Source organism: Luteibacter sp. (assembly GCF_035539195.1).
Classification (GTDB): Bacteria; Pseudomonadota; Gammaproteobacteria; order Xanthomonadales; family Rhodanobacteraceae; genus Luteibacter.
The window spans coordinates 115,344-229,481 of sequence record NZ_DATLIW010000040.1 but is presented as its reverse complement, the minus strand read 5'-3'; the positions used below and the strand labels follow the sequence as shown (position 1 = coordinate 229,481).

General features: G+C 65.9%; 102 protein-coding genes and 1 pseudogene (2 of these 103 running past the window's edge). 51 read left to right on the top strand and 52 right to left on the bottom strand.

The features are described from left to right. Positions 1-3,202 carry the 5' portion of a glutamate synthase large subunit gene (gene gltB, locus VM621_RS18260; RefSeq protein WP_325470389.1) on the bottom strand. It extends 1,250 nt beyond the left edge of the window, so only the first 3,202 of its 4,452 coding nucleotides appear in the window; it begins with the start codon at positions 3,200-3,202; its stop codon lies beyond the left edge, outside the window. A gap of 342 nt (positions 3,203-3,544) precedes the next feature. On the opposite strand from gltB, the gene VM621_RS18255 reads away from it, so the two are divergent. The 3 genes from VM621_RS18255 (at position 3,545) to VM621_RS18245 (ending at position 6,462) form a co-directional block, all read left to right on the top strand. Continuing rightward, complete coding sequence (locus VM621_RS18255; protein WP_325470388.1) at positions 3,545-4,717, top strand: murein hydrolase activator EnvC family protein; 1,173 nt, start codon at positions 3,545-3,547, stop codon at positions 4,715-4,717. Between the two features lie 14 nt (positions 4,718-4,731). Next, positions 4,732-6,084 (top strand): S41 family peptidase, encoded by a 1,353-nt coding sequence (locus tag VM621_RS18250; protein WP_325470387.1) that lies wholly within the window; start codon positions 4,732-4,734, stop codon positions 6,082-6,084. Positions 6,085-6,216: 132 nt separating this feature from the next. Then, the gene (locus VM621_RS18245; RefSeq protein WP_325470386.1) at positions 6,217-6,462 is read left to right on the top strand and encodes a hypothetical protein; all 246 of its coding nucleotides are present in this window, start codon (positions 6,217-6,219) and stop codon (positions 6,460-6,462) included. A 3-nt stretch (positions 6,463-6,465) separates the two neighbouring features. On the opposite strand, the gene VM621_RS18240 is transcribed toward VM621_RS18245, so the two are convergent. The 5 genes from VM621_RS18240 to VM621_RS18220 form a co-directional block, all read right to left on the bottom strand. After that, complete coding sequence (locus VM621_RS18240) at positions 6,466-7,098, bottom strand: hypothetical protein (RefSeq protein ID WP_325470385.1); 633 nt, start codon at positions 7,096-7,098, stop codon at positions 6,466-6,468. Positions 7,099-7,102: 4 nt separating this feature from the next. Then, positions 7,103-7,861 carry a twin-arginine translocase subunit TatC gene (gene tatC, locus VM621_RS18235; protein WP_325470384.1) on the bottom strand — a complete coding sequence of 253 codons (759 nt, stop codon included), beginning with the start codon at positions 7,859-7,861 and terminating at the stop codon, positions 7,103-7,105. Then, positions 7,848-8,276, bottom strand: coding sequence for a Sec-independent protein translocase protein TatB (gene tatB, locus VM621_RS18230; RefSeq protein WP_325470383.1), 429 nt, complete (start codon positions 8,274-8,276; stop codon positions 7,848-7,850). Before tatB ends, tatC begins: the two co-directional genes overlap by 14 nt. Positions 8,277-8,289: 13 nt before the next feature. Next, positions 8,290-8,535, bottom strand: a complete 246-nt coding sequence (gene tatA / locus VM621_RS18225; RefSeq protein ID WP_325470382.1) for a twin-arginine translocase TatA/TatE family subunit — start codon at positions 8,533-8,535, stop codon at positions 8,290-8,292. Positions 8,536-8,610: 75 nt separating this feature from the next. Next, entirely contained in the window at positions 8,611-9,300 is a 690-nt protein-coding gene (locus tag VM621_RS18220) for a lipid-binding SYLF domain-containing protein (RefSeq protein WP_325470381.1), read from the bottom strand. 85 nt (positions 9,301-9,385) lie between these two features. Between VM621_RS18220 and hemH the strand changes: the two genes are divergently transcribed. Then, the gene (hemH, locus tag VM621_RS18215; protein WP_325470380.1) at positions 9,386-10,507 is read left to right on the top strand and encodes a ferrochelatase; all 1,122 of its coding nucleotides are present in this window, start codon (positions 9,386-9,388) and stop codon (positions 10,505-10,507) included. Continuing rightward, positions 10,500-11,336: an alpha/beta hydrolase gene (locus VM621_RS18210; protein ID WP_325470379.1), complete on the top strand. Its 837-nt coding sequence runs from the start codon at positions 10,500-10,502 to the stop codon at positions 11,334-11,336. Before hemH ends, VM621_RS18210 begins: the two co-directional genes overlap by 8 nt. A 165-nt stretch (positions 11,337-11,501) precedes the next feature. Here VM621_RS18210 and cyoE read toward each other — a convergent pair whose 3' ends face one another. From cyoE to VM621_RS18190, 4 genes are read right to left on the bottom strand one after another with little or no spacing between them, the layout of a single operon-like run. After that, the gene (gene cyoE, locus VM621_RS18205) at positions 11,502-12,419 is read right to left on the bottom strand and encodes a heme o synthase (protein ID WP_325470378.1); all 918 of its coding nucleotides are present in this window, start codon (positions 12,417-12,419) and stop codon (positions 11,502-11,504) included. Then, positions 12,416-13,567 carry a COX15/CtaA family protein gene (locus tag VM621_RS18200; protein WP_325470377.1) on the bottom strand — a complete coding sequence of 384 codons (1,152 nt, stop codon included), beginning with the start codon at positions 13,565-13,567 and terminating at the stop codon, positions 12,416-12,418. Before VM621_RS18200 ends, cyoE begins: the two co-directional genes overlap by 4 nt. Continuing rightward, on the bottom strand, positions 13,567-14,133 hold the full coding sequence (locus tag VM621_RS18195) for a hypothetical protein (RefSeq protein ID WP_325470376.1): 567 nt from the start codon (positions 14,131-14,133) through the stop codon (positions 13,567-13,569). The genes VM621_RS18200 and VM621_RS18195 overlap by 1 nt, the downstream gene beginning before the upstream one ends. Beyond that, entirely contained in the window at positions 14,130-14,861 is a 732-nt protein-coding gene (locus tag VM621_RS18190; RefSeq protein ID WP_325470375.1) for an SURF1 family protein, read from the bottom strand. Before VM621_RS18190 ends, VM621_RS18195 begins: the two co-directional genes overlap by 4 nt. A 59-nt stretch (positions 14,862-14,920) precedes the next feature. On the opposite strand from VM621_RS18190, the gene VM621_RS18185 reads away from it, so the two are divergent. Then, positions 14,921-15,139, top strand: a complete 219-nt coding sequence (locus tag VM621_RS18185) for a twin transmembrane helix small protein (RefSeq protein WP_036139356.1) — start codon at positions 14,921-14,923, stop codon at positions 15,137-15,139. 232 nt (positions 15,140-15,371) lie between these two features. Here the strand turns inward: VM621_RS18185 and VM621_RS18180 are convergent, their stop codons facing one another. From VM621_RS18180 to VM621_RS18160, 5 genes are read right to left on the bottom strand one after another with little or no spacing between them, the layout of a single operon-like run. Further along, on the bottom strand, positions 15,372-16,265 hold the full coding sequence (locus VM621_RS18180; RefSeq protein WP_325470374.1) for a cytochrome c oxidase subunit 3: 894 nt from the start codon (positions 16,263-16,265) through the stop codon (positions 15,372-15,374). 35 nt (positions 16,266-16,300) lie between these two features. Next, positions 16,301-16,426, bottom strand: coding sequence for a hypothetical protein (locus VM621_RS18175; RefSeq protein WP_325470373.1), 126 nt, complete (start codon positions 16,424-16,426; stop codon positions 16,301-16,303). Positions 16,427-16,429: 3 nt separating this feature from the next. Further along, positions 16,430-18,043, bottom strand: a complete 1,614-nt coding sequence (gene ctaD / locus VM621_RS18170; protein WP_325470372.1) for a cytochrome c oxidase subunit I — start codon at positions 18,041-18,043, stop codon at positions 16,430-16,432. Positions 18,044-18,076: 33 nt separating this feature from the next. After that, entirely contained in the window at positions 18,077-18,976 is a 900-nt protein-coding gene (gene coxB / locus VM621_RS18165; RefSeq protein WP_325470371.1) for a cytochrome c oxidase subunit II, read from the bottom strand. A gap of 20 nt (positions 18,977-18,996) precedes the next feature. Then, positions 18,997-19,479, bottom strand: a complete 483-nt coding sequence (locus tag VM621_RS18160) for a DUF2244 domain-containing protein (protein WP_325470370.1) — start codon at positions 19,477-19,479, stop codon at positions 18,997-18,999. A 162-nt stretch (positions 19,480-19,641) separates the two neighbouring features. On the opposite strand from VM621_RS18160, the gene putA reads away from it, so the two are divergent. Together putA and VM621_RS18150 are read left to right on the top strand one after the other, a co-directional pair. Then, positions 19,642-22,812, top strand: coding sequence for a bifunctional proline dehydrogenase/L-glutamate gamma-semialdehyde dehydrogenase PutA (gene putA / locus VM621_RS18155; RefSeq protein WP_414674573.1), 3,171 nt, complete (start codon positions 19,642-19,644; stop codon positions 22,810-22,812). Positions 22,813-23,112: 300 nt separating this feature from the next. After that, positions 23,113-23,796: a hypothetical protein gene (locus VM621_RS18150; protein ID WP_325470368.1), complete on the top strand. Its 684-nt coding sequence runs from the start codon at positions 23,113-23,115 to the stop codon at positions 23,794-23,796. Positions 23,797-23,856: 60 nt separating this feature from the next. On the opposite strand, the gene dcp is transcribed toward VM621_RS18150, so the two are convergent. The 3 genes from dcp to bioD all read right to left on the bottom strand — a co-directional run bounded on the left by dcp (position 23,857) and on the right by bioD (position 27,184). Beyond that, entirely contained in the window at positions 23,857-26,049 is a 2,193-nt protein-coding gene (gene dcp / locus VM621_RS18145) for a peptidyl-dipeptidase Dcp (RefSeq protein ID WP_325470367.1), read from the bottom strand. A 91-nt stretch (positions 26,050-26,140) separates the two neighbouring features. Beyond that, the gene (locus VM621_RS18140) at positions 26,141-26,446 is read right to left on the bottom strand and encodes a hypothetical protein (protein ID WP_325470366.1); all 306 of its coding nucleotides are present in this window, start codon (positions 26,444-26,446) and stop codon (positions 26,141-26,143) included. A 66-nt stretch (positions 26,447-26,512) separates the two neighbouring features. Then, entirely contained in the window at positions 26,513-27,184 is a 672-nt protein-coding gene (gene bioD, locus VM621_RS18135; protein ID WP_325470365.1) for a dethiobiotin synthase, read from the bottom strand. Between the two features lie 75 nt (positions 27,185-27,259). On the opposite strand from bioD, the gene VM621_RS18130 reads away from it, so the two are divergent. Next, entirely contained in the window at positions 27,260-27,748 is a 489-nt protein-coding gene (locus VM621_RS18130; protein WP_325470364.1) for a GAF domain-containing protein, read from the top strand. A gap of 14 nt (positions 27,749-27,762) precedes the next feature. On the opposite strand, the gene yihA is transcribed toward VM621_RS18130, so the two are convergent. Continuing rightward, positions 27,763-28,407, bottom strand: a complete 645-nt coding sequence (gene yihA, locus VM621_RS18125; protein WP_325470363.1) for a ribosome biogenesis GTP-binding protein YihA/YsxC — start codon at positions 28,405-28,407, stop codon at positions 27,763-27,765. A gap of 172 nt (positions 28,408-28,579) precedes the next feature. Here yihA and VM621_RS18120 point away from each other — a divergent pair, with 172 nt between their 5' ends. The 5 genes from VM621_RS18120 (at position 28,580) to VM621_RS18100 (ending at position 32,319) form a co-directional block, all read left to right on the top strand. Continuing rightward, positions 28,580-29,389: a c-type cytochrome gene (locus VM621_RS18120; RefSeq protein WP_325470362.1), complete on the top strand. Its 810-nt coding sequence runs from the start codon at positions 28,580-28,582 to the stop codon at positions 29,387-29,389. A gap of 75 nt (positions 29,390-29,464) precedes the next feature. Next, complete coding sequence (locus tag VM621_RS18115) at positions 29,465-30,349, top strand: thiol:disulfide interchange protein DsbA/DsbL (RefSeq protein WP_325470361.1); 885 nt, start codon at positions 29,465-29,467, stop codon at positions 30,347-30,349. A gap of 30 nt (positions 30,350-30,379) precedes the next feature. Next, positions 30,380-31,024, top strand: coding sequence for a thiol:disulfide interchange protein DsbA/DsbL (locus VM621_RS18110; protein WP_325470360.1), 645 nt, complete (start codon positions 30,380-30,382; stop codon positions 31,022-31,024). A gap of 90 nt (positions 31,025-31,114) precedes the next feature. Next, the gene (locus VM621_RS18105) at positions 31,115-31,927 is read left to right on the top strand and encodes an endonuclease/exonuclease/phosphatase family protein (protein ID WP_325470359.1); all 813 of its coding nucleotides are present in this window, start codon (positions 31,115-31,117) and stop codon (positions 31,925-31,927) included. 8 nt (positions 31,928-31,935) lie between these two features. Beyond that, positions 31,936-32,319: a hypothetical protein gene (locus tag VM621_RS18100; protein WP_325470358.1), complete on the top strand. Its 384-nt coding sequence runs from the start codon at positions 31,936-31,938 to the stop codon at positions 32,317-32,319. Positions 32,320-32,324: 5 nt separating this feature from the next. On the opposite strand, the gene VM621_RS18095 is transcribed toward VM621_RS18100, so the two are convergent. Then, on the bottom strand, positions 32,325-33,959 hold the full coding sequence (locus VM621_RS18095; RefSeq protein ID WP_325470357.1) for a glycosyl hydrolase family 17 protein: 1,635 nt from the start codon (positions 33,957-33,959) through the stop codon (positions 32,325-32,327). 120 nt (positions 33,960-34,079) lie between these two features. Between VM621_RS18095 and VM621_RS18090 the strand changes: the two genes are divergently transcribed. The 3 genes from VM621_RS18090 to VM621_RS18080 are packed head-to-tail and all read left to right on the top strand — an operon-like array spanning position 34,080 to position 38,417. Next, a complete protein-coding gene (locus tag VM621_RS18090; RefSeq protein WP_325470356.1) occupies positions 34,080-36,197 on the top strand; it encodes a transglycosylase SLT domain-containing protein in 2,118 nt (705 codons plus the stop codon). Between the two features lie 40 nt (positions 36,198-36,237). After that, on the top strand, positions 36,238-37,179 hold the full coding sequence (locus VM621_RS18085) for a complex I NDUFA9 subunit family protein (RefSeq protein ID WP_325470355.1): 942 nt from the start codon (positions 36,238-36,240) through the stop codon (positions 37,177-37,179). An 8-nt stretch (positions 37,180-37,187) separates the two neighbouring features. Beyond that, positions 37,188-38,417: a multifunctional CCA addition/repair protein gene (locus tag VM621_RS18080; RefSeq protein ID WP_325470354.1), complete on the top strand. Its 1,230-nt coding sequence runs from the start codon at positions 37,188-37,190 to the stop codon at positions 38,415-38,417. Positions 38,418-38,500: 83 nt separating this feature from the next. On the opposite strand, the gene VM621_RS18075 is transcribed toward VM621_RS18080, so the two are convergent. Together VM621_RS18075 and VM621_RS18070 are read right to left on the bottom strand one after the other, a co-directional pair. Continuing rightward, positions 38,501-39,694 (bottom strand): class I SAM-dependent methyltransferase, encoded by a 1,194-nt coding sequence (locus tag VM621_RS18075; RefSeq protein ID WP_325470353.1) that lies wholly within the window; start codon positions 39,692-39,694, stop codon positions 38,501-38,503. A gap of 55 nt (positions 39,695-39,749) precedes the next feature. Then, the gene (locus VM621_RS18070) at positions 39,750-41,864 is read right to left on the bottom strand and encodes a TonB-dependent receptor (protein WP_325470352.1); all 2,115 of its coding nucleotides are present in this window, start codon (positions 41,862-41,864) and stop codon (positions 39,750-39,752) included. Positions 41,865-41,992: 128 nt separating this feature from the next. Here VM621_RS18070 and VM621_RS18065 point away from each other — a divergent pair, with 128 nt between their 5' ends. Next, positions 41,993-43,201, top strand: coding sequence for a hypothetical protein (locus VM621_RS18065; protein WP_325470351.1), 1,209 nt, complete (start codon positions 41,993-41,995; stop codon positions 43,199-43,201). 51 nt (positions 43,202-43,252) lie between these two features. Next, a complete protein-coding gene (locus tag VM621_RS18060) occupies positions 43,253-43,990 on the top strand; it encodes a pteridine reductase (RefSeq protein ID WP_325470350.1) in 738 nt (245 codons plus the stop codon). A gap of 191 nt (positions 43,991-44,181) precedes the next feature. Here VM621_RS18060 and VM621_RS18055 read toward each other — a convergent pair whose 3' ends face one another. Both VM621_RS18055 and VM621_RS18050 read right to left on the bottom strand, forming a co-directional pair. Beyond that, positions 44,182-44,670 (bottom strand): YfbM family protein, encoded by a 489-nt coding sequence (locus tag VM621_RS18055; RefSeq protein WP_325470349.1) that lies wholly within the window; start codon positions 44,668-44,670, stop codon positions 44,182-44,184. A 3-nt stretch (positions 44,671-44,673) separates the two neighbouring features. Further along, the gene (locus tag VM621_RS18050) at positions 44,674-45,570 is read right to left on the bottom strand and encodes a hypothetical protein (protein WP_325470348.1); all 897 of its coding nucleotides are present in this window, start codon (positions 45,568-45,570) and stop codon (positions 44,674-44,676) included. Between the two features lie 498 nt (positions 45,571-46,068). Here VM621_RS18050 and VM621_RS19665 point away from each other — a divergent pair. Further along, positions 46,069-46,176: pseudogene (locus VM621_RS19665) on the top strand (pteridine reductase); the annotation flags it as partial. Positions 46,177-46,326: 150 nt separating this feature from the next. On the opposite strand, the gene VM621_RS18040 reads toward VM621_RS19665, so the two are convergent. From VM621_RS18040 to tsaD, 4 genes are all read right to left on the bottom strand, one after another. Then, positions 46,327-47,181, bottom strand: a complete 855-nt coding sequence (locus VM621_RS18040) for a DUF6159 family protein (protein ID WP_325470346.1) — start codon at positions 47,179-47,181, stop codon at positions 46,327-46,329. Positions 47,182-47,278: 97 nt separating this feature from the next. Continuing rightward, positions 47,279-47,797 carry a 2-amino-4-hydroxy-6-hydroxymethyldihydropteridine diphosphokinase gene (folK, locus tag VM621_RS18035; RefSeq protein ID WP_325470345.1) on the bottom strand — a complete coding sequence of 173 codons (519 nt, stop codon included), beginning with the start codon at positions 47,795-47,797 and terminating at the stop codon, positions 47,279-47,281. After that, entirely contained in the window at positions 47,794-48,153 is a 360-nt protein-coding gene (folB, locus tag VM621_RS18030; protein WP_325470344.1) for a dihydroneopterin aldolase, read from the bottom strand. Before folB ends, folK begins: the two co-directional genes overlap by 4 nt. A 139-nt stretch (positions 48,154-48,292) precedes the next feature. After that, entirely contained in the window at positions 48,293-49,342 is a 1,050-nt protein-coding gene (tsaD, locus tag VM621_RS18025; protein ID WP_325470343.1) for a tRNA (adenosine(37)-N6)-threonylcarbamoyltransferase complex transferase subunit TsaD, read from the bottom strand. A 57-nt stretch (positions 49,343-49,399) separates the two neighbouring features. Between tsaD and rpsU the strand changes: the two genes are divergently transcribed. The 5 genes from rpsU (at position 49,400) to VM621_RS18000 (ending at position 53,209) form a co-directional block, all read left to right on the top strand. After that, a complete protein-coding gene (gene rpsU, locus VM621_RS18020) occupies positions 49,400-49,615 on the top strand; it encodes a 30S ribosomal protein S21 (protein ID WP_029213735.1) in 216 nt (71 codons plus the stop codon). 138 nt (positions 49,616-49,753) lie between these two features. Further along, a complete protein-coding gene (locus tag VM621_RS18015) occupies positions 49,754-50,197 on the top strand; it encodes a GatB/YqeY domain-containing protein (protein WP_325470342.1) in 444 nt (147 codons plus the stop codon). Between the two features lie 344 nt (positions 50,198-50,541). Continuing rightward, a complete protein-coding gene (locus VM621_RS18010; protein ID WP_325470341.1) occupies positions 50,542-50,709 on the top strand; it encodes a DUF1328 domain-containing protein in 168 nt (55 codons plus the stop codon). Between the two features lie 51 nt (positions 50,710-50,760). Then, the gene (gene dnaG, locus VM621_RS18005; RefSeq protein WP_325470340.1) at positions 50,761-52,503 is read left to right on the top strand and encodes a DNA primase; all 1,743 of its coding nucleotides are present in this window, start codon (positions 50,761-50,763) and stop codon (positions 52,501-52,503) included. 91 nt (positions 52,504-52,594) lie between these two features. Beyond that, positions 52,595-53,209 carry a DedA family protein gene (locus tag VM621_RS18000; RefSeq protein ID WP_325470339.1) on the top strand — a complete coding sequence of 205 codons (615 nt, stop codon included), beginning with the start codon at positions 52,595-52,597 and terminating at the stop codon, positions 53,207-53,209. 158 nt (positions 53,210-53,367) lie between these two features. Here VM621_RS18000 and VM621_RS17995 read toward each other — a convergent pair whose 3' ends face one another. Beyond that, positions 53,368-54,246 (bottom strand): LysR substrate-binding domain-containing protein, encoded by an 879-nt coding sequence (locus tag VM621_RS17995; RefSeq protein ID WP_325470338.1) that lies wholly within the window; start codon positions 54,244-54,246, stop codon positions 53,368-53,370. A gap of 104 nt (positions 54,247-54,350) precedes the next feature. Between VM621_RS17995 and VM621_RS17990 the strand changes: the two genes are divergently transcribed. From VM621_RS17990 to dgoD, 8 genes are read left to right on the top strand one after another with little or no spacing between them, the layout of a single operon-like run. Next, entirely contained in the window at positions 54,351-55,349 is a 999-nt protein-coding gene (locus VM621_RS17990) for a 2-dehydro-3-deoxygalactonokinase (protein ID WP_325470337.1), read from the top strand. 29 nt (positions 55,350-55,378) lie between these two features. Then, positions 55,379-56,371 (top strand): arabinose ABC transporter substrate-binding protein, encoded by a 993-nt coding sequence (locus VM621_RS17985; protein WP_325470336.1) that lies wholly within the window; start codon positions 55,379-55,381, stop codon positions 56,369-56,371. A 2-nt stretch (positions 56,372-56,373) separates the two neighbouring features. After that, complete coding sequence (gene araG, locus VM621_RS17980; protein WP_325470335.1) at positions 56,374-57,900, top strand: L-arabinose ABC transporter ATP-binding protein AraG; 1,527 nt, start codon at positions 56,374-56,376, stop codon at positions 57,898-57,900. 3 nt (positions 57,901-57,903) lie between these two features. Next, entirely contained in the window at positions 57,904-58,908 is a 1,005-nt protein-coding gene (gene araH / locus VM621_RS17975) for an L-arabinose ABC transporter permease AraH (protein ID WP_325470334.1), read from the top strand. Beyond that, positions 58,908-59,804, top strand: coding sequence for an SMP-30/gluconolactonase/LRE family protein (locus VM621_RS17970; RefSeq protein WP_325470333.1), 897 nt, complete (start codon positions 58,908-58,910; stop codon positions 59,802-59,804). The genes araH and VM621_RS17970 overlap by 1 nt, the downstream gene beginning before the upstream one ends. Beyond that, positions 59,801-60,613, top strand: coding sequence for an SDR family oxidoreductase (locus tag VM621_RS17965; RefSeq protein WP_325470332.1), 813 nt, complete (start codon positions 59,801-59,803; stop codon positions 60,611-60,613). The genes VM621_RS17970 and VM621_RS17965 overlap by 4 nt, the downstream gene beginning before the upstream one ends. A 1-nt stretch (position 60,614) precedes the next feature. Further along, positions 60,615-61,226 (top strand): 2-dehydro-3-deoxy-6-phosphogalactonate aldolase, encoded by a 612-nt coding sequence (locus VM621_RS17960; RefSeq protein ID WP_325470331.1) that lies wholly within the window; start codon positions 60,615-60,617, stop codon positions 61,224-61,226. Positions 61,227-61,228: 2 nt separating this feature from the next. Continuing rightward, complete coding sequence (dgoD, locus tag VM621_RS17955) at positions 61,229-62,380, top strand: galactonate dehydratase (RefSeq protein WP_325470330.1); 1,152 nt, start codon at positions 61,229-61,231, stop codon at positions 62,378-62,380. Positions 62,381-62,536: 156 nt separating this feature from the next. On the opposite strand, the gene VM621_RS17950 is transcribed toward dgoD, so the two are convergent. Together VM621_RS17950 and VM621_RS17945 are read right to left on the bottom strand one after the other, a co-directional pair. Then, on the bottom strand, positions 62,537-63,085 hold the full coding sequence (locus tag VM621_RS17950) for a pseudouridine synthase (RefSeq protein WP_325470329.1): 549 nt from the start codon (positions 63,083-63,085) through the stop codon (positions 62,537-62,539). 1 nt (position 63,086) lies between these two features. Then, complete coding sequence (locus VM621_RS17945) at positions 63,087-63,938, bottom strand: methyltransferase (RefSeq protein WP_325470328.1); 852 nt, start codon at positions 63,936-63,938, stop codon at positions 63,087-63,089. Positions 63,939-64,072: 134 nt separating this feature from the next. Between VM621_RS17945 and VM621_RS17940 the strand changes: the two genes are divergently transcribed. Continuing rightward, the gene (locus VM621_RS17940; protein ID WP_325470327.1) at positions 64,073-66,187 is read left to right on the top strand and encodes a TonB-dependent receptor; all 2,115 of its coding nucleotides are present in this window, start codon (positions 64,073-64,075) and stop codon (positions 66,185-66,187) included. A gap of 7 nt (positions 66,188-66,194) precedes the next feature. Here the strand turns inward: VM621_RS17940 and VM621_RS17935 are convergent, their stop codons facing one another. From VM621_RS17935 to VM621_RS17915, 5 genes are read right to left on the bottom strand one after another with little or no spacing between them, the layout of a single operon-like run. Then, positions 66,195-67,370, bottom strand: coding sequence for an ABC transporter permease (locus VM621_RS17935; RefSeq protein ID WP_325470326.1), 1,176 nt, complete (start codon positions 67,368-67,370; stop codon positions 66,195-66,197). After that, on the bottom strand, positions 67,367-68,101 hold the full coding sequence (locus VM621_RS17930; protein WP_325470325.1) for an ATP-binding cassette domain-containing protein: 735 nt from the start codon (positions 68,099-68,101) through the stop codon (positions 67,367-67,369). Before VM621_RS17930 ends, VM621_RS17935 begins: the two co-directional genes overlap by 4 nt. After that, positions 68,098-69,672: an alpha/beta hydrolase gene (locus tag VM621_RS17925; RefSeq protein ID WP_325470324.1), complete on the bottom strand. Its 1,575-nt coding sequence runs from the start codon at positions 69,670-69,672 to the stop codon at positions 68,098-68,100. Before VM621_RS17925 ends, VM621_RS17930 begins: the two co-directional genes overlap by 4 nt. A gap of 4 nt (positions 69,673-69,676) precedes the next feature. Continuing rightward, positions 69,677-69,871 carry a helix-turn-helix transcriptional regulator gene (locus VM621_RS17920; RefSeq protein WP_325470323.1) on the bottom strand — a complete coding sequence of 65 codons (195 nt, stop codon included), beginning with the start codon at positions 69,869-69,871 and terminating at the stop codon, positions 69,677-69,679. Then, positions 69,868-70,269, bottom strand: coding sequence for a hypothetical protein (locus VM621_RS17915; RefSeq protein ID WP_325470322.1), 402 nt, complete (start codon positions 70,267-70,269; stop codon positions 69,868-69,870). The genes VM621_RS17920 and VM621_RS17915 overlap by 4 nt, the downstream gene beginning before the upstream one ends. Positions 70,270-70,506: 237 nt before the next feature. On the opposite strand from VM621_RS17915, the gene VM621_RS17910 reads away from it, so the two are divergent. From VM621_RS17910 to VM621_RS17895, 4 genes are read left to right on the top strand one after another with little or no spacing between them, the layout of a single operon-like run. Further along, entirely contained in the window at positions 70,507-71,010 is a 504-nt protein-coding gene (locus tag VM621_RS17910) for a spore coat U domain-containing protein (RefSeq protein WP_325470321.1), read from the top strand. Positions 71,011-71,033: 23 nt separating this feature from the next. Next, positions 71,034-71,747 (top strand): molecular chaperone, encoded by a 714-nt coding sequence (locus VM621_RS17905; RefSeq protein WP_325470320.1) that lies wholly within the window; start codon positions 71,034-71,036, stop codon positions 71,745-71,747. Then, positions 71,698-74,055, top strand: coding sequence for a fimbria/pilus outer membrane usher protein (locus VM621_RS17900; protein WP_414674572.1), 2,358 nt, complete (start codon positions 71,698-71,700; stop codon positions 74,053-74,055). Before VM621_RS17905 ends, VM621_RS17900 begins: the two co-directional genes overlap by 50 nt. Then, complete coding sequence (locus VM621_RS17895; protein ID WP_325470318.1) at positions 74,052-75,068, top strand: spore coat U domain-containing protein; 1,017 nt, start codon at positions 74,052-74,054, stop codon at positions 75,066-75,068. The genes VM621_RS17900 and VM621_RS17895 overlap by 4 nt, the downstream gene beginning before the upstream one ends. A gap of 5 nt (positions 75,069-75,073) precedes the next feature. Here the strand turns inward: VM621_RS17895 and VM621_RS17890 are convergent, their stop codons facing one another. Both VM621_RS17890 and rsgA read right to left on the bottom strand, forming a co-directional pair. Next, a complete protein-coding gene (locus VM621_RS17890; protein ID WP_325470317.1) occupies positions 75,074-77,611 on the bottom strand; it encodes an autotransporter outer membrane beta-barrel domain-containing protein in 2,538 nt (845 codons plus the stop codon). An 83-nt stretch (positions 77,612-77,694) separates the two neighbouring features. Further along, the gene (gene rsgA / locus VM621_RS17885) at positions 77,695-78,750 is read right to left on the bottom strand and encodes a ribosome small subunit-dependent GTPase A (RefSeq protein WP_325470316.1); all 1,056 of its coding nucleotides are present in this window, start codon (positions 78,748-78,750) and stop codon (positions 77,695-77,697) included. A gap of 119 nt (positions 78,751-78,869) precedes the next feature. On the opposite strand from rsgA, the gene VM621_RS17880 reads away from it, so the two are divergent. The 4 genes from VM621_RS17880 (at position 78,870) to grxD (ending at position 82,799) form a co-directional block, all read left to right on the top strand. After that, positions 78,870-80,114, top strand: coding sequence for an aminotransferase class I/II-fold pyridoxal phosphate-dependent enzyme (locus tag VM621_RS17880; RefSeq protein ID WP_325470315.1), 1,245 nt, complete (start codon positions 78,870-78,872; stop codon positions 80,112-80,114). A gap of 3 nt (positions 80,115-80,117) precedes the next feature. After that, the gene (locus VM621_RS17875) at positions 80,118-80,732 is read left to right on the top strand and encodes an SGNH/GDSL hydrolase family protein (RefSeq protein WP_325470314.1); all 615 of its coding nucleotides are present in this window, start codon (positions 80,118-80,120) and stop codon (positions 80,730-80,732) included. A 202-nt stretch (positions 80,733-80,934) separates the two neighbouring features. Next, complete coding sequence (locus tag VM621_RS17870; RefSeq protein ID WP_325470313.1) at positions 80,935-81,804, top strand: UDP-2,3-diacylglucosamine diphosphatase; 870 nt, start codon at positions 80,935-80,937, stop codon at positions 81,802-81,804. 71 nt (positions 81,805-81,875) lie between these two features. Beyond that, complete coding sequence (gene grxD, locus VM621_RS17865; RefSeq protein WP_325470312.1) at positions 81,876-82,799, top strand: Grx4 family monothiol glutaredoxin; 924 nt, start codon at positions 81,876-81,878, stop codon at positions 82,797-82,799. Positions 82,800-82,850: 51 nt separating this feature from the next. On the opposite strand, the gene VM621_RS17860 is transcribed toward grxD, so the two are convergent. From VM621_RS17860 to VM621_RS17840, 5 genes are all read right to left on the bottom strand, one after another. Continuing rightward, positions 82,851-83,987: an acyltransferase gene (locus VM621_RS17860; RefSeq protein WP_325470311.1), complete on the bottom strand. Its 1,137-nt coding sequence runs from the start codon at positions 83,985-83,987 to the stop codon at positions 82,851-82,853. A 369-nt stretch (positions 83,988-84,356) separates the two neighbouring features. Beyond that, positions 84,357-84,863, bottom strand: a complete 507-nt coding sequence (locus VM621_RS17855; RefSeq protein ID WP_325470310.1) for a hypothetical protein — start codon at positions 84,861-84,863, stop codon at positions 84,357-84,359. Positions 84,864-84,950: 87 nt separating this feature from the next. Continuing rightward, complete coding sequence (mgtA, locus tag VM621_RS17850) at positions 84,951-87,578, bottom strand: magnesium-translocating P-type ATPase (protein ID WP_325470309.1); 2,628 nt, start codon at positions 87,576-87,578, stop codon at positions 84,951-84,953. 156 nt (positions 87,579-87,734) lie between these two features. Further along, positions 87,735-87,914 (bottom strand): hypothetical protein, encoded by a 180-nt coding sequence (locus tag VM621_RS17845; protein ID WP_325470308.1) that lies wholly within the window; start codon positions 87,912-87,914, stop codon positions 87,735-87,737. 266 nt (positions 87,915-88,180) lie between these two features. Continuing rightward, entirely contained in the window at positions 88,181-89,098 is a 918-nt protein-coding gene (locus tag VM621_RS17840; RefSeq protein ID WP_325470307.1) for a LysR substrate-binding domain-containing protein, read from the bottom strand. A 119-nt stretch (positions 89,099-89,217) separates the two neighbouring features. Here VM621_RS17840 and VM621_RS17835 point away from each other — a divergent pair, with 119 nt between their 5' ends. Next, positions 89,218-89,412, top strand: coding sequence for a hypothetical protein (locus VM621_RS17835; protein ID WP_325470306.1), 195 nt, complete (start codon positions 89,218-89,220; stop codon positions 89,410-89,412). Between the two features lie 64 nt (positions 89,413-89,476). Then, on the top strand, positions 89,477-90,424 hold the full coding sequence (locus tag VM621_RS17830; RefSeq protein WP_325470305.1) for an aldo/keto reductase: 948 nt from the start codon (positions 89,477-89,479) through the stop codon (positions 90,422-90,424). 105 nt (positions 90,425-90,529) lie between these two features. Here VM621_RS17830 and VM621_RS17825 read toward each other — a convergent pair whose 3' ends face one another. The 4 genes from VM621_RS17825 to VM621_RS17810 all read right to left on the bottom strand — a co-directional run bounded on the left by VM621_RS17825 (position 90,530) and on the right by VM621_RS17810 (position 100,966). Continuing rightward, positions 90,530-92,767: an NADP-dependent isocitrate dehydrogenase gene (locus VM621_RS17825; protein WP_325470304.1), complete on the bottom strand. Its 2,238-nt coding sequence runs from the start codon at positions 92,765-92,767 to the stop codon at positions 90,530-90,532. A 369-nt stretch (positions 92,768-93,136) separates the two neighbouring features. Then, positions 93,137-96,256 (bottom strand): efflux RND transporter permease subunit, encoded by a 3,120-nt coding sequence (locus tag VM621_RS17820; protein ID WP_325470303.1) that lies wholly within the window; start codon positions 96,254-96,256, stop codon positions 93,137-93,139. Positions 96,257-96,392: 136 nt separating this feature from the next. Next, positions 96,393-99,632, bottom strand: a complete 3,240-nt coding sequence (locus VM621_RS17815; protein WP_325470302.1) for an efflux RND transporter permease subunit — start codon at positions 99,630-99,632, stop codon at positions 96,393-96,395. Between the two features lie 74 nt (positions 99,633-99,706). Then, a complete protein-coding gene (locus VM621_RS17810) occupies positions 99,707-100,966 on the bottom strand; it encodes an efflux RND transporter periplasmic adaptor subunit (protein ID WP_325470301.1) in 1,260 nt (419 codons plus the stop codon). A 368-nt stretch (positions 100,967-101,334) separates the two neighbouring features. Between VM621_RS17810 and VM621_RS17805 the strand changes: the two genes are divergently transcribed. Next, positions 101,335-101,832: a c-type cytochrome gene (locus VM621_RS17805; RefSeq protein ID WP_325470472.1), complete on the top strand. Its 498-nt coding sequence runs from the start codon at positions 101,335-101,337 to the stop codon at positions 101,830-101,832. Between the two features lie 130 nt (positions 101,833-101,962). Here the strand turns inward: VM621_RS17805 and VM621_RS17800 are convergent, their stop codons facing one another. Next, complete coding sequence (locus VM621_RS17800; protein WP_325470300.1) at positions 101,963-102,547, bottom strand: ACP phosphodiesterase; 585 nt, start codon at positions 102,545-102,547, stop codon at positions 101,963-101,965. 21 nt (positions 102,548-102,568) lie between these two features. Here VM621_RS17800 and VM621_RS17795 point away from each other — a divergent pair, with 21 nt between their 5' ends. From VM621_RS17795 to VM621_RS17780, 4 genes are all read left to right on the top strand, one after another. Further along, complete coding sequence (locus VM621_RS17795) at positions 102,569-103,267, top strand: alpha/beta hydrolase (RefSeq protein ID WP_325470299.1); 699 nt, start codon at positions 102,569-102,571, stop codon at positions 103,265-103,267. Beyond that, the gene (gene zapE, locus VM621_RS17790; RefSeq protein ID WP_325470298.1) at positions 103,264-104,376 is read left to right on the top strand and encodes a cell division protein ZapE; all 1,113 of its coding nucleotides are present in this window, start codon (positions 103,264-103,266) and stop codon (positions 104,374-104,376) included. The genes VM621_RS17795 and zapE overlap by 4 nt, the downstream gene beginning before the upstream one ends. A gap of 90 nt (positions 104,377-104,466) precedes the next feature. Next, on the top strand, positions 104,467-104,907 hold the full coding sequence (locus VM621_RS17785) for a hypothetical protein (protein ID WP_325470297.1): 441 nt from the start codon (positions 104,467-104,469) through the stop codon (positions 104,905-104,907). Then, positions 104,904-105,683 (top strand): N-acetylmuramoyl-L-alanine amidase, encoded by a 780-nt coding sequence (locus VM621_RS17780; protein WP_325470296.1) that lies wholly within the window; start codon positions 104,904-104,906, stop codon positions 105,681-105,683. The genes VM621_RS17785 and VM621_RS17780 overlap by 4 nt, the downstream gene beginning before the upstream one ends. A 286-nt stretch (positions 105,684-105,969) precedes the next feature. On the opposite strand, the gene ltaE is transcribed toward VM621_RS17780, so the two are convergent. After that, the gene (gene ltaE, locus VM621_RS17775; RefSeq protein ID WP_325470295.1) at positions 105,970-106,983 is read right to left on the bottom strand and encodes a low-specificity L-threonine aldolase; all 1,014 of its coding nucleotides are present in this window, start codon (positions 106,981-106,983) and stop codon (positions 105,970-105,972) included. 89 nt (positions 106,984-107,072) lie between these two features. Between ltaE and VM621_RS17770 the strand changes: the two genes are divergently transcribed. After that, a complete protein-coding gene (locus VM621_RS17770) occupies positions 107,073-107,582 on the top strand; it encodes a gluconokinase (protein ID WP_325470294.1) in 510 nt (169 codons plus the stop codon). Here the strand turns inward: VM621_RS17770 and VM621_RS17765 are convergent. Both VM621_RS17765 and VM621_RS17760 read right to left on the bottom strand, forming a co-directional pair. After that, the gene (locus tag VM621_RS17765) at positions 107,570-110,566 is read right to left on the bottom strand and encodes a TonB-dependent receptor (protein ID WP_414674571.1); all 2,997 of its coding nucleotides are present in this window, start codon (positions 110,564-110,566) and stop codon (positions 107,570-107,572) included. The genes VM621_RS17770 and VM621_RS17765 overlap by 13 nt on opposite strands. 357 nt (positions 110,567-110,923) lie before the next feature. Continuing rightward, the gene (locus VM621_RS17760; protein WP_325470293.1) at positions 110,924-111,691 is read right to left on the bottom strand and encodes a helix-turn-helix transcriptional regulator; all 768 of its coding nucleotides are present in this window, start codon (positions 111,689-111,691) and stop codon (positions 110,924-110,926) included. A 93-nt stretch (positions 111,692-111,784) separates the two neighbouring features. Here VM621_RS17760 and VM621_RS17755 point away from each other — a divergent pair, with 93 nt between their 5' ends. Beyond that, complete coding sequence (locus tag VM621_RS17755) at positions 111,785-112,993, top strand: MFS transporter (RefSeq protein ID WP_325470292.1); 1,209 nt, start codon at positions 111,785-111,787, stop codon at positions 112,991-112,993. A gap of 165 nt (positions 112,994-113,158) precedes the next feature. On the opposite strand, the gene VM621_RS17750 is transcribed toward VM621_RS17755, so the two are convergent. After that, positions 113,159-114,138, bottom strand: the 3' portion of a protein-coding gene (locus VM621_RS17750; RefSeq protein WP_325470291.1) for a membrane-bound PQQ-dependent dehydrogenase, glucose/quinate/shikimate family. It continues 1,483 nt past the right edge of the window; 980 of the gene's 2,463 nt are visible here — the last part of the coding sequence; its start codon lies beyond the right edge, outside the window; it ends in the stop codon at positions 113,159-113,161.

The following is a 114,138-nucleotide window of genomic DNA, read 5'->3' as shown; positions in this document are numbered from 1 at the left end:
GAACGCGGCCGCGCAGGTCGTTGAGGCGCAGGGTCTGCTGTGTTTCGGCCAGACCGAGTTCCCACGGCGTACCGGCGTACTTGATCGAGGTGAGCGGACTGGCGCCCGTGCCCCCATCGTGTCCGGAGACGGTGATCAGGTCCGCGCCCGCCTTGACGACACCGGCCGCGACGGTGCCGACGCCGGCGTGCGAGACGAGCTTCACCGAGATGAGCGCCTTGGGGTTCACTTCCTTGAGGTCGTGAATCAGCTGGGCGAGATCTTCGATCGAATAGATGTCGTGATGTGGCGGCGGGGAGATCAGGCCGATGCCCGGCTTGGCGTAGCGCAGGCGGGCGATCGTCGCATCCACCTTGTGGCCGGGCAGCTGGCCGCCCTCGCCCGGCTTGGCGCCCTGGGCGATCTTGATCTGCAATACCTCGGCGTTGACCAGGTACGTCGGCGTGACACCGAAACGACCCGAGGCGACCTGCTTGATCTTCGAAGCCCGGTCGGTGCCGTAGCGCGCGGGATCCTCACCGCCCTCGCCCGAATTGCTCCGCGCGCCCAGGCGGTTCATGGCGATCGCCAGGGCTTCGTGCGCCTCCGGCGACAACGCGCCGAGCGACATGCCGGCCGAGTCGAAACGCTTGAGGATGCTCTCCACCGGCTCGACCTCGTCGAGCGGGATGGGTGTGCCTTCCCTGGGCACGAGCAGATCGCGTAGCGCCGATGGCGGGCGGGCGTCCACGTAATGGGCGTACTTCGCGTAATCGTTCCAGTCGCCGGTGCGCACGGCCACCTGCAGGCTGGCGATCACGTCGGGGTTGTACATGTGGAACTCGCCGCCGTGCACGTACTTGAACAGGCCACCCGCACGCAGCGCGTGGGCTTCGTCCCAGGCCTCGGCGGCGAGCATGCGCTGTTCTTTTTCGAGATCGTCGAAAGTCGAACCGCCGATACGCGAAGGTGTACCCGGGAAACAGATATCCACCACGTCAGGCGACAGGCCGACGATTTCGAACAGCTGCGCACCGCGGTAACCGGCCACCGTGGAGATACCCATCTTCGACAGGATCTTCAGAAGCCCCTTGCGGATGCCGCGACGGTAATTGCGACCGATCTCGCGCGGCGCGCCTTCGCCGTTGCGGATGTGTCCGCTGCGACCCATGTCGAACAGGCTCTGATAGGCGAGCCACGGATAGATGGCGGTGGCGCCGAAACCGAGCAGGCAGGCGAAATGGTGCGGATCGCGCGGTGTCGCCGTCTCGACCATGATGTTGCACTGACACCGGAGGCCACGATCGACCAGGCGCGCATGCACCGCGCCGGTGGCCAGCAGCGAATGGATCGGCAGGAGGTCGCGGCGGGGATAGCGATCGCTCAGGAAGACGATTCTGACGCCGCCGCGCACGGCCGCCTCGACACGGTCGCAGATGCGCAGCAGTGCCTGCTCCAGCGTTTCGTCGGCGCCGTACATGAGGTCGAAACGCGGCGTGTCCGCATACTCCGCATTGGCGAGGATCTGACGCAACTTGCGCTGCGAAAGGATCGGCGAATTGAGCAGGATCTGCTTCGCGTTCTCCGGACCGAGGTCGAAGATGTTCCGCTCCTGCCCGATCTGCGTGACCAGCGACATCACCAGACGCTCGCGCAGTGGATCGATCGGCGGATTGGTGACCTGGGCAAAGCCCTGGCGAAAGCGATCGAACAGCGGACGGATCTGCCGTGACAACACGGCCATCGGGGTGTCGTCGCCCATCGAGCCGGTGGCTTCGGCTTCGGTCTCCGCGAGCACTTTCAGCACCGACTCGGATTCTTCGCGCGAGAGGCCGAACAGCTTCTGATAACGACGCAGTTCGTCGGCGGGCAAGGGCTCGGCGGCGAGACTCGGGTCGATCAGATCGGACTCGAGATAGGTGACGCCGTCGCGCAGCCAGTCGCGGAAAGGCGCGCGCCGGCGGTTGATCGCGTCGATATCGGTGTCGCGCAGCAGGCGGTGTTCGCGAAAATCGACGGCGATCATCTCGCCCGGGGCGAGGCGGCCCTTGGCCACGATGCGCGACGAGGGCACGTCCCACAGACCCGCTTCGGAGGCCACGATCAGGTGGTTATCGTCGGACAGCGCCCACCGCGCCGGACGAAGACCGTTGCGGTCCAGCGTGCAAGCGGCATAGCGACCGTCGCACATCACCAGGCCGGCAGGACCGTCCCACGGTTCGCTGTGCAACGCGTAATACTCGTAAAAGGCGGCGAGGTCTTCGTCGATATCCTCGCGTGCCGAATACGCCGGCGGCACCAGCACGCGCATGGCGGTGAGCAAGTCCATGCCGCCCATCAAGAGCACCTCGAGGGCATTGTCGAGGCTTTCCGAATCCGAGCCGTTCTGGCGAACCAGCGGGCCGATGTCGGAAAGATCGACCCGATCCGAGCGCATCACCGACGTGCGCGCCTGCATCCAGCGGCGGTTCGCGCGGATGGTGTTGATCTCGCCGTTGTGGGCAAGGAGGCGGAACGGCTGCGCGAGCCGCCACTGTGGCGACGTATTGGTCGAAAAGCGCTGGTGGAACACCACGGCGTCGGCGACGAGCGCCGGATGCTTCAGATCCGGGTAGACGTCGCGCAGATGACCAGGCGCGGCCATCGCCTTGTAGCCGACCACTTCGCCGGAAAGCGAGACCACGTAGAACTGTTTGTCGTCGGCGAGGGACAGCTCCGTGCGACGACGGGCATGGAACAGCCTGGCCTCGAACTGCGCCGGTGTCAGATCGCCTGGCGCATCGACGAAGATCTGCCGGACACGCGGCATGGACGATGCCGCCAGCGGTCCGCAGGCGGCGGCGTCCACGGCGACATCGCGCCAGCCTGCCACGCTGAGACCGGCCTTGGCCAGTTCGCTCTCGAGAACCCCAACGGCGCTATCGTCGCCTGCCGGATCGAGGAAGACGACGCCGGCGGCGAAATGCGTGGCCAGCGAAATGCCGGATTCGCGCGCGAGCGCGCGCAGCCACTCGACCGGCCGACGAATCAGCACGCCACAGCCGTCGCCGCTGATGCCGTCGGCGTTCACGCCACCACGATGGGAAAGTTTGGCGAGTGCCGAAAAAGCGGTATCGACCAGGGCCGAACTGGCATGGCCGTCTATCTGCGCAACGATGCCGAAGCCGCAGCTGTCGTGTTCGAACGCCTCGTCGTAGAGGCGCGGAGTGCCTTGCTTCACCATCCGCCTCCTGGGGCATAAGGTTGTGCTGGGAATCTGGCGAGCACGTGGCCCCGCGACCTGGAACGGTCGACCATCACGTGCCCGCGAAGGGCGAGCGACCCACTTTAGTCATATTTGTCGCGCTGCGTCAAAGCGTTCGGACGTCCAAACGGAAAGCGAACGGAATTCTCACGCGGTCGGCGCGAGACCACTTCGCGGAAATGGGCTGCGGGGCGGGGTGAGGGCCATACCAGCCGGGGCGGCCTCCGTCTTGCCTCGATCGCCGATGCATCGGCTCCTGCCAAGCCAAAGCGAGGCTGGCCCGATAGGTCACCCAACCACCGGATGGGTAATAATCGGACGATGCGCCCAATTCCCCGCCTCCTTCTCCTGCCGACCCTCGCCCTCCTTGCCGCCGCCCCTTTCCCGCCCGCCTTCGCGGCGCAGGACGTCAAGGCGCGCTCCGAGCAGGACGCGGCCCGGCAGAAGCTCGACGGGGTGAGGAAGGAGATCGAAGGGCTGACGAAAGAGCAGCGGGATACGGTCAATGCCCGCGACAGCGCGAACGCGGCCCTGGCCCGGCAGGCCGAGCAGGTCTCGGCGGCCGCCAAGGCCGTCCGCGAGACGGATACCGAGCTGGAAGCGCGAAAGCGCGATCTCGCGCAGCTGAACGAGCAACGGGCGGCGATGCAGGCTGGACTCGACAAGCAGAAAGGCGCCCTGAGCGACCTGCTCCGGGCGACCTACACGCTGGGTCGCGGCTCCGACCTCCAGCTCCTGCTCGGCGACGAGGACGTCAACCGGATCTCCCGGGCCCTGGCCTACTCGCGTTACTTCCAGGAGAACCGGGTCGAGCGCATCCGTGGCCTGCTCGCGGATCTTTCCCGCCTGCAGGAGGTCGAAACCGCGATCACCGCCGAGCAGGACAAGCTCGAGGCGACGCGGGCCGAGCGCGAAAAGCGTACGGGCGAACTGGAAAGGCAGCGCAGCGAGCAGCAGAAACTGGTGGCCGAGGCCGACTCGAAATACAAGGACCAGGCCCAGCGTATCGCTGCGCTGAAGCAGAACGAGCAGGACATGAACGCGCTGGTCGCCAGGCTGCAGAAGGTGATCGACGAGGCGGCCAAGGCCGCCGAGCCCGCGCCGGCACCGAAGGGCACGCCGCCCGCGGCACCCATGGGCAACCTGCGAGGCAACCTGCCCTGGCCGACCAATGGCCCGGTCCACGCGTACGGCAGCGGGGTGATCATCGTCGCGCCGCGAGGCAGCGAAGTGAAGGCTGTCGCACGTGGCCGCGTCGTCTTCGCGAACTTCCTGCGCGGCTACGGCATGATGATCATCGTGAACCACGGCAACGGATTCATGAGCATGTACGGCAACAACGAAACGCTGCTGCACGGCGTGGGCGACATGGTCGAGGCCGGCGAAACCGTCGGCACGGCCGCGGCGCCCGCCGGCGACAACGGCGCCTATTTCGAGCTGCGCCAGGGTGGCAAACCCATCGATGCGCGCGGCTGGCTCGGTAAACGGCATTGACCCCGGAGACAGGCATGCGCCAACACCCCCTTCGTTTCGCCCTCGCGCTGGCCCTCGGCGCGGTGGTGACGATTCCCGCCCAGGCCCAGCAGAAGCCGCTGAAACAACCCGATGCCCCAGCCGCTTCGTCGACCAGCGCGGCAGCCGTCGCCGCCAGGGCGGACGACACCGTCGACCTCGACGACATCCGCAACTTCACGCGGGTCTATCAGATCGTGCGCCAGGCCTACGTCGAGAAGCTCGACAACAAGACCATCATGAAGGCCGCGATCAGCGGCATGCTGCAAAACCTCGATCCGCACAGCGAGTACCTCGACAAGGAAGGTCTCGACGAACTCGACGAGGACACCACCGGCCAGTACGGCGGCCTGGGCATCGAGGTGCTGCAGGTGGACGGCAACCTGAAGATCGTCTCGCCGATCGACGACACGCCGGCCTCGCGCGCAGGTATCAAGCCGGGCGACACCATCCTGAAGATCGACGGCATGGTCGTCGACAGCCAGAACATCGACGAGGCGTTCAAGAAGCTCCGCGGCGATCCCGGCAGCAAGATCACCCTCACCATTCTTCACGAAAAATCCGATAAGCCGATCGACATGCCGCTGGTCCGCGAGCGCATCGCCGTGACCAGCGTGAAACTGCGTCAGCTCGACCCGGGCTATGTCTATATCCGCCTCAGCCAGTTCCAGGAAGACACGGCCACGGACATGGACAAGAAGCTCGACGATTACATCAAGAAGAACGGTGCACCGAAGGGTGCCGTACTCGACCTTCGCTCGAATCCCGGCGGCCTGCTCACCACCGCGGTCGCGGTCGCCGACGCCTTCCTCGACTCCGGCACTATCGTCACGACGAAGGGCCGCCTGCAGGATGCCAACCTCAACTTCGAAGCGCATCCCGGCGACCTGCTCAAGGGTGCGCCGATGGTGATCCTCACCGACAACGGCACGGCCTCGGCCGCCGAGATCGTCTCCGGCGCACTCAAGGACAACCATCGCGCACTGATCATGGGTCGTCGCACCTTCGGCAAGGGCGTCGTGCAGACCGTGCTGCCGCTGGACCAGGATCACGCCGTCAAGATCACCACCGCGCGCTACTACACGCCCAACGGCACCTCGATCCAGGCCGAAGGCATCAAGCCGGATATCGCCCTGGCCGATCTGGCGGTCAACAAGAGCGACACGCCGCCCCAGCTGATCGGCTCGGAAGCGGACCTGCCCAATCACCTGGCCAACGAAAAAGCCTCCGGCGACGACAAGAGCGGCACCGATGACGGCGGCAAGCTGGCGATCGAGGATTACGCGCTGTCGCAGGCGTTGAATGTGCTGAAGGGGATGGCGCTGAATCGGCAGCCGGTCGGCAGGTAGCGAAACCCGTTAGCTTTTCCCGGGAGCGCCTACGACCAAGGGGCTATGGCTGAAGCCGCTGGCGCGTCGCACGATGGGTGTGGAATTCGACATGCTTGAGTTCCACACCCACCACCGCATAAGGAACATGCCATGAGCAGCAGCAAGGAACAGATCCGGGAGTACATCGTCGCGACCGTGAACGCGCATCTCAAGGAGCACAAGCAGGCGCCCCTCACGCCGAAGGCGGACAATTGGACCAAGGTCATCGACGGCTGCAAGTCTGCCGACGTCGCCAAACGCATTGCCGCCGAGTACGGCGTTTCGGTACCTGCCAAACTGTCGGACCTCGCCAGCCTCGACGCCGCCGTCGACTACGCGTTCGACAACCAGAAGTAATCGTCACCAGAACTTCCACCACGGTCGATCCGCGCGGGCTTTCACTATGGCCCGCCGGACGCTCCACGGCAGGTCCGGCTTGCGCCCGGGCTTGAGCGCCTCGGCCTGTGTCCACCCCTCGAAGGCGACGACGCCATAGGCGCTGGCAGGAAGCGCCTCGTCGAACGTAGTCACGCTATGCGCGAGCTCGGGCGGCAGAAAATAGAAGTGATCGACGTCGTCGCCTTCGGTGTCGGCGGCATCCTGCAAGGCTTCGATGCGGGCGTGGATGGCGTCGAAGGCGCGCGGCAGGTTGCCGTTGGATGCGAGATGGCGGGTATCGTCTTGCTGGCCATCGTGCTCGACGCTCCAGCTGCGCAGGCCGTCCACGTAGCAGGTCGCCGCACTGACGAGTTGCTGGTCGTCCTGCTCGCACGTGACGACCGTGCAGTTCCGCGACAAAGGACGTAGCGATTCCTCGACGATCAACGGCGAAGCGAAACGTGTGACAACGACAAACCAGCCCGAGGGCAGCGTGATCGCGTAGCCGCGGCGTGGATGCGATTCGGTCTGTCCATTGCGCACGAGATCCAGCGCGCCCAGTACCGCGTCCGCATCCTTGCCTTTCACCGCCAGCCAGCCGATCGACACGCCCATGGAACTACTCCCTTTCGGGTGGTTTCAGCAGGAAGCGCACCGACAGCAGGCCCACTTCGTAGAGCAGGCACATTGGCACGGCCAGCATCACCATGGAGAGCAAATCCGGCGGGGTGATGAACGCTGAGATCGCGAAGGCGCCGACGATCGCGTATCCGCGGCCCTTGCTGAGTTTTTCCGCGTCGACGATACCCACGGCAGCCAGAATCACCACGGCCACCGGCACTTCGAAGCAGAGGCCGAAAGCGAAGAACATCAGCATCACGAAATCGAGGTAATGCGTGATGTCCGTCATCATCGCCACGCCTTCGGGCGTCACGGCGTTGAGGAACTTGAAGGCGGCCGGCATCACCACGAAATAGGCGAACGCGCAGCCGGCATAGAACAGCACCAGCGAGGCGACCAGCAGCGGTCGGGCGAGGCGTTTCTCGTGCCGGTACAGGCCAGGGCTGACGAAGGCCCAGAGCTGGTAGAGGATCATCGGCATGCTGATGAACAGCGCGACGAAGAAGGCCAGCTTCAATGGCGTCACGAAGGGGCTGGCCACTTCGGTCGCGATCAGGTGCGCGCCCTGGGGCATGCGCTCCACCAGCGGCTTGGCCAGTTCGGCGTAGAGGTGGTTCGCGACCGGCACCAGGGCCAGCAGCACCACCAGCAGGACGACCACGGCGCGAAGGAGCCTGGAACGCAGTTCGATAAGGTGGGAAAACAGGCCCTCTTCGATCGCGTCTTCGGCGGACGGATCGGGGTCAGCTGCGGTCATGCGGTTCGTCCCTGGGCGGCGTGGTCGCGCCGTGGGCCAGCGGCAGCATGTCGCGTGCCGGGTCGGGCTCACGGCCCTCGGGCTCACGGCCGTCGATACGTGCCGTCTGAGTGTCGGTGAAGGTATCGCGGACGCGATCGCCGGTGTCGCGGATATCCTGTCCGGCGCCGCGAATCTCGGCGCGAACGCTGTCATGCGCCGAACGGGCGCTTTCGGCGGTCTCGCGCAGGGTGCGCTTGATTTCCTCGGCCTGGATCTCGCGCTCGACCTCGGCCTTCACGTTGTCCCAGCCGTTACGCATGCGCCGGATCAGCGCGCCGGCGGTACGGGCGGCGTGCGGAAGCTTCTCGGGGCCGAGGACGATGAGCGCCACTACCGCGAGCAGCAGCAATTTACCGAAGCTGATCTCGATCATGGCGCCGCCAGGATCACGGAGCGCGGTCGCGCGGCTCGGTGGATTCGGTGTGGGTCGGCGGGACCTGGCCCGTCAGCGGGGGATCGGCGCGCAGCTTCTCTTCACGCTCACGGGCGGCCTTGGCCTCCTCGTCGCCTTCCATCCCCTTCTTGAAGTCGCGCATCGCACCGCCCAGGTCCGAGCCGATGTTGCGCAGCTTCTTCGTACCGAAGATCAGTACGACGACGAGCAGCAGGAGGACGATATGGGTAATGCTCATGAAAACCTCGCAGGCGCCCGCCAGGGCACCGATGGGACGGACCGGCGCCCTTGCGTGACGCCGGATGGTTCAGATTCAGCGCTGAGTGTACTCCTCCAGCGCGTCACGAAAATTGACTACATATGCTGGGGCGTTGGTGACCCCGCCTTCGAAAATGCGGCGCGGCGTGATGCCGGGGCCGTAAACCTCCTTGTTGGTGTCGTCGTCGATGCTGAAATGGGTGCCGTCGAGCGCCACGCCGGCAAACAGGCCCCTGGCGCGCGAGTAGGTGTAGATCTCCGCCTTGAGCTGGCCGTCCGTGGCCGCGGTGGCCGAGCGCCCCACCGGTCCGGCCGCCGCCGAAGCGTTGGCGCCAAGGGTGAACTTGCCATCGATGATGCCCTGCACGCCGCGATCGGTGCGGAAAACCAGGATGACGTCGGCCGACTGGATGCCGATCTGGAAGCCGACGCCGGCCCCGGCCATGGAGATGAAGTTGGGGTTGGACCAGGTGCCGTCGGGGCTCTTGATCGAAATCAGGCCTTCGCCCTTGGCTCCCGAGAAGACGAACCCGCCCTTGACCATGTCGGGAAGGATGGCGATCGCCCTCGCGTTCTTGAGCAGATCGGCCGGGAGCTGCTTGTCCGGCGCGTCGTCCATGATTTCCTTGAGCACGCGCACCGCGTTCTCGGCCTGCTCCTTGGGCGGGTCCGCGGCCTGCACCGCCGATATGGGCAGCAAGGCAAGAAGTCCGAGAACAAGCAGGCGGGAAAGACGTGGGGTCATCGCGTGGCTCCTTTCATACATGACGGCTTCGGCGTTACACCGTGCTATGGCAGACTGCGGGAATTCCCGCGAGTGCCCGACGCCGATGCCAGGTACGCCAAACTATACCGGCCTTGCCGGGTATTCCCATGACACCGTGCCCCAGGTGGGTGTGCTGCTGGTTAATCTCGGTACACCTGAAGCGCCCACCGCCGCTGCGGTGAGGCCTTACCTGGCCGAGTTCCTCGGCGATCCGCGGGTGATCGAGTACCCGCGCCTGCTCTGGCTGGCGATCCTGCACGGGGTGATCCTGCGCGTGCGCCCGAAGCGTTCGGCCCATGCGTATGCGCGCATCTGGACGGAACAGGGCTCGCCACTGCGGGTCGGCAGCGAGGCCCTTGCCGCCGCCCTGCAGGCCGAACTCGGCCGTCGACGCACCGGCCCGATCCGGGTGGCGCTCGCCATGCGCTACGGCAAGCCGGCGGTGGCCGAGACCATCGCCCAGCTACAGCGCGAAGGCGTGCGCCGCCTGCTCGTCCTGCCGCTGTATCCCCAGTACTCGGCCACCTCGACCGGTAGCGTCTTCGACGCGGTGGCGGACGCGGTCAAGGGGCTGCGCTGGCCACCCGAGCTCCGCCAGATCAACGACTACCACGCGGAACCGGGCTACATAGCGGCGCTCGCCGACAGCGTACGCGCCCACTGGGAACGGAACGGGCGCGGCGAAAAACTGCTCATGAGCTTCCACGGCATTCCCGAGCGCTACGTGCGCAACGGCGATCCGTACTTCTGCCAGTGTCACGCCACCGCACGCCTGCTGCGCGAAGCCCTCGGGCTCTCGGAGCAAGAGGCGCCGCTCAGCTTCCAGTCGCGTGTCGGTCGCGAACGCTGGCTGCATCCGTATACCGACGAGACAGTCAAGGTGTTCGGCGCCAACGGGATCAAGCGGATCGACGTGATCAGCCCCGGCTTCGCCGTGGACTGCCTGGAAACGCTCGAGGAAATCGCCATGCAGAATGCCGACTTTTTCAAGGAAGCCGGCGGTGAGACCCTGAACTACATCGCCTGCCTCAATGCCGCTCCCGCGCATGTCGCGACCATCGCCGATCTCGTGCTGCGGCATACCCAGGGCTGGCCGGAGTCCGCCGCGGACTACGACGCGGCCGATGCGGCCCGCCGCCTTGCGGCCAGCCGCGAGCGCGCGCGACAGGTGCGCGACGATGCGTGAACTGCGTACGTCCATTCCCGGACTGGAACTGTCCGGCCTGACCTGGGGCGAGCCTGACGCGCCGCCGCTGGTACTCGTCCACGGCTGGCTCGACAACGCAGCCAGCTTCGCCTTGCTCGCGCCCCTGCTGGCCGAGCGTTTCCATGTCATCGCTCTCGACCTGCCGGGTCATGGGCACTCGGATCATCTGCCGGCCGGCACGATCTACCAGCACGTCGACTACACCCGTGCTGTCCTGGCGGCCGTGGATGCGCTCGCCCTGCCCCGCTTTCATCTGCTCGGGCATTCGCTCGGCGCGGGCGTGGCGACCATGGTGGCGATCGCTGCGCCGGAGCGCATTCGCGCCCTGGCCCTGATCGAGGGCCTCGGCCCACTCGGCGACGACGGATCGCGCACGCTCGAGCGCTTCCGCGATGCCTTGGCGATCAAGGACGACGGTAACCGTCCACTGCGTGTGTTTCCGTCGATCGACGATGCCGCTCGTGCGCGTGCGCTGGCCAGCGGACTGGATGCGTCGCTCGCCCGGCCTATCGTCGAACGCGGGCTGCGCGAGGTGGAAGGCGGCTATAGCTGGCGCAGCGATCCGCGCCTGTCGAAACCGACGGCCATTCGCCTTGCCGAGACCCAGGTGATGTCGCTGCTATTGGGTCTGGCGGCGCCGACATCGCTGCTCCTGGCGCGGCCGCATCCGCCCTACCTGGAGCCGGAAGCGCTGCAGGTACGAATCGATTGCGTGGACCAGATCGCCGTGACGCAGATGGACGGCGGCCATCACCTGCATCTGGAGCGGCCGGAAGCGGTGGCGGCCTGGTTGCGGGACGCGTTGTGAGGAATCGCCGCTGAAGCGGCTCCCACAGGGCTGCCGGGCTTCTGTCCATAGGGCTGCCGGCTTCTGTCCATAGGGCTGCCGGGCTTCTGCCCATAGGCTGCCTTGCTTTTGTCCACAGGGCTGCCGGGCTTCTGTGGGAGCCGCTTCAGCGGCGATGCTCTTCGGTCAGACCACCGGCTCCAGCCGGAACGCCGGCTGGATCATCGGATCGACCAGCCAGTGGTCGGCCAGCAGGAAGGCGAACAACACCATCAGGTACACGATGGAATAGTTGAACATCTTCATCGCGAACAACTCGTCCGGCGGATTCAGCATGCGAATGGCGTACCAGAGAAAGCCCAGCCCAAGGATCACCGCGCCAAAAAGGTAGATGAGTCCGCTCATCCCGGTGAAGAACGGCAGCAGGGTCACCACACAGAGCAGGATCGTATAGAACAGGATGTGCCAGCGCGTGTAGACCACGCCATGGGTCACCGGCAGCATCGGCACCTGCGCACGCGAATAGTCGTCGACGCGGAAGATCGCCAGCGCCCAGAAGTGGGGGGGCGTCCACACAAAGATGATCAACAGCAGTTGCAACGCGTACGGATGCAGCGAACCGGTGACCGCCGTCCAGCCCAGCATGGGAGGCGCCGCACCGGCAAGGCCGCCAATCACGATGTTCTGCGGCGTCGCGCGCTTCAGGTAGGCCGTGTAGATCACCGCGTAGCCGATCAGCGAGAAGAACGTCAGCACGGCGGTGAGCATGTTCACCAGGAAGACCAGCACCAGCATCGAGACGATGCCGAGCGCCATCGCGAAGACGAAGACCTGCATCGGCGTGAGCTGCCCCGTGGCGAGGGGACGATGCGAGGTGCGCGCCATGATCTTGTCGATGCGCTGGTCGATCAGATGGTTGAACGCCGCCGCGGAAGCGGACGCAAGCCAGATTCCCAGCGTGCCGAACACTGCCGCGTGCCACGTCGGCAAGACACGCTGGCCCGTGGCATCCACGGCGAGGAACATGCCGATGACGGCACAGAAGACCAGCAGGGCGACGACGCGCGGCTTGGTCAGTTCGTAATATTGGCCGAGGATGCTCACAGGGACTCCGTCGTCGCAGGCAGGCGCTGCGTGCTCGCCAGGGCCGCGAGCAGGGTGAATAGAAGCAACGCCGCCACACCATTGTGCGCCGTCGCCACGGGCAGCGGCAGGCCGAGGTGCACGTTGCCGATGCCAAGCAGCACTTGCGCGATCAGGACGACGCCGACCGCGATACCTACCCTGCGCAGACCGGAGCGCGCGAGCCTGTGCGAGAGCCAGGCGAGATAGCAGAACGTCACCAGTGCGCCGATGCGATGGGCGAGCTGGATCGAACTGCGCGCGGCCATATCGAGCACACCGCCTTCGTAGTTCACGCCAATACCGCGCCAGAGCACGAAGGCCTGCGGAAAGTCGGTCTCCGGCCACCACTGGCCGAGGCACTTGGGGAAGTCCGTGCCGCAGGCGAGCGCCGCGTAGTTGGAACTCGTCCATCCGCCCAGGGCGATCTGGCAGACCAGCACCACGATGCCGATGCCCACGGGTGTCCGCAGCGCCGCGAAGCGATCGTCCAGCGTACCCACCCGCCACCAGCGTAGCGCGGCCCATGCAAGCAGGGCGAAGGTGGCCAGGCCACCAAGCAGATGCCCCATCACCACGACCGGCTTCAGCAGCAGGGTCACCGTCCACATGCCGAGCATGGCCTGGAAGATGATCACTGCCAAGGCGGCGACACCTACCTTCCACGCGCCCGGTCGGTCCAGTGTCGCTGCCGCGATCAGTGGCAAGGCGATCGCCAGCGCGGACAGGGACGAGGACACGACATGTTCGCCGCGCATGTACATCACCACGCCGACCACGGCGAACGCGGCGGCGAGCAGCACGGCGATCACCGCCGTGCGCCGGCGCCAGGCCGAGATCAGTGCGATCGCCAGGACCATGAAGCCGAGGCCGCCGGCAAGGAAGCGATGCACCTGCTCGCGCCATGCCTTGTGCGTCTCGTAGGGCCGGTCGGGAAAGGCTTCATTGGCCTGCGCGATGTCCTGCGCATGGCCGGGCCATGTGGCCTTGCCGTAGCAGGTCGGCCAGTCCGGACAGGAAAGACCGGCATTGGACAGGCGTACGAAGGCACCGAACATCACGATGCAGAAGGCGAACAGGGCGGCGAGCAGCGCAAGGGTACGCAGGATTTTCACGGCACGCGGCGACATCAGCGGATCACCTTCTGCATGTCCTTGCGCAGGCCGCTGGGATCGAAACCGGCGGGATAGAACGACAGCGCCGTGCCGTTGGACTCGACGAGTACGGCAGCAACGCTGTCCGGCTCGGTCGGGCGGAACTCGCCGAACGCATTGGCGCCATCGTTGCCGACCTTCCAGTCGGGCATGACGCCATCCGCACCCGCCGCCGTCGCCGGCGTGCCCAGAAAGAGCAGGCGCAGGCGGTCGGCATTCTGGTTGAGCGTGATGCGCGCGTTACGCATCAGTGCCAGGGTCTGCAGGCAGCGATCGGCGCAGCCGGGACCCGGCAACGCAACGAGCGTCAGGCGCGGCTCGCTCGCGCGCCACACCCAGGGCTTGCCATCCACGTCCACGCGCACGTCGGCGACACTGCGCTGGGGCACGATCGGCCGGCCGTTACCCTTGCCTTCGGGCTGCCAGCCGCTGAGCGTGAGCAGCCCCGCAGCGACGATCGGCGCAAGGAACACCAACATGATGAGGATCAGCTTGATGCGGCTGCTGCGAATATTCTTGGCGGAGACGTTCGGATCGGTCATGGTTTCTCGGGCCGCTTCGGGCGTCGCTGGCGATGCAGGAGAACGAAGATCACCACCGCGGCGAGCGCAAAGGTGAACCACTGGAAAGCGTAGGCGCGATGCCGCGCCGGCGGCATGAAGCCGGGCGTCCAGTCGCGCACATAAATGCTGGCCGGATCGGCATCCAGCAGCAGCACGCGAGGATACAGCGCACGGCCGACGTCGGCGCCGATCTCCTTGAGGTCGACGTAGACCATGCTCTTTTCGGCTCCCTTCTGCTCGGGCAGGCGATCGCCACCCAGCCGGACACCGACACCGGGCGACGGCACGTACAGCCCGCGGATGGTCGTCTCCCCGCTGGGTAGCGGCGGCAGGCGCGGATTGGCGCCCGCTTCCTTGGCCAGGAAACCGAGGTCCACCAACACGTAAGGCGACTGCCCGCGAGGCGAGAACGGCACGTAGACGTGAATGCCGACCTGTCCCGCATGGGTCTGGTCGTCGAGGATATAGGTGTGTCCGGGGACGAAATGGCCATGCAGGGCCACGCGCGGATACCGGTCCGGCGGCGGCGTGTCGGCGATCATGCCGAAGTCCTCCACCGCCGCGGCGGCGGATGCGGCGTAGCGCCGCAGCAACACGTCCTTCTCGTCGGCGCGGTCCAGCTGCCAGATGCCCAGGCGCACGAAAGCAAGCACGCCCACCACGGTGAGTGCGACAGCGAACCACGTCGGACGACGCAAGAAGCTCATGCCAGACGCCCCACGGCCACCGCTATACTCGGATTGTCGATATCAGGCGGAACGGTCACGTGGAAACCATCTATAAGTACGCGCTGGTGATCCTGCTGCTGGTGGTGTTGTTCAACCTCGGCCAGGCCCTGTTCTTCATGATGACCGACAAAGGCCAGAGCAAACGCACGGTGTGGGCGCTTACCCGTCGCATCGGCCTGTCGTTGCTGCTCATCGCCATGGTGGCGCTGGGCATCTTCATGGGCTGGCTGCATCCCCATGGGGTCGGCCAATTCTAACGCGCATGGCCGGGGGGCCAAGGCGCGGTGCGGCATTTGGTGCCGTGGGTGGGGGAGCGGCGGCGCCAATGTGGGAGCCGCTTCAGCGGCGATAACCAGGTTGCTGCGACCCCATCGCCGGCATAGCCGGCTCCCACAAAAAGCTCCCACAAAAAGCTCGCCGGGGTGCCAGCCAGCAAAAAACCCGCCTCACGGCGGGTTTTTCGATTCACATGGCGGCGCTTACGTCAGATCAAAGCACGTAAACGAACAGGAACAGCGCCAGCCACACCACGTCGACGAAATGCCAGTACCAGGCGACGGCTTCGAAACCGAAGTGGTCGTCCTTGGTGAAGTGGCCTTTCGCGCAGCGGATCCAGATGATCGCCAGCATGATCGTGCCCAGCGTCACGTGCATGCCGTGGAAGCCGGTGAGCATGAAGAACGTGGCGCCGTAGACGCCGCTGCCCAGCGTGAGATTGAAGTGCTCGTACGCTTCGGCGTATTCGTGCGCCTGGAACCACAGGAAGCAGCAACCGAGCAGCACGGTGGCACCGAGGCCGATCAGCAGCGCCTTGCGATGACCGGCTTTCAGCGCGTGATGCGCGATGGTGATGGTCACGCCGGACGACAGCAGGATCAGCGTATTGAGCAGGGGCAGGCCCCACGCGGCGATGGTCTGGAACGAGCCGCCGATCTTCTGCGGCCCGCCGCCACCGTTCGCGCCCCACGATGCCTCGTAACCCTGCCAGACGAACTGGTGGGTGAGGACGCCGTGGCCTTCGCCGCCCAGCCAGGGCACGGAGAAGATACGGGCATAGAAGAGCGCGCCGAAGAAGGCACCGAAGAACATCACTTCGGAGAAGATGAACCACATCATGCCCATGCGGAACGAGCGATCCACCTGGCCGTTGTAGCTGCCCGACAGCGATTCGCGGATCACCGAACGGAACCAGCCGAAGAACATGCCCAGGATCATGACGAAGCCGATCCAGAACAGCGGCTTGCCGAAGGTGCTGCTGTCGCCCGGCTGCGAGTTCAGCCAATGCGCGGCACCGTACACGGTGACGAACATGGAGATCGCCGCCACGATGGGCCAGTAGCTCTTGGTCGGTACGAAGTAGACGTCTTGTTGCTGGTGACCCATGGTGGTTTCCCGTGGATGTCGCTTGGTTTAGCCGGTCAGACCTTCAGCATCTGCACGATCGAGAGGAGGAAGACCGCGATCGCGAAACCGCCCGCGATCATCGCGGTCCGGTTGGCGCGCTTGCGGCGTGCCGCCATCTCGATGTCCGTCATGTCCTGCATCGATCAGTGGTCCGTGTTGCCGTGGGCGAGCTCGTCGTCATGGATGACCGGCGGCACGTCGAACGTGTGGAACGGAGCCGGCGACGGCACGGTCCACTCCAGGCCCTTGGCACCTTCCCACGAGCGGTCCGCCGCTTTCTTCTTCGAGAAGAACACGCAGTGGATGATCACGCCGAGGAAGATCAGCTGCGAGGCGCCGAACCAGAAGCCGCCGATGGAGCTGATCATGTTGAAGTTGGCGAAGGCCACGTTGTAGTCGGGGATGCGTCGCGGCATGCCGGCCAGTCCGAGAAAGTGCTGCGGGAAGAACAGCACGTTCACCGAGATCACGCTGGACCAGAAATGGATCTTGCCCCAGGTCTCGCTGTACATGTGGCCCGACCACTTCGGGATCCAGTAATACGCGGCGGCCATGATCGAGAACGCGGCACCGGTGACCAGCACGTAGTGGAAGTGCGCGACCACGAAGTAGGTGTCGTGGTACTGGAAGTCGGCCGGGGCCAGGGCGAGCATCAGGCCCGAGAAGCCACCGATGGTGAACAGGATCACGAAGGCGATCGAGAACAGCATCGGCGTCTCGAAGGTCATCGAGCCGCCCCACATCGTCGACACCCAGTTGAAGACCTTCACGCCCGTGGGCACCGCGATCAGCATCGTCGCGTACATGAAGAAGATCTCCGCACCCATCGGCAGGCCCACGGCGAACATGTGGTGCGCCCAGACGATGAAGGAGAGGAAGGCGATGGAAGCGATCGCGAACACCATCGCGCGGTAGCCGAAGATCGGCTTGCGGGCGAAGGTCGGGATGATTTCCGAGATGATCCCGAACGCCGGCAGGATCATGATGTAGACCTCGGGGTGCCCGAAGAACCAGAAGATATGCTGGAACAGGACCGGGTCACCGCCGCCGGCGGCGTTGAAGAAGTTGGTGTGGAAGTACTTGTCGGTCAACAGCATGGTGACCGCGCCGGCCAGCACGGGCATCACCGCGATGAGCAGGAACGCCGTGATCAGCCAGCTCCAGACGAAGACCGGCATCTTCAGCAGGTCCATGCCCGGCGCACGCATGTTGAGGATGGTCGCGATGATGTTGATCGCGCCCATGATCGAGCTGATACCCATCAGGTGGACCGCGAAGATCACGTAAGCGATCGACTCGCCCTGCAGCGACAGCGGCGGATACATGGTCCAGCCACCGGCAGGACCGCCGCCCGGCATGAACAGGGTGGACAGCAGCATGAAGAAGGCGAACGGAAGGATCCAGAACGACAGGTTGTTCATGCGCGGCAGGGCCATGTCCGGCGCGCCGACCATGAGCGGGACCATCCAGTTGGCCAGGCCGACGAAGGCCGGCATGATCGCGCCGAAGATCATCACCAGCGCGTGCATGGTCGTCATTTCATTGAAGAAATACGGCTGCACGAGCTGCATGCCCGGCTTGAACAACTCCGCGCGGATGACCATCGCGAAGGCACCGCCGATGAAGAACATCGTCAGCGAGAAGATCAGGTACAGCGTGCCGATGTCCTTGTGGTTCGTGGACATCACCCATCGCTGGAAGAACCCCTTCGGGGCTCCATGGTGATCGTGGTGATCGTGGGTGGCTGCGTGCGCCATGGCCTTGCACCTCTACCTGCAATAACTGTTCGGTTAACCCTGGGGAGCCGGGGCGGGAGCGTTCTGGGCGGTCTGCGCGGCCTTCTGGAGCTTGGCCTCGTCTTCCTGGGTCGCCAGCCATTGTTCGAACTCGGCCTTGGGCACGGCCTTCACGACGATCGGCATGAAGCCGTGGTCCTGACCGCACAATTCGGCGCACTGGCCACGGTAGACACCGGGCTCCTTGATCTTGGTCCAGGCCGCGTTGGCGATGCCCGGGATCGCGTCCATCTTCCAGCCCAGCGCCGGCACCCACCAGGAGTGGATGACGTCGCCACCGACGATGACGAAGCGGATCTTGACGCCGACCGGCACCACCAGGGGCTTGTCGACGTCGAGCAGGTAGGTGTTGTAGCCGTCGACCTGGATCTTCTCCGGGTCGAGGTTGGACTTGAGCTGGCGGGTGCGGTCCGAGGACTCTTCCAACTTGGACACGAAGCCGACCTTGTCGACCCCCTTGCCCCTGTAGTCGACGTAGTCGTAGCGCCACTTCCACTGGTAGCCGGTGATCTTGATCGTCATGTCCGCGCCGGTGGTGTCGGCGAAGGTGGTCAGGCCACCCGTGGCGAGGTTGGCCAGGAAGATCAGGATGATGACCGGGACGACCGTCCAGATGATTTCCAGCTTGGTGCTGTGCGCCCACTTCTCGGCGACGGCGCCGCGCGACTTACGGAAGCGGAACATCGCGACGAACATGGCGCCGAAGACGACGATGCCGATGACCACGCAGACCCACAGGGCCACCATGTGCATCGCATAAGGCGACCACTCGCTCACGCCCTGGGTCATGTTCATCTGGTTGGCGACGGGATTGCCCCACGCCTCCCCGCCGAACAGCGCCAATGCGCCTGCCGTCCACGCCGAAACCGATCGTCCGATGCCGCCAGATGTCATGTCTTGCACCTTTAATGAACCTACCTGCGCGTCTGGCTCGATACCTCGGCCAGCAGCACCATGAGTTTCCTTGACACCTCGACCCGTTCCTCTTCCCCGAGAAAGGCGCCGATTTCGAGCTCGTTGCCGTGTGACTTGAGCAACAGACGCTGGCGTCCGTCCCCCGGAGCCAGACCCACCCTGACCCAATACGTCTGGAAGCGCCGTACCCGACGCCCGGGTACCACCCTCACCTCCAGCGTATCCGGCCCGATGGCGATACGTTCACCCCTGTCGCCGGCCTTCCAGGCCGCTCCAAGCGCGAACCCCACGACGAAGGTTTCGATCAGGGCGAACACGGGAGCGAAGACATTCCCCTGCCACGCGCCGAACGACGCCGTCGCCAGGGCTATCGCCGCCAGACCCATGATCAGTCGACGCAGACCGAGCTTGTCCAGCGCGCGGTTGGGCTTGAGCCACAACACACGCGGCTGACCCGCGACGGTCGGTCGAAGCACGTTCATGGAAAGTCCAGCGTGCCTGGAACCCGAGGGATGATAGGGCGCTGGTCAAGAAGCGGCAAGGTTGGGAAGGGACGTGTTGTCGCAGGCGGTGCGGCCCAGGGGACGCTTCCGCTATGCAACACACACCGGGGGCCCCGCTCCCCTACAATGGGCGGTCTCCCCATGTACCCCACTCCCCCCGTGAACCCATCCATCCTTCGTCCCGAACTCCCGACTGGCGCCGAGCCGGCACGCGCGCGCATCACGGCCGCCTGGCTGCGCGACGAAACCGAAGCCGTCAACGACCTGCTGGCCCAGGCCACCCTGCCGCCGACGGAGCGCGAACACGTCATCGACGTCGCCGCCGGCCTGGTCACGCGTGTCCGCGCGCGGGCCAAGGACCAGAGCGCGGTCGAGTCCTTCATGCGCCAGTACGACCTCTCCTCCGAGGAAGGCGTGTTGCTCATGTGCGTGGCCGAGGCACTCCTGCGCATCCCCGACAAGGCGACGGCGGACAAGCTCATCCGCGACAAGCTGGGCGAAGCCGACTGGAAGAAGCACCTGGGCCAGAGCGAGTCGCTGTTCGTCAACGCCTCGACCTGGGGCCTGATGCTCACCGGCCACCTGGTGAACCTCGCCGAGGAGACCCGCCACGACTTCAGTTCCGCGCTGCGCCGCCTGGTCGGCCGCGCCGGCGAGCCGGTGGTCCGCCTGGCCGTGCGCCAGGCGATGCGCATCATGGGCCACCAGTTCGTCATGGGTCGGACCATCAAGGAAGCGCTGGACCGTTCCGCCGAGAAGGAACACGCGGTCTACCGCTATTCCTACGACATGCTGGGCGAGTCGGCACTCACCCAGGAAACGGCCGAGCGTTACCAGCAGGACTACCGCGACGCGATCAACGCGCTCGGTGCCCGCGGTCCGTTCAAGAACAATCTCGAAGCTCCGTCGATCTCGGTCAAGCTCTCGGCGCTGCATCCGCGCTACGAAGTAGCCAACCGCGCCCGCGCGCGCGTCGAACTCGGCGCCAAGCTGCTCGAACTCTCGCAGCTGGCCTTCAAGAACGGCATCGCGCTGTCGGTGGACGCCGAAGAGACCGATCGCCTCGAGCTGTCCCTCGACATCATCGGCGACGTCTTCGAGCATCCCTCGCTGGAAGGCTGGAACGGCCTGGGCATCGTCATCCAGGCGTACCAGAAGCGCGCCCCCTTCGTCATCGACTGGGTGACCGAGAAGGCCCGGGCCACCGGCCGTCGCTGGTTCGTGCGCCTGGTCAAGGGCGCCTACTGGGATGCCGAGATCAAGCGTTCGCAGGAAAACGGCCTCACCGGCTACCCGGTCTATACGCGCAAGCCGAACACCGACGTTTCCTATCTCGCCTGCGCCCGCCGCCTGTTCGCGGCCGGCGGCGATGCGGTGTATCCGCAGTTCGCCACGCATAACGCGCACACGATCGCCGCGATCCACCATCTGGCGCAGGGCCGTCCGTACGAGAACCAGCGCCTGCACGGCATGGGCGCGGACCTCTACGCCGAAGTGATCGGCAAGGACAAGCTCAACGTGCCCTGCCGCGTCTACGCGCCGGTCGGTACCCACGAGGACCTGCTGCCCTACCTGGTCCGTCGCCTGCTCGAGAACGGCGCCAACACCAGCTTCGTCAATCGCGTGGTCGACGAGAGCGTGCCGGTGCGCGACCTCGTCGCCGACCCGTGCGAAACGGTACGCGCCTTCGCCTCCATTCCCCATCCCCGCATCCCCCTGCCGGTCAATCTGTACGGTGAACTTCGGAAGAATTCCATGGGCATGAACTTCGCTAACGACAACGAGCTCCACGAGCTCGCCGACGCCGTCAACCGGCACAGTGGTCCGTGGACCGCCGCCCCGCTGGTCGCCGGTGGCGCCACGGGTGGCACGAAGGTCGAGGTCACCGATCCGTCGGATCGCCGTCGTATCGTCGGCACCGTCGAGAACACCGATCCGGCGCTCGTCGATCGCGCCCTCACCGCCGCGGTGAAGGCCCAGCCTGCGTGGGACCGCCTGCCGGCCGCCAGCCGCGCCGCGATCCTCGAGCATGCCGCCGAGCAGCTCGAGCACAACCGTGCCGAGTTCATCGCCCTGTGCGTGCGCGAAGCGGGCAAGAGCCTGCCGGACGCCATCGCCGAAATCCGCGAAGCCGCCGACTTCCTGCGCTACTACGCCACGATGGCGCGTCGCCTGTTCGGCCAGCCGGAACAGCTGCCCGGCCCGACCGGCGAGAGCAACCAGCTGTTCCTCAACGGCCGCGGCGTGTTCGTCTGCATCAGCCCATGGAACTTCCCGCTGGCGATCTTCCTCGGCCAGGTGGCCGCGGCGCTCGCCGCCGGTAACGCCGTCATCGCCAAGCCCGCCGAGCAGACCGCGCTGATCGGCTATGCCGCGGTGAAGCTGCTGCACGCCGCCGGCGTCCCGACCGACGTCCTGCAGTACATGCCCGGCGACGGCGCCACGGTCGGTGCCGCGCTCACCCGCGACCCGCGCGTCGCCGGCGTCGCCTTCACCGGCTCGACCGACACCGCCTGGGCGATCAACCGCGCGCTCGCCGCGCGCAATGCGCCGATCGCCGCGCTGATCGCCGAGACCGGCGGCCAGAACGCGATGATCGCCGACTCCTCCGCGCTGCCGGAACAGATCGTCAAGGACGTGATCGCCTCGGCCTTCCAGTCCGCCGGCCAGCGCTGCTCGGCCGCACGCGTGCTGTTCGTGCAGGAAGACATCGCCGACAAGGTCACCGCGATGCTCGCCGGCGCCATGGCCGAGCTGAAGATCGGCGATCCGGGTCTGCTCTCGACCGATGTCGGTCCGGTGATCGACAACGACGCGCTGCAGATCCTCGTCAACCATGCCGCCCGCATGGACAAGGAAGCGAAGAAGATCGGCGAAGTACCTCTCAACGACACGACCGCGAACGGCACGTTCTTCGGCCCGCGCGCGTACGAGATCCCGTCGCTCGACGTGCTCACCCGCGAAGTGTTCGGCCCGGTGCTTCACGTGATCCGCTGGAAGGGTTCGGAGCTGGACAAGGTGGTCGAACAGATCAACGCCACCGGCTTCGGCCTGACGCTCGGCATCCACAGCCGCATCGACGACACCATCGACTACATCCAGAGCCGGGCACGCGTCGGCAACTGCTATGTCAACCGTAACCAGATCGGCGCCGTGGTCGGTGTGCAGCCGTTCGGCGGCGAAGGCCTCTCCGGCACCGGCCCCAAGGCCGGCGGCCCGCACTACCTGCTCCGCTTCGCCGGCGAGCGCACGCTCACGATCAACACCACGGCGGCCGGCGGCAATGCGTCCCTGCTGACGATCGGCGAGTAACGACGCGGGAGCCGCGAACTGTGGGAACCGGGAACTGTGGGAGCCGGGAACTGTGGGAACCGGGAACTGTGGGAGCCGCTTCAGCGGCGAAAAGCCAACGAAGCGGTAACGCCGTAAGTCTTTTCGCCGCTGAAGCGGCTCCCACAAGACCCCGCAAGCCCTGAAGGCCCTGAAAGCCCTGAAAGCCCTGAAAGCCCTGAAAGCCCTGCAGGCCTTGTAAACCCTGCAGGCCCTGCAAGCCCTGCAGGCAGCGCCTACAACGAAAGTCATATTGCGAAGCGGGGCGGTTTCGTTGCCTGCTTGAGGGACATCGCGCCGGCCGGAACCCGGCGCCCATCCATCCTGGAGGGCCGCGACATGATGTTGCAGATGTCCGCTACACCCGTTTCATCCGATATGCGCTCCGAACCGCCTCTCCACGCGGTTTCGGGAAAATCGTCGTGCCCCAGGCCGGCATGGCACAACGCACGCTTGCAGGCGTTCATGAGCCCCGAGCGAGACGGCGTGCCGGAACTCGGCGCGCTCGCATCGCAGCCCATGGACGAGGATTTTCGCGAGGCGATTTCCGGCACACTGAAAGCCGGCGAGATGCTGCAACTGCCGGAAACGATGATCGTCGCGGTCAACGCCGATGTGGTCATCGAGCCGACCGAGGAGGGCTGCGTGGTGACGGGCACACGCGGCAGGAACAACGAGTGCCGGCTGATCTTCCGTCACGCCTATCGTCGCGTCAGTTGCCATCTGCGCGTTCCCAACGGCGCCGCGGAAGCGCGCATCACGTTCCTGCGATCGCCCAGCCAGAAGTCGCCTGCCCTGGTGGAGCTGCAGTCGTTCAATATCTGCCCGCCTCATCTGCGGCAAGCGAATGGCGCCGGGGGATTTTCGATGACCATCGACTACGACGCCGACCCGCTCAATGAAGTGCAAGGCATCCTCTGGCGCGGCGGCCTGTTGCAGATATCGCGGGTCAGCCTCACCCCATGAGGGAACGAAAAGGGCGACCTCCCGGCCGCCCTTTTCGTCGTCGCTTGCGCTGAGCCGGACTTACTTCAGCCCGCGATCCTTCAGCATCGGCTCGATGCTCGGCTCCTTGCCGCGGAAGTCGCGGTAGAGCTTGCCGAGCTCCTCGGTGTTGCCGCGCGAGAGAATCTTGTCGCGGAAGATCTGACCGTTTTCACGGGTCAGTCCACCGTGCTCCTTGAACCATTCGAAAGCGTCGGAATCCAGCATCTGGGTCCACAGGTACGCATAGTAGCCGGCGGCGTAACCGTTGCCCCAGATATGCTGGAAGTAGCTCGAGCGGTAGCGCGGCGGCACCTGGGCAAGGGTGAAGCCGGCTTTCTTCAGGGCCTTCGTTTCGAAGGCATCGACGTCCTGCTTCGGCGTACCCGGGGCGATCATGTGCCATTGCATGTCGAGCAAGGCGGCCGAGATGAGTTCGCTCATGGCATAGCCCTGGTTGAAGCTCTTCGCCTTCTTGATCTTGGCGACGAGTTCGTCGGGCATCGCCGCGCCGGTCTGGTAATGCTTGGCGTAGTTGGCGAAGACCTTGGGATCGGAGGCCCACTGTTCATTGAACTGCGACGGGAATTCGACGAAATCGCGCGCCGTGTTCGCACCGGACAGCGACGGATACTGTGCCGCGGCGAACATGCCATGCAGGGCGTGGCCGAACTCGTGGAACATCGTCGTCACGTCGTCGAACGAAAGCAACGCGGGCTGGCCGGCCGCCGGCTTGGTGAAGTTGGCGACGTTGTAGACCACCGGCTTGGTGCCGAACAGCTTCGACTGGTCGACGAAGTTGCTCATCCACGCGCCGCCGTTCTTGTTGTCACGCTTGAAGTAGTCGCAGTAGAACAGCGCCATGGAGGTGCCGTCCTTGTCGAACACTTCGAACACGCGCACATCCGGCTGGTACACCGGGATGTCCTTGCGCTCCTTGAACGTCAGACCGTAGAGCTGGTTGGCCGCGTAGAACACGCCGTTCTGCAGCACGTTGTCGAGCTCGAAGTGCGGCTTGATCTGCGCTTCGTCCAGGTCGTACTTGGCCTTGCGGACCTTCTCGGCGTAGTGATCCCAGTCCCAGGCCTGGACCTGGAAACCGCCCTTCTCCTGGTCGATCACCTGCTGGATATCCTTCGACTCCGCGGTCGCGCGAGCGACCGCGGCGGGCACGAGGCGCTCCATGAACTTCTCGGCGGCTGCCGGCGTCTTGGCCATCTGGTCGTCGAGCTTCCACGCGGCGTAGTTCGGGAAGCCGAGCAGCTTCGCGCGATCGGCGCGGAGTTCGGCGATGCGCGTGATGATCTCACGCGTATCGTTCGCGTCGCCGTGTTCGGCACGGTCCCACGAGGCCTTGAACAGTTTCTCGCGGGTGTCGCGGTCGTTCATGCCCTGCAGCGCCGGCTGCTGTGTCGTGTTCTGCAGCGTGACGACGTACTTGCCGTCGAGCTTGCGATCCTTCGCGGCCGCGGTGGCGGCTTCGATGTCGCCGTCGGACATGCCGTCGAGCGCCTTCTTGTCGTCGACCACGAGTGCGCCGGCCTTGGTGGCGGCGAGCAGCACGTTGGTGAACTTGGTGCTGAGGGTCGACTCTTCCTTGTTGAGGTCCTTCAACTTGGTCTTGTCGGCCTCGGACAGCTTGGCGCCGGCATGTACGAAGTCGTCGTACGTCACCTGGAGCAGGCGCGCGGATTCGGGATCGAGGTTGAGCGAATCGCGCTTTTCATGGAGCGCTTCCACGCGCTTGAACAGCTTGTCATTGAGATAAATCGCATCGCTATGGGCGGCGAGCTTCGGCGATTCGTCTTCGTCGACCTTCTGCAGGGTGTCGTTCGTGTTGGCGCCGGTGAGTGCGCTGAACACGTTCTGCGCACGCTTGAGCAACACGCCCGACTTCTCGAGGGCGACGATGGTGTTGTCGAACGTCGGTTCGTCCGCCGAATTCGCGATGGCCTCGACCTCGGCCAGCTGCTGTTTCATGCCTTCCTCGAGGGCCGGCTGGAAGTCGGCATCCACGATCTTGTCGAACGGCGGCGCCTGGAACGGCAGCTCGCTCTGGGTCAGCAACGGATTCACGTGCGCGGCCGGAGCCGATGCCGTGGTCGCGGCCGCGGCGGGCGCGGAGCCTGCGGGCGCCGGTGCGGGTGCGGCGGCCTTGTCGGCGTCGTTCGACGACGAGCAGGCGGCGGTGAGGGCGATCGAGGTGGCGATCACGAGGCTACGTACCTTCAGCATGGGCAACGAATCCCTGACGGTGGGCAAAGCCGCGACTCTAGCGGCGCGAGGCCACCGAGGACAACCGCCATCGGTCAGGGAATGGCCTGGGTCAACGGGTGTCGCGCAATTCCCAGCTCGAACCGATCAGCAGGTTCAGCCGATGCTTGACGATGCGCATGGGCAGGCTCGTGCTGAGCTGCACGTCCGTACGGTCGTTGGAGAGCTCGCCCTTCGCCGAGGCACCGCCGTCGGTGACGCCGAGACTCGGGTCGACCTCGTCCGGCTCGGGCTGCTTGGCGCGCCAGCGCTGGAACAGGCTATCGCTGCGCATGGCATCGGCGATGTCGGCGGCCAGCTTGTCCGGGCCGATCCCTTCGAACGAAAGATCGGGATCGGGCCCTTTGGCCTTGCTCATGTCTTTAACGGAGAGAAAGTAGGTCGTCATGGTGTCTTAGTTAAGCCGAAGGCTGTGAATTTGCCGTCAGCCGAGCAGGTCGAGGTCGAGTAGCAGGGCGGCGTCGCGCGGCGAGACGCGATGCGGCAACACACCGAGGCAGGGTGTCGGCAAGAGGGTGCGCAGCGTGTCGATGTTCTCCTCGCGCAGCGGCATGTCCGACTCGACGATGTTGGCGATCCAGCCCGCCAACACGCAGCCGTCCGCCTCGATGGCGCGAGCGGTGAGGCGCGCATGACTGATGCAGCCCAGACGGATGCCGACCACGAGGATCACCGGCAGATGCCAGCGGCGCGGGATGTCTTCGGTCGACATGTCCTCGCCCAACGGCACCATCCAGCCACCCACGCCTTCGACGATCACGCGATCGTAATCACGCACGAGCCCGGCGAAGGCCCTGTCGAGCGGCGGCCATGCGATGGGCCGGCGCTCGCGTGCCGCGGCCAGGTGCGGCGCGACCGCTTCTTCGAGTGCGACAGGATTGACCTCGTCGTAGGGCGGCGTGGGCCAGCTGGCCGCCTGGAGATCGAGCGCGTCCTGGTTGCGGAGGCCGTCCGCATGCCGGGCGGATCCGCTGGCGACCGGTTTCATTCCGGCGACGCGTTCGCCCCTTTCGCGAAACGCGTAGACCAGGGTCTGCGCGCCGTGGGTCTTGCCGATGCCGGTGTCGGTGCCGGCCACGAAGAAGTGTCGTGACATGGGGCCTGGAGCCTTGCGGGAGCGGGGACGTGGCACCATACACGGTCCCAGATACCGAATTCACCGGATACCGTCATGTTCGAAGCCAAGGCGATCGCCACCGACGACAAAGCCACGCTGTACGCGGAACTGGTCCAGCAGGCCCAGGGCCTGCTCGCCGGCGAACCGGACATGATCGCCAACGCCGCCAATTTCGCCGCGCTGGTGTTCGATGCCGTGCCGGACATCAACTGGGCGGGCTTCTACCTGTTCGACGGCAAGGAGCTGGTGGTCGGCCCCTTCCAGGGCAAGCCGGCCTGCATCCGCATCGCGATCGGCCGGGGTGTCTGCGGCACGGCGGCGCAGACGCGCGAAACCCAGCTGATCAGGGACGTGCACGAATTCGCCGGCCACATCGCCTGCGACGCGGCGTCCAACTCGGAGATCGTCGTCCCCCTGGTCAAGGCCGACGGCAGCCTGCTCGGCGTGTGGGACGTGGATAGCCCTTCTGTCGCGCGCTTCGACGAGGAAGACCGCAAGGGCATGGAAGCGCTGTGCCGGGTGTTCATGGCCAACCTGGCCTGATTCGGGCGGTACCGTCAGAGTTCGTGCGGACGCGGTGTCGCCAATAGCTCCATGACGCGTGCGCGTGCCTCGTCCACGCCGGTCTTGGCGCTGGACGAAAAGACCTGCGCCGTACCGGGCACGTTGTTGTCGCGGAAATGCTTGCGCATGGCGTCCAGCGCCTTCTGTGCCTGGCTGCGCGAGATCTTGTCGGCCTTGGTCAGCAGCACATGGCAGGGCAGCTGGGTGTCCGCGCAGAACTGCAGCATCGTGGCGTCGAACTCCTTGAGTTCATGGCGGATATCCACGATGAGTACGATGCCGCGCAGGCTGCGGCGCATCTTCAGGTACGCGTCGATCTCGCCGCGCCAATGCTTGCGCATGGCCTCGGGCACTTTCGCGTATCCGTAGCCGGGAAGGTCGACCAGCCGGCAGTCGAGCGGCTCGGTGCCTTCGACTTTCAGCCGCGGCAGATCGAACACGACCATCAACTGGGTACGCCCGGGCGTCTTGGACGTGCGAGCCAGCGCGTTGTGGCCGGTCAGCGCATTCAACGCGCTCGACTTGCCGGCGTTGGAACGGCCGGCAAAGGCCACCTCGGCGCCCTGGTCGTAGGGCAGCTGGACAATTTCGTGGGCGGCCAGGACGAAGGTGGCGCCGTTCAGCGGATTCGAAGACATGGGGGGATAGCCCGCCGGGCGGGAAAAACAATGGTCGGGCAGTGTATGCGATACCGTGGCCCGTCGCGCGCTGATGCGGTTTGACCCGGCTCTCCCGGGCCCCTCATAATCTTTTGGTTGCGGCGCGTGGGGAAGCGCGCCCGATCCGGAAGCATCCCCCTTGGAGAGACTTATGAAGTTTCGGCACGCCGCCGCTGCCATCACCGCGATGCTCGTCATGAACCTGGCCGCGGCCCAGACCGCGGCACCCGCCAAACCGGCCTCCGCACCGGCACCGGCGACCACCGCAGCGAAGCCAGGGGCGAATCCGGCGACCGATCCGGCCACACCGGGCATGCCGAAAGCCGACACCGCCACCGTGGCGCCCGCCGCGCCCGGCGCCGACGCCACCGTGGCGACGAAGCCGGGCGACGCCGCCACCGGCCAGGGCAAGGCCGCCGCTTGCGGCGCCTGTCATGGGCTGGACGGCAACTCGACCGACCCCCAGTACCCGCGCCTGGCGGGGCAGAGCGAGCAGTACATCGTCCGCCAGCTCACCGACTTCAAGGCAGGCAAGCGCCAGAATCCGATCATGATGGGCATGGCCGCGCCGCTCACCCCGCAGGACATGCACGACATCGGCGCGTACTTCGCCAAGCAGAAGCCGCTGCCCGGCGTCGCCGACAAGGCGCTCGTCGATCAGGGCCAGACGCTGTACCGCGAAGGCGATACCGCACGCGGCATTCCCGCCTGCATGGCTTGCCATGGGCCGGATGGTCGCGGTAACCCGGGGGCCATGTACCCGCAGCTCACCAGCCAGCACGCCAAGTACATCGAAGCCACGCTGAAATCCTGGCACGACGGCACCGCCTGGGGCGACGACGCGCACGCGAAGATCATGCCGTCGATCGCGCAGAAGCTCGACGAGAAGGACATCGCCGCGCTGGCCAGCTACATCGAAGGCCTGCATACGAACGACGCGGACACCCCCGCGACGCGCTGATGGCGTTAAAGTTGGAAGATCGAACGGGCCCCTTCGGGCCCGTTCTCGTTTAGAAGGTTAGAAAAGGAATCCCTGATGCGACTGCGCCTTCCCCTGCTCTGCGCCGCCCTGATCGGTCTGGCGGCCTGCGGCTCCGGTAACAACGATACCGCGACATCCACCACGCCTCCCGCTCCCGCCGCCACGGCACCGGCCGCGCCTGCGCCCGCGGCGGCTTCCACCGCCGCGGCGACCGCGCCTGCGCCGGCGGCCAGCTCGGCCGGTGCTACCGGCGCTGCCGCACCGGCAGCGGCAGCGGACGCCGACGACACGAGCCGCCCTGCCCCGAAGCCCTTCGTCGATGAAGGCAAATGGGTCGAGGGCAAGAACTACTTCCGCATCGATCCCGTCCAGCCGACCAGCACGCCGGGCAAGATCGAAGTCACCGAAGTGTTCTCCTATGGCTGCCCGTTCTGCTATCAGTTCAACGGTCTGGTCGAACAGATGGCCAAGGACCTGCCCCGTGGTGTGGTCATGACCTACACGCCTGCCGCCTTCCGTCCGGACGAGAACTGGCCGCTCCTGCAGCGCGCCTTCCTCACCGCGCAGGCGCTGGGCATCGAGAAACAGAGTCACGACGCCATGTTCGACGCGGTGAACAAGAGTGGCGAGCTGGGCATCCTCGACAGCAGCTCCAACCGTCGCAAGCCGGAGTCCGCCTGGCCGACCATCGACGACGTCGCGAAGTTCTACGCGAAGTACGGCGTGAAGCCGGAAGAGTTCGTCGCCACGGCCAATTCCTTCACCATCACCACGAAGATGAAGCGCGCGGATGAACTCGTACGCGCTTACGAGGTCGATGGCACGCCGGCGATCATCGTCAACGGCAAGTATCGCCTGTCCCCTGCCAGCGCCGGTGGCTATCCGCAGGCCGTCGAGCTCACCCAGTGGCTCGTCAGCAAGGAAGCCGCGGGTAAGTAACCGCGTCCTCGACCTCTCACGGAGATTTTCATGTTCAAGCGTCTCTCGCTCCTGTTCGTCGGCCTGACCCTGGCCACCGCCTGCTCCGCGGGTCCGGCCGATCCGGCCACGGACCCGTACGCCGGCAAATACGACACCATCGCCACGCCGCAGCGTCTCGATCCCAAGGACGGCAAGGTCGAAGTGGTCGAGGTGTTCTCCTACGGCTGCATCCATTGCGCACACTTCGAGCCGACGGTCGAAGAACTGCAGAAGAAGCTGCCGAAGGGCGTGGCATTCCATGTCGTTCCGGCCGCCTTCAACGACAACTGGCTGCCGTATGCGCAGGCCTACTACGCGGCGCAGAAGCTCAAGGTGGATCCGGCGGCCCATGCGGCCCTGTTCAAGGCCATCCATACGGATCACTACCCGCTCCGTTCGATCGAGGAACTGGCCGACTGGTATGCGACGAACTATCACCTGGACAAGGCGAAGTTCCTCGAAGCGGCGACCAAGGACAAGGCGATCCACGACCGGATCCTTGCCGATACCAAGCTGATCCAGCAGTGGGGCGTCGACGGCACGCCCGCGATCGTCGTCGACGGCAAGTACCGTCCGAAGGACTTCAAGGACTTCGACGAACTCAACGCCATGACGCTGTCCCTCGTGGACAAGGAACTCAAGGGCGGCAAGTAAGCCCCTGGGCCGACACCGATGCCCTCCGTTCACACGACGGGGGGCATCCTCGGCAGTCACGGCCCGACGTGGTAACCATCGCGAAACCCCATGACCCGCTCCCCGCCGAACCCGTCCCCCGCTCCCGAACGCACCCTGCGTCTGCTGAGCTGCAACATCCTCGCCGGCGCCAGCGTCCAGCGCTACAGCGACTACGTCACACGCAGCGTCAACGCCGTGCTGCCGGGGCGCTCCAAGCTGGCCAATCTCGATTCGCTGGCCGAGCTGCTCCATGAGTTCGACGTGGTGGGCCTGCAGGAAGCCGATGCCGGGAGTCTTCGTTCCGGCTTTCTCAACCAGACGCGCTACATCGCCGAAGCGGCGGGCATGCCGTTCTGGAGCCACCAGCCGAACCGGCCGATGGCCCGTGTGGCCCACTCGGCCAATGGCCTGCTGAGCCGGATCGAGCCCAGCGAAGTCATCGATTACCCGCTCCCCGGCCGGATCAAGGGCCGCGGCGCCTTGTTCGTAAGATTTGGCGAGGGCTCCGACGCGCTGGTCATGGTCGTCGCGCACCTCTCGCTCGGTGCGGCGGCACGCATGGGCCAGCTCGCCTTCATCGCCGAACTGCTGGCGCCGTATCCGCACGCCGTGTTGATGGGCGACCTCAACACCGAGCCGAACAGTCCGGAAATGCGCGTGCTGTTCGACAAGACGGCGCTACAGATGCCGACCGTCAACACGCTCACCTTCCCGAGCTGGAAACCGCGGCGCGCGCTCGACCACATCCTGACCTCGGCGGATATCAAGCTCGATCGCACGTGGACATTACCCCGCGCGTTCTCCGATCATCTGCCGCTTGCCGCCGAAATACGCCTGCCTCTCGCCCTTGCCGAGGCCGCGGGCGCGTCCCGACCGAGGTAACCCGTTTCATGAAACCGAGCCTGCGCGCCGCCCTGCCCTGGGCCATCATCGTCCTCGTGGCCCTTGCCGCGGCATGGCTTCGCTATGGCTTCATCGAGCCCTCCGACATGGCGCATGCCTGCGATGGCAGCGGCGGACCCTGGTGGTGCGCTACGCGCACGCTCGTCGTGCAGGGCTTCCTCAGCTACGGCTACGGCTACGCGGCCGTGCTGATGGCACTGGTCGCACTGTTCTGGAGAAACACGGCCTCGGCCGTGCTCGCCGCCAGTCTTGGCGTCATCGCCCTGCAGCTCTACTGCTATGAAGGTGGCGCCCTGGCGCTGCTGATCGGCGCGCTGAGGCTGGTGCGCGTGCAGTACGACCGCCAGCAGTTCGCCGCCGCCGAGGCCTGACCGGCTTAGTCGCCCCTGGCGCGCCACCAGGCCGCCAGCACGGGCAAGGCCAGGGCGAGGTTGAGCAGCATCCAGCCCCAGGACACGGCGTTCGCACCCAGCTCCTGCACCACCACCGCGATACCCAGCCCGGCGATCCAGAGGGCCAGCAGGCGCTCCTCGACCAGCGGCATGAGGATGTCCTCACGCGTACGCAGAATCGCCAGCAGCAGGAAGCCCACGCATGGCAGCGCGAACAGGCCGATCGGGAAGTCGCGATAGCGGCCGTTGAACACCATCAGGATGCCGTAGAGGGCCAGCACGAACATCCAGAAGAACCGTTGCGGCGTGAACGCATCCGACCAGGCGATGCCGAGGCGACGGCGCTCGATCGGGCGCGGCGCGATCGCCGCGGGATTCACCGGCGAGGCCAGACGCGAAGCGATCGCGCGAGCGAGCGATAGCGCCGTCGACAGCGCCAGCAGACCGATGATCGCACCCGTGGCCCATTCGACGTCGTTGCGGGCGGAGAAAAGGAGCAGGCGTGCATGGGCGGCCAGCGCCGTCCCGGTGGCGAAGCCGGCCAGGGCCAGGGCAAGCCAGCCGGAGGCGCCATGCCAGCGACGACGCATCGCGCCGGCCACGAGAAACACCAGGACGCCGATACCACCGACGCCCAGCGCCCAGGCCCAGCGGGGCTCTTCGACGACCGGCCCCTGCATGGCGAACTTGGGCTTGGCGTCGACATCGAAGATGCCCCAGTAACCGCCGACGGTGCCTTCGAGGTCGCGTTTCCACGGCTGGTCGAATGCCTCGATGACGTTGTAAGGCATGTCGACCGTGGCGGCGTAGTTGAGGAACTCGCGCATGTAGCGCGCTTCGTTGACCAGGCTCGCGCTCGCGTCGCGGCGCGTACGTCCCTGACTCGGCCAACCCGTTTCGCCGATCATGATCGACTTGCCCGGGAACTCCCGCTTCATCGCCTGGTAGACATCGGCGACGTGACGCACGGCATCGGCAGGCGCGACCGGTTCGTCTTCCCAGTACGGCAGGATGTGGATGGTGATGTAGTCGGTGTCCTTCGCCAGTTCGGGATGCTTCTTCCAGAACTCCCAGACATCGGCATAGGTCACCGGCACATCGGTGGCCGCGTTCACCCTCGCGATATAGGCCCCGAGGGCCTTCGACGAGAGCTCGCCACGCAACAGCACTTCATTGCCGACTACGATGCCGCGCAGGGTATCGTGGTCGCGACGGGCGGCGTCCAGCGCGAGCTTGATCTGCTGTTCGTTGGCCACCGGATCGCGGCCCAGCCACACCCCCATCAGCACCTTCATGCCGTAGCGCCCGGCGATGTCCGGCACCGCCTCGAGGCCCTGGTTCATCGCGTAGGTGCGCACGCAGTCGAAGCGCGTGGAGAGGGCCTTGAGATCCTCCTCAACACGTTCGCGCGACACGAAGGCGTGAGGGTCCATCGGGTTCTCGCCCTTCAACCGGAAGGGTGCGTAGGACACGCAGGCGATTCGCGCGGTGGGCGAGTCGGGAAGCGGTACCGGGCGGCCGAGTACCCACCAGTAGCCGGCGCCGAAGAGCGCGGCGGCAACGAGGACGATCCATGCGAGGGGTCGCGCGAAGCGCGCGGAGGGCGTGAAGGACGGCATCCCATTAGCTTAGCGGGCCGGACGCGTCAGGGCGATTGCCCGGCGTCGCTCTCCGTTCATCCGACCTGCGCGCCACCTTCCCTTACAATCGGTCGATATGTCCCCGTAAAGGAAGACCCGATGGCATCCGCCCCGGTAGCACGACGCGTCGATCGCACCCTCCGCCTGCTAGGTGGAATCGTCCTCGCCGTCTGTGGCCTGGGCCTCGCGCTGTCGGCCTCGGCCAGTGGCACCGATGCCCAGCGTGCCCGATTCCGGCAGGCCTACGCCGTGGCGCAGCAGGGCGGCGATGCATGGCGGGCGCAGGCCACCGGCCTCGAGGGCTACGTGCTGTTTCCTTACCTCGAAGCGGCGGCGCTGGAACACGACCTGCGCACGCTGGACCGCGCGCCGGTAGACGCCTATCTGGCGCGATACCCCGGCATGATTCCCGCCGCCGACCTGCGCAAGGATTATCTCGGCGAGCTGGCGCGGCGCAAGGACTGGACCACGTTCAGCGCGATGTACCAGCCCGGCCTTGGCGACGCACTGGCCTGCTTCGACCTTCAGGCGAAACTATCGCGCGGCGAGCCGCTGGTCTTTGAACGCGACATCGCGGAACTGTGGAAGAAGGCCAGCCTGCCGAATGCCTGCGACCCGGTCGTGTCCGCGGCCCACGATCAGGGACTGCTGACTCCCGAACGTTTGTGGGCGCGTATCCAGGTCGCCGCGGATGCCGGCAAGGGCGGCACGGTCGCCTCGTTGGCGCCCTGGTTGCCCGCCGACGACGCGGTGGCCGCCCAGCGCATCGCCCAGGCCCTCAACGATCCAACCGGCGCCCTGCGCGATGCCGCGAACTGGCCCGACACGCCACGTCACCGCCAGGCCGTGACCCTGGCGCTGCAGCGCATGGCGCGCAAACAGTCGACAGTCGCCGACAGCGCCTGGAACGCCTTGTCTTCGCGGTTCACGCTCAGCGAGCAGCAGCGCGGCGCCATCGAGAATGCGCTGGCGCTGTTCCATGCGACGGATTTCGACGAATCCGCACTCGACCGCCTTGCCGCCCTGCCGTCCAGCGCGCAGACCGATGCGACCCGCGAGTGGCGCGTCCGCGTGGCACTCGCCCGCCAGGACTGGACGGCGGCACTGGCGGCGCTGGAGGCACTTGGGGAATCCCAGAAGGACGACGGCGAATGGCGTTACTTCCGCGCCCTGGTGCTCGGCAAGCTCGGCAGGCAGGCCGAAGCGAAGGCGCTGTACCAGTCGGTTTCCCAGGAAGCGACGTACTTCGGCTTCCTCGCCGCGGATCGCATCGACACGGCCTACGCCATCTGCCCCGCGACCATGGCGACCGACGAGCGCCGGGAAGCCGCGCTGCTCGCCGAACCTGGCCTCGATCGTGCCTTCGAACTCTATGCCGTTGGCCTGCAGAAGCAGGGACGGCGCGAATGGACAGCCGCGCTCGCCGGCCGCGACGCCGACACCCAGCGTCTCGCCGCCGACCTCGCCTTCCGCAAGGGCTGGTACGACCGTGCCGTCTTCGGCCTGTCCTCCGGTGACGCGCTGCGCCTGTACGAACAGCGTTTCCCACTCGCCCGTCAGGACGGCATCGTCGAGCAGGCCAGCCAGGCGGGTATCGAAGCGCCCTGGGCTTACGCGATCGTGCGCGCCGAAAGCGCCTGGATGACCGACGCGCGCTCCGGTGCCGACGCACGCGGACTGATGCAGCTGCTTCCCGGCACCGCCTCGCTCGTGGCAAAACGCAACGGCCTCGCCTGGGCCGGTGGCGACAGCCTGTACGACCCGAGCACGAACATCGTGCTCGGCACGCGCTATCTGGCCCAGATGGCGGCGCGCTACAACGGCGCGCCGTGGCTCGCCAGTGCGGCTTACAACGCCGGACCGAACAAGGTGGACCAGTGGCTGACCGCTCGCGGCACGCTCGATCCCGACCTGTTCGTCGTCAGCATTCCCTATAAGGAAACCCGCGAATACGTCGCACGGGTCATGGCCTTCGCCGTGATCTACGACTGGCGGCTGACCGGCAATGCCCTGCCGATCACCTCGCGCATGACCCGTATCGGCAGCGCGTACTCGCTGCCGTCGCCGGGCGCCGTGCGCAAGCCGGTGTCGTGCCCGGCACCCGCCGCGGCCGTCGCCCGCACCGCACGCGACACCGCCCCCGCGACCCCGGCCGCCATGCAGCCGGCGCCCGCCGCAGCGTCCTCGGCCCCCGCCTCACAGGACGCGCAGCCATGATCCGCTTGGCGCCGGGCGCTCGTGGGCCTAGGCTGGCGCCATGAAAACCCAACGGATCGTGATTCTCGGTGGCACCGGCTTTGTCGGCGGCACGCTCATTCCGCGACTGGCCGCGGACGGGCATGAACTGATCCTGCTCTCGCGCAATCGCCAGGGCCGCCGGCACAGCGTCGTCGGTCGGAACGTCACCGTCGTCACCGCGGATGTCTACGACCCGGCCACGCTGCGCCGCCTCATCACCGGCGCCGACGCGGTCATCAACCTCGTCGGTATTCTCAACGAAAGCGGGCGCAACACGTTCGAGCGCGCGCACGTCGGATTGACGCGCCTGCTGATCGAAGCCTGCCGCGACACGGGCGTGCATCGCTTCCACCAGATGAGCTCGCTGAAGGCCGGACAAGGCCTGTCGTCCTACCTGCGCACGCGCGGCGAGGCCGAGGCCCTGGTCAAGGCGTCGACGCTGGACTGGACCATCTACCAGCCAAGCACGATCTTCGGGCCGAACGACGGCCTGGTCTCGCGCTTCGACAGCCTGCTGGCCTTCGCACCGGCGATGCCCCTGCCGCGACCCAACGCGAAGATCGCACCGGTCTATGTCGGCGATGTGGTCGAGGCGATCGCCCGCGCGGTGGCCGACCCGACGATCTCCGTCCTGCGCACATTCGAGCTCTACGGCCGCGAAACCTGGTCGCTCATCGACGTCGTACGCGCCATTCGCGACGCGCGCGGTCGTCGGCGCTGGATCCTCCCCATGCCCGATGCACTCGGCCGCCTGCAAGCGCACGTCGCGCAGTTCGTTCCGGGAAAGCCGTTCACGCCGGACAACTTCCGCACACTCCGCACCGACTCGGTCGGCAAGGTCGACGGGCTCGCCCAACTCGGCATCGTGCCGCAATCGTTTTCCGCCTGGCTGCCAAGACTGCTCGGCAAGCCCGTCCGCCAGCGTCGGCTCGACGAAGCCCGCGCGCGACGCCGCCCCTGACCCCACGCATGCACATCTATCTCGTTGGCGGCGCTGTCCGCGACCAGCTGTTGGGCCGTCCCGTGGTCGATCGCGACTGGGTGGTCGTCGGCGCGACACCGGAAGACATGCTTGCGGCCGGCTACAAGGCCGTAGGCAAGGATTTCCCCGTCTTTCTCCACGGCGACACCAAGGAGGAATACGCGCTCGCCCGGACCGAACGCAAGACCGGCCGTGGCTATCATGGCTTCGCGTTTCATGCCGATCCGGGCGTGACGGTCGAGCAGGATCTGGAGCGCCGCGACCTGACGATCAACGCGATCGCCCAGCGCGAGGACGGCACCCTGGTCGATCCCTTCGGCGGCGTCGCCGATATCGCCTCGCGCACGCTTCGCCATGTATCGCACGCCTTCGTCGAAGATCCCGTGCGCCTGCTACGCGTCGCGCGTTTCGCCGCCCGCTACGCGCCGATGGGATTTCGCGTGGCCGATGAAACGATGGCGCTGATGCGCCGCATGGTCGACGACGGCGAGATCGACCATCTCGTTCCCGAACGGGTTTGGGCGGAAACGCGTAAGGCCCTGGCTGAGCCGGCGCCGGCCGTGTTCCTGCGCGTGCTTCGCGAAAGCGGCGCACTGCGCGTGCTCTTTCCCGAAGTGGACGCGCTGTATGGCGTGCCACAGCGACCCGAATTCCATCCGGAGATCGATACCGGGATCCACGTCGAGCTGGTGCTCGATGCCGCCGCGAGACTGGCTCCGGGCAACGCGCTGGTGGGCTGGTGTGCGCTCACCCACGACCTGGGCAAGGCGCTCACACCCGCCGACGTCCTGCCGCGGCACATCATGCATGAGCAACGCGGTATCGAACCCGTGCGCGCGATCTCCGCACGACTCAAGGTGCCGGTGGAATACGCCGCGATGGCCGAGTTGGTCTGCAAGCACCACCTCAACGCGCACATGGCCTTCGAACTGAAGCCGACGACGATCCTGCGCCTGCTCGACGCGCTGGGATCGCTACGTCGGCCCGAGCGACTCGAAACCTTCCTGCTCGCCTGCATGGCGGACAAGCAAGGGCGCCTGGGCAGCGAAGACGCGCCCTATCCGCAGGCCGATTTTCTCCGTGCCTGCCGCGACGCGGCCGCAGCGATCACCGCGCAGCGGTTCGTCGAACAAGGGCTGCATGGCCCGGCGATCGGCGAGGCGATGAAGAAAGCGCAGGCGCAAGCCATTGCGTCGGTGCCGAAACACGGCGCCTGATTCCGCAACGGCGGTGACGCTTTCTGTGGGAGCCGATTCATCGGCGATGCCGCGGCAGCGACAGCGGCCCCCACAACCATCCATTACAACCGCGAGCCCTGGTCGGCGGCGAGGATGCCCTCGGGCAAGGCCGAGGCCTCGATCCCCTTGGCGAACAACATCAGCTGGAAGCGCTCGCCCATCTGCTCGGGCAAGGTGAGCTTCTTCACTTCCTGGGCCAGCCGGTATCGCGCTGCTTCGTCGGTCAGCATCAGGTAGTCGTTCTCGAAAAACTCCTGCATGCCTGCGGCAATGAGGAACGGCGCCTGCGGCATGTAGGCGGCGACGCCAAAGCCCGCGTTGTTGCCCGCTTCGGCAAGGCCGGTGAAATCGACCGACGCCGTGAGGTCCTGCAAGCCAGGCAAGTGGAACATATCGTCGTGCATGCGATGCCGATAGAACGCACGCAGGGTGCCGTCCGTCCGCTCCGGCAGGTAGAACTCGCCACGCGTGTAGCCGTAGTCGGCGAACAGCATCGCACCGCGACGGAGCGAGCCGGCGACCGCCTGCATCCAGTACGGCAACTGCGGCAGGATCTCCGTGCGATAGCCGTTGGGGAAATCACGACCGAGATCGCGCTCGACATGGCGTACGGCGCCACTGACCAGGGCATCGGCCGGGCGATCCGTGCGGTGGAAGCGGCGATCGCCGTCGAGGACCACGTATTCCTCGTAGACCTCGCCATCGCGCACCGTGAAGCGGGTGGTCGGCAAGGCGTCGATCACTTCGTTGGCGAAGAGCACGCCGTCCCACTCTTCTTCGGGCGGACCATCGAGCCATACCGCGCGGGCGAACAGCGCCGCCGGCAAGGCCGCGTGCAGCCGCTCGCGCTGACGCTCGCGCAGGTCCGCACTGGGTTCGAGGATCATGAAGCGGCGCGGCAGGCGTCCCGCCGCGTCGAGGGCCAGCAGGGCGGCTTCGGCGAAGGCGCCGCTACCGCCGCCCAGCTCGAGGAAATCGGCGTCGGCACCCAGCGAGGCAAGCACCGGTTCGAAGGCGCGCACCACGCACCGGGCGAACAGCGTACCGATCTCCGGCGCGGTGACGAAATCGCCCTCCGCACCGAACTTGGCCTTGCCCGCGCTGTAATAGCCGAGGCCCGGCGTATACAGGCAGCGCTCCATGAAGCGCGAAAAGGGCATGGGACCGTGGGAAGCGATCTCTTCGCGCAGCAGGGCGCAGAGATGTTCGGAGTGGGCGCGCTCGTCGGCGCCGGGTTCGGGAAGCTTGGCGTTCATGCCATCAGGATAACGGATGCCGCGCCCCCGTTCAGGGGCGCGGCATCGGGGTCGATCAGAAATCCTGCTGCAACGACAGGAAGACGCCACGGCGCGGACCGAACTGCGGCGCGCCGACGCCGATACCGGAACCGTCGCGGATCTCGTAAGTGCGGTCCAGCGCATTGACCAGGGCCAGCTGGGCGTGGGTCTTGCCCATGCTGGTCAGGTCGAAGTCGTGCGCCACACTGAGGTTGAGCTGGAAGTAGTTCGGCAGGGTATCGCCGTTGGGCACCGCGCCGTCGCGACGCAGGCCCGACCCGAACAGGTAGTCCGCACCGACGCGCGTACCCTCGGAGAAGGCATAGCTGATGCCGCCTGACGAGGTGTACTTCTGGTCGTGATCGAGGTGGATGTAGTTGTCGTAGATGTAGGCCAGGTCGTCCGGCTTGAAGTTGTACTGGCCCGTGATGATCCGCTTGCCCACCGAACGGTTGTACGCGAAGTTGAAGTACGCCGTGAGCGCGCCGTCGGTGTAGTTCACCGTCAGCTCGTCACCCTTGATCCGGCCCTGGTTGTAGTTGAAGGTCGAATACACCAGCGCCGTGCCGAACTGCCCTTCGTCCTGGATGCGCGAGACGCGGCGGTAGTAGCTGTCCAGGCCCACGGTCCACTTGTCGCCGATCTTCTGCGAGATGCCGACATCGTAGTAGCTGGAGCGCTCGGCCAGCGGCGTATCGTCGCCGTTGTCCGGCAGGGCGTTGGTCGTGCCGGCGAACTTCGCGATCGAGGTCGGGCTGATCTGCTCGCTCGCCGGCGGGGTGAAGTAGCGCGAGTAGCCGGCGTGGATCGTCGTGCTGTCGGTAGGCTGGTAGACCAGGCCGACGCGCGGGCTGAGCTGGCTCTCGGTGCGGAACGCCTCGTAGCGGTCGCCACGTACACCGTAGTTCACCGTCCACTTGTCGCCGATGCTCCACTCGTCCTGCAGGTACACCGCGTAGGTGCGGGCGAGAATGCGGCTGGAGTCGACGATGTTGAGCGGCGTGGTCGAGGTCTGGTTGCCGGCGTCATCGGCCGGGAACACCAGGGCGTCGTTGCTGGCCGAGGCACGTTCGAACGAGCCGTAGAAGCCGTACCGCAGCGTGTGGTTGTCGCCCAGCGGCGTGGAGAAATCGGCCTGCAGCGTGGAGGCGCGGTTGGCGCGACGCACGTCCGAGGCGACGCCGTTGAACATCAGGTCGCCGATATCGTCCGGGCTGAAGTCGAGGCCGCTGTAACGCTGCCCCGCCGACACCTGGTACGCGGTCGAACCCATCTTTCCCTGCAAGCTCAGGATGCCGAAGCGCGTCTTCTCCTGCTGGCGTTCGTTGAGCTGCGCCGAGTCGAAGTTGGTCACGTCGAGGTAACCGAAGGCTGGCGTCTGGCCCGGGTTGTTCGGAATCTGGAAGCGGTTGTTGGTCACGCCGAACATGAAGCTCAGGCGGGTGTCGTTGTTGATCAGGTACGACACATCGCCGAACGCCTTCACCTGGTTGGTGTGGTCGTGGATCGGCTTGCGGCTGGCCGTCGGGTTTTCGATACCGACGTCGTTCTCGAGATAGTTGGCCGTGAGGAACCAGCTCCAGTCGCCGGACTTGCCGAACAGCGTGGCGTTCGGATTCACCGTGCCGAACTGGCCGCCGGTGATGCCGACGCTTCCGCCCTCGCCGTCTTTCGGCGTGCGCGTGGTGATGTCGACGATGGCCGCGGTGCGCTCGCCGTACTGCGCGGGGAGCGCGCCGGTGAGCAGCTTCACGTTGTCGATCATGCGAGCGTCGAGCGTCTGGCCGAAGCCGCCGATGCTTTCCGGGATGAGCACGCCGTTGATGCGGTACTGCAGGTTGGCATGGTCGCCGCGCACGTGCAGCTGGCCATAGGAATCCTGGACGACGCCGGGCGCCTGCAGGACGACCTGGTTGAGGGGGGTGGAATCGCCCAGCGGCAGGGCCTGGATCGTCTGCCTGTCCATGACGTACTGGCTGCTGCCGGTGTCCGGCGAAAGGCTGTTGCGTGCCTCGTCGAGCCGGGCGGTGACATCGACCTCACCCAGGTTCGTCGCCTTCTGCGGGTTGGTGGTGTCGGTGTCGTCGGCGAACGCGGGAGCGGCGGACAGGGCAAGGGCGATGCAGAGCGCGAGGCGTGCGGGGGTCATCGGGGGACTCTTCTTCGGGTGGAGATGTTATAACGTATCATAACGAAGTCGGAGGATGGGGGAAATCCGCCGGAAGTCACTATCTGCCCGAGCGGTTTCACGGTCCTTTCGCTTCATGGCGGACTCACGTGGGCCACGCGACGATGGCTCTCATCGCATGCGCGGAGAGACCGATGGCCAAAAAGGACGCTTCTACTTCCACCTCGAAGGAAATCGTTCCCATCTCGGCCGACCGTGGCGAGAGCCCGGTGGCCAAGGCGATCCTCGAGTTCGTCAGTCGTATTCCCGAGAGCGACGTGCCACGGGTCAAGGGTGATGCCGCTGAGGAATGCCGCCGGCTGGCCGCATCCGCCGCGCAAAAGGCCGCGATCACGGCGGGCTCCCTCGCCCTGCCCCCGGGTCCGCTCGGCTGGCTGACGGTGCTGCCCGAGCTCGTCGCCATCTGGCGTATCCAGGGCCAACTGGTCAGCGACATCGCCGCGGCCTACGGCAAGACGCCGAAGCTGGGTCGCGAACAGATGCTCTGGTGCCTGTTTCGCCACACCGCCGCACAGGCCTTCCGCGATGTGGCCATTCGCGTCGGCGATCGTCTCGTCTTCCGTACCACGGCCACCAGCGTGTTGCAGCGCCTGGCCGGGCGTATCGGCGTGAGCGTGTCCAAGCGCGCTGTCGGCAAGGGCATCTCACGCTGGCTACCGGTCGTCGGCGCCCTCGGCGTCGGCGCGTACGCCTACTACGACACCGGCCAGGTCGCCAAAACCGCCATCGATCTTTTCAGCGGCGAAGTCAACATCGACGACGATCCCGATGGCAGCGAGCCCGGCAAGAAAACCCGCGCACGTGCGGCGACGGACACGACTTCGACGACAGCCACTGCTGGGGCTGGAGGTGGAGCTGGAACCGAAACCGGAACCGGAGCCAGAACCAGAACCGGAGCTGGGGCCGAGAGAGGATCGCCCGCCAGAGGCAACCAGGCACGCTCGAGGACGCGCTCGGCAGGAACGCGCCCCGCCGGCGATAGCACCGCCCCAGAAACAGGCAGGGGCAAGGCTACAGCTGCCCGCAAACCCGGTACCGCAGCCCGCAAGCCACGCACTCCCCCTGTGGGAGCCGGCTCCGCCGGCGATAAAGCCACCCCGAAGACGGCAACCCGCAAGACCACCCCCGCCGCCACTCGAAAACGCGCCACCACAAAGAAACCAGTGGCCCGAAAGTCCGCCACCACCAAGGTCACGACAGCGTCCCGCCCGGCAGCCAAGAAAGCCACGAAAACGACGACCGCCCGCCGGATACCCACCAGGAAGCCGGCGGCCCGCAAGCCGAAAGCCGCGACGTGACGCGCGCGCCTATTTGCGGCAAGCTCCCGTCGGATTGAACAGGGAGTCGCGATGAACAAGCAGCCGGTCGTTCTGGTCACCGGTGGCGCACGCCGTGTCGGTGCCGCCATCGTGAGGCACTTGCATGCGGCAGGCTCTAGCGTCGCGATCCACTATCGAAGCTCGGCCGACGAAGCCGAGTCCCTCGCGCGGGAACTCAACGTCGCGCGTGCGAACAGTGCCGCCACGTTCGCCGGATCGCTCGAAGACGATGCCACGCCCGGCGCACTCGTCGACGCGGTCCTCGCGCATTTCGGGCGGCTCGACGGCCTCGTCAACAACGCGTCCGCGTTCTACCCCACACCGATCGGCGAAACCACTTCCGCGCATTGGAACGACCTCTTCGCCGCGAACGCGCGCGCGCCTTTCTTCCTCGCCCAGGCAGCGGCACCGGCGCTACGCGAGGCTCAGGGTGCGATCGTCAACATCGTCGATATCTACGCCGAACGCCCGCTTGCCGGACACGTGGTGTATTCGATGGCGAAGGCAGCGCTCGTCATGTTGACCCAGGCGCTGGCCAAGGATCTCGCTCCGGATGTGCGCGTCAACGCCGTGGCACCCGGCGCGATCCTCTGGCCCGCCTCCGGCAAGCCGGAAGAAGCCGCCGAGGCGCTGATCGCGAAGACGCCGCTAGCTCGCAAGGGCGAGCCAGCCGACGTCGCCGAAGCGGTACGCTGGCTGATGCTGGATGCGCATTACACGACGGGACAGGTGATTCGCGTGGATGGTGGCCGGGCGTTGAATATTTGAAGCTTCGCGCCTGCGTGGATCTGGCGAGATTCGGCATGCTCTACGCGAACGGCGGAGCCTGGAACGGGCACCAAGTCATACCCGACATGCCACCCTTCGATGCATATACCTACCTCTGGTGGCTGGATCGACTCGATGATGTTGTGTGGACCGACGGCTGGGTCGGCCAGTTCGTGATTGTCGGAGACACGTCAACTGAGCCAAGCGATTACTGCCTCTTCGTTCCTGGCAGCGATAGCGTAGAAAGCGCAAAGCGCGCGAAGATGGTCCGCGATGTAGCGACGGCCGTTGTCGCCCTCGTCGAGCCACCCACCCGGATAGATATCTGCTTCATCCAGGCGCGATAGATCCATGGCAGCGACGATCGCATCGGAGTCGATGGAACGCAGCTCCTCCGCGATAGCGTTTACTGTCGTGGGATCGACGCATCGCGCGGGGCCATACCCGAGGTCATCGCCGAAGGGTTCTCCGCCGAAGACGACCTGCGAGAGAATTCCGTCGTTGGGCCATGGCTGGCCATTCAATACGAAATGGATCGCATGCCAGGTCTTTTCGACATTCAACACATGATCGGCGTCCAGGCCAGAAGAATGGAATAGACGTTCGGCCGACGCCGCATCGGTCATCGCATGGTGTGCGGTTACTGGGGATACCCGGCAAAAGATGCCGATCATCGACATGAGTCATTCTCCATGAGGAGCCTCGTCGCAAATCGCAACGAGGGCTGGAAGCACAGTGGCCAGGGAAATCTCGGCCTCTCGTAGCGATAGCTCGAGCAGTTGCGGTGTGTACGCCCGCATGTAAAAGGAAGCGAGTCCAAGTTGCGCCAACGGTGTAAACAGGGATCCCGATTCAAAATTTCGCTTCAAACCAGCGTCAATGCTGACAAAATCGACGTCAGGCATCACCAGCACTTTGGTGACAGTCGGAAACGGTATTCGCTTGTCGGTAAAGATATCGATCCCTATGTACGAGCCCATGCCTGTTTCACTGGATCGATGGAAAAGAAAGTCCATGCCGAACGCACTCTTCCGCGATTGAAATCCGAACGGAGCGGCAACGGCATGGATACGCCGCGCGATCGCCTGGGTGTCGACAGCTGCGACGATACCCTCGGCGATGCCGAGATTCGTGGCATGTCGCTGCATCATCATGTTCATAACGTCCGGGGAAGGCGTCAGGCGTTCTCGCTCTCGACTGTATCCCCATAGCCAGGGCACCGTGTTGATCACCTCTTCGACGCGCGGTTCCCGCACGCCAGGTTGGATCTGGTCGTATGTCACGCCGACCGAGGCTAGCCGGTTCGTGATGGACACGTCCGATATCCCGTACTTCCGCCGTACATCACCCGTCGCGACCACGGCGGAACCGAGCCGCCATCGACAGACTTCAGCCATGAATCGGAGCCACTCCGGAATCTCACTTCCTGCTGGGAGGCCGACTCCACCGAGACGGATGTCGAACAGTTCGAATCCTTGTTCCAACAGGACGCCCGGGGCATAAGTGAGACACTTGGACAGCTCACCGAATCGTGCGAGCTGGGCCTCGGGTATTGACGCATTCTTTTCCAGAGAGGTCATGCACTTCAGATTTCTAGTGGATAGGAGCGGGATCCGCCGTTTGGTAGGTAATTACACCGCGCCAATTTTCATCCGGACATCTCGCCTGATCGAGTCATCTCGCCATCGTACCGCGAGACTTGTTGATACCCGGCAGCGGCCGCCCTTTCGTTGGCCGGCTTCATCTCGAAAATGCTCCACGCCTCGCTTGAATTCCTTCCTATCATGACGTCGATACGAAGACGCCCTCCATCCGCTGTTTCGAACGAATGCTCGATCTTCACTTCGTACCCATTGAGTACGCCGGAAGCCAGCAAGTCACCCTCGATCACCTTGTGTGCGGCCTGCCCACGCCACAACGATTTCAGCCATGAAGCCACTCGTGAATATGCGCACTCTTCGGCGTCCAGTTGGACGGAGGAAAGCACGCCGCCACTTTCGCAGATGCTTCTTACCATCGACGATCGTCACTGGGGCCGCTATGGCTGCCGCCGAGTCGCCGCACAGGTTCGGCAGGATGGCGAGCCAGCCGACGTCGCCGAAGCGGTGCGTTGGTTGCTGCTGGATGCGAGCTACACGACGGGACAGGTGATTCGCGTGGATGGTGGCCGGGCGTTGAATATTTGAAGCTTCGCGCCTTTGGCGCGAATCGCCGCTGAAGCGGCTCCCACAGTTTGAAGTCGCTCTTGCCAGGTCTGTCAAGAAAGAAGGCCCCGACGTGAGTCGAGGCCTTCTACATTTTCAGCCGTGCCGAATCTTTGGCAGAGTCGTTGCGATTCAGTTCTTCGGGCGGAACGCCGATTCGATCAGGGCGCGATCGAAACCCTGGCCCGGGTCGCCATCTTCGGCGTAGCGATAGAGCGCGGCGGAGTAGACGCCGTGCATCGCGGTCTGGAACAGGCTGAGGGCGACCAGGCCGATCACGGCGGCGGCGCCGACGACGAACATCAAGGCGACGGAATGCGTGGCGACGGCGCCGACGAAGAGCATCCCGCTGATCACGATCAGGCCGAATGTCAGCAGGCCGCCGGCGACGCCGATGCCCGCGTTGCCGATCAGGTTCTCGCCCCAGGTGGTGCGCAGAAGCGACGCGCTGCGCTTGACGGCGTCGATGGGACCGACATCCTGCGCCGCGAGGACAGGCACGACGAGGAAGGTGGCGACGGTCCAGCCGAAGCCGAGCATACCGACGACGATGCGACCGATGATGCCGAAGCGTTCCTGCAGCGCGCGCAGGATCATGCCCACCGTGGCGGCGATGAGCGCGTAGCCGATGATGTTCGGCAGCTTGCTCATGGCCAGACGGACCCCGTCACCCACCGTCGGATTGCCGCCATCGAGCCGGATCATCGCGGCCGAAGCCAGCGCGGTGTTGAAGAAAATCACCACCGTGTACTGCACGAAGTAGAACAGGAAGCTCACCAGCATGAACATCGGCGAGGCATGGCCACGCTCGCCGTCGAAACCGGCGCGATGGTGCGCGACGAGGGTGAATACCGGCCACGCGAAGGTGGCGATCACGACGAGCGAAGCCAGTCCGGCGAAGAGCGGGAAAAGCATCAACTCCTTGTCCTGGCGGAGGATGTTGGCACTCGACTTCATCAGCGCCCAACTGCGTGCGAACTTACCCATTTCCATATTCCCTGTTGGCCCCTTGGTGGAACGCGTTGTAGCACCTTGGCGAGGCGGTCGCCAGAGCCACTCGATGGCGGCACCTCGGCCGGCGGCGCTAGTGAGCGGCGTCGACGGCCCGGGTCACGGCGTCGTCGAGCGTCAGCGGCTCGCTTGCCTTGGGAAACGCGGCCCACAGCTCGGCCATGGTCCGTCCGTCGACAGGATGGCGAACGGCGGGCGCGATGTCGGCCATCGGCTTGAGCACGAACGCGTGGCGCAATTCGCCACGCGGCAGTTTCAGGTGCCCTTTGCCGCTCAGGACGAGGTCGTCGTAAAGCACGATGTCCACGTCCAGCGTTCGGGACCCATAGCGGGCACCGCCACGAATGCGACCGTGCCGGTCTTCCAGCGCGTGCAGCCAATCGTTCAGCGCCTCGGGCGCGAGGTCGCTGTCGATCGCCACGGCCAGGTTGAGGAAGTCGGGACCGTCGAAGCCGACCGCGGCACTGCGATAGACCGGCGAGACCTCGAGCTGGCCGAAACGGGCATGCAGCTCCGCCACCGCGGCGGCGAGCCAGCGGTCCGCGTCGATATTGGAGCCGAGGCTCAGGTAGGCACGGCCGGTGCCGGTCATTCCGGTCGGATACCGCGTTCGATGCGGACGCCCACCGCCCTGGCACCGCGGACGGCGCCGGGCTTGGACAGTTTCAAACGCACCCAGCTGACGCCGAACTCCTCGCGAACGATGTCGGCGCAACGTTCGGCCAGGGTCTCGACCAGCCCGTAGCTGGATGCTTCGACGAAGGACTGCAGCCGCTTGGAGATCGACTTGTAGTTGAGCGTGTCGGCGATGTCGTCGCTGGCGGCCGGCCGGCGATTGTCGAAAGCCATTTCCAGGTCGAACGACAGGGTCTGCCGGATACGGCGTTCCCAGTCGTAGATGCCGATGACCGCGTCGATGCGCAGGTCTTCGATGAAGACGATATCCATGGAGGGGGCGTGGGGCACAAAGAGGGCCTTACAGAGTCCGCGACCGCCCTGAAATACGCAAGTAAGGCGGTGCAAGCGGGGCGGCGCGAGTAGGTCGGCGCAAGCGGTAAGGCCGCGTCAGTACGGCCACCCGTGAAACTCAGGCCGCAGGCAGGCTTTCCAGGCTCCAGCGCGGATGCACTTCGATCGTGGCGTCCTGATGCTGACCGGAGGCGAGGCGGATCGCCCCGGCGAGGGCGATCATCGCCCCGTTGTCGGTGCAGAAGGCCAGGCGCGGGAAATAGACGCGGAAACCGTCCTTGGCCCCGGCCTCGGCCAACTGCTCGCGCAGCCGCTTGTTCGCGCCGACGCCGCCGGCGATCACCAGCCGCTTCGCACCCGAGGCCTCCAGGGCACGGCGGCACTTGATCGCCAGGGTATCGACGATGGCTTCTTCGAAACCCCGCGCGATGTCCGCGCGGGTCTGATCGGTCTTGTCGCTCGCGTTCCAGGCCAGCAGCACCTGGGTCTTCAGACCGGAGAAGCTGAAGTCCAGCCCGGGGCGGTCGACCATGGGGCGCGAGAAACGGAATTTACCGGGCGTGCCCTGCTCGGCCAGCTTGGCCAGTGCCGGGCCACCGGGATACGGCAGGCCCATCATCTTGGCCGTCTTGTCGAACGCTTCGCCCGCGGCGTCGTCGAGGGTGTCGCCGAGGATCCGGTACTCGCCGATCGCCTTCACCTCGACCAGCATCGAGTGGCCACCGGAGACCAGCAGGGCGACGAACGGGGTTGCCGGCGGATCGTCTTCGAGCAGCGGCGCCAGCAGGTGACCTTCCATATGATGGACACCGATGGCCGGCACCCCGAGGGCCCAGGCCATGGCGCGGGCCGCCGAGGCGCCCACGAGCAAGGCGCCGACAAGGCCGGGCCCCGCCGTATAAGCCACCCCACCGAGGTCCGCCGGGGTCAGGCCGGCCTCCTTCAGGGCCTCGCGCACCAGCGGGACCAGCTTGCGGACGTGGTCGCGACTGGCCAGCTCGGGCACCACGCCGCCGTACTGGGCGTGCAGGGCGATCTGGCTGAAAAGGGCGTGGGAAAGCAGGCCGCGGCCCGGTTTCTCGGGATCCCAGCGCAGCAGGGCCACCCCCGTCTCGTCGCAGGAGGTTTCCACGCCCAAAACAGGCTTTGAATTTTTCGAATCGATCACGTTATAATCCACGGCTCGCCCGGGTACTCCGGGTCAGTTTAATCAAGTGGAGTTTCCATGCCGAGCGTTAAAGTCCGCGAGAACGAGCCTTTCGAGCTTGCCCTCCGCCGCTTCAAGCGTACGTGCGAGAAGGCTGGCGTGCTGGCCGAAACGCGTAAGCGCGAATTTTATGAAAAGCCGACCCAGGAGCGTAAGCGCAAGCGCGCCGCTGCTGTGAAGCGTCACCTGCGCCGTCTGTCCCGCGACACGACGCGCCGGACCCGCATGTACTGATGCCCATCCCGGTCCTTCGCGACCGGGTATGGTACCTCGGCAGGCGCCTTGCGCGCTGCCCGGTGTATTCAGAGCGGAAATCCCGAGCCGGCTTTGCCGAAAGGTAAAGCCGGCTTTTCGTCGTCCCGGAGAAAGCGCATGAGCCTTAAGGCAAAGATCACCGAAGACATGAAGGCCGCCATGAAGGGCGGAGAGAAGGAGCGCCTCGCCGTGATCCGCCTGGTCCAGGCGCAGATCAAGCAGCGTGAAGTCGACGAGCGGATCGAGCTGGACGACACCCAGATCCTGGCCGTCCTGGAAAAGATGCAGAAGCAGCGCCGCGACTCCATCGAGCAGTTCGACAAGGCAGGCCGTACCGACCTGTCCACGATCGAGCGCTACGAGATGGGCGTGATCGACGGCTACCTGCCGACCAAGCTGGACGAGGCCGAGCTGGACGCGATCATCGCCGCCGCCATCGCCGAATCGGGTGCCACCACGGCACGCGACATGGGCAAGGTGGTCGCCCTGATCAAGGAAAAGGCCGCCGGTCGCGCGGACATGGCTGCCGTGGCGGGTAAGGTCAAAGCCAGGCTGGCTTAAGCGGACTCGGAGTGCCGGCTTCCTGTGAAAGCCGACTACCGTGAAAGCCGACTACTTTGAAAGCCGCTTACGGTGAAAGCCGCTTCTTGTGGGAGCCGCTTCTTGTGGGAGCCGCTTCAGCGGCGATGGGGCGCTTACCTCATCCTGTCCCGCTGCCGCGGGATCGCCGATGAATCGGCTCCCACAATCGCCGATGAATCGGCTCCCACAAGGGCCGCTGGAGCGGCTCCCACACGTCCTCGCTATTGGCATGGGTACCGGCTTTCACAGCGGCGCCACACGCTTGTCATCATTCTCCGCCGCGCGGCTGGCGGACGTTCCTCCGGCGCAGACGGAGGAAACCCATGCTCAAGTACGCCATTATCTTCGGTCTCATCGCGCTGGTTACCGGCGCGCTGGGCTTCAGCCGTGTCTCGGGTATTGCCGCGACGATCGCCAAGGTCTGCTTCGCCATCTTCCTGATCCTGTTCGTGATCCTGGCCGTGATCGGTGTCTTCCACCTGGCATTCTGACGGACATTCGGGCTCCATTCGGACGCGGATGCGTGGCATCCTAGGCGACTGATGCGTGGCCGAATTCCCGACAATTTCATCGACGAACTGCTGACCCGCGTCGACATCGTCGACGTGATCGAGCGCCGCGTCCCGCTGAAAAAGGCGGGACGCGAATGGACCGCGTGCTGTCCGTTCCACAACGAGCGCTCGCCCTCGTTCTATGTGAGCCCGCAAAAGCAGTTCTTTCACTGCTTCGGCTGCGGCGCGCACGGCAGCGCGATCAAGTTCCTCATGGACTACGACCGCCTGGAGTTCCCGGACGCGATCGAGGAACTTGCCCAGTCCGCAGGCCTGAAGGTGCCCTACGAGGGCAACCGTGACGATAAGCCCCGCGAGGATCGCAGCGACCTCTACACCCTGCTCGACGAAGCCGCCGCCTTCTACCAGCGCGAACTGGGCAACAGCCCGGAGGCGACCTCGTACGTGGATCGCCGCGGCCTTGACGATGAGATCGTCAAACGCTTTCGCATCGGCTGGGCGCCGGCAGGCTTCGATGGCGTGATGAAGGCCCTGGGCACGAACGATCGCCGGCGCCAGTTGCTCAACGAAGCCGGCATGGTCGCCAGCAACGAGCGCGGCAACAAATACGACCGCTTCCGCGAGCGGGTGATGTTTCCGATCCTGGATCGACGCGGCCGCGTCATCGCCTTCGGCGGGCGCGTACTGTCCTCGGAGCAGAGCCCGAAGTATCTCAACTCGCCCGAGACCCCGCTCTTCCACAAGGGCAAGGAGCTGTTCGCCTTGTGGCAGGTGAAGCAGGCGAACCAGACCGTCACCCGGATCATGGTGGTCGAGGGTTACATGGACGTCATCGCCCTGCACCAGGCGGGACTGCCCATCGCGGTCGCCACGCTGGGCACCGCGACTACGCCCGAACACGCCGAGGTGCTGTTCCGTACGGCGCCCGACGTCTATTTCTGCTTCGACGGCGACCGTGCCGGCAAGGCCGCCGCGTGGCGCGCCCTGGAATCGGTGCTCCCGCGCATGCGCGACGGCCGCCAGGCCCACTTCCTGTTCCTGCCCGACGGCGAGGATCCGGACACCCTGGTGCGCAAGGAGGGCAAGGACGGCTTCGAGAAGCGCATGAAGGAGTCGATGCCGATGTCCGAGTACTTCTTCGAGGAACTGGCGAGGGATGTCGACGTCAGCCGGCTCGACGGCCGCGCCCGCCTGGCCGAACGCGCCCGGCCGCTGATCGCCAAGTTGCCTGACGGTGCCTTCCGCGACCTCATGGGCCAGGAACTGGAGCGCCGGACAGGCGCCAAGGCCGTGCTCGAGCCCGAGCCGCCGTCCCACCGGCCGAGCCAGGCGCGCCCGGCCAACGTCCAGCGCAGCCTCGTGCGCAGCGCGATCACCCTCCTCCTGGCTCAGCCCGCGCTGGCCGACGAGGTCGAGCCGCCTTATGCCTTCCTGCGTCTGGACCGTCCCGGCGTGCACCTGTTGGCCGAGCTGATCGATGTGGCGCGGTCCCGCCCGGGGATCAATCCCGCCGTGCTGGTTGAGTATTTTCTTGACCGGCCGGAATACGCCTCCCTGCAAAAGCTCATGCAGGCCGAGGCCGTCGGTGACGCCGCCATGCAACGCGTGGAGTTCCTGGATTCGCTGGCCCAGATGCAGCGCCAGGCCACGACACAACGTCGCGAGTACCTGATCGGGCGCAGCCGCGAGGGCGTGCTGGACGATACGGAAAAGGCCGAGCTGCGGGTCCTGCTGGCTGCGCGGGCCGCGCCCAGCCCGGTGGCTGGCGAATGATGCGCCGCACCGCGAGATTAACGCGATCCGTGGGATCATCCCGGCTTCGTTCCATGAAGGGACCGGCCGGGGCCGGACTTGCGCGTCGCTGATGGATTTATTGAATCACCTCGTCGATCTCTTCGGGCAAAACGGCTATGCGGCCGTTTTCCTCGCCCTGATGCTCTGCGGAGCAGGCGCACCCCTGCCGGAAGACATCACCCTGGTTGCCGGGGGCATCATCACCGGCCTCGGCTATGGCGACGTCCACACCATGGTAGGCGTGGGCATGGCCGGTGTCCTGGTCGGCGACTCCACGATGTTCCTGCTCGGCCGCCACTTCGGTGCGCGCATCCTGCGCTGGCGCTTCGTCGCCCGCCTGCTCACGCCCGAGCGCTATGCCAAAGTGCAGGAGAAGTTCGAGCGCTACGGCAATCGCATGATGTTCGTCGCCCGCTTCCTGCCGGGCATGCGCACCGCGGTCTTCATCACCGCCGGCGCCACCCACCGCGTGGGCTTCTTCCGCTTCCTGCTGCTCGACGGCCTTGCCGCGGCCATCAGCGTGCCGCTATGGGTGTACCTGGGTTACTTCGGCGCGCATAACCACGAATGGCTGGCCATGTGGATCCACCGCGGGCAAGCCGGCATCTGGCTGGCGATCGCCGGTGCGCTGATCGCGCTGGCCGCGTTGTGGTGGCGACGGAAGAAGGCCGCGCGGGACTGCTGAGCCGGCCTTGACGACGGCCCCGTGTGCCCAGTGTGCCCAGTGTGCCCTGTGTGCGCTGTGTGCCCTGTGTGCCCTGTGTGCCCTGTGTGCTCTGTGTGGGAGCCGGCTGTGCCGGCGATGGCGCTGCGGCAATCTGGCTATCGCCGATGAATCGGCTCCTACAAAGAGCCTTGGCCTACCTCGGCGAACAGCCACTCGCGGAACACCATGGTCTCTTCGCGTGACGCGGCGTCACGGGCGATCGCGAGGTAATAGGTATGCCGCAGGGGTACGTCGACGCGGAACGGCTCGGCGAGGCGGCCCGCGGCCAGGTCGTAGGCAACGAGCAGGTCCTGCGCCAGCGCCACGCCCTGCCCTTCGATCGCCGCCTGCAGCATCATCGTGCCATCGCCGAAGCCCATGTCGCGCGAAACCACGGCACTCTCGATCCCCGCACGCTCGAACCACTGCTCCCAACTGACCGCCGAGGCCGCGCGCCGACCGGGCCGCTCGTGCAGCAACAGGTGGTCGGCGAGATCCGCCGGGCCGTGGATGCGATCGGCTAGGGACGGTGCGCAAACAGGCGTGTAAGCACTGGTGGCCAGGATCGACTGCTCGCTGCCGTCGCTGAGCCGGTCATCGATGGCGAGGTCCCATCCTCCTTCGTCGCCGCCATCGGTCACCACCTCGACGGCGATGTCGGGATGCTTCGAAAAGAAGCGGAATAGCCGCGGCACCAGCCATTTCGTACCGAAGGTCGGCGGCACGGAGACCCTCAACGAGGCGTTGCGCTCGCCCATGACCTGGTCCGTGGCGTGTTGCAGCGCACGAAACACGTCGCGAACGCGCGGGAAATAGTTCTCTCCGGCAGGCGTCAGGGTGAGGCGATTGTTGCTTCGCACAAAGAGCGCGACCCCCAGGTACGACTCGAGAAGTTTGACTTGCGCACTGACCGCCGCCGCCGTCAACGAGAGCTCTTCACCGGCCTTGGTGAAGCTCAGATGTTGCGCTGCAAGTTCGAAGACTCGCACGGCGTTGAGGGGTAACGAGCGCTTCATTGCGGACTCATTCAAAAAAACTTGGGGAAGCCCCGGAGAAATTCTAGTTTGCCTGTCTCGACAGGTGACGCCAATCATCCGTGGCGCTTTCGAACGGACCCGCGATGAACATCCTCACCATCGACACCGGCACTACCAATACCCGCGTCACCGTCTGGACCGACGGCGAGGTGGTCGCGCAGGCCGCGCGACAGGTCGGTGTGCGCGATACCGCGATCACCGGCAGCACGAAGAAACTTGAGGACGGCGTGCGCGAGACGATCGCCGAAGCCCTCACATCGGCGCGGATCGAGCGTGGCGATATCGGCCTGGCGGTAGCCTCCGGCATGATCACGTCGAATGTCGGGCTCTGCGAAATCCCGCACGTACCGGCGCCGGCCGGTATCGACGACATGGCCAGGGCCATGCGCGAGCACCGCGTCGAGAATGTCTGGCACGCGCCGATCTGGTTCGTGCCCGGCGTACGCAATGCCGTGGAGCATATCGGTCTGCACAACTGCGAGGCGATGGACATGATGCGCGGCGAAGAGGTCGAGTCTTTCGCGCTCATCGAACGCCTCGACCTCAACGAACCCACCGTCGTGGTGCTTCCCGGCTCGCATTCCAAGTTCGTCAGCATCGGCAAGGATCGCCGCATCGACGGCTGCGTGACGACGCTGGCCGGCGAACTGCTGCACGTGATCTCGCACGACACCATCCTCGCCGGTTCGCTGAAGGAAGGTTTCGCCAAACGGATCGATCCGGAGATGCTGCTGGCCGGCGCCGCGTCGGCGAAGAAGATCGGCCTGGGTCGCGCCTGCTTCAGCGTGCGGATCCTCGACCAGTTCGCCGTCTACGACGCCAATGCGCGGGCGAACTTCCTGCTCGGCGCCGTACTCGGCTCCGACCTGCTCACGCTCAAGAATTCCAGCGCGATCCGGATGAGTCCGGGTACGCGCTTCGTTGTCAGCGGCAAGCCGATCCTGCGAGAAGCGATCGCACGGCTGGTCGAAGGCGACGATTTCTTCTCCGGCACCATCACGGTGCTGGGCGATGACGAACAGCGCGACCTCGCGGGATACGGCGCCATCGCCGTGGCCCGTCGGCGCGGCCTGGTCGACTGAAAACAACGAGTCATTCGAGGAGGGACCGCATGAAGACGAAGATTGCCCTGGGCCTACGTGCCCTTGCCGTGGCGCTGGCCATGGCCTCCGCACCGACGTTCGCCGCCGACGAACCGATCAAGATCGGTTTCGTGGTCAAGCAGGCCGAGGAACCCTGGTTCCAGGACGAGTGGAAGTATGCCGAGCAGGCCGCGAAGGAAAAGGGCTTCACCCTGGTGAAGATCGCCGCGCCGGATGGCGGCACCGTACTCACCGCGATCGACAACCTGAAGTCGCAGCACGCGCAGGGCTTCATCATCTGCACGCCGGACGTGAAGCTCGGGCCCTCGATCGTGGCCAAGGCCAAGATCGACAACCTCAAGCTGATGACCGTCGACGACCGCCTCATCGACGGCTCGGGCAAGCCGATCGAAGCCGTGCCACACATGGGTATCTCGGCGAGCAAGATCGGCGAACAGGTCGGCCAGGCCATCGCCGACGAGATGAAGAAGCGCGGCTGGAAACCGGAAGAGACCGGCGCCCTGCGCATCTCCTACGACCAGCTGCCGACCGCGAAGGATCGTACCGACGGCGCCGTCGCCGCACTTACCGCGGCGGGTTTCCCGAAGGCCAACGTGATCAACGCGCCGGAAGCCAAGACCGATACCGAGAACGCCTTCAACGCGGCGAACATCGCGATCACGCAGAACCCGAAGTTCAAGCACTGGGTGGCGTTCGGCCTCAACGACGAAGCCGTGCTGGGCGCCGTGCGCGCCGCGGAGGGTCGCAATTTCCGCGCGGACAACGTCATCGGCGTGGGCATCGGCGGCAGCAAGTCGGCACTCAACGAGTTCGCCAAGGGCCAGCCCACCGGCTTCTTCGGCAGCGTGCTGATCAGCCCGAAGCGTCATGGCTATGAGACCTCGCTCAACATGTACGCCTGGATCAAGGACGGCAAGGCACCGCCGCCGCTGACCCTGACCACCGGCCGCCTGATCACGCGCGCCAATGCCGCCGATGTCCGCAAGGAAATGGGTCTTTGACGATGACCGACGCACCACGCCTGGAATTCCGGCATATCGGGAAAACCTTTCCGGGCGTGCGTGCGCTCGGTGATGTCGGCTTCGCCGTGCGCGCCGGTAGCGTGCATGGCCTGCTCGGTGAGAACGGGGCAGGCAAGTCCACGATGATGAAGATCCTCGGCGGGGAGTACATCCCCGACGAGGGCGAACTGGCCATCGACGGCCAGGTGCGGCATTTCCGCAAGGCGGCCGACGCGATCGCCTCGGGCGTAGCGGTGATCCATCAGGAACTCCAGTACGTACCGGAGCTTTCGGTGATGGAGAACCTGCTGATCGGTCGCCTGCCGACGCGATTTGGCCTGGTCGACCGTCGCAAGGCGCTGGCCTGGACTCGCGAGCGCCTCGATGCGCTCGGCGTGGATCTCGATCCGCGCGCGAAACTCAAGCAGCTCTCGATCGGCCAGCGCCAGATGGTGGAAATCGTCAAGGCGATCCTTCGCGATGCGAAGATCCTCGCCCTCGACGAGCCGACCAGCTCGCTGTCCCATCGCGAAACCGACGTCTTGTTCCGCCTCGTGCGCGACCTGCGTGCGCAGGGCAAGGCGATGATCTACATCTCGCATCGCCTCGACGAGATCTTCGAACTCTGCGATGCGGCGACGATCTTCCGCGACGGCCGCAAGGTCGCCGACTTCGATACGCTCGAAGGGGTGACCCGCGACCAGCTCGTGCAGCGCATGGTCGGCCGCGAGATCAGCGACATCTTCGGTTACCGCCCGCGTGAGCACGGCAAGGTGCGTCTCGCCGTGCAGGGCGTGACCGGACGTGCCGTGCCGGCACCGGTGAGCTTCGAGGTGAAGGCCGGCGAGATCGTCGGTTTCTTCGGCCTCGTCGGCGCGGGACGCAGCGAAGTCATGCGCGTGGTCTACGGCGCGGATCGCCGCACCGCGGGCACCGTGCAGGTGGATGGCGAGACGATCAAGGGCTCGCATATCCGCGATGCGATCCGGCACGGCCTGGTGTTCTGTCCCGAAGACCGCAAGGAAGACGGCATCATCGGCGTGCGCTCGGTCTCCGAGAACATCAACATCAGCGCGCGTCGCAACCATCTCGTCGCCGGCTTGTTCGTCAACGACCGCCACGAGGCGAAGACCGCCGATACCTATATCGATCGCTTGCGCATTCGCACGCCGAATCGTCGCCAGGAGATCCGCCTGCTCTCGGGCGGCAACCAGCAGAAGGCCGTGCTGTCGCGCTGGCTGGCCGAGAAAGACCTGCGCGTGCTGATCGTCGACGAGCCCACGCGCGGCATCGACGTGGGCGCGAAGAACGAGATCTACAACGTGCTCTACGAACTGGCCGACCGTGGCGTGGCCGTCGTGATGATTTCCAGCGAACTGCCCGAAGTGCTCGGTGTGTCCGACCGCGTGATCACCATGTGCCGCGGCCGGATCACCGCACAATTCAACCGCACCCAGGCGAACGAGGCGGACGTACTCGCCGCCGCGCTTCCCGAAGGCGCCAGCGCCACCCCGACGAGGAACACCTGAGCCATGACCGAGACCAACGCCGCCGCCATCGGTGCGAAACCAGCCGAAACGCCCGACGCGCGTCGTCGTGCCATGTTCTGGCGGATCGTCGACGACTACAGCCTGATCGGCATCTTCATCGTGCTGTTCGCGGTACTCAGCGCCACGGTGCAGTACTTCTTCTCGTGGGACAACATCGTCGGCCTTGCGCTGTCGGTCTCGCAGATCGGCATGGTCGCCTGCACCATGATGTTCTGCCTGGCCTCGCGTGATTTCGATCTCTCGGTCGGCTCCACAGTGGCCTTCGCCGGCGTGTGCTGCGCCATCGTCTCCAACGCCACCGGCAGCGTCGCCCTGGGCATCGCCGCGAGCCTGGTCGCCGGTGCGTTGATCGGCTTCGTCAATGGCGTGGTCATCGCCAAGCTGAACATCAACGCGCTGATCACCACGCTGGCCACCATGGAGATCGTCCGCGGCCTGGCCTTCATCACCTCGCAGGGCCAGGCGGTCGGCGTGACCAGCGAAGCCTTCTTCACCCTGGGTAGCGCCGAGCTGTTCGGGCTGCCGGTGCCGGTGTGGGTCACGCTGGCGTGCTTCGTGGTCTTCGGTGTCCTGCTCAACAAGACGATCTACGGCCGCAACACGCTGGCGATCGGCGGCAATCCGGACGCGGCACGCCTCGCCGGTGTCTCGGTCGACCGCGTGCGCATCGCCATTTTCCTGATCCAGGGCGTGGTCGCGGCACTGGCCGGCATCATCCTGGCCTCGCGCATGACCAGCGGCCAGCCGAACGCGGGCCAGGGGTTCGAGCTCAACGTGATCTCGGCCTGCGTGCTGGGTGGCGTGTCGCTCATGGGCGGCCGTGCGAGCATCAGCGGCGTGCTCGTTGGCGTTCTCATCATGGGCACCGTGCAGAATGCGATGAGTCTCATGAACATCGACGCTTTCTACCAGTACCTGGTTCGCGGCACGATCCTGCTGATCGCGGTGCTGGTGGACCAGCTCAAGAACCGCAGGCAATCCCGCTGATGACCAACGCTTTCATTCCCCTATCCCCGCATCGCCAGGAGCACGCCGAGGGCGTGATCTGGGACGACCTGACCGGCCTGGTCCGCTGGACCGACATCGGCGCCTCCCGCCTTTACGCGTACGACCCGACGACCGGGGCGACGACCGAGACCGCGTTGCCCGCACGCCTGTGCTGCTTCGCGCTGACGAACGAGCCTGGCGTGCTGCTGCTCGCCCTGGAGAAGCAGCTGGCCCGCTTCGACACGCGCAACCCCGGCGACCTCGTGGTGCTCGAGGACATCGAGCCGGAGTTGCCTGGTACGCGCGCCAACGACGGCCGCTGCGATCGCGGCGGCAACCTGATCTTCGGCACGCTCAACGAGCGCGGTCCCGAGCAACTCGCTTCGTTCTGGCGTTACTCGCGCGAGGGCAAGCTGTCCCGGCTCGCGCTGCCCAAGGCGGCGATCACCAACAGCATCTGCTTCAGTCCGGACGGCGAAACGATGTATTTCACCGATTCGCCGACGGCGAAGATCATGGCCTGCCGATACGACGCCGCCAGCGGCGAGGTGGAGCACATCCGCGAATTCGCCCAGCTCGACAAAGGCCACGAGCCGGACGGATCGACGGTCGACGCCGATGGCTTTCTCTGGAATGCCGAGTGGGGCGCATCCCGCGTGCGCCGCTACGCACCGGACGGTCGCGTCGACCTGGTGGTGGCACTTCCCGCGCGCCAGCCCAGCTGCGTCGCGTTTATCGGTCCCACGCTCGACCGCCTCGTCATCACGTCGGCCAGCAAGGGCCTCGACGACGCCGTCGTCGGCGCCGAGCCGCTGAACGGCGCCATCTTCATCGGCACGCCGGCGCGAGGACGCGGGCTGCCCGAGGCCCGCTACGGGCAAGGAGCCAAGGCATGACCCCTGCGACATACGCCGATCCGCGTACCACTCCCCTGCCGCGCCTGGCCGGCAAGATCGCCATCGTCACCGGCGCGACGCAGGGCATCGGCGCGGCCACGGCGAAGCTGTTCGCCGCCCACGGCGCGAAAGTCGTCCTCAACGTGCTCGAGGACAATGCCCAGGCCCGCGCCACCCTGGCCGACCTGCACACCGACGACGCCATGCTGTTCGAAGCCGATGTGACCGACCCGGCGGCCATCCAGCGCATGGTCGTCGCGGCGACCGAGCGCTTCGGGCCACCCGACGTGCTGGTGAACAACGCCGGCATCAACGTCTTCAACGACCCGCTGGCGCTCTCCGACGACGAATGGACGCGCTGCTTCGAGGTGGACCTCAAGGGCGCCTGGAACTGCGCCAAAGCGGTGCTGCCCGGCATGCTCGACATCGGCCGCGGCAGCATCGTCAACATCGCCTCCGTGCACGGGCACAAGATCATCCCCCACTGCTTCCCCTACCCGGTGGCCAAACACGGCCTGATCGGCCTGACCAAGGCCCTGGGCATCGAGTACGCGGCACACGGCATCCGCGTGAACTCGATTTCGCCGGGACTTATCCTGACCGCCATCGCCGAGGCCGGGTTCGCCGCCGCCGCCGATCCGGCCGCGGAACGGAAACGCCAGACGGATATCCTGCCGAACAAGCGGATCGGCGAACCGCAGGAGGTGGCTTACACTGCGTTGTTCCTCGCCTCCGACGAGGCGCGCTACATCAACGCCGCCGATATCCGTATCGACGGCGGCCGCTCACAGCTTTACCACGAGAACTGATATGGCCTGGCCCACCGCGCTACCGCTCATCGCCATCCTTCGGGGCATCACGCCCGAGGATGTCGTCGAGCATGTCGAGGCACTGCTGGAAGCCGGTTTCGACGCGATCGAGATCCCGCTCAATTCCCCGGACTGGCAGACGAGCATCCCGCTGGCGGTGCGTCAGGCGGGGGACCGCGCGCTCGTCGGCGCGGGCACCGTGCTCAGCGTGGATCTCGCGGGCCAGGTCGCCGATCTCGGCGGCCATCTCATGGTCACCCCGAACACCGATCCCGAGGTCATTCGCCATGCCCGCCGCCGCGGCCTCTATACCGCCATCGGCTTCATGACCCCGAGCGAGGCCTTCGCCGCCTTGGCCGCTGGCGCGCAATCGCTGAAACTGTTTCCGGCGTCCAACCTCGGTCCGTCGTACATCAAGGCCATCCGGGCGGTGTTGCCGCCCGACGTGCCACTGCTGGCCGTGGGCGGGGTGACGCCGGAGAATCTCGGCCAGTTCCTGGATGCCGGCTGCATCGGTGCCGGGCTCGGCGGCGACCTCTACAAGCCCGGTCAGCCCGTGTCGCGGACCCGCGAACGCGCCGCCGCCTTCGTCAAAGCCTATCGCTCGAACTGACCATGAAGATCACCAAGCTCACCACTTACCGCGTCCCGCCACGCTGGATGTTCCTCAAGCTCGAAACCGACGAGGGCGTCGTCGGCTGGGGCGAGCCGGTGATCGAAGGCCGTGCGCGGACGGTGGAAGCCGCCGTGTCGGAGCTCTCGGAGTTCGTCATCGGCAAGGACCCGTCGCGCATCAACGATCTCTGGCAGGCCATGTACCGCGGTGGCTTCTACCGCGGCGGTGCGGTGTTCATGAGCGCCATCGCGGGAATCGACCAGGCACTGTGGGACATCAAGGGCAAGGTGCTGAACGCCCCCGTGTTCGAACTGCTCGGCGGCCGCGTACGTGATCGCATGAAGACCTATTGCTGGGTCGGCGGCGATCGCCCGGCCGACGTGATCGCGCAAATCCGCGCGCGCATGGCACACGGCTTCGACACCTTCAAGATGAACGGCTGCGAGGAAATGAGCATCATCGCCTCGAGCAAGGCCGTCGATGCCGCTGTCGCTCGTGTCGCGGAAATTCGCGAAGCCTTCGGCAATACGATCGAGTTCGGCCTGGACTTCCATGGCCGCGTCTCCGCGCCGATGGCCAAGGTGCTCGTGAAGGAACTGGAACCCTTCCGTCCGCTCTTCATCGAAGAACCGGTGCTCGCCGAGCAGGCCGAGCACTACCCGCGTATCGCCGAACAGACCTCGATTCCCCTCGCCGCGGGCGAGCGCATGTATTCGCGCTACGAGTTCAAGCATGTGCTCGAGCGCGGTGGCATTTCCATCCTGCAACCGGATCTCTCGCACGCGGGCGGTATCACCGAATGCGTGAAGATCGCCGCGATGGCCGAAGCGTATGACGTCGCCCTGGCGCCGCATTGCCCACTGGGTCCGATCGCCCTGGCCGCCTGCCTGCACGTGGACTTCGTCAGCTGGAACGCCACACTGCAGGAACAGAGCATGGGCATCCATTACAACAAGGGCGGCGAAGTCCTCGACTACGTGCTCAACAAGGAGGCGCTCAAGCTCGACGACGGCGGTTATGCGCAGCCGTTCACCGGACCGGGCCTCGGTATCGAGGTGAACGAGGCGCTGGTGATCGAGCGCAGCCGCGAAGTGGCCGACTGGCGCAATCCGCTGTGGCGGCATATGGATGGTTCTGTCGCCGAGTGGTAAGAGCATCGCCGCTGAAGCGGCTCCCACATGAGCTAAGGGCATCGCCGCTGAAGCGGCTCCCACATGAGCTAAGGGGCATCGCCGCTGAAGCGGCTCCCACATACATCTTCTCCCACGGAAGGTGTGTGTGGGAGCCGCTTCAGCGGCGATAGCCAGTCAACGGGAAGGCTCAGGGTCGATGATTCGCACGTCACCAGGCCCGAGGCCATCCAGGCCATAGCCACCGACGGCCTCGCGGATCAGCCGCAGCGTCGGCAATCCAACAGCCGCTGTCATCCGCCGCACCTGGCGGTTGCGGCCCTCGCGCAGCACGATGCGCAGCCAGCGCTCAGGCACGGTCTTGCGGAAACGCACCGGCGGATCGCGCGGCCATAGCCACTCGGGCTCGTCGATCGCCTCCACACCGGCCGGCAAGGTGGGTCCGTCGTTAAGTGTCACGCCACGACGAAGACGCTCGAGGGCCTCTTCCGAGGGCAGGCCCTCGACCTGCACCACATACGTCTTCGGTTGCTTGTGCCTCGGATCCGCAAGGCGGTGCTGCAACTTGCCGTCGTCCGTCAGCAAGAGCAGGCCTTCGCTGTCGTGGTCCAGACGGCCCGCCGCGTAGACCCCCTTCTGCGGCACGAAGTCGGCCAGCGTGCGCCGGCCGGCTTCGTCGGTGAACTGGCAAAGCACACCAAAGGGCTTGTTCAGCGCGACCAGCACCTTACTTCGCGGAAGCGGGCTTCACGAAGCGGAGCGTCATGCGGTCCGACTCGCCGATGGCCTGCCACTTCGCCCTGTCCGTCTGGCCCATGTCGTAGGTCGGCGGCAGTGTCCACACGCCCTTCGGGTGGTTGTGGTCGTCCTTCGGGTTGGCGTTGATCTCGCTCTGCGCCTCCAGCTTGAACCCGGCATCGGTGGCGAGCTTGATCACGTAGTCGGTCGGCAGGTAGCCGGAGTTGACCACGTCGTCGAGCTTCTTGCCCGCCTCCGCCCGGTGGTCTTCCACGCCAAGTACGCCACCCGGTTTGAGCACGGTGAAGAACGATTTGAACATCGCCTCGGCGGTGCCGTCGGCTGCCCAGTTATGCACGTTGCGGAAGGTCAGGACCATGTCGGCCGAACCCGGGGCACCGAGCACCGGCGCCTTGTGGTTGAACTCGACAAGCTTGGCGTTGTCGTACTGGGCCGGCGCGAAGGAAAACTTCTTCGTCAGCGCGGCCGTGCCCTTCGAGCCGGCTTCGACCGCACCGATGTAATGGCCGTTGTCGTGCAGGAATGGCGCGAGGATCTCGGTGAACCAGCCACCCGAAGGCCAGATCTCGATCACGGTCATGTTCGGGCGGATGCCGAAGAAGGTGAGCATCTCCTTCGGGTGACGATACGGATCGCGCGCCTTGTTCTCCGGCGAGCGCCAGCTGCCGGCGATGGCCTTGTCCAGCTGCGAAGCCGTGAGCTGCCCGGCGCTGGCCGGTGGCGTGGCCTGGGCGGGCTGATCCACCTGGGCGGCGGCCAGGGACGCGAAGGAGGCGGTCAGACCGAGCAATCCAGCGCAGGCGAAAGCGAGCTTCTTCATGGCGTCACCGGGGTGTGGGGGATGTGGGCGGGAAGGCTAGCATGGGCCATGGGCGAAGACATGGTCCTCCCGGTGTTGAGATAACGCATACACTCTCTTGAGCATCATTGGCGTATCTCCCGCAGGCTCCCCGCATGACATTCCCCGCTCTACGCCCCGTCGCCGGCGCCGTTCTCCTTGCGCTGGGCGGCGTTGCCGCCGCGCAGGACGCACCGAAGCTCGCGCCGGTCGTGGTGACCGCGACGCGCACGGAGCAGACCCCGTACGACATCCCCGCGGCGATCGACGTCGTCGCCACGCCGCCCGATGGCAGCCTCGACGTCAACCTGTCGGAGCGCTTGCAGACCATTCCGGGCATCGTCGCGCGCGACCGGCAGAACTATGCGCAGGACGAACAGATCTCGATCCGCGGATTCGGCGCGCGCTCGACCTTCGGCATCCGCGGCATCCGTCTCTACACCGATGGCATTCCGGCCACGATGCCGGACGGCCAGGGACAGGTATCCCACTTCAACCTCGACTCCGCCGATCGCGTCGAGGTGCTGCGAGGGCCCTTCTCCGCGCTGTACGGCAATGCTTCCGGTGGCGTGGTGCAGTTGTTCACCGCCGACGGCACCGAGCCGCCCGAGCTGCGCTTCGGCATCGCCGGCGGCAGCAACGGCAACTTCCGCAGTTCCGTCAACGCGCGCGGCGTCGAGGGCCCGGTCGACTACAACGTCGACGTGAGCCACTTCCGCACCAGCGGTTATCGCGACCACAGTGCGGCCCGGCGCGAATCCGGCAACGCCAAGCTCGGCTGGAAGATCGACGACGACCGCAAGCTCACGCTGGTGCTGAACACGGTGGACGTGCCCGGTGCGCAGGATCCGCTCGGCCTGACCCGGGCTCAGTACCAGGCCAACCCGCGGCAGGTCGCCCCGGTGGCCGACACCTTCGACACGCGCAAGTCGGCCAACCAGCAACAGGCGGGCCTGGTCTACGACCAGCGTATCGACGATGCGAACAGCCTGCGCGTGATGACCTATGCCGGCCAGCGCGACATCACCCAGTACCTTTCCATCCCCAAGGCCACGCAGGTGTCGCAGCCGGGCAACTCCGGCGGCGTGGTGGACCTCGCCAGCCAGTACGGCGGCGGCGATGCGCGCTGGACCTGGCACGACACCCTCGCCGGCCGGCCATTCGAGATCGCCACCGGCATCGCCTACGACAACCAGCACCAGCATCGCCTGGGCTACAACAACTTCGAGGGCGCTACGCTGGGCGTGCGTGGCGACCTGCGCCGCGACGAAATCGACCGCGTGTTCGATGTCGACCAATACGCGCAGGCGACCTGGCGCGTGGCCGAGGACTGGACCTTCATGGGCGGCCTGCGGCATAGCGACGTGCACTTCAGCTCGACGGACCGCTACATCGCCGCGGGAAACCCCGACGACAGTGGCACGCAATCGTACAGCGCCACCACGCCTGTCTTCGGGGTGTTGTGGCGCGCGGCCACGTGGGCACACGTCTATGCGAACTGGGGCCGTGGCTTCGAGACGCCGACGTTCTCCGAGATCGGTTACCGCGCGGACAATGGCCCGGGCCTCGCCTTCGACCTGCAGCCCTCGCGCTCGCACAACGAAGAGGTCGGGATCAAGCTGCAGCCCTCCGATCGCACGCAGGCGGGTATCGCCTTGTTCCGTGCGGACAGCGACAACGAACTGGCGGTGGCGACCAATGTGGGCGGGCGCACCACGTACCAGAACATCGCGCGCTCGCGCCGGCAGGGCATCGAGGCGTCGTTCACTACCGAACTCGCCCGTCACCTGCACTTCCTTGCCGCGTATACGCACCTCCAGGCGAGTTTCCGCACGCCCTTCCTCACCTGCGCCTCGACCGGCTGCGCCACGCCCACTACGCCCGTGCAGGCGGGCACACGCATCCCTGGCGCACCGCGCTCCACCGGCTACGCGGCACTGAAGTACGGCGGCGACCGTGGCTGGCAGGGCAGCGTCGACGTGCAGACCATGGGCGCGACATCGGTCAACGACCTGGGCACCGAATCCGCACCGGGCTATGCCCTGTTCGGCCTCGCCGGCGGCTATGTGCTCGACCGGGGCCCGTGGCGCGTGAACACCTTCGCCCGGGTGGACAACCTCGCCGACCGGCATGTGATCGGTTCGGTGATCGTCAACGACGGCAATGGGCGCTACTACGAGCCGGCGCCCGGCCGAAGCCTCCTGGTCGGCGTGGACCTGACCTGGCGTTGAGCCACGCTCAACCGGAGATGGCCAGACGCTCCGAGCGATAGAGCATGGCGGTGGCCCATACCGCCAGCACGGCGGCGACGAAGCCCCCGCCAAGGCAGGTCGCCAGCTGCCAGCCCGGCATGCCATCGCCACGCAGCAGCTGCACGATGCCGAGGTTCTGCGCGAGCAGCGGCACCGCGTACATCCAGGGCTCGGCCCGCACCGGAATGACCGAGAGCAGGACACTTGGCAGGATCGGCACGACCATCAGGATCGACAGGTAGGTCTGTGCTTCGCGATAGCTCTTGGCGAATGCCGAGACCAGCGACTGCAACGCCGCCAGCAACAGGATCAGCGGCAGCATCAGCACGATCACCTGTCCGCTGAAGCGCCAGCCGAGGTCGAGCGCGATGCCGAGCTTCTCCGTCGGGATGAATCGCGGCGCCGTCATGAACGCACCGACCGTCAGCAGCAGGCTGACGAGTGAGAACGTGCAGATGGCGGCGAGCTTGCCGGCGAGGATTTTCCAGCGCGCGACCGGATTGACGAACAGGGGTTCGAGCGATTGTCGTTCGCGCTCGCCCGCGGTCAGGTCGATCGCCAGGTACATGCCACCGAGGAACACAGTGAGCACGAAGAAGTACGGCAGGAAGGAGAACATCAGCCCCGAACGCGATTGCGACGTGGCCTGATCGCGCTCGGCGACCTGCACCGGCCATGCCGTGGTCGGCGACAGCCCGCGCGCGATCAGGCGCATGGCGCCCTCCCGACGACCGTAGCTTTCGACGACGCTGCGCACACGCATCACCGGTGTCGATGCGTCGCGTCGCGAGGAGTCGTAGATCAGTTCGACCTGCACGGTCTGGCCCTTGTTCCAGGCCTTGGCGTAATCGGGCGATATCCGCACGACGATGTCGGCGCGCTGCTCGCGCACGGCGTTCTCGGGATCGGGCAGTGCCGGTTGCGCATCGATACCGGCGGTTCTCAACGCGGCAACGAGGTTGGGTGCCAGATCGGCGCCGATCACCGGCACCGCGATAGGACGGTCGGCTTTGGCGATCTCGCGGTTGATCGTCACATTCATCAGCATGATGAACATTACCGGGCCCAGCAGCGGCCCGGTCACCAGCGCATTGATGAGGGTACGCCGGTCGCGCAGGTTCTCTCGCACTTCCTTCCAGTAGACGGCGGTGAAGGCGCTCATGCGGCCAGGCCCTCGTCGGTGCCGATGATCTTCACGAAGGCGTCCTCGAGTGTGCTCTGGCCGGTCTGCGCCAGCAGGGCCGCGGGGGTCTCGTCGGCGACGACGCGACCGTGCGCGATCACCACGATGCGGTCGCACAGCGCGGCGACCTCCTGCATGATGTGACTGGAGAAAAGCACGCAGCGGCCTTCGTCCTTCAGCTGGCGCATGAAGCGGCGCATCGCACGCGTCGCCATGACGTCCAGGCCGTTCGTCGGCTCGTCGAGCAACACGTTGCGGGGATCGTGCACGAGGGCGCGGGCGATCGCCGTCTTCACGCGTTGTCCCTGCGAGAAGCCTTCGGTGCGGCGCGTCGCGATATCGCGCATCTCCAGGCCGTCGATCAACGCCTCGCGACGGCGCGCCAACAGCGCGGGCTCCATGCCGTGCAGCCGGCCGAAGTAGTCGATGTTCTCGGCCGCGGTCAGTCGCTTGTAGAGACCGCGCGCATCCGGCAGCACGCCTAGGCGGCGGCGGACCGCGAGAGCGTCCGTGTAGGCATCGACACCGTCGACGAGTACCTGACCCGCATCCGGCTTCATCAAGGTGTAGAGCATGCGCAGCGTGGTCGTCTTGCCGGCACCGTTCGGGCCGAGCAGGCCGGTGATCTCGCCGTCGCGCGCGGTGAAGCTCACGCCGTTGACGGCTCGCACTTCGCCGAAGGCCTTGTAGAGGTCCCTGACTTCGATCATGGCGTGGCTCCGTTGAATCCGACGAATACCGGCAGGGGCGCGAGGCGGTCGAGGCACCGCGCGTCGAGCGACCTGGCGTCGGCGGTATCGATGAACTGGTCGAGCAGGCGCGGCATGCATCCGCGGGCGACGACGTTGTGACCCTGCCCCTTCAGTACCAGGTGACGACCGTTGGGCAGGCCTTCGAGCACCTGTTCGCCATAACGCGGCGGCGTGACCGGATCGAACTCGCCCGACATCAGCAATGCGGGCACGGCGCTCTTCAGGGGCCGATGAAAATCCGCCGGGCGCCTTCCATGCGGCCATACCGAACACGCCGCACGAAAGGCTTCGATCATGCCGTCCCCGAGGATGGTGTCCTTGTCCTGCGGGCGCGAAGTGAGCAGGTCGGCGTCTTCGGAACAGATGACCGAGTACTGCATGCCGCCATCCATGGTGTCGCCCAGGTCGCCGGTGAGCAGCTTGGCCTGGCCCAGGAGGGGACCGACGTCGCCGTGGGCTGCCGCGTCGATCGATAACGGCAGCAGCGCGGCGGTTTCGGGCGAATAGGCGAACATGCGCACGACGGTGGCCAGGGCGTGTTCGCTCAGCACGCGCTGCACGGAGGCGTAGTTCTGCGGATCGCGAAAGCTGACCTTGTGCGGATTCGCCCGTAAGGCATCGCGCAGCTGGAAGAGCGTCTGGTAGGGATCGCTGAACCGCGCATGGCAGGCGCTGTCCGCATCGCAGCGCGCGAACTGGGCCTTCAGGGCGGCGTCCAGGTTCACCGCGAAGTCCTCGCCGAGCACCAGGGTATTCGGCGCGACACCGTCGAGGATCAGCGTGCGCAGGCCATCGGGATGACGCATGGCGTATTGCTGGGCCACCCGCGTGCCATAGGAGACGCCGAGCAGGTCGAACTTCGGCGAGCCCAGGGCGATGCGAGCGTCTTCGAGGTCGGCGACGGCGTCGGTGGTGGTGTAGAAGCGGACATCGGCGTCGGCCGAGAGCTGATCGAGGCAGCGGCGGGTTTCCTTGCGCACCGCGTCGGCGTCGGAGCCGTGCGATGCGGCTTCCCCGCCGGGCACGCCGGGTTCGGCGTCGTCACGGCAACTCAATGGGTGCGAGCCGCCCGTGCCGCGCTGGTCGAGCAGCAGGAGGTTGCGGTGGGCCAGCAACGGGGCCATCGCCGGCGCGATCGCCGGATAGCTCTCCGCCGCGGACTGCCCGGGACCACCCGCGATGAAGGCGACCATGTCGTCCGCGGGGACCTGGGCGCTACTGCGGATGATGGCCAGGCGCATCGTCAGCTTGCGCCCTTCGGGATGCTCGCGGTCTTCGGGCACGACGAACGGCGCACACCATGCCGCGACCGACGTGCCCGAATGGGGCTGCGCCAGCTCGCACGGGCGAAGCTCGAGCGAACCGAGCTTCCACACGCGCGGCGGTGCCGGTCGCGTGGCGGCGGGCACGGCGGCGACCGGCTTTTCCACGGCGTCGGCATCGGCGGGCGGTTTGCGCATCAGCTGTCGGGTGGCGAAAGCGCCGGCGACAATGACCAGGAGGATGGCGATACGTTGAGCGCGTTTCATGCCATCAGGCCTCGGGCGTGAAGATGGATTCGATGGACAGCCCGAAGAGGCCGGCGATCCTGAAGGCGAGCGGCAAGCTGGGATCGTACTTGCCCGTCTCGATCGCGTTCACCGTCTGACGGGACACGTCGAGCTTCTCGCCGAGGTCGGCTTGCGACCAGCCTCGAGCGGTACGGAGTTCGCGGAGGCTGTTTTTCATCGGCTACGGTAGCGAAACCGGACGGCGCATTTGCACACGCCGAAGCAGCCCATCAGCACGGGGAGCACCCAGACCGCGACGGCCTCCGCCGGCGGCGCCGCGATGACCTTCGCGCCAAGCAGCATGCCGTAAGTGAAGAAGCCGAAACCGCCGATGGCACCGGCCATGGCGACCGACTCGAGGTCGATCCGCCGTTCGAATTCGTCCTGGTCGCGGATCACGCGAACCATGGCGCGGATGACGAAGGCGACCGGTAACACCGGCAGAAGGGTTACCACGGCCCGGGCGGCCATCCCTTCGAGGGTCCTGAGCCACCCGACGGAGACGAAGAGCAGGACCACGTAGCCGAACATGGCCGGGATGAACTCGCGCAGATATCGCTTGTGTACGGCACGCATCGCCATTCCCCGAATCATTGCACCTGGTTGGAGTCCGTCAGCGGATCGCAGCGTGTAAAGCACGCTTGACACCATCCTGCGTCCTGCTCGACGCCATGTCAAGCACCCTTGACACACCCACTGTGCCAATTCGGCATCGCTAAGTCGTTACGGCAACGCGCGTGGGAAATCACGCACGGGGCGGCTTGTCTTCCCCGATCCTTGCAGCCGACGGGTACACGTCACGGGAGATCCACCATGAAAGTCCGTCTGCTCGCCACCTTCGCCCTGATCGCTGTCGCCCTTGGCTCGGGCGGTGTCCGGGCCGCCACCGCCACCACGACCTTCAATGTCCGCATCACCATCACCGCCGCGTGCGACATCAGCACCACCGCACCGACCGACGTGAATTTCGGCACGCAACCGTCGACCGCGACCAATGTCGACAACCAGGGCGCGCTCAACGTCAACTGCACGCCCAGCGCGCCCTACACGATCGCCCTGGACAACGGGCAGAACGGTACCGACGCGAATTCACGGAAGATGAGCAGCGGCAGCGCACTCGTTCCCTACCAGCTCTATCGCAATGCCACGCGCACGGCCGCCGACGTCTGGGGCAGCACGACGGGGGCCGGTGGCAATGTGCTGGCCGGCAGCGGGACCGGTACGGTGCAGACCCTGCCGGTCTACGGCCGCGTGCCGAGCACGAACTTCGCCGCCGGCAGCTACGCCGACGTCATCACCGCCACGATCACGTACTGACGGTGTGCGGGTGGCCGCGACGCATGGCACGGGCCTGCGCGCTGGCCGCAGCCGTTTCTCTCGCGCCGCTGGCATCGGCGAGCGGGCTGCAGGTGTCGCCGATCGGACTGAGCCTGGCGAGTACCGCCCAGGCCGACGCACTGTGGCTGACCAACACCGGCAGCGAGCCGGTACATGCCCAGGTGCGCGTCTTCCGCTGGTCGCAGGCCGATGGCAAGGACGTACTCGAGCCCTCGCGCGATCTCGTCGTGAGTCCACCGATGGTCACGATCGCTCCGGGCGACCGACAGATGGTCCGTGTGATTCGTCAGGTTCCTGCTCCGGCAAGGACGGAGGCGTCTTACCGTGTCATCGTCGACGAATTGCCGATCGATGCGGGCGACCGCCCCGGGTTGACGTTCGTCCTGCGCTATTCGGTACCGGTCTTCCTGGCACCGGCGGGCGACCCAGCGGTGAAAGCGGCCCTGCAGGCGAGCTGGGAGCATTCGCCCGACGGCCCGATCTTGCGCGTGGGCAACGCGGGCAACGGACACGCACAGATCGCCGATCTCGTCTGGCGCGGCGCCAACGGTCAACACACGATCCTTCTCGGCGGACTGCTGGGTTATGCCTTGCCGGGCAGCACCATGAGCTGGCATCTGCCGCAGGGCGCGACCCATGCGGGTGGCTCGATCAAGGCAAGGATCAATGGTGAAACGTCCGAGTCGACGCTGGTCGTGGACACGGACGGCCGCTAGCCTGCTCGCGCTGGACGCCGCCGCCATGCACGCCCTGGCCAGGGAAGCCGACCCCGTGCCGCCACCGGCGACCGTGCAGCCACGAGAGCGTCTTGTTGGCGAAGACCTGTATCTCGAGGTGATCCTCAATGGCACGGCGACCGAGCGCCTGGTGCATTTCACGCGTCGTGGCGAGGCCCTGTGCGCGACGGCGACCGATCTGCGTGGACTCGGCTTCGCGCTGCCGCCGGGCGACGACGAGCGCTGCCTTCCCGACATGCCGGGACTTCACTACACCTACGACGTGGGCCAGCAACGCGTCACCGTGGAGGCTCCGCTGGACCGGCTCGACCTGCCGCGGCAGATCCTCAACAAGGCCGAACGCAGCGCCACGCCTCCGACCAGCGGTTCCGGCGTGCTGCTCAACTACGATATCTACGCCGCTGAGGGTGGCGGCCTGGACAACGTCAGCGCGCTGACCGAACTGCGCGCTTTCAGCGATGGGCTCGGCGTACTGAGCAGTACCGGGCTCACACGACGCTACCAGACACCCGGCCAGGGCTGGCAGGGCGACACCGTACGCCTCGACACGCAGTGGCGACTCGCGTTTCCGGCGCAGTCGCTGGCACTCACGGTCGGCGATACGTTCACCGGCTATCTCTCCTGGACCCGGGCGACGCGCATTGGCGGCATCGGCTTCGGCACCGATTTCGCCCTGCAGCCGTATCGCATCACCACGCCATTACCGCAGTTCTTCGGCCAGGCCACCGCGCCCTCGGCGGTCGAGCTGTACGTCGACGGCATACGCCAGTACAGCGGCCGCGTGCCGGCGGGACCGTTCCAGCTCACGGCCGTGCCGGGCGTCGACCAGTCGGGACAGGCGCAGGTGGTGCTCACCGATGCCCTGGGACGCAGTAGCACCGTGAGCTTCCCGTTCTATTCCGCACGCCAGTTGCTGCGCGGCGGCCTCGACGACTGGTCGGTGCAACTGGGCACGGTACGCGAAGCGTACGGCATCGATTCCTTCGCGTACGGCAACGCACCGATCGCCAGCGCCACATGGCGTCGCGGCGTCAGCGACACCCTGACCCTGGAAACGCACGCCGAGGCCGGTGACGGACGGGGCACGGCCGGCATCGGTGCCGTATGGAATCCGGTGGGCGCGCACATACTCAACGCGTCGATCGCGGGCGCTCGCGGCGGCGGCTCGCAGGTCGGTGCGGGGTACTCGTGGAGCGGACGCTACGTCAACGCATCCGTCGACACCTTGCGTAGCGACGCCGGCTATCGAGACGTGGCATCCAACTACGGCTCACCACCTCCCCGCGCGAGCGACCGCGCATTCATCGGATTCAACATACGCGAGTCGAGCTTTGGAGCGAACTTCGTTCGCCTGCGATACGCCGGACAGTCGGCCTCGCGCTACGCGGGTCTGTTCGTGCTGCGCAACCTCGGCCACGGCATATCGCTCAACGCCAGCGTCAACCAGAACCTCGACCTGTCGAGCGACCGGAGCATCTTTCTCGGCGCCACGGTGGCGCTCGACCAGCGCACGACCTGGAGCGCGTCCGCGCAACGCGACGGCGATCGCACCTTCGCCACGGCCGACGCGAGCCGCCCCATCGACGGCGATGGCGGTTTCGGCTGGCACGTGCAGGGACGCAGCGGCGTTGACGGTGGCGGCCTCGCCGAGCTTGGCTGGCTCGGCAATCGCGGCCAACTGACCCTCGGCGCGAGCACGATGGGCCCCTCGTCATACGGCTACGCCGATGCGAACGGCGCCTTCGTGCTGATGGGCGGTCATGCGTTCGCCGCGCGACGCATCGACGACGCCTTTGCCCTGGTGAGTACGGAAGGAATGCCGGATATCCCCGTCCTCCTTGAGAACCGGCGCACCGGCGTGACCGACAGCGACGGACTGCTCCTGGTCTCTCGCCTCAATGCCTATCAGGACAACCGCCTCGCGATCGATCCGCTCGACCTGCCCGCCGACGATCGTGTGCAACGCGTGGAGAGCATCGTCGCGCCCTCGGATCGCGCCGGTGTCGTCGTGCGTTTCCCGGTGAAGCGCATCCAGGCGGCGTCGGTGATCCTGGTCGATGCAAGCGGGCTACCGCTGCCCGTGGGATCCCGGGTCGACACCGTCGATGGCGCCGCCGCCTATGTCGGTTATGACGGCATGGTGTATCTCGACAACCTGCATGGGAGCACGGCCTTGCGCGTGACGCTGCCGAACGGTCATCGCTGCGAGACAGCGCTCACGTATCCCGCCAGCGCACGCAACCTTCCGCAGATCGGGCCGCTGATCTGCCCGGTGGCGAGCCCATGAAGTGGTTCGCGCTTGTCCTGCTCGCCGCCGCCGCGCTATTCGGCAGCGACGCGGCACGGGCGACGACATCGTGCACGGTGACCAGTATCAGCGGGGTCGCATTCGGCACCGTGGATCCGACCGGAACGTTTGTCGACACGACGGCGACCGTCAACTACAGCTGTACTTACAACGGCCTGCTCGGTGCACTCTACGGCACCTACGTCACGGCATGCATGAGCCTGGGAGCGGACGATCTCGGCAACCTGGCGCCACGTACGATGCTCGATGCGAGCGGCGACCGCATGCAATACCAGCTTTACAAGGACTCCACCCGCTCGACGGTGTGGGGCACGATCGCCAATGCGACCTACACGGCGCTGAGCTTCAACAAGGCTATCGGGATACTCTCCAACGGAGTGACGGTCACCGGCACACTGACGATCTACGGGCGCGTTCCGGCATTGCAATCCAACCTCTCGCCCGGAAGCTACGCCGCGACGCTGGCCAGTTCGCTCACCAGCAATGCCTTGACCTATAGCTACAACGAAGCGCTGCTGAGTCTGGGCGCCCCGCCGGCCACCTGCCAGTCCGGCGGGACAGGTGGCCCGATCACCGTCGTCGCGCCCTCGCTCGGCATCAGTGCGTCCGTGGCTGCGAAATGCACGGTGGGAACGGCCACCGACCTGGACTTCGGCAGCGTGCCCGGCCTGCTGCAGACGGCGACCGACAAGACATCGCTGGTCCGCATGACCTGCACCAACCGCGCGGCTTACCAGGTCGGGCTGGATAACGGGCAAAACGCGTCGGGCGGGACGAGGCGCATGTCGTCCGGTACGGGATTCGTGACCTACGATCTATTTCGCGACAGCTCCCGCGGGCAGCATTGGGGTACCACATTGAACACGGATACGGCGACGGGCACAGGTTCCGGCAGCGAACAAACCATGACCGTGTACGGCCGGGTGCCGGCGCAGGCCGCCGTGAGAGCGGGTAGCTACAGCGACATCATCACGGTGACCGTCACGTATTGAGGCAATCAGAACGTATAGACCATGCCCGCGCGCGCGCTCATGGCCGACTCTCCGCCATGACCCAACCGCGTACGTGTGCCGATATCGACGTATGCCGTCAGGTCGGCGCGGAACTGCAGCGCCGCACCAGCGGCGATGTCGGTGGCCCGCCCCGCCTTGCCCGTGGCGAGCCGGACGCTGGAGATATCGATCGATTCGCCGGTGCCGCGGGTGACGACATAGCGGGCATCGATATAGGGCGACCATGCATCGAGCACGTTTCCTCGTGGTTCGAATCGCATCGACACACGTGCACCGCTGCGCAGGGTCATTCGTTCCGGCGTGCCCGGTCGGACCACGAGACGATCGCGATCCGTCGCCCTGGCGAAACGCAGGCGCTGCCACAGCAGCGACGCCGCGGGCTCGATCGTTACGCGCTCGACCGGATGCCAGCGGAAGCCAGCCTCCAGCGAGGCTTCGTTGGCGTTGGCGCGAAGCCTTCCCAGCGCCTCGCCGCGCGAGGGCGTATGCACGTCGACGCGGTAATGCGTGAAGCCATACGACGCGCTCGTATGCCAGCCACTCTCGGTGGTCAATGCATAGGTGGCGGCGATGCCGCGGGCATCGGCTTTGGCCCGACTCACGCCATCGACCGCACGCGGTGCGATGCTCGTCGAACCCGTGGAAAGGCCCAGCCCCGCACGCATCGTCGCCTCTGCGGATGACCATGCAAGCAGCTCGCCGGCAACATGCAGGCCACGATCCGTGCGTGCGTAGTCGACCGCGTAGCGGGCGAACGGCAGGCTGCTGCGGTAGATCGCATGCCCGCCGAACGCGCGTACGTGCCAGGCGGAATCGCGCGCCGCGGCGGGTTCGACCGGACGCCATGCGTCCATCGCCGTCCGGCCATAGCCGAACAGCGCATGGGCCAGCACGAGATACGCAGGCACCTGGGGAACCAGGCGGGCGCGCACCGGCAGCGCTGCCGGGTCCCTACGGCGGTCATCGTCGACCGGGTTGCCCGAGGCATCGGTACGATGACTTTGCAGGCGGAAGTCCCAGTGAGCGCTGGCGGCATCGAGGAGGCGCTGGCCCACGTCGGATGAGCCGGGTGCGTAGGCGACGAGCCTGTACTGCCAGGGACCGGCGGCCACGTAGCCTCCGGCCAGCCGGAACGAATCCGCTCCCGCATTGCCACCGACCTGCACCACGCTGATGCCATCGCCGGGTTGCGGTACGCGCGTCAGCGGCGAGGTGTCGGCACCGGCACCGCCCATGGGGAGGATATGCAGGCTGGTGGAACCGATGACATCACCCGCGACCAGGAGGCGGTCGGTGAGCTGGCGGTCCATCGCTCCACCGGCATCGAGGCGGGTTCGCAGGACCACACTGCCTTGTCCCTCCGGGTTGGCGAACGTTCCGACGTCGAGACGGCTGGCCGGCGCACCTTCATCGAACGCGACCCGTCCCTGCCCTAGCAGGGTCAGGCGATGTACCGAGCTGTCGCCCGCAGCCACCCAGGCGCTGTCGGCCAGGTTGAGTTCGGCCAGGCGCTCGCCTCGGCCTTGCCATGTCGTGCTGTCCAGGCTGACACGCAATGGCCCGCCGCCCGCGCCAACGATGTCGCCGTGCACATGGCTATGCTCGGCGGTGAAGGTCATCGCCTGCGCCGCGTTCTCGATGCGTCCGTTGATTCGCGCGCCGTCGGTCACCCGGATCGAGGCATCTCCCGGCTGTCCGTTCACGGCGCGGATCGCGTAGCCCGCGCCCCGTACCTCACCGCCGGCGATGGCCGCCACCCCACCGGCGAGGGTGATCGCCGATGACCCGGCACCCTCGGCGACGACCCGCGTATCGCTGACGTGGAACGTCGACGTGGCACCCTGGATCGACACCGCGTTCACCCCCGGCTGTTCGGTCAACAGCGAACTCTTGCTCAGCGCGACGTGTGCGCCGCCACTGACGGCGACGGATTCGGCGCTATCGAACGGCGCGGCCGCGCCGCTGCGCTTGCCCGCATGGACGAGGGAGAGTCCCGAGCCGACGATGCGGCTGTCGGTACCCGCGGCGAGGACCCCGATGGCGTTATCACCCTCCATGCGCAAGGTGACGCCGTTCACGCCGATGATTCCACCCGATCGCGACGAGATGCCGACACTGTCGGCGGCCGACATGCCCAGCGTGACGTTCTGCAGGGTGACGGTCGACAGGTCCTGGGCATGGACGCCGATCGACCGCGCCCCGCTACCGGCGATGCGACTGTTACCGATGAAGACGTTCGCCTTGCCGAAGGCGAGCAATCCGTAGGCATGGCGCGTGCGATTGCCCGAGCTACGGTTGTGGATGTACACATCGTATGCATCGAGCGAACCGCGCCTGCGCACCTCGACACCGCGGCCGACACCGGGGCCATCGATCGTGATCGTGTCACCGCGATCGAGCGAGAAGGCACCATCGGCCTCGACGACGATACTGAACGGATAATCGGTGCCGCGCACCGGGGCGACCGCGGTGCCGAACAACGCCAGGGCGAGCGCGCTGCGCCCGTAAGAACACACGGCCATGATGCCTTCCTCGTTTCGTCGATGAGGAAGGCAAGTTAGTTATCGATTCGGGTGACGTATGTCGGCAGCCGTCGTGCCGTGAGTCAGCCGTCGCCGCGACGCCACTCGCCCCGTTTCGGCTTGGCGACGGGCTTCGGGCCGGCTTTGCGCTTGAGTCGCGCTTCGAGTGTCGCGGCCTGCTCTTCGCGCTCGTCGTGCAGCTTGAGGTAGTTGCGCCAGCGTTGCGGGGACAGCTCGCCCGAGGCCAGCGCGGCCTGGATCGCACAACCGGGCTCGTTGCTGTGTCCACAATCGGCGAAACGGCATTGCGACGAGAGCGTTTCGATGTCGGCGAACAGATCGAGGTTCTCTTCACCGGTGAGCTTCAGCTCGCGCATGCCCGGCGTATCGATCAGGCAGCCGCCTGTCGGCAGGCTGAGTAGTGCTCGGTGTGTCGTGGTGTGCCTTCCGCGGCTGTCGTGCGAACGCACGGCGGCCGTGGCCATGCGGTCCTCACCCAGCAACGTGTTGGTGAGCGTCGACTTTCCCGCTCCCGACGAACCGACCAGAACGGCGCTCGATCCTGGCCCCAGATAATCGGCCAGGAGCGTCACGGTGCTCGGATCCTTCGCGTTGATCGCATGCACGGCAGCGTCGTCGGGTAGCCGCTCGCGTAGTGCGTTGACCGCTCCTTCGACGTCGACATCGGTGTCGGCCTTGCTCAGCAGCACGACGGGCCGCGCGCCCGAGCCCTCGACGAGGGTGAGATAGCGCTCGATGCGCGACGGGTTGAAGTCACCGTCGAGTCCGGTGATCACCAGCACGTAGTCGATGTTGGTGGCGATGATCTGGCGTTCGTAGCGCTCGCCCGCCGCGGCACGCGTCAGCACGGAGCGCCGCGGCAGCACTTCTTCGATCACCGGGTGGTTGGCATGGTCCAGGAGAACGAAATCGCCCACCGACGGCCGCAGCGAAGGATCGAGGCCTCGCTTGAGGAAGTGGCCGGCCGGCTGCGCGTTGAACGCGACCGAGCCGTCGTGCACCTCGTAGCCGGCACGATGCTGCGCCACGACGCGGGCGAGGCGGCGCGGATCGTCGGGCAGGGCGGGGTCGCGCCAGCCGATATGGCGCAGGCGCGCCAGGTCCGATGAGTCGGTCATGGCCGTGATTATGCCCGCTTCCGGGCCGCTTTCCGCCTCGCGAGGCCGTTCGTACGCTGTTAGGATCGGACGACGACCGCCGGGAACGCGCCCGGCGGCATGCACCGGAAGTCCTGCAAGTGTCCTCGATCAAGCCCAGCGCGCACCTGGCGGAAGTGCGCTACGAAATCCGCGGCGCCCTCACCCGGCGTGCCCGCGATATGGAAGCGGCCGGCCAGCCGATCATCAAGCTCAATATCGGCAACCCCGGCCGCTATGGCTTCACCACCCCGCCGCACCTTCGCGAGGCGATCGGAGCCCATCTGACCGATAGCGAGGCCTACGGCCACGAGCAGGGCCTGGAGGAGGCCCGCGAGGCCATCGTGGCCCAGCAGCGGAGCCGCGGCTCGATCGGCATCGACATGGAGCGGGTGTTCATCGGCAACGGCGTCAGTGAACTCATCGACATCTCGCTGCGTGCCCTGCTCCAGCCCGGCGACGAGGTTCTGCTGCCCAGTCCGGACTACCCACTGTGGAGCGCCGCGACCATCCTCAACGACGGCAGCCCGCGCTACTACCGCTGCCTGGCCGAGAACGGCCATCTACCCGATCCCGACGAGATCGAGTCGCTCATCGGCTCGCGCACGCGGGCCCTGGTGCTTATCAATCCGAACAACCCGACCGGCGCGGTCTACCCCAGGGCACTTCTCGAACGCATTGTCGAGGTCGCCCGGCGCCATGGCCTGCTGCTGCTCTGCGACGAGATCTACGACGAGATCCTCTACGACCAGACGCCGTTCCAGCCATTGGCGGCGATCGCGGGCGATCATCCCTGCGTGAGCTTCGGCGGGCTGTCCAAAGTGCATCGCGCCTGCGGTTATCGGGTCGGCTGGATGAGCCTCTCGGGCGATCCCCGTCGCACCGCCGAGTATCGCGATGCCCTCCAGCTGCTCGCCGCCCTGCGCCTGTGTGCGAACGTGACTGCGCAATGGGCCGTGCGCCCGGCCCTGCTCGATAAACCCACCATCGGCGCCCTGACCTCGCCCGGTGGCCGCCTGCATCGGGCGCGACAGACCGTACTCGATCACGTCGCCGCCAGTCCGTTCCTCGACGTGGTCGCGCCCGGTGGCGCCATTTACGCCTTCCCGCAGATCCGCGCGGAGGCGATCCCGCATTTCGACGACACCGCATTCGCGCTGCGCCTGCTCGAGGAGGAAAGCGTGCTCGTGGTGCCAGGCACCAGCTTCAACCTCTCGGCGAGCCGTCACCTGCGGCTGACGTTACTGCCCGAACCGGCCCAGCTCGCCGAAGTGTTCGTACGCATGGATCGCGTGCTCACCCGCATGGCCGACGACGCGGTGCCCGCGGCCAGCGCGGTCGCCTGAGCCGTGGCCGAAGCAACCTTCCTCGCCCTCGGCGACTCCTACACGATAGGCGAGGGTGTTCCGCCCGAGGGACGCTGGCCCATGCGGCTGGTGGCGCGCTTGCGCGAACGCGGGATCGCCATCGGCGATCCACGCATCGTCGCCACGACCGGCTGGACTACCGACGAGTTGTCCACCGCGATGGACGCTGCCCACCTCCGGGGCAGCTTCGGCCTGGTGACCTTGCTGATCGGCGTGAACAACCAGTACCGCGGCCGATCCGCCGGCGAGTACCGGGAGGAGTTCCTCGCCCTGCTCCATCGCGCCATCGCGCTGGCCGGGGATTCGCGCAGGGTCGTCGTCGTGTCGATTCCCGACTGGGGGGTGACCGCTTTCGCGGAGGGCCGCGACCGCGCGGCGATCGGCAGCGCGATCGATACGTTCAATGCCATCGCACACGACGAAGCCGTGCGTGCGCATGCGCGATGGGCGGATGTGACGCCGGCCTCGCGCGCGGCGGTGGCGAAGCCGGGGATGCTGGTGGAGGATGGATTGCATCCCTCTGCCGCGCAGTACGCTGCGTGGGTCGATGTGATTCTGCCGGAGGCGCAGGCGGCGTTGCGGGAATTGCACCGCTGATCGCCGATGAATCGGCTCCCACAGGGAGCAGGGTGCACTCGCTTTTTGTGGGAGCCGCTTCAGCGGCGATGCTCCACCGCTTTGTGTGGGAGCCGCTTCAGCGGCGATGCTCCACCGCAACATCGCTGAAACACCCCCGCCACGGCCCGGTTACCTGCGAGGCCGACACTGACGTCCCGGGACAATCCGGGAAACCGACGTCATGGCCAAACTCTCCTGCCGCAGCGCCTTCATTTCCGATGTGCATCTGGGCACGCCGGACTGCAAGGCCGCCTATCTCCTCGACTTCCTCAAGAACCTGGACTGCGAGCGGCTGTATCTGGTCGGCGATATCGTCGACCTGGAAGCGCTCGCCAAGCGCCATTGGTGGCATCCGGACCATAGCGCCGTCATCGCCGAACTCATCGCGATGGCCGCGAAGGGTGTCGAGGTGATCTATCTGCCAGGCAACCACGACTTCCAGATGCGCGGCCTCGCCGGCTCGACCATTGCGGGCATCCGCGTGGAACTGGATGCCGTGCACGAAGGCGCCGATGGCCGCCGCTACCGGGTCAGCCACGGTGACGAGTACGACCCCGAGCATATCGGCCGCAGCTGGATCGCCTGGCTGGGCGACAACCTGCACCGCTTCATCTGCTGGGCGAACCGCCGCGTGCATGCCGTGCGCAAACGCCTCGAGCTGCCCTACATGCCGCTGTCCATCATCCTCAAGTCGCATGTCGGCGCCGCGCTGGCCTATATCCGTGACTATGAGCAGCGCGTGGCATCGGACGCGCGGGAGCGTGGCTTCGACGGGCATATCTGCGGCCACATCCATTTCGGCCATATCCGCTCGATGGACGGCGTCCTGTACATGAACGATGGCGACTGGGTGGAGCACTGCACGGCCCTGGTCGAGGATAGGAGCGGTGCCATGGAACTGATCCACTGGACCGAGCGCTGCACCCACCTGGGTCGCGCCAGCCGTGAGACCGTGCTGCCCTCGCCCGAGGCCGTGCTGGGCTTCGCCCCGCTGGCCGATTGCCGCGCCGATCTTGGCGAATTGACCGCGGAAGTGTCGCTAGCGGGTTGAAACGGACTCATGGGGGGCCCATGTGCCACGGATGCCGGTAAAATGGCCCCCTCTCTTTCCGCGGTGACCCCATGGCCCTCGACACACCCACCCGCGAGCGCATCGAAACCCTCCTTGCCGAGCACCCCGTCGTGCTCTTCATGAAGGGCACGCGCCAGCAGCCGATGTGCGGCTTCTCCGCCGCGGCGACCAATACGCTCAACGACATCATCCCGACCTACCACACGGTCAACGTGCTGGAGGATCCGGAAATCCGCGAGGGCATCAAGGAATACGGCCAGTGGCCGACCATTCCGCAGCTCTACGTGAAGGGCGAGCTGGTCGGTGGTTCGGACATCATCCGTCAGATGTACACCAGCGGCGAGCTCTACACCTTGTTCGGTGCCAGCGCGCCGGACCGCACGCCGCCGGAAATCACCATCACCGAGAAGGCTGCCGAAGCCATTCGGGGTGGCATGGCCAACGCCCAGGGTATGGCGCTGCACCTGGAGATCGGCCCGGATCACAGCGCGGGCTTCCAGCTCGCCCCCGCCGGCGATTTCGACATCGTCGTGGTCGCCAGCGGTATCGAGGTGCACTTCGATCCGGGCAGTGCCGCGCGCGCCAAGGGCGTTGTCATCGACTGGGTCACCACGGTGCAGGGCGAAGGCCTCAGCCTGAAGTTCCCGGGCGCGGTCGAGATCGGCACGCTCAACGTCCACCAGCTGAAGGACCGCCTCGCCGCCGGGGATATCACCCTGGTCGACGTGCGCCCGGCCCACGCTCGCGCCATCGCCGCACCGCTGGCCGGTGCGCGGATCCTCGAAGAGGAAGGCTACGAGGCCCTGGCCCAGCTGCCGAAGGACGCACCCATCGCCTTCATCTGCCACCACGGTGTCTCCAGCCGCGCCGCCGCCGAGCGCTTCGCCGCGCACGGCTTCACGCAGCTGTTCAACGTGGAAGGCGGCATGGACGCGTGGTCGCGCGAAGTGGATCCGACGGTGCCGCGCTACTGATTCGGCCGCGTCGGTGGGTGCCGCTTGGGCGGCGATAACCACGCCATCGAATCAGCTCGACGAGACGGCGCCTTCGGGCGCCGTCTTCGTTTGCGCGTCCCGCCAGCGCAGGAAGGGCCGTTCCACGGCGTAGTGAAGCAGCGCGCCGCCTGCGAGCGTCGCGACCACGTAGATCGCGAAACGCAGCAGACCCTGACCGGCCAGACGATCGCCCATTGCCGCCTGGACGAGCATGAAAACGCCCTTGTGGCTGAGGTACAGGCTGTACGACACCGCTGCCAGCCAGCCCGCACCAGGAATCGTCAGGCGCGAGAACCATGTCCTGCCACTGCCGGCAGCGACGAAGGCCATCATGGCCAGGGCGACCAGCGGGTAGCCGACGACGCAAGGCCAGAAGTCGGCGCGTGCCGCGTCGAAAAGCACGATGGCCCCGGCAAGCAGCGCAACACCGAGCGCCAGTAGCAGGTTGACGCGGGCATGCACCCAAGCGAGCCACGCGGGCCGATACACGCCGCAGGCTGCCAGCGCGACGCCGGCCACGAGACCGTCAAGCCGCGCCCAGGTCGGATAGTAGAGATAGCGCAGGTATCGCAGGCCCCGTTCGTCCGCCGGCCCACCGACGGAACCGCCGTCCGGGCCGACCAGATGGCTCCACAGCCATGCGCGAAAGAGCATGCCTCCGACGACCACGATCGCCGCGACCAGCGCGAACTTCCACAGGGCGGGCCTGCGCGTCAGCGCGAAGGCAAGGAGCGGGAACACGAGGTAGAAGTGTTCTTCGACGCAGAGCGACCACACGTGTGAGAACGCGTAGTTGTTGTCGTTGTCGTACTGGAGGTTGAAGGTAAAGGTGAGGAACTGCCAAAGCGGCTGCATACCCTTCGTCTCGGGCCATGCAGGCCACCATTCGTACAGCGCCAACACGACGAAGAAAGCGGGAAGAATGCGGATGAAACGGCGCTTGTAGAAGGCGGTGAAGTCGAGGGTTCCCGTCGCACGCAGGGCCTTGAACACCTGCGTACCGATCAGGTAGCCGCTGAGGACGAAGAAGAGATCGACACCCATCCAGCCGGACCACTGCAACACCCCATACCCGTCACCCAGCCCACCGATGAGGTAGCTATGGAAAAGGAGCACCCAGGCGATGGCGACGGCGCGGAGGGTGTCGAGTCCGGAAAGGCGGTTCATGCGCGGTCCTTGCGTGGGGCAGCGTGAGCGTGGGCAGCGTGACTGTGTGCGACGACGGAGCGCGGGGTGAGGCGGGAAAGTGGCGATTCGGAGGCGCCGCGGGCTTCAAGAGGTAGTCGATGGCGTTCAGTTCGAAGGCACGAAGCGCAAAGCTGTTCCGTGAGCGACGAGGGAAACCCATGATCACCATGCAAACGAAGATCGGCAGGCCCGCGATCCAGGCCATGCCCGGCGATACCGTGACGTTGCGATCTTCCTGCATGCGTATCGCTCCCCTGTTCCCCGCCGATTCTATCGGGCCGAGGACCACACGAGTGCCCTGCCGCGAGGTAGCTCGCGGCAGGGCGTTTCCTTACTGCGCCGAACCGGTTACAGGCAGGCGTTGAGCCCGTCGAAGACGCTCTTCCGGTTCATCGGAAGCTTCACTTCGAGCGGCTCCTTCGACGACATGAGCGCCTCGTAGAAGGACTCCACCGGCGTGTCCTTGGCGAGCGCCAGCTTGCACTTGAACAGTTTGGCGTTGACCTGCACGGCACCGGATTTGCCGTTGACCTGCGTGAAGCTGCCAGCGAAGGTCCACAGGCACTGCTTCATCGTGCCCTTGGTGGAATCGACCGAGCAGCGCAGCTCCATCGGCTGCAGGTTGCCGTAGTCGCCTTCACAGAAGGTATCGCCGCAGATGCTCTTGAACGCATCCGAAAGGTGCGCCGTGAGGTTCTCGAACCGTTCCATCCCGGCCTCGTGTGCCGGCCAGTGGACGGCGTCGACGTAGCGTTCGGTCGCCGGAGGTGTCGTCGGCTTGGGAGCCGCGTCGGTCTGCGCCATGGCGAAGGCGGGGACGAAAAGCAGGGCCGCGGCGAGGGTGTTTCGAAGCATCGTGGTGTCTCCTTGGTTGGGGAGCACACATGACACCGCTTACGCGCATGGGCGTCTGTCCATCGACGCCCATGCCGTTTCGTAGTCTTACAACCAACGCCCGTAGCGGCGGATGTAGATCGTCTTCATCAGCTGGGTCAACGCGCAGTAGCTGACCAGCGTCACCGCCAGCCAGGCGAAGTAGATGCCCGGCAGCGGCATCATGCCGATACGCGCACCCAGACCCGAGTAGGGAATGAGCATGCCGATGACCATGATCGCGCCGGTCAGGGCGAGCACCGGTGCCGAGGCCACGCTCTGCAGGAACGGAACGCGCCGCGTACGAATCATGTGGACCACGAGGGTCTGCGAGAGCAGGCCTTCGATGAACCAGCCCGACTGGAAAAGCGACTGGTGCGCGACGTCATGGGCGCCGAAGTAATGCCACATCAGCCAGAACGTGGTGATGTCGAACACCGAACTGACCGGTCCGATCCAGACCATGAAGCGACCGATATCCCCCGCATCCCACTTGCGCGGATGGCGCAGGTATTCCTCGTCCATGCGATCGAAGGGAATCGACAGCTGCGACAGGTCGTACAGCAGGTTCTGCACGAGGATCTGCAGCGGCAACATCGGCAGGAACGGCAGGAACGCGCTCGCCACCAGCACGCTGAACACGTTGCCGAAGTTCGAGCTGGCGGTCATCTTGATGTACTTCATGATATTGCCGAAGGTGACCCGACCTTCGATCACGCCCTCCTCGAGCACCATCAGGTTCTTCTCGAGCAGGATGATGTCCGCCGACTCCTTGGCGATATCCGTCGCCGTATCGACCGAGATGCCCACGTCCGCCTCGCGCAGCGCGGGGGCGTCGTTGATGCCGTCACCGAGGAAGCCGACGGTGTGGCCGCGACGCTGCAGCGCCTTCACCACGCGCGCCTTCTGCACCGGCGACATCTTCGCGAACACCGTGGTCTTCTCGACCATCGCGTCCAGCGCATCGTCGTCGAGTTGCTCGATATCGCGGCCGAGGGCCGAGGCCGTCACATCGAGGCCGACTTCGGTGCAGATCTTCCGCGTGACCGCCTCGTTGTCGCCGGTGATGACCTTCACCGCGACGCCGTGGTGGTTCAGCGCACGGATAGCCGTCGCCGCCGAGTCCTTCGGCGGGTCGAGGAAGGCCAGGCAGCCCACCGCGGTGAGGCCGGCTTCATCGGCCACGCCATACGCACGCTCGCCAGCCGGATCGCGGCGGATCGCGACGACGAGCACGCGCAGGCCATCTTCGTTGAGCTCGCGCGTCATGGCGCGAATCTCGGCCCGCTTCTCGGCGGTCATCGGCTCGACCACGTCGCCGATGCGCGCTTCGGTGCAGATCTGCAGCATCTCTTCGACGGCGCCCTTGCAGACGAGCAGTTGCTCGCCGCGGCCATCGGACACCACCACCGACATGCGTCGACGCTGGAAATCGAACGGGATCTCGTCGACCACATGGAAGCGCGACGCGACGGGCTCGAGATCGCGATGCGTGAGCACCGCCTTATCCATCAGGTTGCGCAGGCCGGTCTGGAAGCGGCTGTTGAGGTAACCGTATTCCAGGGCGTCATCGGAATCGTCGCCGTTGAGGTCGACGTGGCGCTCCAGCACGATCTTGTCCAGCGTGAGCGTGCCGGTCTTGTCCGTGCAGAGCACGTCCATCGCGCCGAAGTTCTGGATCGCGTTGAGGCGCTTCACCACCACCTTGCGCTTCGACATGGCGAGGGCGCCCTTGCCGAGGTTGGCCGTCACGATCAGCGGCAGCATCTCCGGGGTCAGGCCGACCGCGACCGACAGGCCGAACATGAAGGCTTCGAGCCAGTCGTGCTTGTCGAAGCCGTTGATCACGAAGACCACCGGCACCATCACCGCCATGAAGCGGATGAGCAGCCAACTCACCGAGGAGATGCCGCGGTCGAAGCTGGTCTGCACGCGCTCGCCCGACAGCGTATGCGCGAGCGAGCCGAGGTAGGTGCGGGCACCGGTCGCCAGCACGACCGCCGTCGCCGTGCCGGAGACCACGTTGGTGCCCATGTAGCAGACGGTCGGCAGGTCCAGCGGGCCGTCGGCGGAGCCGGGACCGGTGGTGGCGTTCGGCGCGGCTTTCTCCACCGGCAGGGACTCGCCGGTCAGGATCGCCTGGCTGATGAACAGGTCCTTGGCGGCGAGCAGGCGCAGGTCGGCCGGCACCATGTCGCCGGCGCCCAGATGGACGATGTCGCCCACCACCAGTTCCTCGACCGGTACTTCGATGCGCTCGGCGTGGCCGTCCTCGGCACGGCGGGTCACCGTGGAGGTATTGCGGACCATGGCCTTGAGCTTTTCGGCCGCGCGCGACGAACGGAATTCCTGGGTGAACGAGAGCAGGACGCTGATGCCGACCATGACCGCGATGATCACCGGGCCGGTCAGGTCGTCCGGTGCGGTGACCAGCTGGACCACCGCGAGCACCAGCAACACGATGATGAAGGGATTGCGGAAGGCGCGCAGCAGCTGGACCGACCAGTGCGGCGGCTTCTCGTGGCCCACCTCGTTGATGCCGTCGCGATCCAGTCGCTCGGCGATCGCCGTCTCGTCCAGACCGTCGATCCGCGAGTCCAGCGAGCGCAGCAACTCGTCGGCCGGACGGTAGGCGTCGGCACTGGCGTTGGTGAAGGCTTTGGCGGCGACGGCCGCCTGCGAGATGTGCTTCTTCATGGCCCACTGCCTTTCCGGACGACCTCTCCGGACGGGGCGCGAGCGGCTCTCAGCTGGTAGCTGAAGGCGTGCGCGCCGGCGCGGAGCCGACGTTCGGTTTCCGGGTAATCGTGACGACGGACGGCGAAAGCCGCGCCGTAGAGTCTATGTCGCTGTTCATGCCTGCGGCAGTGTGCCGTCAGCCCGTTTCAAATTGCTTTCAGCAGCGTCGAGAGAACGCGGAACGGTGATCGTGCGCTTGGCCGGGGAGGCCTGGTTGGCACGACGACGGGCAAGAGCGAAAGCGAGACGGCGGCCGAACATGCGCGGACCGGTCTTTTCGAGCTGGATGTACATGGCTCAATCCTCGGATAACGGAAGCTCGCGAGCTTCCGACGAGGAGAGCCGGACTTTCCCTAGCGGAGGAAAGCGCCGACAGACCGGGTGCGGTCGCCGCGGGCGATGATTTTTGCCAGCGCCGGGCTCCGATGCGAGCGGAAGCCGGCGCGTCGACTAGGGTAGACGTCCATAAGCCTGGGTAAACTGAGAAGGGTGCCACCGCACGAGACGTGCCGAGCGGTAGCCTGGGAATTGTCGCGCCGCAGCGAGGATCGGTCAAGCGTTCACGAGCGAATCTCGGCCGTGGGCCGCCCATCGGTGATTCCGGCCTCGTAGACCCGCGCCTCTTCCATCAGCCAGTCGCGGAAACGGGTGACCCCGCTATGCGACTCGGAGCGCTTGGGATAGACGAGATAGTAGGCCTCGGCCACCCGCAGCCGCTCCTTGCACAGCACCGTAAGCGCGCCGCACTCGATCAGCGAACGGGCCATGACCAGGCGACCCAGCGCCACGCCCATGCCCTCCAGCACGGCGCGCTGCAGGTGCTCGGTGTTGTCGAAGCGGGCGACATAGCGCGAGGGCAAGGGCATGCCGAAGGCCTCGGCCCAGTCGTTCCAGCGCCCCGAGGGATCGCCGAGCAGGGGCCAGCCTTCCAGCGAGGTCGTCGGCAGGCCGCCCATCTTGCGCACCAGCGAAGGGCTGGCGATGGGCACGATGTACTCGGCGAACAGTTTGTCGGCCTTGGTCCGTGGCCACGAACCCAGGCCATAGCGGAAGGCGACATCGATGGTCGGCTCGCGGTCGAAGTCGACCACGGACACCGAGGAAGACAGGCTGAGCTCGAGCTCCGGATGGGCACCGACCAGGCGCGGCAGGCGCGGCACCAGCCAGCTCGAGGCGACCGAGGGCAGCACGCTGAGCGTGACGGTGTCCTGGTGACGGCTCGCGTAACGATTGAGCGCGTGTTCGATGCCGTCGAAATGATGGCCGATCGAATCGAGCAGGTTGTTGCCGTCGGCCGTGAGCGTGACGCCGCGGGGACCGCGTTCGAAGAGGGAGCGGTCGAGCCGTTCCTCGAGGTTGCGGATCTGGTGGCTGAGGGCGCTCACGGTGAGGTTGAGCTGCTCGGCGGCGAGCGAAAGCTTGCCCGTGCGGGCGACCAGGACGAACCCCTGAAGCTGACCGAGCGGCAAGCGAGACATGTGAAAAATCCTCAAGTCCAGGTTGCAAACATATCGCTTTTTGGCGGGCTGCGGAACGGGCACCCTTAACTCCACCGATAGTCGCAAGGGGTTGCGGCTACACCCGAAAGGAGTACGTCATGGCTTCGATCTTCACCGGCCTCGCCTTCATGCACGGGCACATCGTCGACCGCGACCTCGTTTTTCGTCTCGGCCGCGAGGAACGTGTCGCCGATCGCGGCGCGGGCGTGCCCCAAGCCGTTCCGACGTCCCGCAAGGCGGAGCGTAAAGCATCCGTCGAGGTACCTGCCCGACGCGCCTGTGCCACCTGCTGACGGATACATCGGCTGAACCTGGCGTGCTCCAAAATGAGGGTTTCCGCCCTCATCGGAGAGACGCATGAAGCTACGCCCCCTCGGCCGTTCACCCCTGCAGGTTGCCCCGCTCGCCTTTGGCGGCAATGTCTTCGGCTGGAGCGCGGACGAGTCCCGCTCGTTCGAACTCCTCGATGCCTTCGTCGATCACGGCTTCAACCTGATCGACACGGCGGATGTCTACGAAGCCTGGGTGCCGGGTAACGAAGGCGGCGAGTCCGAGACCATCATCGGCAACTGGCTGAAGAAGAGCGGCAAGCGCGACCGCGTCGTCATCGCGACCAAGGTCGGCAAGTGGGCACGCTATCCGGGCCTTGCGCCGACGAACATCAAGGAAGCGGTGGACGATTCGCTGCGCCGCCTGAAGGCCGACCATATCGATCTGTACCAGTCGCATGAAGACGATGCGAAGGTGCCACTGGAGGAAACCTTGCGTGCGTTCGACGACCTCGTGAAGGCCGGCAAGGTACGCGCGATCGGTGCCTCCAACTACAGCGCCAATCGTCTTGCCGACGCGCTCACCACCAGCGCATCGAAGTCGCTCGCACGCTACGACTCGTTGCAGCCGGAGTACAACCTGATGGACCGCACCGGCTTCGAAGAAGGCCTGCAGCCGCTATGCGTGAAAGAAGAGGTTGGCGTGATCAGCTACTACTCGCTGGCCAGCGGATTTCTCAGCGGCAAATACCGTAGCGAAGCGGACCTGCACAAGAGCAAGGTACGCGGCGGCACGGTGAAGAAGTATCTGGATGCGCGCGGCTACCGGGTGCTCGGCGCACTCGACGAGATCGCCCAGGCGCACGCCGCGAAGCCGGCGCAGGTAGCGCTGGCCTGGGTCATGGCACAGCCTGCGATCAGCGCGGCTATCGCCAGCGCGACCACCGTGGAGCAGCTCGACGAACTGGCGAAGTCAGCCGCGCTCGTGCTGAGCGCGGATGAGTTGAGAAAGCTCGGCGACGCGAGCGCCACCTGAGCATGGTGGGAGCCGATTCATCGGCGATCCCGCGGCAGCGGGCCAGGGTGCGGCGAGCAGGTGCGGCGAGCACCCATTCGCCGCTGAAGCGGCTCCCACAACAGGTCAACGCGACGCGAGCAGCGTCGCGATCGCCTTGTTGAACGTGGCACTCGGGCGCATGGCCGCGCTTACGAGGGCCATGTCCGGGTGGTAATAGCCCTTGATCTCGACCGGCTTGCCCTGCGCACCGTTCAGCTCGCCGACGATCTTCTCCTCGTTCTCGGCCAGCTCCTTCGCCACCGCCGTGAAACGCGCCTTCAGGTCGGCGTCGTCATTCTGCGCAGCGAGCGCTTCGGCCCAGTACATGGCCAGATAGAAATGACTGCCGCGGTTGTCGATCTCGCCGACTTTGCGCGCGGGCGACTTGTTGCTGTCCAGGAAACGGCCATTGGCCACGTCCAGCGTCTTCGCCAGCACACGGGCATGCTTATTGTCGTAACGTTCGCCGAGATGCTCGAGCGAAGCGGCCAGCGCGAGGAATTCGCCGAGCGAATCCCAACGCAGGTAATCCTCTTCGACGAACTGCTGGACGTGCTTCGGCGCCGAACCGCCCGCCCCCGTCTCGAACAGGCCACCGCCGGCCATCAGCGGCACGATGGACAGCATCTTCGCCGAGGTACCCAGCTCCATGATCGGGAACAGGTCGGTGAGATAATCGCGCAGGACGTTGCCGGTGACCGAGATGGTGTCCTCACCCTTGCGGATGCGATCCAGCGACAGCTTCGTCGCGGCGACCGGCTCGAGGATACGGATATCCAGGCCGGTGGTGTCGTGGTCCTTGAGATAGCGCTCGACCTTGGCGATCACCTGCGCATCGTGCGCGCGGTGCTTGTCCAGCCAGAACACCGCGGGCGTGGACGAAAGGCGCGCGCGCTGCACGGCCAGCTTCACCCAATCCTGGATCGGCGCGTCCTTGGTCTGGCACATGCGCCAGATGTCGCCGGCTTCCACGGCATGCTCGAACACCACGCCACCGTCGTCGGCGAGCACGCGAACCTTGCCGTCCGCCGGGATCTGGAAGGTCTTGTCGTGTGAGCCATACTCCTCGGCCTTCTGCGCCATCAGGCCGACATTAGGCACGCTGCCCATGGTCGCCGGATCGAACGCGCCGTGCGCGATGCAATCCTCGATCACCGCCTGGTAGACACCCGCATACGAACGATCCGGAATGACGGCCTTCGCATCCTGCAGCTTGCCTTCGCCATTCCACATGCCGCCGGAATCGCGAATCATCGCCGGCATGGAGGCGTCGACGATGACGTCGCTGGGAACGTGCAGGTTGGTGATGCCCTTGTCCGAATTGACCATGGCCAGGGCCGGGCGCCGCGCGTACTCGGCCTTGAGGTCGGCCTCGATCTCGGCACGCTTGGTGGCGTCGAGCGTACCGAGACGGGCATAGAGGTCGCCGATACCGTTATTGGCATCGAAACCGACCTGCTTCAGCGTCTCGGCGTGCTTGCCCAGCACGTCCTTGTAGAACTCGCGCACGACGATGCCGAACATGATCGGGTCGGAGACCTTCATCATCGTGGCCTTCAGGTGCAACGAGAACAGCACACCCTTGGCTTGCGCGTCGGCGATCTGCGTATCGATGAAGCTGGCGAGTGCCTTCTTGCTCATCACCGCGGCGTCGACGATTTCCCCAGCCTTCACCGCCACCTTGTCCTTGAGCACCTTGACGCTCCCGTCGGCGGCGGTGAACTCGATGCGCAGGTTGCCGGCGTTGGCGAGGGTCGCCGACTTCTCGCTACCGTAGAAGTCGCCACCGTCCATATGCGACACGTGCGACTTCGATTCGCTCGACCACTTGCCCATGCGGTGCGGGTGCTTGCGGGCAAAGTTCTTCACCGAGAGCGGTGCGCGGCGATCGGAATTGCCTTCGCGCAGCACCGGGTTCACGGCGCTGCCCATGGCCTTGCCATAGCGCGCGTTGGTGTCTTTCTGTTCGTCGGTGACGGGGACATCCACGTAGTCGGGCAGCTTGTAGCCTTGCGACTGCAGTTCACGGATGGCGGCCTTCATCTGCGGCACGGAGGCGCTGATGTTCGGCAGCTTGATGATGTTCGCATCGGGCGTGGTCGCGAGCGCGCCGAGTTCCGCCAGATGGTCGCCGATCTTCTGCGCGTCGGTGAGGTAATCCGGAAACTGCGCGAGGATGCGGCCAGCGAGCGAGATATCGCGCGTCTCGACGGCGACGCCGGCCGTGCCGGCGAAGGCCTCGATGATCGGCAGGAACGAGGCGGTGGCGAGGAACGGCGCCTCGTCGGTGAGCGTGTAGATGATCTTGGGCGAGCTGGACATGATTCGGCGAGCCTTATGCTTGAGTGGGCCAGGTCATGGGGCCCGCCGGCGCAAGCCTCAAGGGCGCGCCGGCGAACGGGAAACCGGAGCATTGTGGCGCGGATGGGCGCGGGCGGGAAAGTCGCCCCGCAGCAAGGCAGTTATGCCGGGGCAGCACAAGGCGCGCTGGGGCGGGCTTTGTGTGGGAGCCGATTTATCGGCGATTGGCCTCTCGGCTAGTCCGCTCCGTTGGCCTTTCGCCGCTGAAGCGGCTCCCACATGGCTTTGATCTGAGCTCCCACGGGGTTTTGATCTGAGCTCCCACAGGGTCTTGATCTGAGCTTCCACAGGGGTTTGATTTGAGCTTCTACATGGCTTTGAATTGAGCTTCTACGAAGCTCGCGCCAGCAGCCGGCGCTCGCGGCGACGGGCCTTGCGGGCCTTCCAGCGCTCCGACAGGCAGGCGAATATCACGTACAGCGCCGGCGTCGACAGCAGGGTCAGGCTCTGCGAGATCAGCAGGCCGCCGATCATCGCGATACCCAGCGGACGGCGCAGCTCGGAGCCTTCGCCCAGCCCGATGGCCAGCGGCAGGGCAGCCAGGATCGCGACCATGGTCGTCATCATGATCGGCCGGAAACGGACCAGGCAGGCTTCGCGGATCGCCTCCTTCGAGCTGAGGTGATGCTCGCGCTCGGCGACCAGGGCGAAGTCGATCATCATGATCGCGTTCTTCTTCACGATACCGATGAGCAGCACCAGCGCGATCATCGCGACCACCGACAGTTCGGTATCGGTGATGACAAGCGCCGCCAGCGCGCCGACACCGGCGGCCGGCAACGTGGAGAGAATCGTCACCGGATGGATCAGGCTCTCGTAGAGCATGCCCATGAGCAGGTAGACGACGACGATGGCCGCCAGGATGAGCAACGGCATGTCGCTCTGCGATTGCTGGAAGCGCCTGAAGTCGCTGCCGGCGTCGAGTCGGATGTCGCCCGGCATGCGCATGCCGCTGATGGTCTTCTGGATGATCTCCATCGCCTCGCCCATGCTGACACCGGGCGCCAGGTTGAAACTCACGCCCATGCTCGTGTACTGGTCCTCGTGCACGATCTGGGTCGGTGCGAGTCCCGGCACCTGCTTGGTCACGGCGGACATCGGGACCATGGCGCCGGAATCCGCTTTCACGTAGATCTGGTTCAGCGACTCCGGCGTCGCCGCCATCTGCGGCAAGGCATTCACGATAACGCGGTACTGGTTGATGTCCGAGTAGATCGTCGACACCGCGCGCTGGCCGAAGGCGTTGTACAGCGCGCCGTCGATGTTGCCGATCGACACGCCCAGGCGTCCCGCCGTGTCGCGATCGATCACGATGTTCTGGCGCAGGCCGGCGGCGTCGATATCGCTGCCGACGTCCTTGAGCATCTTGTTCTTCTTCAATGCGTCGACCAGCTTGGGCAGCCACTCCTGCAGTTCAGCGACGTCATTGCCCTTGAGCGAAACCGAGTACTGGCCACCCTGCGAGGTACCGCCGCCACCGCCGGTGGGCAGGTCCTGGATCGGGCGCAGGCGCAGGTTGAGATCGGGATATTTGTTGGCTTTCGCCGAAATGCGGTCCAGCGCGTCGAACGTGGTGTCCTGGCGGCCGTCCGCCACCGTCTTCAGTTCGATGTTGAACGAACCGGTCGAGCCGGTACGACTGGTGCCCAGACGCGAGCCGACCGACTTCACGTCCGGATCGGCGAGCAGCATCTCGGTGAGCCGCGCCTGGCGCGACTTCATCTCGCCGAACGAGACGGTGGAACTGGCGGTGGCGCGCGCGGCCATCAGGCCGGTGTCCTGCGGCGGGAAGAAACCGCCCTTGACCATGCCTGCAAGCACGAAGGTGATACCCACCAGCACGAGCGGCGTGAGCGCCATCAACAACGCGTGGCGCAGCGACCAGTCCAGCGCGCGGCGGTACACGCCGACCAGGCGCTCCTGCCCTCGTTCCAGCGCAAGACCCAGCCTCGAGTCGGGCTTGTCGTTCTTGTGCGCGGTGAGGAAATGACCGCAGAGCGACGGCGTGAGCGTCAACGAGACCAGGGCCGACACGACGATCGCAGCGACCAGGGTGACCGTGAACTCCTTGAAGAACATGCCGGTGATGCCACCGGCGAACAGTAGCGGAATGAACACCGCGATCAGGGAGGCAGTGATCGAGACGATGGTGAAACCGATCTCGCGCGCGCCCAGCAGCGCCGCGTCGAAGCGGGAGATGCCTTCATCCATGTGCCGGATGACGTTCTCGATGACCACGATGGCGTCGTCGACGACGAAGCCGATGGCGATCACCAGGGCCAGGAGGGTCAGGTTGTTCAGTGTGTAGCCGAAGCAGTACATGGCCACGAACGCGCCGGCCAGCGACAACGGCACGGCGAGGCCGGCGATCAGGGTGGGCGCGAGCCGTCGCAGGAACAGCGCCATCGTCATGATCACCATGCCCAGGCTGATCAGCAGGGTCGCCTGCACTTCGTGCAACGACGCGCGGATGGTCGGCGTACCGTCGAAGAACGAATGCAGGGTGACGCCGGCCGGCAACCACGACTGCATCGTCGGAATCTGCGCCTTGATCCGGTCGACCGTCTCGATGACGTTCGCGTCCGACTTGCGGTACACGTACATCAGGATGCCGGGCTTGCCGTTGAACCACGCGGCCTGGTAAGCGTCCTGCTGGCCATCGTAGACATGCGCGATGTCGGAAAGGCGGATCGGCACACTGTTCTTGACGGCGATAACCAGCTTGCCGAAGTCTTCCGCCGTATGCAGGGAGTCCGTCGCGGTCACGGCGATATTGCTGTAGCCGTCGGTGAGGAAGCCCTGCGGCGACGTGACGTTTGCCGCGGTGAGCGCATTGCGCAGCTGGTCGGGCGAGAGTCCCATCGCGTTGAGCGCGCGCAGGTTCACGTCCACGCGGATGGCCGGGGTGGCGCTGCCGGCGATATCGACCGAGGCAATGCCTTCCTGCTGGCGCAGGCGCTGCGCGAGGATCGAATCGGCGACGTTGTACAACTCGGTCGGTGCGACGGTGTCCGAGGTCAACGCCAGGACGATCACCGGATCGTCGTTGGGATTCGCCTTCTGGTACGAGGGCGCATTGAGCAGGCCCGCCGGAAGGTCCGGCTGCGCCGCGTTGATCGCCGACTGCACATCGCGCGCGGCAGCGTCGATGTTGGTCCCGTTCTGGAAGAACAACAGCACGAAGGTACTGCCTTCGGAACTGTTCGAGCGCATCGATTCCACGCCCGGCACCTGGCCCAGGTGGCGCTCCAGTGGCGCGGCGACGGTGGAGGCCATCGTGCTCGCGTCGGCGCCGGATTGCTGCGCCTGGACGAAGATCGCCGGGAACTGGATGTTCGGCAGCGCGGCGACACCGAGCAGCGAGTAACAGATCATGCCGACGACAAAAAGGCCGATGGCCAACAGCGACGTGCCGATCGGTCGGCGAATGAACGGGCCGGAGATATTCATGCGATGGGACGGCTTGTCTCGTGCTGGATCGCGCGGATCATCCCTGCTTCAACGCGTATCCCGGAAAAAGGTTTCGCCGGGCGGCGAACCGTCCGGCGAATGAGGGTGGTGCGATCTCCCCCGGCGACGCTTCCCATCAGGAAGCGGGCCGGGCGTCGGTCAGCAGCAGCTCTCGTCGCGCCTTGCGCTCCGCGAGCCAGTCGGAGAACCGCTCCATGTAGAGATAGATCACCGGCGTGGTGTAGAGGGTGACCAGCTGCGAGAGCAACAGGCCGCCGACGATGGAAACGCCGAGCGGCTTGCGCAGCTCCGAGCCGATACCCGTACCCAGGGCCAGCGGCAAGGCGCCGAGCAGGGCCGCCGCGGTCGTCATCATGATCGGACGGAAACGCAGCAGGCAGGCGCGGCGGATCGCTTCCTGTGCATTGAGGCCGGTACGTTTCGCCTCGATGGCGAAGTCGATCATCATGATCGCGTTCTTCTTCACGATACCGATCAGCAGGACGATACCGACGATGCCGTCCACCGAGAGGGTCATGCCGCACATTAGCAGCGCCAGCAGCGCGCCGACGCCCGCGGGCGGCAGCGTGGAGATGATCGTCAGCGGATGGATGTAGCTCTCGTAGAGCACGCCCAACACGATGTAGATGACGATGATCGAGGCCAGCAGCAAGAGCACCTCGTCGCCGACGGACGACGAGAACTCGGCCGCCTTGCCGATGAACTGGCCACGCACCTGGGGCGGGAAATCGAGCTGCTTCTCCACTTCGTGGATCGCGCTGACCGCCTCGGACAACGACTTGCCCTGGGCCAGGTTGAACGAAATCGTCACCGCCGGCAGCTGCTGCAGATGGGTGACCACCAGCGGTGCGCTGGTGACCACGGAGCTGGCCAGTGCGGCGATGGGAATCGTGCCACCCGCGCCGACCTGGAAGCCGACGTTACCGGTGTTGCCGATGCCGGCCGGCGTCGCCGAGTTGCTCGATGCCAGCTGACCGAAGCTGGTGGCGTTCGAGCCGGTCAGCGCACCGTTGCCGTTGCCGCGCACGGTCAGCTTGTTGAGCAGATCGGAGCTGGTGCGGAACTCCGGCGAGACTTCCATCACCACGCGGTACTGGTTCAACTGGGTGAAGATGGTGGAAATTTGGCGCTGGCCAAAGGCGTCGTACAGGGTGTCGTCGATGGTCTGCACCGGCACGCCGAGGCGGCTGGCACTGTCACGATCGATCGTGAGCTTCAATGCCGTGCCCTGATCGGCCAGGTTGTTGTCGACGTCCGACAGCTCCTTGCGCTTGCGCAGGGCCGAGGTCATCTGCTGGGCGTAACCGGCGAGCTCGGTGGAATTCACGTCGGACAGCGAGTACTGGTACTCGGTGGCCGATACCTGGGTGTCGAGCGTGACGTCCTGCACGGGCTTCAGGTACAGCGCGACACCGGCGATGTTCTGCACGCTCTTCTGCAGGCGCGGCAAGAGGTCCTCGAGGGAGGCGCGGTCGCCGCGATCCTTCAGCACCAGCGACAGCTGGCCCTGGTTGAGCGTGGGATTGATCGAGCCCGCGCCGATGAAGGCGGCGACGCCGGCGACCGCCGGATCCCGACCCAGCGCATCGGCCACGGCCTTGGTGCGCTGTTCCATCTGCGGGAAGGCGACGTTCTGGTCGGCCTGGACCACGGCGGTGATCAGGCCGGTGTCCTGTTCGGGGAGCAGCCCCTTGGGGATCACGATGTACAGGACCACGGTCAAGGCCACGGTGAGCGCGGCGACGATCATGGTCAGCGGACGGTGATCGAGCACCCAGTCCAGGCTGCTGCCGTAGCCATCGACGATGCGCGACCAGGTGGTGTGCTGGCCCGAGGCCGCGGCGTGCTCGTGCGCGTCTTCCGCGTCCGGCAGCTCGTCGGCCTTGAGCAGGTAGGCGCACATCATCGGGGTGAGGGTCAGCGAAACGAGCATCGAGATGGCGACCGCGATGGTCAGCACCCAGGCGAACTCGTGGAACAGGCGACCGGTCACCCCGGGCATCAGCAGCAGGGGCAGGAACACCGCGATGAGCGAGACGGTCAGCGACAGGACGGTGAAGCCGATTTCCTTCGCGCCGATTTCCGCGGCGGTCTTCGCGTCGTGGCCCTGCTCGATATAACGGACGATGTTCTCGATCATCACGATCGCATCGTCGACGACGAAGCCGGTGGCCACCGCCAGCGCCATCAGCGAAAGGTTGTCCAGCGACATCCCGGCAAAGGCCATGACGCCGAATGTACCCACCAGCGACAGCGGCACCGCGACCGACGGGATCACCGTCGCCCACAGGCGGCGCAGGAAGACGAAGATCACCGCGACGACGAGGAAGATCGTCAGGATCAGGGTGAACTGGACGTCCTCGACCGAGGCGCGGATGGTGATGGTGCGGTCCGAGAAGACCTTCAGGTGGACGTCGGCCGGCAGCACCTTCTGCAGGTCGGGAATGGTCTGCCGGATCTGCTGCACCGTCTGCACGATATTCGCGCCGGGCTGGCGACGGATGTCGAGCAGCACGGCGGGCTTGCCGTTGGCCCAGGCGGCGAGCTGGTCGTTCTCGACGCCGTCGACCACGTTGGCGACATCCGAAAGGCGCACGGGTGCGCCGTTCTTGTACGCGATGATCGTGCCCTTGTACTCGGCGGCGTCGGCCAGCTGGTCGTTGGTGCCGATGCTGTAGGACTGGGTCTTGCCGTTGAGCGTGCCCTTGGGTGCGTTGACGTTGGCCTGCGTGAGCGAGCTGCGCACGTCTTCCATGGTCAGGCCGAGGTTGGCCAGCTGCGCGGGGTTGATCTGGATACGCACGGCGGGACGGACGTTGCCGGCGATCGAGACCAGGCCCACGCCCTGCACCTGCGCCAGCTTCTGCGCGATGATCGAATCGGCGAAGTTGTTCACGTCGCGCAGCGGCAGGCTGTCCGAGGTGAGCATCAGCGTCATGATCGGCGCGTCGGCCGGATTCACGCGGTTATAGACCGGCGGATACGGCAGGTTGTTCGGCAGCGTACCGCGTGCCTGGTTGATCGCTGCCTGCACGTCCTGCGCGGCGATGTCGATGTCGCGATCCATGGCGAACTGCAGGACGATCGTCGAAAGGCCCGCCGAGGAGTCCGAGCTCATCGAGGTCAGGCCGGAGATCTGGCCGAAGTTGCGCTCCAGCGGGGTCGTGACCAGGGCGGCCATGGTCGTCGCGCTGGCACCCGGGTACTGCGTGGTGACGACCATGCTCGGCGCACTGATCTCCGGCAACGCCGACACCGGCAACTGGCGGTAGCCGAGGATACCGAGCAACAGCACCGCCACCATCAGCAGCGAGGTCGCGATCGGTCGGCGAATGAAGAGTGTCGAAAAACCCACGTTTGTGTCCTGGTGTCGGGACCTTGCGGTCCGTGGGCGACGCGTCCGTCATGGACGCGCCGCGCGCTGCTTCATCAACCGCCGCGCTTGCCGCCGCCCTGGCGAGCCTGCTTACCCGCCGTCTTCGACTTCTGCAGCTCTTCGGCGGTAGGTGCCTCGGGCACCTGGCCCGGCGCCAGCGGCTGGATCTTGGAACCCGGCTTGAGGCGGAACTGGCCTTCGGTGACCACCTTGTCGCCGATCTTCACGCCCTTGCTCAGCATGACGTGGCTGTCGCCGACCTCGGTGGCGGTTTCCACCGTCTGCATCTTGACCGTGTTGTCGCCCTGCACCAGGTAGACGTAGTCGCCGTCCGGGCCACGCTGCACCGCCTGGGCGGGGACCACGAGCCCGCCCTTCACCGTGCGTACCTTGAGCTGCACGTTGACGAACTGGCCCGGCCACAGCTGGGTCTTCTCGTTGTCGAACAGCGCGCGCAGGCGGAACGTGCCGGTGCTGGTGTCGATCGTGTTGTCGAGGACGTCCAGGTGCCCCGCGGCGATGGCGTGCGCATCGACGCGATCGAGCGCGGCGACTTCGAGCGCGGAGAGCGAGCCGTCCGTCGTCGAACCGCGGACCAGGTCGAGATTCTTCTCGGGCAGGTAGAACATGACGTAGATCGGGTGCAGCTCGGTGAGCGTGACGATCGCGTCCGTGGTGGCGACGATGTTGCCGGCGTCGACCGAGCGGATGCCGGCGAGGCCGTCGATCGGCGCGACGACCTTGGTGAAGCCCAGCTGCACCTGTGCCGCGCGAATCGCGGCCTGGTCGGCATTGGCCGTGGCCACGGCCTGGTCGAGGCTGTTCTTCAGGTTGTCCAGGTCCTGCTTGGAGACGTACTGCTGGCCGCCCTTGCTGACCAGGTTGGTCGAACGGTCGAGGTTGTTCTTCGCCGTGGCCGCGAGTGCCTGGTCCTGCTTGAGCTTGGCCAAGGACTGGTCGTACTGGGACTGGATCGTGCGGGGATCGATCTCCGCGATCACATCGCCCTTCTTCACTTCCTGGCCTTCCTGGAAGTTCAGTTTCATCAGCTGGCCGCCCACCTGCGGGCGCACGGTGACCGTGTTGCGTGCCTGCACGGTGCCCAGGGCCGTCAGATAGACCGGCACGTCCTGGCTGGCCACGGGAACGACCGTGACCGGCACCGGCGGCTGGTCCTTGCCCTGCCCTTCGCCATTGGCCTGGGCCCCTGCCGTGGCGTCGCCGTCGGCCTTGCCATGGTGCCTGGCGATGAAGAAGCCCGCGACCAGCACGACGACAACGACGGCCAGCGCGATTTTCCAGAAACGCGACATGTAGAACTCCTAGATGGATAACCGCTCGAAAGCACCGCTCCCAGCGGGCGCGCCGTGCGCCCAGGGGGGTTATACCCCCTGAAGGTTAAGGATCGACGGCGCCAATGTTAGGTGTTGGGGAACGGGATTGAACAATGCCGGTTGACAGGGGTACACCATGACTGACGGCATGTTCGCCCCCATCGCATGCCCCCTTTCCTCCGCCGATCTCAAGACCGCTGACTCAAGCAAGGGTTCCGTTATACTCGCCCGGTTCGACGCCGCATCGCGGCCGCAGGCACGCCGGATCCCGGGGAGGGGGACGGCACACCCAAATCCAGTGGAGTCAATGCGTGAGCGGTTCTCCGAGCAAGTCCGACCAGAACTTCATGCGTCAGTTCTCAATGCTGACCGCCGGCCTCAGCGTACTGGCCATCGTGTTGATGGTGTTGGCCTATGCCATCTACGACCATATTCCCAAGGACCAGGATCCCGCCGTCGCCAAGCGGACCGAAGCCCGGATCGCTCCGGTAGGGGCCGTCTACGCCGGTGACACGGGCCGCGCCGCCATGCTCGCCGCCCAGGAAGCCGCGGCCAAGCTCGCCGCCTCGCAGGTCGCCTACGGTGGCAGCACCGATGGCAAGACCATCTACGACAACCTCTGCCACAGCTGCCACACGGCTGGCGTGGCCGGCGCTCCGAAGCTCGGCGACAAGTCCGCGTGGGGCGCACGTATCGCCCAGGGCATCGCCACCCTGACCAAGCATGCCATCGAGGGCTACAACGGCCCGGACGGCAACCACATGCCGGCCAAGGGCGGTAACCCCTCGCTGACCGACGAGCAGGTCGGCAACACGGTGAAGTGGATGGCCGACCAGGTGAAATAAGCCTGGACCCGCCTGCTTCGCATCGAAACGCCGCCCCCTGGGCGGCGTTTTTCATGGTGGCAAGTGCGTGCCCCTGCACACCCGGCGCCATCCTTTGTGGGGGCAAAGCGCGGAGCCTTCGTTTCCCGGGCTAGCGCTGCGCAACCCAGTCGCTTGCGAAATCCCTCAGCTGCGGGAAGAACCGCTCGAAGGTGGCACGCAACATGGCGTCTTCCGACAGCAGCAGCGGCATCGCCCCCGCGACGGGGTTGGCGCGCGACAGCCGCTGCGAAATACCGCCGAGCGCCTTGCCGATCGCGTCGGCATCGGCATAACCGGCCGGCAGGTCGTTCGCGTCCATGTAGCCAAGGAAACGCCGGAGCGAACCGGGAAGGACCGGCGTCGCCGCGTGCATCTCCTCGCGCAGGCGGGTCGAGAATTCGCCCAGCGGACGAGCAGACCACTTGGCGAAATCCCTTGCCAGGCAATGGTCGAACCACATATCCAGCAGGATGCCCGCATAACGACGGAAGGGTGCCGGCAAGCGTTCGCGCGCTGCGCGCACGTCGTCGTGGCTGTCGGTGAACACATCGATGGCCCGGTGCAGGTAGATCCCGTCGCGCACCCGCGGCGGCAAGGAGAGGTCGGGTGTGCCGCGAACGAAGTCGCCCATCACCCCGCCCAGCCGCAGGGCCGCGTCGTCGCCCGCCAGCAGGGCGTGGGCCAGGACGTTCACGGGGCGGGTATCATGAAGGGCATGAGCGAACATCTATCCGAAGCGCCGGAGCATTTTCCGGACGATACCGCCAGCTTCGCGCTCGCGGGCCCCGCGGGCAAGCTGGAATGCGAAGCGCGCGCCGCCACCGCCGATGTCGCCCGCAACGCCATCGCCGTCATCTGCCATCCGTTGTCGACCGACGGCGGCAGCATGCGCAACAAGGTGGTGACGATGATCGAGCGCTCGCTGCGCGAGGCCGGTGTCGACACGGTGATTTTCAATTTTCGCAGCGTCGGCGGCTCCGAAGGCGAGTTCGACAGCGGCAACGGGGAAAGCGACGACCTCGCCGCCGTGGTCGCCTGGGCACGCAAGACCCGTCCGGGTGCCGCACTGTGGCTGGCCGGCTTCTCGTTTGGCAGCTACGTCACGCTGCGTAACGCCGTGAGCCTGCGCGCCGATGCCCTTATCAGCGTCGCTCCGCCCGCGGCAGGCCGTGGCTGGGACTTCGGCCCGCTGGAGCTACCGACCTGCCCGTGGCTGGTCGTCATGGGCGACGCCGACGAGATCGTCGAACCGCAGGCCGTGTACGACTGGATCGACAGCCTGCCGGAGGATCGGCGACCGCAGCTGGTCCGCATGGAAGACACCAGCCACTTCTTCCATCGGCGCCTGATGGACCTGCGCGGCGCGATCAAGCATGCCGTCAAGGGCTGGCTGCCGGGACCGCGCGGCGCATGAACTGCACGGAATCGACGCCGGGCGAGCGCTACCGGGACGGCATCGCGGGCCACCGCTGGGAATCCGACCCCGCCCAGTTGCCGGTCATCGCGGAGTTCGACCGCCTGCACGCCGCGCTCTGCGCCCCCGAGGCACCCGCCGGGGGCCTGTTGGGGCGCCTGCGCAGCATGCTGGGAAGCGAGGCCCGCAAGGCTGTGCCTGGCCTGTACCTGTGGGGCAGCGTGGGCCGCGGCAAGACATTCCTCATGGATCTGTTCGTGTCCAGTCTCGCACCGGGCCTCGCCCTGCGCCGCCACTTTCATCGTTTCATGCTCGACGTCCACGCCACGCTGCGCGAACTCGGTGAGCGACAGAACCCCCTCGACGAAGTCGCCGAACGCCTCGCGGCGAAATGCCGGGTGCTATGCCTGGACGAATTTCTCGTTTCCGACATTGGCGATGCGATGATCCTCGCCGGCTTGCTCGATGGCCTGTTCGCGCGCGGCGTGACCCTGGTCACCACGTCGAACACGCCGCCTTCGGGCCTGTACAAGGATGGCCTGCAACGCGCGCGTTTCCTGCCGGCCATTGCCGCGATCGAAACGCAGTGCGTGGTGCACGAGATGATTTCGCCGCGTGACTGGCGCTTGCGCGCCCTGAGCCAGGCCTCCGTCTACATGGTCCCGCCGGGCGCGGAAGCCGAGCGCTCGCTCGCCCGCATCTTCACCGGCCAGGCCCAGGGCGAGACGGTGGATGGCGGATCGATCGTGCTGAACAACCGCGAGATTCCCGTGCGCAAGCGCGCGGAGAACATCGTCTGGTTCGATTTCACCGCGCTGTGCGAAGGACCGCGCGCGGTCGCCGATTACATCGAACTCGCGCGGACGTTTCCCGCTGTCATCGTCTCCAACGTGCCGCAGTTCACCGTCTACTCCGAGAACGAAGCCAAACGCTTCGTCCTGCTGGTGGACGAGTTCTACGATCGCCACGTCAAGCTGGTCCTTTCCGCGGCCGCGCCGATCACCGAACTCTACGACGGCAGGAAGGTGCGCGCCGAGTTCGGGCGCACCGAATCGCGCCTGATCGAGATGCAGAGTGAGGACTACCTTGGCCGTGACCATAAACCCTGATTCGGCGCGGACGCGGACGCCTGTTCGCTCGCAGCCGATCACCTTCATGCTTTACGGGCGGGTCTCCCGCGCCATCTGACGAGGACAGCCATGGAACACTGCGAACTGGTTCCCGGTCGCGGCATCCGCCGCGACACCACCGATATCTTCTTCGGCATGCCACGCAAGAAGCTTCGCGACACGCTCGGCTGGAAGGCCGGCGGCGAGAACATGTGGGACGACGAAGACGAGTACAGCACCGCCGACGGCAACGACTGGCTCCGCCTGCGCTTCCTCGACGACAAGCTCTGCGATATCGAAGTGCTGGGCGGCCACCTCGTCCATGAAGGCATCGAGCTGGTCGCCACCGATCTGCCCACGCTGAAGGCCGCACTGAAGAAAGCCGGCATGGCGCTGGAGAAAACGCAGTGGCTGTCCGAAGGCCACGACTGCGTCGATCTGCAAATCGTCGTCGCCTCGAAGGAAGACGCTGGCGATGTCGGCGACGAGATCGAGTGGGTCATCACCAGTTGCGATTTCAACGTCGAATGACGCATCGGGCTACCGCCGTCGCCAGGCTGCCGCGCCTCGCGGCGGTCGCCCTGCTCCTGCTACAGCTGGTCGGCTGCGCCACGACACCCGCCGTTGCCCCGCAACGCAGCGCGCTTGCGCACTGGACACCGTCGCCGAACTTCAACGTGCGCAAGGCGCAACTGATCGTCCTGCACCATACGTCGATCGGCGATCCCGCGGCGGCGCTGCGCGTGCTCCGTACGCGTAACAGCGAAGGCCCGGTCAGCGCACACTACCTGGTCGAAGCCGACGGCCGCATCGACCAGCTCGTCGACGACAACGCACGCGCCTGGCACGCCGGCGCCTCCCGCTGGGCCGGGATGACCGACATCAACTCGTCGTCCATCGGCATCGAGATCGACAACGACGGCGTGTCCCCGTTCTCCCAGCCGCAGATCCAGGCCCTGATCGACCTGCTCGCCGACCTCACCTCACGCCTGGGCATTCCACGCGAGGCGGTCGTCGGCCATGGCGATATCGCACCCGGCCGGAAGAACGATCCCAGCGTGCAGTTCCCCTGGGCGACGCTGGCCCGTTACGGCTTCGGCCTGTGGCCCGACGCGGTGCTCATACCGGCTCCGCCGAACTTCGACAGCCTCGCCGCCATGCGCCTGGTGGGCTACGACGTCGGCAACCCGCGCAACGCCATCGTCGCCTTCCATCGCCACTACCGCGCGACGGAGACCGATACGCTCGACGCCACCGATGCGGCCATTCTCTACTCGCTGCAACGCAAGCTGATGGCGCCGCGGTAGTAGGCAGGCGCCTTGGGTGGGTGGGCTGGCTCGCCTGCGGCATCGCACTTGCTCGGCTCGCTGTGCGTCGCAAGAGCCGGCGGGTGGGTCTTCGTTCGACGCGATAGGGGCTGCCCCTCGATGTCACGAGGACGATGTTGTGGGAGCCGATTCATCGGCGATCCCGCGGCAGCGGGCCAAGGTGCGGCAAGCTCCCATCGCCGCTGAAGCGGCTCCCACAGTAAAAGCGCCCCAGGTCGGAGCCCCGAGCGTGGCAGCCGCCGGCTCTTGCGACGCACCGCAAGCCTCAGTACGCGAAAGACGCGAACGCGGCGATCGTCCGATCGACAGCCACATCGTCGATATCCAGATGCGTCACCAGCCGGATCGATGGCAGGTAGCCGATGCTCAGACGCACGCCCGCCTTCGTCATGTGCGCGGCGAGGTCCTGCAAGCGCGCGGCCGGGACATCCAGGAACACCATATTGGTGTGGCAGGCGGTGACATTCAGGCCCTCGATACCACGCAGGCCCTCGGCGAGACGACTGGCACGTGCGTGATCGTCGGCGAGACGCTCCACGTGGTGATCGAGTGCGTGCATCGCTGCGGCAGCGAGCATGCCGGCCTGGCGCCAGCCACCGCCGGTGACCTTTTTCCAGCGACGGGCGCGCTCGATGAGGGCGCTGCCGCCGAGCAACACCGAACCCACGGGCGCACCCAGACCCTTCGACAAGCAAACCGATACGCTGTCGAAACCCGCCGCCACCTCGCGCGCCGGACGACCGTAGGCGATCGCGGCGTTGTAGAGTCGAGCGCCATCCAGATGCAAACCCAGACCGCGGCGGGTTGCCAGTTCGCGGGCCTTGGCCATATAGCCGAACTCGAGCGTGCGGCCATGCCAGGTATTTTCCAGCGCAAGCAGGCGCGAGCGGGCGAAGTGCGGATCGACCGGCTTGATCGCTGCTTCCACCCTGTCCAGCGGCAGGCTGCCGTCGGCGTCCTGCGGAATCGGCTGCGGCTGGATGGAACCGAGCACGGCGGCGCCGCCGCCTTCGAAACGGTAGGTGTGAGCATCCGCGCCGACGATGTATTCGTCGCCGCGCTCGCAATGGCTCATCAGGGCGATCAGGTTGCTTTGCGTACCGGTAGGGACGAACAGGCCAGCGGCGAAGCCAAGGTCGGCGGCGAGGCGTTCCTGCAGTGCGTTGACTGTCGGGTCCTCGCCGTAGACGTCGTCACCGACCGGCGCGCGCAGCATCGCTTCGCGCATGGCCTGGGTGGGGCGGGTGACGGTGTCGCTGCGCAGGTCGATCATGTCCATGGGGCGGGGATGTCGTTGGGGAACCAGCATCGGATAGTACGCCACGCCGTTCACGAATCGTCTGCCCTGTCCACGGCATGCTTGGCGACATGATCACCATCGTCATGGGCGTTTCCGGAAGCGGCAAGAGCACGATCGGCGAAGGCGTGGCAACCCGGCTGGGCCAACCCTTCATCGACGGCGACAGCCTGCATCCGGCGGCCAACCGCGAGAAGATGGCGCACGGCATTCCGCTGGACGACGCGGACCGCCAGCCGTGGCTTGAAGCGATCGTGGCCGAGATGGACCGGCACCGTGCGAGCGGCACGTCGCTCGTGCTGGCCTGCTCCGCCTTGAAAAGACGCTACCGCGATTTCCTGCGGGGCGGCCATGACGACGTGCGCTTCGTGTACCTGCAGGCGTCTCGCGACGTGCTTGCCGAACGGCTCGGGCGTCGCAGCGGGCATTTCTTCGACCCCCATCTGCTCGACAGCCAGTTGGCGACGCTCGAGGAGCCCTCCCCCGACGAGGCGTTGCGCGTCGGGGTGGGCCTGGCACCGGCGGAAACGATCGAGAACATCATCCGCGCCGGTTGCGATACGGCGCGTCAGATGTCGTAGCTCACGCCAAGGCGCACATACCTCGGTAGCTGGCGAACCACGGCCTGGCCGTACTGTGGATCGGCCACGCCCGGGTCGGTCTGCGAGTACGGATACCGGTTGAGCGCGCGCTGATCGTTGAACGCATTGAAGACGCTGGCGGTGAAGGAGAGCTTTCCGGCGGCGAACGTCGGCCGGTAGGTCGTGCCCAGATCCAGCTGGCGGATCCACGGAAGCCTGCCGTGCGAGCCGGGCGTCGAGGCGACACCGTCGCAATAGTGGTACTGGCCGCCGTACTTGCCCGGATCGGTGAGGTCCGGCCCGTAATAGCCCAGGCAGACCTTCGGCGCGCCGGAGACGAAGCTCAAGTTCGCGGAGACCAGCCATTCCGGGGTCAGCTGGTAATAGCCATACAGTTTGAGCTGATGGGTGTGGTCGTTGTTCGTCGGGCCGTTGTTATTCTCCATCAGATAGCTGTTGTCCCAGTCCGGACTGGTGGAGGCTGCCGTCGCCTGCACGTCGGAGCGCAGTTGGCCTTCGGTATCGCCATAGCTGCGCGAGAAGACGTAGTCGACCTTGCCATACCAACGGCCGTCGAACGGATGCTCGAGGAAGCTTTCCAGCGCGTAGTACCGGCGCTTGAGATGCGGAAAACCGAACTCTTCATTGGTCATGGGCACGCTGACCAGCTGGCCCGACGTATCGACCAGGTTGAACGTGGCGGCGCGACCGGGATTGAACAGGTAGCAGCTGTTGGTGGTTGCGACGTCGTAGCCGAGCGTCGCCGCCTTGGCGATGATCCGATCGGTATCGCAATAGTCGTCGATCGCGCTGCGCAGGATGCGCTGGGTGAGCTTGGCACCATAGACCCAGTCATGACCGAGCGTCTTGGTGAAGCCGAGGATGAACTCGTCCTGGTACTCGGATTTCAGGTTCTGCGCGGTCACCGTCCGCGCGTCGGGAAGCACACCGTAGTAGTTGTTCGACGAGACCGGGCGCGAGAACGACGTGAGCCCGGTCGGCAGCCCCTGCCCGTCGATACCGCTGTAGGTGAAGTATTGCGAGGTGCTCAGCGCCGCACCTGCGGCGTTCAGCCCCGGATTGAGCGGAAGGCCAAGGTAGTAACGTCCTGCGTTTCCGTAGACCTTGAAGCTCGCATCGCCGTTCACGTCCCAGCTGAAGCCGAGTCGCGGTGCCCACTGCGGTCGATGCTGCGTGACATAGGCATCGCCGTCACGGTTGTAGTTCTCGAACTGGTCGTTGCGCAGGCCAAGGGACAGCAGCCAGCGATCGTCCACCTGCCACTTGTCCTCGACGTACTGCGCCCTCTGACTGGAACGCACGCTGGCGAGCGAACTGGTGACATGGCGAACGGCGTAGTAGCCATTCTGTCCATTGACGATGCCTCCCGTCGCCGGAACACCAAGGCCGGTGGAAATGGGCGTGTTCGGATCGGCGTGGCCATAGCTCCAGTAGTAGCCGTCGCCGGATGCCTGCGATCCCTGGTCGATCGCGCGCGTCACTTCGTTGTCGATACCCGCGCTGAGTGTGTGGTCACCGAGAACATAGGTGATGTCGAAGCGGGTGTTGGTGGTGCGCTGGCTACGATTGGGGTTGTAAAGCGACTGCACCGTCTGTTTGTTGCCCACGGGCGTGCCGCCGTTGAGTGCCGGGTTCTGGTTGATCAGGCCGTCGACGTAGGTCAGGCTCGGATCGTACGCGCCCGGTTGGTCGTACTGGCTCAACTTCATCTTGCCGAACAGCGCCGACACTGTCAGGTTGTCGGTGATGTAGCCGGTGTACTTGCCCGAGAAAACGTGACCGCCCGTCTTGATGTCGTCCGCCGAGCCGATACGCTCGCCGCGACTGAGATTCGCGTAGTCGTAGCCGTAGATACCGCCGCTCGTCTTCCGCGTGTTGGAGGCACCGGTCAGCTCGAGGATATTATTGTCGGTGATGTTCCAGTCGACCTTGCCGTACCAGCGTGGCGAGTTGTAGCGGTACTGGACCTCCGGACTCGTGCTGTCGACGGCGTTGTGTGTGGAGCCCTCCTGCCGTTCGAACTCTCCGGCCAGGAAGAAGAAGAGCTTGTCCTTGATGAGCGGACCACCGACATAGCTGCTCACCGTCGTCACCCAACTCTTGTCCTGCGCATTCGGTCGGTACAACTGGCCTGCTACCGGCGACGATGGCAGGCCATTGGTGTAATAGGTGTTGGACGCATCGGCGCGCGCGAACGCAGGCTCCCACAATACCTGGCCACCGATGTGCCATTCGTTGCTGCCGCGCTTGCCTACCTGGTTGATGACACCGCCGTCGGAGCGACCGTACTGCGCGCTGTAACCGCCGGTATAGGTCTCCTGCTGGTCGATGGCGCCGTACGGCAGCGAAATGCCGCCCAACCCGCGCTGGGGATCGGTCACGTTGAAACCGTTGATGTAGTAAGCGTTCTCGCTGGCGGCCGAACCGCCAAAACTGTTCAGCGACGCGCCGGTGGGTCCGGTGTAGCCGCCACTGTTCGAGACGACGCCCGGAGCCAGGCGCGCGATCTCGTCGGCGTTGCGTGCCAATGGGAGCCTGGCCAACTGCTCAGCCGTGATGACCGCGCGCGAATCGACCGTGGTGACGTCGATATCGGCAAGGCGCGACGCGCTCACATTGACGCCGGCCAGTTCGGCCGTCGCCGTCACGAAGGAGACATCGGTCGACGCGGCGACCCGCAGGCCGATGTCATTGCGCGTCTCGATGTCCTCGCCGTGGCGCCGCAGCGTGACCGAGTACGTGCCCAGCGGAAGCTGGCTTGCGCTGTAGTGCCCCTTGGCATCCACGTTGACCTCGCGGGTGAGGCCGTTACCACCGCGGACGACGACGGTCGCCCCTTGTGCATCGCTTACCTGTCCGGAAATGCCACCCGTAGTGGACTGCGCGAGAACCGCCTGTGTGCCTAGCGCCGACAAGAGCGCGGCGAACAGGAGATGGTGGCGAATCGGGGTCTTCGTTTGCACAGTGCTGCCTCATGAAGTGGTGTTGTCCCCGTGGCGGGGCAAGGTCCGCGCGGCCACCCGCAATAGCCGGTGCGCGTGCATGTGACCGGAAAGTCGACGGCCGGTCCGCGGGAAAGTGGATGCTTGAAAACGGAGAGGGGTGTTTCGAACCGCCCGATCAGGCGGATGCGCTCGAAGGGCGCCAGGGGACTAGGCGCGACAACAGCAACACGCACGGATCGACGTGGCGTCGATCGGGTGCGTGTGGGTTGGGCGCTGCGTGGTCAAGATCGATTGCCTACGAATGGGTCGGCAGTATAGACGTCTAAAAGTCTTACTTCGATCGCATGCTGCTGGAGTATTCCGCGAATGTCAACATCAGGGTCGGTAATGACTGGGCGACTTACCCAAGACACGCCGGAACATGGTCGAGAAGCTCGTCGGGCTTTCGTAGCCGAGATCCAGCGCGACCGTGGTCACCGCTTCGCCGGCGGCCAGCCGCGGCAAGGCCACGAGCAAACAGGCCTGTTGACGCCACTGGGCGAAACTCGTGCCGGTCTCGCGACGGAAGAGCCGGGTGAAACGACGCCGATGCATGCCGAGGTCCGCAGCCCATTCGTCGATGGTCTCGCTCATCCTCGGTTGCTCGAGGAACGCGGCGCAGCGGGCGGCCAGCGGCGCGTACGTGGGCAGCGGCAAGGCCAGCGGGATGGTCGGCGCACGAGCGATTTCCTCGACCACCAGGGACATGAGCAGGCCATCGCGCCCGTGCTGGTCGTACTCCCGGGGCACGTCGACCGCTGCGACCAGCAGGGCGCGCAGCAAGGGAGCCACCGCGAGCACGCGACAGCGATCGCCAAGGGCCCGGCTCGCTTCCTGCTCGATATAGACGCTGCGCGTACTCACGCTGCCCACCATGCGGACCGAATGCGGCGTACCGCCGGGGATCCACACGGCGCGCTCGGGCGGGGCGATCCATGCGCCTTCCGGCGTCGTCACCGCCACCGTGCCCGATGCCGCATAGAGCAACTGCCCCCGTCGGTGCCGATGCGTGGCCAGCTCGAAGGACGTAGGGTACTCGTGACCACGCGATACCACCGGCCGGGGCACGGCCTCGAACGCCACAGGGTCATACGTCGCGATCATTGTCCCGAACTCGAATGTGCGTGACCCATATCCTAGCGCGGGACGCGCTCGGACGTGGTCTCATAGGCTTCCCCGATCCCCCAGGACGACCCCATGCAAGCGCCAGCCAGCGTGACGGTGGACACACCGCGCGCGGACCCGACCGTTTTCGGCGTGATCTTCGCCATCAGCTTCTGCCATCTGCTCAACGACATGATGCAGTCGCTGCTTCCAGCAATCTATCCGGGCCTGAAGGAAGGCTTTCACCTCGACTTCGGCCAGATCGGCCTGATCACCCTGACCTACCAGATCACTGCCTCGATCCTGCAGCCGCTGGTCGGCCTGTATGCGGATCGCCGGCCGACGCCCCTGGCCTTGCCTGGCGGCACGCTGTTCTCCCTTGCCGGCCTGCTGGTGTTGTCGATCGCGCACACCTATCCGATGCTTCTCGTCGGCGCGTCGTTGCTCGGCATGGGCTCGTCGGTATTCCATCCGGAGTCCTCCCGCGTGGCACGCATGGCATCGGGTGGACGCCACGGCCTGGCGCAGTCGCTGTTCCAGGTTGGCGGCAATGTCGGCCAGGCGTTGGGCCCGCTCGCCGCCGCTGTCGTCGTTGTGCGCTGGGGCCAATCCAGCCTGGCGTTCTTCGCCCTGCTCGCCCTGCTCTCGGGTGCGGTCCTGTGGAATGTCGGCCAGTGGTACAAACATCACGGCCTGCCGCGACTGAAGGCCAGCGCCGCAAAGCAGACCGCGGTGACGCACACCAGCGCGGAAGCCAAGCGCGGCATCGCCGTGCTGCTCGCGCTGATCTTTTCCAAGTATGTGTACCTGGCCAGCCTGACCAGCTACTTCACCTTCTATCTCATTCACCGTTTCAACGTGTCGGTGGAGAATGCGCAGCTGCATCTGTTCGCCTTCCTCGGCGCCGTGGCCGTGGGCACGATCCTTGGCGGCCCGGTCGGGGATCGCTTCGGGCGCAAGCGGGTGATCTGGTTCTCGATCCTCGGCACCCTGCCCTTCACCCTGCTGCTTCCGTACGCGAGCCTGTTCTGGACCGCGCCGCTCACCGTGGCGATCGGCCTGATCCTGGCCTCGGCGTTTCCTGCCATCGTGGTGTTCGCGCAGGAACTGGTGCCGGGGAAGGTCGGCATGATCTCCGGCTTGTTCTTTGGATTTTCGTTCGGCATGGGCGGATTGGGCGCGGCGATCCTGGGCGAGCTCGCCGATCACATCGGGATCGAGGCGGTTTACCAGGTGTGCGCATTCCTGCCGTTGATCGGCTTGCTGGCGGCGTTGTTGCCGGATACCAGGCATCGCCGCTGAGGTGGGTCCTACAAGAGCATCGCCGATGAATCGGCTCCTACAAGAGCATCGCCGATGAATCGGCTCCTACAAGGGCATCGCCGATGAATCGGCTCCTACACGGGTCCCACATGTGGGCATTGCACATGCAAGGCCCATGTGGGAGCCGCTTCAGCGGCGATGCGTTCAGCGCTTCGGCAGCGCGTAGGCGATAACCCAGTCGCCCTGCTTCGTACCCAGGGAACCGTGACCGCCCGCGGTGACCAGCAGGTATTGGCGACCGCTGCTATCCGCATAGGTCATCGGCGTGGCCTGCCCGCCTGCCGGCAGACGCGACTCCCACAGTTTCTTGCCCGTGCGCACGTCGTAACCGCGCACGTAATAGTCGAGCGTGCCACTGAGGAAGGTGACGCCGCCGGCGGTGGTGACCATGCCACCGAGGCTCGGTACGCCGAGCGGCATCGGGATCGGCAGCGGTGCACTGTCGACGATGGTGCCGTTCTTGTGCCGCCATAGCATCTTGCCGCTGCGCAGGTCCACGCCCGCCACGTAGCCCCACGGCGGCGCCTGGCAGGGAATACCCAGTGGCGAGAGAAACGCGGAAAGCTCGATGCCGTAAGGAATACCTTCGGCCTTCTTGACGCCTTCGGTCTCGCTCTTCGCCGGACCCACTTCCATCTTCGCCAGTGTTTCCTTCGGAATGAGCTTCGACTGGAAAGCCATGTAGCTCGGGTTGATCAACATGAGCTGGCGGGTCGGATCGACCGAGACGCCGCCCCAGTCGAACACACCGAAGTTACCCGGAAAAACCAGCGACCCCTGCTCCGACGGCGGCGTGAACATGCCCTCGTAACGAAGCGAGCGGAAGCGAACGCGGCACCAGAGTTGGTCGAAGGGCGTGGTGCCCCACATGTCCTGCTCGGTCACCTGCGGCGGGGCGAAGTTGAGATCCGAAAGCGGCTGGGTCGGCGCCGTGTGATCGCCCGGCACGGCGCCCTGCGGACGCGGCACTTCGTTGATCGGGACGATCGGCGTGCCGTCGCGGCGGTCGAGCACATAAACACTGCCCTGCTTGGTCGAAGCGACGACGGCCGGCTTCACCCCGTCGGCGGTCTGCAGATCGACCAGGGTCGGTTGGCCACCCACGTCCATGTCCCACAGATCGT

What these genes read in the sequence shown, in the direction of transcription:
- VM621_RS18000 (WP_325470339.1), top strand. Translation starts at nt 52,595, where the DNA reads ATGGATTTATTGAATCACCTCGTCGATCTCTTCGGGCAAAACGGCTAT.
- VM621_RS18245 (WP_325470386.1), top strand. Translation starts at nt 6,217, where the DNA reads ATGAGCAGCAGCAAGGAACAGATCCGGGAGTACATCGTCGCGACCGTG.
- ctaD (WP_325470372.1), bottom strand. Translation starts at nt 18,043, where the DNA reads ATGGCGCACGCAGCCACCCACGATCACCACGATCACCATGGAGCCCCG.
- VM621_RS17845 (WP_325470308.1), bottom strand. Translation starts at nt 87,914, where the DNA reads ATGTACATCCAGCTCGAAAAGACCGGTCCGCGCATGTTCGGCCGCCGT.
- dnaG (WP_325470340.1), top strand. Translation starts at nt 50,761, where the DNA reads ATGCGTGGCCGAATTCCCGACAATTTCATCGACGAACTGCTGACCCGC.
- VM621_RS17920 (WP_325470323.1), bottom strand. Translation starts at nt 69,871, where the DNA reads ATGAAAAACAGCCTCCGCGAACTCCGTACCGCTCGAGGCTGGTCGCAA.
- VM621_RS18195 (WP_325470376.1), bottom strand. Translation starts at nt 14,133, where the DNA reads ATGACCGATCCGAACGTCTCCGCCAAGAATATTCGCAGCAGCCGCATC.
- araH (WP_325470334.1), top strand. Translation starts at nt 57,904, where the DNA reads ATGACCGAGACCAACGCCGCCGCCATCGGTGCGAAACCAGCCGAAACG.
- rpsU (WP_029213735.1), top strand. Translation starts at nt 49,400, where the DNA reads ATGCCGAGCGTTAAAGTCCGCGAGAACGAGCCTTTCGAGCTTGCCCTC.
- VM621_RS17860 (WP_325470311.1), bottom strand. Translation starts at nt 83,987, where the DNA reads ATGAACCGCCTTTCCGGACTCGACACCCTCCGCGCCGTCGCCATCGCC.
- VM621_RS17990 (WP_325470337.1), top strand. Translation starts at nt 54,351, where the DNA reads ATGAACATCCTCACCATCGACACCGGCACTACCAATACCCGCGTCACC.
- VM621_RS18095 (WP_325470357.1), bottom strand. Translation starts at nt 33,959, where the DNA reads ATGCCGTCCTTCACGCCCTCCGCGCGCTTCGCGCGACCCCTCGCATGG.
- folK (WP_325470345.1), bottom strand. Translation starts at nt 47,797, where the DNA reads ATGACCGGCACCGGCCGTGCCTACCTGAGCCTCGGCTCCAATATCGAC.
- VM621_RS17825 (WP_325470304.1), bottom strand. Translation starts at nt 92,767, where the DNA reads ATGTCCAGCTCGCCCAAGATCATCTACACGCTCACCGACGAGGCGCCG.
- mgtA (WP_325470309.1), bottom strand. Translation starts at nt 87,578, where the DNA reads ATGAAGAAGCACATCTCGCAGGCGGCCGTCGCCGCCAAAGCCTTCACC.
- VM621_RS18250 (WP_325470387.1), top strand. Translation starts at nt 4,732, where the DNA reads ATGCGCCAACACCCCCTTCGTTTCGCCCTCGCGCTGGCCCTCGGCGCG.
- VM621_RS18220 (WP_325470381.1), bottom strand. Translation starts at nt 9,300, where the DNA reads ATGACCCCACGTCTTTCCCGCCTGCTTGTTCTCGGACTTCTTGCCTTG.
- VM621_RS17835 (WP_325470306.1), top strand. Translation starts at nt 89,218, where the DNA reads ATGGCTTCGATCTTCACCGGCCTCGCCTTCATGCACGGGCACATCGTC.
- yihA (WP_325470363.1), bottom strand. Translation starts at nt 28,407, where the DNA reads ATGTCTTCGAATCCGCTGAACGGCGCCACCTTCGTCCTGGCCGCCCAC.
- VM621_RS18090 (WP_325470356.1), top strand. Translation starts at nt 34,080, where the DNA reads ATGGCATCCGCCCCGGTAGCACGACGCGTCGATCGCACCCTCCGCCTG.
- VM621_RS17890 (WP_325470317.1), bottom strand. Translation starts at nt 77,611, where the DNA reads ATGGCCGTGTGTTCTTACGGGCGCAGCGCGCTCGCCCTGGCGTTGTTC.
- VM621_RS17995 (WP_325470338.1), bottom strand. Translation starts at nt 54,246, where the DNA reads ATGAAGCGCTCGTTACCCCTCAACGCCGTGCGAGTCTTCGAACTTGCA.
- VM621_RS18050 (WP_325470348.1), bottom strand. Translation starts at nt 45,570, where the DNA reads ATGACCTCTCTGGAAAAGAATGCGTCAATACCCGAGGCCCAGCTCGCA.
- tatB (WP_325470383.1), bottom strand. Translation starts at nt 8,276, where the DNA reads ATGATCGAGATCAGCTTCGGTAAATTGCTGCTGCTCGCGGTAGTGGCG.
- VM621_RS17915 (WP_325470322.1), bottom strand. Translation starts at nt 70,269, where the DNA reads ATGCGTGCCGTACACAAGCGATATCTGCGCGAGTTCATCCCGGCCATG.
- VM621_RS17985 (WP_325470336.1), top strand. Translation starts at nt 55,379, where the DNA reads ATGAAGACGAAGATTGCCCTGGGCCTACGTGCCCTTGCCGTGGCGCTG.
- bioD (WP_325470365.1), bottom strand. Translation starts at nt 27,184, where the DNA reads ATGTCACGACACTTCTTCGTGGCCGGCACCGACACCGGCATCGGCAAG.
- VM621_RS17780 (WP_325470296.1), top strand. Translation starts at nt 104,904, where the DNA reads ATGACGCATCGGGCTACCGCCGTCGCCAGGCTGCCGCGCCTCGCGGCG.
- VM621_RS18080 (WP_325470354.1), top strand. Translation starts at nt 37,188, where the DNA reads ATGCACATCTATCTCGTTGGCGGCGCTGTCCGCGACCAGCTGTTGGGC.
- VM621_RS18115 (WP_325470361.1), top strand. Translation starts at nt 29,465, where the DNA reads ATGCGACTGCGCCTTCCCCTGCTCTGCGCCGCCCTGATCGGTCTGGCG.
- VM621_RS17945 (WP_325470328.1), bottom strand. Translation starts at nt 63,938, where the DNA reads ATGAAGAAGCTCGCTTTCGCCTGCGCTGGATTGCTCGGTCTGACCGCC.
- VM621_RS17940 (WP_325470327.1), top strand. Translation starts at nt 64,073, where the DNA reads ATGACATTCCCCGCTCTACGCCCCGTCGCCGGCGCCGTTCTCCTTGCG.
- VM621_RS18010 (WP_325470341.1), top strand. Translation starts at nt 50,542, where the DNA reads ATGCTCAAGTACGCCATTATCTTCGGTCTCATCGCGCTGGTTACCGGC.
- VM621_RS17820 (WP_325470303.1), bottom strand. Translation starts at nt 96,256, where the DNA reads ATGAATATCTCCGGCCCGTTCATTCGCCGACCGATCGGCACGTCGCTG.
- grxD (WP_325470312.1), top strand. Translation starts at nt 81,876, where the DNA reads ATGGCCCTCGACACACCCACCCGCGAGCGCATCGAAACCCTCCTTGCC.
- hemH (WP_325470380.1), top strand. Translation starts at nt 9,386, where the DNA reads ATGCCAGGTACGCCAAACTATACCGGCCTTGCCGGGTATTCCCATGAC.
- tatA (WP_325470382.1), bottom strand. Translation starts at nt 8,535, where the DNA reads ATGAGCATTACCCATATCGTCCTCCTGCTGCTCGTCGTCGTACTGATC.
- VM621_RS18175 (WP_325470373.1), bottom strand. Translation starts at nt 16,426, where the DNA reads ATGCAGGACATGACGGACATCGAGATGGCGGCACGCCGCAAGCGCGCC.
- VM621_RS18130 (WP_325470364.1), top strand. Translation starts at nt 27,260, where the DNA reads ATGTTCGAAGCCAAGGCGATCGCCACCGACGACAAAGCCACGCTGTAC.
- VM621_RS17830 (WP_325470305.1), top strand. Translation starts at nt 89,477, where the DNA reads ATGAAGCTACGCCCCCTCGGCCGTTCACCCCTGCAGGTTGCCCCGCTC.
- VM621_RS18240 (WP_325470385.1), bottom strand. Translation starts at nt 7,098, where the DNA reads ATGGGCGTGTCGATCGGCTGGCTGGCGGTGAAAGGCAAGGATGCGGAC.
- VM621_RS18100 (WP_325470358.1), top strand. Translation starts at nt 31,936, where the DNA reads ATGAAACCGAGCCTGCGCGCCGCCCTGCCCTGGGCCATCATCGTCCTC.
- VM621_RS17970 (WP_325470333.1), top strand. Translation starts at nt 58,908, where the DNA reads ATGACCAACGCTTTCATTCCCCTATCCCCGCATCGCCAGGAGCACGCC.
- VM621_RS18210 (WP_325470379.1), top strand. Translation starts at nt 10,500, where the DNA reads ATGCGTGAACTGCGTACGTCCATTCCCGGACTGGAACTGTCCGGCCTG.
- VM621_RS17930 (WP_325470325.1), bottom strand. Translation starts at nt 68,101, where the DNA reads ATGATCGAAGTCAGGGACCTCTACAAGGCCTTCGGCGAAGTGCGAGCC.
- VM621_RS18140 (WP_325470366.1), bottom strand. Translation starts at nt 26,446, where the DNA reads ATGAGCAAGGCCAAAGGGCCCGATCCCGATCTTTCGTTCGAAGGGATC.
- VM621_RS17910 (WP_325470321.1), top strand. Translation starts at nt 70,507, where the DNA reads ATGAAAGTCCGTCTGCTCGCCACCTTCGCCCTGATCGCTGTCGCCCTT.
- VM621_RS17935 (WP_325470326.1), bottom strand. Translation starts at nt 67,370, where the DNA reads ATGAGCGCCTTCACCGCCGTCTACTGGAAGGAAGTGCGAGAGAACCTG.
- coxB (WP_325470371.1), bottom strand. Translation starts at nt 18,976, where the DNA reads ATGACATCTGGCGGCATCGGACGATCGGTTTCGGCGTGGACGGCAGGC.
- VM621_RS18255 (WP_325470388.1), top strand. Translation starts at nt 3,545, where the DNA reads ATGCGCCCAATTCCCCGCCTCCTTCTCCTGCCGACCCTCGCCCTCCTT.
- VM621_RS17965 (WP_325470332.1), top strand. Translation starts at nt 59,801, where the DNA reads ATGACCCCTGCGACATACGCCGATCCGCGTACCACTCCCCTGCCGCGC.
- VM621_RS18120 (WP_325470362.1), top strand. Translation starts at nt 28,580, where the DNA reads ATGAAGTTTCGGCACGCCGCCGCTGCCATCACCGCGATGCTCGTCATG.
- putA (WP_414674573.1), top strand. Translation starts at nt 19,642, where the DNA reads ATGTACCCCACTCCCCCCGTGAACCCATCCATCCTTCGTCCCGAACTC.
- VM621_RS18160 (WP_325470370.1), bottom strand. Translation starts at nt 19,479, where the DNA reads ATGAACGTGCTTCGACCGACCGTCGCGGGTCAGCCGCGTGTGTTGTGG.
- dcp (WP_325470367.1), bottom strand. Translation starts at nt 26,049, where the DNA reads ATGCTGAAGGTACGTAGCCTCGTGATCGCCACCTCGATCGCCCTCACC.
- VM621_RS18085 (WP_325470355.1), top strand. Translation starts at nt 36,238, where the DNA reads ATGAAAACCCAACGGATCGTGATTCTCGGTGGCACCGGCTTTGTCGGC.
- VM621_RS17960 (WP_325470331.1), top strand. Translation starts at nt 60,615, where the DNA reads ATGGCCTGGCCCACCGCGCTACCGCTCATCGCCATCCTTCGGGGCATC.
- folB (WP_325470344.1), bottom strand. Translation starts at nt 48,153, where the DNA reads ATGGATATCGTCTTCATCGAAGACCTGCGCATCGACGCGGTCATCGGC.
- VM621_RS17870 (WP_325470313.1), top strand. Translation starts at nt 80,935, where the DNA reads ATGGCCAAACTCTCCTGCCGCAGCGCCTTCATTTCCGATGTGCATCTG.
- araG (WP_325470335.1), top strand. Translation starts at nt 56,374, where the DNA reads ATGACCGACGCACCACGCCTGGAATTCCGGCATATCGGGAAAACCTTT.
- VM621_RS18015 (WP_325470342.1), top strand. Translation starts at nt 49,754, where the DNA reads ATGAGCCTTAAGGCAAAGATCACCGAAGACATGAAGGCCGCCATGAAG.
- VM621_RS18075 (WP_325470353.1), bottom strand. Translation starts at nt 39,694, where the DNA reads ATGAACGCCAAGCTTCCCGAACCCGGCGCCGACGAGCGCGCCCACTCC.
- ltaE (WP_325470295.1), bottom strand. Translation starts at nt 106,983, where the DNA reads ATGGACATGATCGACCTGCGCAGCGACACCGTCACCCGCCCCACCCAG.
- VM621_RS17770 (WP_325470294.1), top strand. Translation starts at nt 107,073, where the DNA reads ATGATCACCATCGTCATGGGCGTTTCCGGAAGCGGCAAGAGCACGATC.
- VM621_RS18040 (WP_325470346.1), bottom strand. Translation starts at nt 47,181, where the DNA reads ATGGGTAAGTTCGCACGCAGTTGGGCGCTGATGAAGTCGAGTGCCAAC.
- VM621_RS18200 (WP_325470377.1), bottom strand. Translation starts at nt 13,567, where the DNA reads ATGTCGCCGCGTGCCGTGAAAATCCTGCGTACCCTTGCGCTGCTCGCC.
- VM621_RS17755 (WP_325470292.1), top strand. Translation starts at nt 111,785, where the DNA reads ATGCAAGCGCCAGCCAGCGTGACGGTGGACACACCGCGCGCGGACCCG.
- VM621_RS17760 (WP_325470293.1), bottom strand. Translation starts at nt 111,691, where the DNA reads ATGATCGCGACGTATGACCCTGTGGCGTTCGAGGCCGTGCCCCGGCCG.
- VM621_RS18060 (WP_325470350.1), top strand. Translation starts at nt 43,253, where the DNA reads ATGAACAAGCAGCCGGTCGTTCTGGTCACCGGTGGCGCACGCCGTGTC.
- VM621_RS18180 (WP_325470374.1), bottom strand. Translation starts at nt 16,265, where the DNA reads ATGGGTCACCAGCAACAAGACGTCTACTTCGTACCGACCAAGAGCTAC.
- dgoD (WP_325470330.1), top strand. Translation starts at nt 61,229, where the DNA reads ATGAAGATCACCAAGCTCACCACTTACCGCGTCCCGCCACGCTGGATG.
- zapE (WP_325470298.1), top strand. Translation starts at nt 103,264, where the DNA reads ATGAACTGCACGGAATCGACGCCGGGCGAGCGCTACCGGGACGGCATC.
- VM621_RS17855 (WP_325470310.1), bottom strand. Translation starts at nt 84,863, where the DNA reads ATGCTTCGAAACACCCTCGCCGCGGCCCTGCTTTTCGTCCCCGCCTTC.
- VM621_RS18190 (WP_325470375.1), bottom strand. Translation starts at nt 14,861, where the DNA reads ATGAGCTTCTTGCGTCGTCCGACGTGGTTCGCTGTCGCACTCACCGTG.
- VM621_RS17795 (WP_325470299.1), top strand. Translation starts at nt 102,569, where the DNA reads ATGAGCGAACATCTATCCGAAGCGCCGGAGCATTTTCCGGACGATACC.
- VM621_RS17925 (WP_325470324.1), bottom strand. Translation starts at nt 69,672, where the DNA reads ATGAAACGCGCTCAACGTATCGCCATCCTCCTGGTCATTGTCGCCGGC.
- VM621_RS18055 (WP_325470349.1), bottom strand. Translation starts at nt 44,670, where the DNA reads ATGTCGATGATCGGCATCTTTTGCCGGGTATCCCCAGTAACCGCACAC.
- VM621_RS17785 (WP_325470297.1), top strand. Translation starts at nt 104,467, where the DNA reads ATGGAACACTGCGAACTGGTTCCCGGTCGCGGCATCCGCCGCGACACC.
- VM621_RS17810 (WP_325470301.1), bottom strand. Translation starts at nt 100,966, where the DNA reads ATGTCGCGTTTCTGGAAAATCGCGCTGGCCGTCGTTGTCGTCGTGCTG.
- VM621_RS17905 (WP_325470320.1), top strand. Translation starts at nt 71,034, where the DNA reads ATGGCACGGGCCTGCGCGCTGGCCGCAGCCGTTTCTCTCGCGCCGCTG.
- VM621_RS18070 (WP_325470352.1), bottom strand. Translation starts at nt 41,864, where the DNA reads ATGACCCCCGCACGCCTCGCGCTCTGCATCGCCCTTGCCCTGTCCGCC.
- VM621_RS17805 (WP_325470472.1), top strand. Translation starts at nt 101,335, where the DNA reads ATGCGTCAGTTCTCAATGCTGACCGCCGGCCTCAGCGTACTGGCCATC.
- VM621_RS18110 (WP_325470360.1), top strand. Translation starts at nt 30,380, where the DNA reads ATGTTCAAGCGTCTCTCGCTCCTGTTCGTCGGCCTGACCCTGGCCACC.
- VM621_RS18105 (WP_325470359.1), top strand. Translation starts at nt 31,115, where the DNA reads ATGACCCGCTCCCCGCCGAACCCGTCCCCCGCTCCCGAACGCACCCTG.
- VM621_RS17895 (WP_325470318.1), top strand. Translation starts at nt 74,052, where the DNA reads ATGAAGTGGTTCGCGCTTGTCCTGCTCGCCGCCGCCGCGCTATTCGGC.
- rsgA (WP_325470316.1), bottom strand. Translation starts at nt 78,750, where the DNA reads ATGACCGACTCATCGGACCTGGCGCGCCTGCGCCATATCGGCTGGCGC.
- VM621_RS17900 (WP_414674572.1), top strand. Translation starts at nt 71,698, where the DNA reads ATGGTGAAACGTCCGAGTCGACGCTGGTCGTGGACACGGACGGCCGCT.
- tatC (WP_325470384.1), bottom strand. Translation starts at nt 7,861, where the DNA reads ATGACCGCAGCTGACCCCGATCCGTCCGCCGAAGACGCGATCGAAGAG.
- VM621_RS17840 (WP_325470307.1), bottom strand. Translation starts at nt 89,098, where the DNA reads ATGTCTCGCTTGCCGCTCGGTCAGCTTCAGGGGTTCGTCCTGGTCGCC.